111 protein-coding genes and 1 tRNA gene (2 of these 112 running past the window's edge) are annotated in these 112,274 nt (G+C 73.7%); 50 read left to right on the forward strand and 62 right to left on the reverse strand.

What is annotated here, in order from left to right; all coding sequences use genetic code 11:
- Positions 1-378 carry the 3' portion of a YibE/F family protein gene (locus tag KOV94_RS05155; protein WP_218051385.1) on the forward strand. 864 nt of this gene lie to the left of the window's left edge, so the window shows 378 of its 1,242 coding nt (coding positions 865-1,242); the start codon falls outside the window, past its left edge; it ends in the stop codon at positions 376-378.
- Between the two features lie 69 nt (positions 379-447).
- On the opposite strand, the gene KOV94_RS05160 is transcribed toward KOV94_RS05155, so the two are convergent.
- The 10 genes from KOV94_RS05160 to KOV94_RS05205 form a co-directional block, all read right to left on the reverse strand.
- Positions 448-523 (reverse strand) — tRNA-Thr (locus KOV94_RS05160).
- 79 nt (positions 524-602) lie between these two features.
- Positions 603-2,180 carry an alpha/beta hydrolase gene (locus tag KOV94_RS05165; protein ID WP_308160374.1) on the reverse strand — a complete coding sequence of 526 codons (1,578 nt, stop codon included), beginning with the start codon at positions 2,178-2,180 and terminating at the stop codon, positions 603-605.
- 36 nt (positions 2,181-2,216) lie between these two features.
- Positions 2,217-2,774, reverse strand: coding sequence for a dihydrofolate reductase family protein (locus tag KOV94_RS05170; protein WP_218051386.1), 558 nt, complete (start codon positions 2,772-2,774; stop codon positions 2,217-2,219).
- A 46-nt stretch (positions 2,775-2,820) separates the two neighbouring features.
- Positions 2,821-3,957 carry a DNA polymerase III subunit delta' gene (locus KOV94_RS05175; RefSeq protein WP_124342355.1) on the reverse strand — a complete coding sequence of 379 codons (1,137 nt, stop codon included), beginning with the start codon at positions 3,955-3,957 and terminating at the stop codon, positions 2,821-2,823.
- Positions 3,954-4,679, reverse strand: coding sequence for a dTMP kinase (tmk, locus tag KOV94_RS05180; protein ID WP_124342354.1), 726 nt, complete (start codon positions 4,677-4,679; stop codon positions 3,954-3,956). Before tmk ends, KOV94_RS05175 begins: the two co-directional genes overlap by 4 nt.
- Positions 4,680-4,714: 35 nt before the next feature.
- A complete protein-coding gene (locus KOV94_RS05185; RefSeq protein ID WP_124342353.1) occupies positions 4,715-5,719 on the reverse strand; it encodes a Gfo/Idh/MocA family protein in 1,005 nt (334 codons plus the stop codon).
- Between the two features lie 63 nt (positions 5,720-5,782).
- Positions 5,783-8,533 carry a type I DNA topoisomerase gene (gene topA / locus KOV94_RS05190; protein ID WP_218051387.1) on the reverse strand — a complete coding sequence of 917 codons (2,751 nt, stop codon included), beginning with the start codon at positions 8,531-8,533 and terminating at the stop codon, positions 5,783-5,785.
- A 79-nt stretch (positions 8,534-8,612) separates the two neighbouring features.
- Complete coding sequence (locus KOV94_RS21170; protein ID WP_308160376.1) at positions 8,613-9,563, reverse strand: phosphatase PAP2 family protein; 951 nt, start codon at positions 9,561-9,563, stop codon at positions 8,613-8,615.
- 87 nt (positions 9,564-9,650) lie between these two features.
- On the reverse strand, positions 9,651-10,016 hold the full coding sequence (locus tag KOV94_RS05200; protein WP_218051389.1) for a hypothetical protein: 366 nt from the start codon (positions 10,014-10,016) through the stop codon (positions 9,651-9,653).
- Positions 10,017-10,165: 149 nt separating this feature from the next.
- Positions 10,166-10,831, reverse strand: a complete 666-nt coding sequence (locus KOV94_RS05205) for a dihydrofolate reductase family protein (protein ID WP_218051390.1) — start codon at positions 10,829-10,831, stop codon at positions 10,166-10,168.
- A gap of 153 nt (positions 10,832-10,984) precedes the next feature.
- On the opposite strand from KOV94_RS05205, the gene KOV94_RS05210 reads away from it, so the two are divergent.
- Together KOV94_RS05210 and KOV94_RS05215 are read left to right on the forward strand one after the other, a co-directional pair.
- Positions 10,985-11,350, forward strand: a complete 366-nt coding sequence (locus KOV94_RS05210; RefSeq protein WP_162353930.1) for a YciI family protein — start codon at positions 10,985-10,987, stop codon at positions 11,348-11,350.
- Positions 11,278-12,669: an RNA polymerase sigma factor gene (locus KOV94_RS05215; RefSeq protein ID WP_504739648.1), complete on the forward strand. Its 1,392-nt coding sequence runs from the start codon at positions 11,278-11,280 to the stop codon at positions 12,667-12,669. Before KOV94_RS05210 ends, KOV94_RS05215 begins: the two co-directional genes overlap by 73 nt.
- Positions 12,670-12,729: 60 nt before the next feature.
- On the opposite strand, the gene KOV94_RS05220 is transcribed toward KOV94_RS05215, so the two are convergent.
- The 8 genes from KOV94_RS05220 to KOV94_RS05255 form a co-directional block, all read right to left on the reverse strand.
- A complete protein-coding gene (locus KOV94_RS05220) occupies positions 12,730-13,497 on the reverse strand; it encodes a hypothetical protein (protein WP_124342347.1) in 768 nt (255 codons plus the stop codon).
- 110 nt (positions 13,498-13,607) lie between these two features.
- Positions 13,608-13,859, reverse strand: coding sequence for a FitA-like ribbon-helix-helix domain-containing protein (locus KOV94_RS05225; protein ID WP_200829670.1), 252 nt, complete (start codon positions 13,857-13,859; stop codon positions 13,608-13,610).
- A gap of 314 nt (positions 13,860-14,173) precedes the next feature.
- Positions 14,174-15,262 (reverse strand): ABC transporter ATP-binding protein, encoded by a 1,089-nt coding sequence (locus KOV94_RS05230; protein WP_218051391.1) that lies wholly within the window; start codon positions 15,260-15,262, stop codon positions 14,174-14,176.
- Entirely contained in the window at positions 15,259-16,254 is a 996-nt protein-coding gene (locus KOV94_RS05235) for an ABC transporter permease (protein ID WP_124343169.1), read from the reverse strand. The genes KOV94_RS05230 and KOV94_RS05235 overlap by 4 nt, the downstream gene beginning before the upstream one ends.
- 1 nt (position 16,255) lies before the next feature.
- Positions 16,256-17,236: an ABC transporter permease gene (locus tag KOV94_RS05240; protein ID WP_218051392.1), complete on the reverse strand. Its 981-nt coding sequence runs from the start codon at positions 17,234-17,236 to the stop codon at positions 16,256-16,258.
- A complete protein-coding gene (locus tag KOV94_RS05245; protein WP_218051393.1) occupies positions 17,233-18,411 on the reverse strand; it encodes an ABC transporter ATP-binding protein in 1,179 nt (392 codons plus the stop codon). The genes KOV94_RS05240 and KOV94_RS05245 overlap by 4 nt, the downstream gene beginning before the upstream one ends.
- A 92-nt stretch (positions 18,412-18,503) precedes the next feature.
- Positions 18,504-20,183, reverse strand: coding sequence for an ABC transporter substrate-binding protein (locus KOV94_RS05250; RefSeq protein WP_218051394.1), 1,680 nt, complete (start codon positions 20,181-20,183; stop codon positions 18,504-18,506).
- Positions 20,184-20,240: 57 nt separating this feature from the next.
- Complete coding sequence (locus KOV94_RS05255) at positions 20,241-22,772, reverse strand: beta-d-glucosidase (RefSeq protein WP_218051395.1); 2,532 nt, start codon at positions 22,770-22,772, stop codon at positions 20,241-20,243.
- A 90-nt stretch (positions 22,773-22,862) separates the two neighbouring features.
- Here KOV94_RS05255 and KOV94_RS05260 point away from each other — a divergent pair, with 90 nt between their 5' ends.
- The 3 genes from KOV94_RS05260 to KOV94_RS05270 all read left to right on the forward strand — a co-directional run bounded on the left by KOV94_RS05260 (position 22,863) and on the right by KOV94_RS05270 (position 26,020).
- Entirely contained in the window at positions 22,863-23,537 is a 675-nt protein-coding gene (locus tag KOV94_RS05260; protein ID WP_124343174.1) for a TetR/AcrR family transcriptional regulator, read from the forward strand.
- 87 nt (positions 23,538-23,624) lie between these two features.
- A complete protein-coding gene (locus tag KOV94_RS05265; protein ID WP_124343175.1) occupies positions 23,625-24,359 on the forward strand; it encodes a response regulator transcription factor in 735 nt (244 codons plus the stop codon).
- A complete protein-coding gene (locus KOV94_RS05270; protein WP_308160378.1) occupies positions 24,356-26,020 on the forward strand; it encodes a sensor histidine kinase in 1,665 nt (554 codons plus the stop codon). Before KOV94_RS05265 ends, KOV94_RS05270 begins: the two co-directional genes overlap by 4 nt.
- Positions 26,021-26,079: 59 nt before the next feature.
- Here the strand turns inward: KOV94_RS05270 and KOV94_RS05275 are convergent, their stop codons facing one another.
- The 5 genes from KOV94_RS05275 to dnaK form a co-directional block, all read right to left on the reverse strand.
- Positions 26,080-27,531, reverse strand: a complete 1,452-nt coding sequence (locus tag KOV94_RS05275) for an FGGY-family carbohydrate kinase (protein ID WP_218051396.1) — start codon at positions 27,529-27,531, stop codon at positions 26,080-26,082.
- Positions 27,532-27,562: 31 nt separating this feature from the next.
- The gene (locus tag KOV94_RS05280; protein WP_200829726.1) at positions 27,563-27,976 is read right to left on the reverse strand and encodes a heat shock protein transcriptional repressor HspR; all 414 of its coding nucleotides are present in this window, start codon (positions 27,974-27,976) and stop codon (positions 27,563-27,565) included.
- Between the two features lie 90 nt (positions 27,977-28,066).
- Entirely contained in the window at positions 28,067-29,059 is a 993-nt protein-coding gene (locus KOV94_RS05285; protein ID WP_124343178.1) for a DnaJ C-terminal domain-containing protein, read from the reverse strand.
- 28 nt (positions 29,060-29,087) lie between these two features.
- A complete protein-coding gene (locus tag KOV94_RS05290) occupies positions 29,088-29,732 on the reverse strand; it encodes a nucleotide exchange factor GrpE (RefSeq protein ID WP_218051397.1) in 645 nt (214 codons plus the stop codon).
- Entirely contained in the window at positions 29,729-31,591 is a 1,863-nt protein-coding gene (dnaK, locus tag KOV94_RS05295; RefSeq protein WP_218051398.1) for a molecular chaperone DnaK, read from the reverse strand. Before dnaK ends, KOV94_RS05290 begins: the two co-directional genes overlap by 4 nt.
- A 100-nt stretch (positions 31,592-31,691) precedes the next feature.
- On the opposite strand from dnaK, the gene KOV94_RS05300 reads away from it, so the two are divergent.
- The 3 genes from KOV94_RS05300 (at position 31,692) to KOV94_RS05310 (ending at position 34,993) form a co-directional block, all read left to right on the forward strand.
- Entirely contained in the window at positions 31,692-32,318 is a 627-nt protein-coding gene (locus KOV94_RS05300; protein WP_225916112.1) for a helix-turn-helix transcriptional regulator, read from the forward strand.
- Positions 32,319-32,703: 385 nt separating this feature from the next.
- Positions 32,704-33,813, forward strand: a complete 1,110-nt coding sequence (locus KOV94_RS05305; RefSeq protein WP_218051400.1) for a hypothetical protein — start codon at positions 32,704-32,706, stop codon at positions 33,811-33,813.
- A gap of 631 nt (positions 33,814-34,444) precedes the next feature.
- Positions 34,445-34,993, forward strand: coding sequence for a hypothetical protein (locus KOV94_RS05310; RefSeq protein WP_218051401.1), 549 nt, complete (start codon positions 34,445-34,447; stop codon positions 34,991-34,993).
- A gap of 87 nt (positions 34,994-35,080) precedes the next feature.
- On the opposite strand, the gene KOV94_RS05315 is transcribed toward KOV94_RS05310, so the two are convergent.
- Entirely contained in the window at positions 35,081-35,557 is a 477-nt protein-coding gene (locus KOV94_RS05315; RefSeq protein ID WP_218051402.1) for a MarR family winged helix-turn-helix transcriptional regulator, read from the reverse strand.
- 89 nt (positions 35,558-35,646) lie between these two features.
- On the opposite strand from KOV94_RS05315, the gene KOV94_RS05320 reads away from it, so the two are divergent.
- From KOV94_RS05320 to drmB, 5 genes are all read left to right on the forward strand, one after another.
- Entirely contained in the window at positions 35,647-36,543 is an 897-nt protein-coding gene (locus KOV94_RS05320; RefSeq protein WP_218051403.1) for an alpha/beta fold hydrolase, read from the forward strand.
- A 236-nt stretch (positions 36,544-36,779) separates the two neighbouring features.
- Positions 36,780-41,630: a DEAD/DEAH box helicase gene (locus KOV94_RS05325; protein WP_218051404.1), complete on the forward strand. Its 4,851-nt coding sequence runs from the start codon at positions 36,780-36,782 to the stop codon at positions 41,628-41,630.
- Positions 41,627-43,408, forward strand: coding sequence for a UvrD-helicase domain-containing protein (locus KOV94_RS05330; RefSeq protein WP_218051405.1), 1,782 nt, complete (start codon positions 41,627-41,629; stop codon positions 43,406-43,408). Before KOV94_RS05325 ends, KOV94_RS05330 begins: the two co-directional genes overlap by 4 nt.
- Before the next feature lie 31 nt (positions 43,409-43,439).
- A complete protein-coding gene (locus KOV94_RS05335; RefSeq protein ID WP_218051406.1) occupies positions 43,440-46,640 on the forward strand; it encodes a helicase-related protein in 3,201 nt (1,066 codons plus the stop codon).
- The gene (gene drmB, locus KOV94_RS05340) at positions 46,603-48,345 is read left to right on the forward strand and encodes an MrfA Zn-binding domain-containing protein (RefSeq protein WP_218051407.1); all 1,743 of its coding nucleotides are present in this window, start codon (positions 46,603-46,605) and stop codon (positions 48,343-48,345) included. The genes KOV94_RS05335 and drmB overlap by 38 nt, the downstream gene beginning before the upstream one ends.
- On the opposite strand, the gene vsr is transcribed toward drmB, so the two are convergent.
- A complete protein-coding gene (gene vsr, locus KOV94_RS05345) occupies positions 48,290-48,715 on the reverse strand; it encodes a DNA mismatch endonuclease Vsr (RefSeq protein WP_218051639.1) in 426 nt (141 codons plus the stop codon). The two genes, drmB and vsr, sit on opposite strands and share 56 nt — an antisense overlap.
- A 170-nt stretch (positions 48,716-48,885) precedes the next feature.
- Between vsr and KOV94_RS05350 the strand changes: the two genes are divergently transcribed.
- From KOV94_RS05350 to KOV94_RS05360, 3 genes are all read left to right on the forward strand, one after another.
- Complete coding sequence (locus KOV94_RS05350) at positions 48,886-50,007, forward strand: DNA cytosine methyltransferase (RefSeq protein ID WP_218051408.1); 1,122 nt, start codon at positions 48,886-48,888, stop codon at positions 50,005-50,007.
- 188 nt (positions 50,008-50,195) lie between these two features.
- Positions 50,196-51,278, forward strand: coding sequence for a HEAT repeat domain-containing protein (locus KOV94_RS05355; RefSeq protein WP_218051409.1), 1,083 nt, complete (start codon positions 50,196-50,198; stop codon positions 51,276-51,278).
- Positions 51,279-51,338: 60 nt separating this feature from the next.
- Positions 51,339-51,647, forward strand: coding sequence for a hypothetical protein (locus KOV94_RS05360; protein ID WP_218051410.1), 309 nt, complete (start codon positions 51,339-51,341; stop codon positions 51,645-51,647).
- A 125-nt stretch (positions 51,648-51,772) separates the two neighbouring features.
- Here the strand turns inward: KOV94_RS05360 and KOV94_RS05365 are convergent, their stop codons facing one another.
- Positions 51,773-53,521 (reverse strand): cellulose binding domain-containing protein, encoded by a 1,749-nt coding sequence (locus KOV94_RS05365; protein ID WP_218051411.1) that lies wholly within the window; start codon positions 53,519-53,521, stop codon positions 51,773-51,775.
- Between the two features lie 255 nt (positions 53,522-53,776).
- Between KOV94_RS05365 and KOV94_RS05370 the strand changes: the two genes are divergently transcribed.
- Complete coding sequence (locus tag KOV94_RS05370; protein ID WP_218051412.1) at positions 53,777-54,949, forward strand: RICIN domain-containing protein; 1,173 nt, start codon at positions 53,777-53,779, stop codon at positions 54,947-54,949.
- A gap of 77 nt (positions 54,950-55,026) precedes the next feature.
- On the opposite strand, the gene KOV94_RS05375 is transcribed toward KOV94_RS05370, so the two are convergent.
- Together KOV94_RS05375 and KOV94_RS05380 are read right to left on the reverse strand one after the other, a co-directional pair.
- Positions 55,027-55,716 carry an ABC transporter ATP-binding protein gene (locus tag KOV94_RS05375; RefSeq protein ID WP_218051413.1) on the reverse strand — a complete coding sequence of 230 codons (690 nt, stop codon included), beginning with the start codon at positions 55,714-55,716 and terminating at the stop codon, positions 55,027-55,029.
- A gap of 38 nt (positions 55,717-55,754) precedes the next feature.
- Positions 55,755-56,843: an ABC transporter permease gene (locus KOV94_RS05380; RefSeq protein WP_218051414.1), complete on the reverse strand. Its 1,089-nt coding sequence runs from the start codon at positions 56,841-56,843 to the stop codon at positions 55,755-55,757.
- Positions 56,844-57,000: 157 nt separating this feature from the next.
- Here KOV94_RS05380 and KOV94_RS05385 point away from each other — a divergent pair, with 157 nt between their 5' ends.
- Both KOV94_RS05385 and KOV94_RS05390 read left to right on the forward strand, forming a co-directional pair.
- Complete coding sequence (locus tag KOV94_RS05385; RefSeq protein ID WP_308160382.1) at positions 57,001-58,212, forward strand: sensor histidine kinase; 1,212 nt, start codon at positions 57,001-57,003, stop codon at positions 58,210-58,212.
- The gene (locus tag KOV94_RS05390; RefSeq protein ID WP_124341292.1) at positions 58,209-58,832 is read left to right on the forward strand and encodes a response regulator; all 624 of its coding nucleotides are present in this window, start codon (positions 58,209-58,211) and stop codon (positions 58,830-58,832) included. The genes KOV94_RS05385 and KOV94_RS05390 overlap by 4 nt, the downstream gene beginning before the upstream one ends.
- 256 nt (positions 58,833-59,088) lie before the next feature.
- Here KOV94_RS05390 and KOV94_RS05395 read toward each other — a convergent pair whose 3' ends face one another.
- Positions 59,089-59,643, reverse strand: a complete 555-nt coding sequence (locus KOV94_RS05395; protein ID WP_124341294.1) for a hypothetical protein — start codon at positions 59,641-59,643, stop codon at positions 59,089-59,091.
- Positions 59,644-60,001: 358 nt separating this feature from the next.
- On the opposite strand from KOV94_RS05395, the gene KOV94_RS05400 reads away from it, so the two are divergent.
- Positions 60,002-61,618, forward strand: a complete 1,617-nt coding sequence (locus tag KOV94_RS05400; RefSeq protein WP_308160383.1) for a glycoside hydrolase family 27 protein — start codon at positions 60,002-60,004, stop codon at positions 61,616-61,618.
- Between the two features lie 101 nt (positions 61,619-61,719).
- Here KOV94_RS05400 and KOV94_RS05405 read toward each other — a convergent pair whose 3' ends face one another.
- The 3 genes from KOV94_RS05405 to KOV94_RS05415 are packed head-to-tail and all read right to left on the reverse strand — an operon-like array spanning position 61,720 to position 63,355.
- Complete coding sequence (locus tag KOV94_RS05405) at positions 61,720-62,298, reverse strand: GNAT family N-acetyltransferase (RefSeq protein WP_218051416.1); 579 nt, start codon at positions 62,296-62,298, stop codon at positions 61,720-61,722.
- Positions 62,299-62,333: 35 nt separating this feature from the next.
- Complete coding sequence (locus KOV94_RS05410; RefSeq protein WP_218051417.1) at positions 62,334-62,969, reverse strand: transcriptional regulator; 636 nt, start codon at positions 62,967-62,969, stop codon at positions 62,334-62,336.
- Positions 62,966-63,355 (reverse strand): DNA-binding protein, encoded by a 390-nt coding sequence (locus KOV94_RS05415; RefSeq protein WP_218051418.1) that lies wholly within the window; start codon positions 63,353-63,355, stop codon positions 62,966-62,968. The genes KOV94_RS05410 and KOV94_RS05415 overlap by 4 nt, the downstream gene beginning before the upstream one ends.
- 68 nt (positions 63,356-63,423) lie before the next feature.
- Here KOV94_RS05415 and KOV94_RS05420 point away from each other — a divergent pair, with 68 nt between their 5' ends.
- The 3 genes from KOV94_RS05420 (at position 63,424) to KOV94_RS05430 (ending at position 66,265) form a co-directional block, all read left to right on the forward strand.
- A complete protein-coding gene (locus KOV94_RS05420) occupies positions 63,424-64,650 on the forward strand; it encodes a PEP/pyruvate-binding domain-containing protein (protein ID WP_218051419.1) in 1,227 nt (408 codons plus the stop codon).
- Positions 64,647-65,267, forward strand: coding sequence for a histidine phosphatase family protein (locus KOV94_RS05425; RefSeq protein ID WP_308160384.1), 621 nt, complete (start codon positions 64,647-64,649; stop codon positions 65,265-65,267). The genes KOV94_RS05420 and KOV94_RS05425 overlap by 4 nt, the downstream gene beginning before the upstream one ends.
- 128 nt (positions 65,268-65,395) lie before the next feature.
- A complete protein-coding gene (locus KOV94_RS05430; RefSeq protein ID WP_218051420.1) occupies positions 65,396-66,265 on the forward strand; it encodes a hypothetical protein in 870 nt (289 codons plus the stop codon).
- A gap of 63 nt (positions 66,266-66,328) precedes the next feature.
- Here KOV94_RS05430 and KOV94_RS05435 read toward each other — a convergent pair whose 3' ends face one another.
- The 3 genes from KOV94_RS05435 to KOV94_RS05445 form a co-directional block, all read right to left on the reverse strand.
- Complete coding sequence (locus KOV94_RS05435; RefSeq protein WP_218051421.1) at positions 66,329-66,691, reverse strand: DUF2568 domain-containing protein; 363 nt, start codon at positions 66,689-66,691, stop codon at positions 66,329-66,331.
- A 131-nt stretch (positions 66,692-66,822) separates the two neighbouring features.
- Complete coding sequence (locus KOV94_RS21060; protein WP_218051422.1) at positions 66,823-67,761, reverse strand: cold-shock protein; 939 nt, start codon at positions 67,759-67,761, stop codon at positions 66,823-66,825.
- Positions 67,762-67,850: 89 nt separating this feature from the next.
- On the reverse strand, positions 67,851-68,378 hold the full coding sequence (locus tag KOV94_RS05445) for a MarR family winged helix-turn-helix transcriptional regulator (RefSeq protein WP_218051423.1): 528 nt from the start codon (positions 68,376-68,378) through the stop codon (positions 67,851-67,853).
- A 116-nt stretch (positions 68,379-68,494) separates the two neighbouring features.
- Here KOV94_RS05445 and KOV94_RS05450 point away from each other — a divergent pair, with 116 nt between their 5' ends.
- On the forward strand, positions 68,495-69,286 hold the full coding sequence (locus KOV94_RS05450) for an SDR family NAD(P)-dependent oxidoreductase (RefSeq protein WP_218051424.1): 792 nt from the start codon (positions 68,495-68,497) through the stop codon (positions 69,284-69,286).
- A 93-nt stretch (positions 69,287-69,379) separates the two neighbouring features.
- Here KOV94_RS05450 and KOV94_RS05455 read toward each other — a convergent pair whose 3' ends face one another.
- Positions 69,380-69,718 (reverse strand): ArsR/SmtB family transcription factor, encoded by a 339-nt coding sequence (locus tag KOV94_RS05455; protein ID WP_218051425.1) that lies wholly within the window; start codon positions 69,716-69,718, stop codon positions 69,380-69,382.
- Positions 69,719-69,734: 16 nt separating this feature from the next.
- Here KOV94_RS05455 and KOV94_RS05460 point away from each other — a divergent pair, with 16 nt between their 5' ends.
- From KOV94_RS05460 to KOV94_RS05485, 6 genes are all read left to right on the forward strand, one after another.
- Positions 69,735-70,211: an SRPBCC family protein gene (locus tag KOV94_RS05460; RefSeq protein ID WP_218051426.1), complete on the forward strand. Its 477-nt coding sequence runs from the start codon at positions 69,735-69,737 to the stop codon at positions 70,209-70,211.
- 14 nt (positions 70,212-70,225) lie between these two features.
- Positions 70,226-70,585 (forward strand): VOC family protein, encoded by a 360-nt coding sequence (locus KOV94_RS05465; protein WP_218051427.1) that lies wholly within the window; start codon positions 70,226-70,228, stop codon positions 70,583-70,585.
- A 44-nt stretch (positions 70,586-70,629) separates the two neighbouring features.
- Positions 70,630-71,391: a class I SAM-dependent methyltransferase gene (locus KOV94_RS05470; protein ID WP_308160385.1), complete on the forward strand. Its 762-nt coding sequence runs from the start codon at positions 70,630-70,632 to the stop codon at positions 71,389-71,391.
- A 135-nt stretch (positions 71,392-71,526) separates the two neighbouring features.
- Positions 71,527-73,128: a cellulase family glycosylhydrolase gene (locus KOV94_RS05475; RefSeq protein ID WP_218051428.1), complete on the forward strand. Its 1,602-nt coding sequence runs from the start codon at positions 71,527-71,529 to the stop codon at positions 73,126-73,128.
- Between the two features lie 85 nt (positions 73,129-73,213).
- Complete coding sequence (locus tag KOV94_RS05480) at positions 73,214-74,143, forward strand: methyltransferase domain-containing protein (protein ID WP_218051429.1); 930 nt, start codon at positions 73,214-73,216, stop codon at positions 74,141-74,143.
- 38 nt (positions 74,144-74,181) lie between these two features.
- Entirely contained in the window at positions 74,182-74,748 is a 567-nt protein-coding gene (locus KOV94_RS05485; RefSeq protein WP_218051430.1) for a hypothetical protein, read from the forward strand.
- Here KOV94_RS05485 and KOV94_RS05490 read toward each other — a convergent pair.
- From KOV94_RS05490 to KOV94_RS05500, 3 genes are all read right to left on the reverse strand, one after another.
- Positions 74,745-75,353 (reverse strand): ATP-binding protein, encoded by a 609-nt coding sequence (locus KOV94_RS05490; RefSeq protein ID WP_218051431.1) that lies wholly within the window; start codon positions 75,351-75,353, stop codon positions 74,745-74,747. The two genes, KOV94_RS05485 and KOV94_RS05490, sit on opposite strands and share 4 nt — an antisense overlap.
- Before the next feature lie 92 nt (positions 75,354-75,445).
- On the reverse strand, positions 75,446-76,219 hold the full coding sequence (locus KOV94_RS05495) for a phosphotransferase family protein (protein ID WP_218051432.1): 774 nt from the start codon (positions 76,217-76,219) through the stop codon (positions 75,446-75,448).
- Positions 76,220-76,297: 78 nt separating this feature from the next.
- Positions 76,298-77,263 carry an alpha/beta fold hydrolase gene (locus KOV94_RS05500; protein ID WP_218051433.1) on the reverse strand — a complete coding sequence of 322 codons (966 nt, stop codon included), beginning with the start codon at positions 77,261-77,263 and terminating at the stop codon, positions 76,298-76,300.
- A 62-nt stretch (positions 77,264-77,325) separates the two neighbouring features.
- Here KOV94_RS05500 and KOV94_RS05505 point away from each other — a divergent pair, with 62 nt between their 5' ends.
- Entirely contained in the window at positions 77,326-78,273 is a 948-nt protein-coding gene (locus tag KOV94_RS05505) for a helix-turn-helix transcriptional regulator (protein WP_124341238.1), read from the forward strand.
- Between the two features lie 17 nt (positions 78,274-78,290).
- Here KOV94_RS05505 and KOV94_RS05510 read toward each other — a convergent pair whose 3' ends face one another.
- The 7 genes from KOV94_RS05510 to KOV94_RS05540 form a co-directional block, all read right to left on the reverse strand.
- Positions 78,291-78,977 carry a response regulator gene (locus tag KOV94_RS05510; RefSeq protein ID WP_218051434.1) on the reverse strand — a complete coding sequence of 229 codons (687 nt, stop codon included), beginning with the start codon at positions 78,975-78,977 and terminating at the stop codon, positions 78,291-78,293.
- Entirely contained in the window at positions 78,974-80,356 is a 1,383-nt protein-coding gene (locus tag KOV94_RS21175) for a sensor histidine kinase (RefSeq protein ID WP_308160388.1), read from the reverse strand. The genes KOV94_RS05510 and KOV94_RS21175 overlap by 4 nt, the downstream gene beginning before the upstream one ends.
- Positions 80,357-80,492: 136 nt before the next feature.
- Positions 80,493-81,266 carry a hypothetical protein gene (locus tag KOV94_RS05520; protein ID WP_308160389.1) on the reverse strand — a complete coding sequence of 258 codons (774 nt, stop codon included), beginning with the start codon at positions 81,264-81,266 and terminating at the stop codon, positions 80,493-80,495.
- A gap of 59 nt (positions 81,267-81,325) precedes the next feature.
- Positions 81,326-82,207 carry a hypothetical protein gene (locus KOV94_RS05525; protein ID WP_218051437.1) on the reverse strand — a complete coding sequence of 294 codons (882 nt, stop codon included), beginning with the start codon at positions 82,205-82,207 and terminating at the stop codon, positions 81,326-81,328.
- A complete protein-coding gene (locus tag KOV94_RS05530) occupies positions 82,204-82,947 on the reverse strand; it encodes an ABC transporter ATP-binding protein (RefSeq protein WP_218051438.1) in 744 nt (247 codons plus the stop codon). Before KOV94_RS05530 ends, KOV94_RS05525 begins: the two co-directional genes overlap by 4 nt.
- 180 nt (positions 82,948-83,127) lie before the next feature.
- Positions 83,128-84,051 (reverse strand): RNA polymerase sigma-70 factor, encoded by a 924-nt coding sequence (locus KOV94_RS05535; protein ID WP_218051439.1) that lies wholly within the window; start codon positions 84,049-84,051, stop codon positions 83,128-83,130.
- Positions 84,048-85,241 carry an NAD(P)/FAD-dependent oxidoreductase gene (locus KOV94_RS05540; RefSeq protein ID WP_124341990.1) on the reverse strand — a complete coding sequence of 398 codons (1,194 nt, stop codon included), beginning with the start codon at positions 85,239-85,241 and terminating at the stop codon, positions 84,048-84,050. The genes KOV94_RS05535 and KOV94_RS05540 overlap by 4 nt, the downstream gene beginning before the upstream one ends.
- 145 nt (positions 85,242-85,386) lie before the next feature.
- On the opposite strand from KOV94_RS05540, the gene KOV94_RS05545 reads away from it, so the two are divergent.
- The 4 genes from KOV94_RS05545 (at position 85,387) to KOV94_RS05560 (ending at position 90,729) form a co-directional block, all read left to right on the forward strand.
- Positions 85,387-86,559: a VOC family protein gene (locus KOV94_RS05545; protein WP_124341991.1), complete on the forward strand. Its 1,173-nt coding sequence runs from the start codon at positions 85,387-85,389 to the stop codon at positions 86,557-86,559.
- 166 nt (positions 86,560-86,725) lie between these two features.
- A complete protein-coding gene (locus KOV94_RS21180; RefSeq protein WP_218051440.1) occupies positions 86,726-87,982 on the forward strand; it encodes a TerD family protein in 1,257 nt (418 codons plus the stop codon).
- Positions 87,979-89,727 (forward strand): TerD family protein, encoded by a 1,749-nt coding sequence (locus KOV94_RS05555; RefSeq protein WP_218051441.1) that lies wholly within the window; start codon positions 87,979-87,981, stop codon positions 89,725-89,727. The genes KOV94_RS21180 and KOV94_RS05555 overlap by 4 nt, the downstream gene beginning before the upstream one ends.
- 54 nt (positions 89,728-89,781) lie before the next feature.
- Complete coding sequence (locus KOV94_RS05560) at positions 89,782-90,729, forward strand: hypothetical protein (protein WP_124342959.1); 948 nt, start codon at positions 89,782-89,784, stop codon at positions 90,727-90,729.
- A 102-nt stretch (positions 90,730-90,831) separates the two neighbouring features.
- Here the strand turns inward: KOV94_RS05560 and KOV94_RS05565 are convergent, their stop codons facing one another.
- Positions 90,832-91,641, reverse strand: coding sequence for an SGNH/GDSL hydrolase family protein (locus tag KOV94_RS05565; protein WP_218051442.1), 810 nt, complete (start codon positions 91,639-91,641; stop codon positions 90,832-90,834).
- A gap of 53 nt (positions 91,642-91,694) precedes the next feature.
- Entirely contained in the window at positions 91,695-92,261 is a 567-nt protein-coding gene (locus KOV94_RS05570; RefSeq protein WP_218051443.1) for a dihydrofolate reductase family protein, read from the reverse strand.
- 64 nt (positions 92,262-92,325) lie between these two features.
- Here KOV94_RS05570 and KOV94_RS05575 point away from each other — a divergent pair, with 64 nt between their 5' ends.
- Both KOV94_RS05575 and KOV94_RS05580 read left to right on the forward strand, forming a co-directional pair.
- Positions 92,326-92,925 carry an ArsR/SmtB family transcription factor gene (locus tag KOV94_RS05575; RefSeq protein ID WP_218051444.1) on the forward strand — a complete coding sequence of 200 codons (600 nt, stop codon included), beginning with the start codon at positions 92,326-92,328 and terminating at the stop codon, positions 92,923-92,925.
- Positions 92,922-93,725, forward strand: a complete 804-nt coding sequence (locus KOV94_RS05580; RefSeq protein WP_218051445.1) for an SRPBCC family protein — start codon at positions 92,922-92,924, stop codon at positions 93,723-93,725. The genes KOV94_RS05575 and KOV94_RS05580 overlap by 4 nt, the downstream gene beginning before the upstream one ends.
- A 163-nt stretch (positions 93,726-93,888) precedes the next feature.
- Here KOV94_RS05580 and KOV94_RS05585 read toward each other — a convergent pair whose 3' ends face one another.
- The gene (locus tag KOV94_RS05585; RefSeq protein WP_218051446.1) at positions 93,889-94,809 is read right to left on the reverse strand and encodes a S1C family serine protease; all 921 of its coding nucleotides are present in this window, start codon (positions 94,807-94,809) and stop codon (positions 93,889-93,891) included.
- Between the two features lie 88 nt (positions 94,810-94,897).
- Positions 94,898-95,563 (reverse strand): hypothetical protein, encoded by a 666-nt coding sequence (locus KOV94_RS05590; RefSeq protein WP_124342953.1) that lies wholly within the window; start codon positions 95,561-95,563, stop codon positions 94,898-94,900.
- A gap of 199 nt (positions 95,564-95,762) precedes the next feature.
- On the opposite strand from KOV94_RS05590, the gene KOV94_RS05595 reads away from it, so the two are divergent.
- Positions 95,763-97,073, forward strand: a complete 1,311-nt coding sequence (locus KOV94_RS05595) for a CE1 family esterase (protein ID WP_218051447.1) — start codon at positions 95,763-95,765, stop codon at positions 97,071-97,073.
- Between the two features lie 22 nt (positions 97,074-97,095).
- Here KOV94_RS05595 and KOV94_RS05600 read toward each other — a convergent pair whose 3' ends face one another.
- The 3 genes from KOV94_RS05600 to KOV94_RS05610 form a co-directional block, all read right to left on the reverse strand.
- On the reverse strand, positions 97,096-97,443 hold the full coding sequence (locus KOV94_RS05600; RefSeq protein ID WP_218051448.1) for a nitroreductase/quinone reductase family protein: 348 nt from the start codon (positions 97,441-97,443) through the stop codon (positions 97,096-97,098).
- A gap of 86 nt (positions 97,444-97,529) precedes the next feature.
- Complete coding sequence (locus KOV94_RS05605) at positions 97,530-98,399, reverse strand: AraC family transcriptional regulator (RefSeq protein WP_218051449.1); 870 nt, start codon at positions 98,397-98,399, stop codon at positions 97,530-97,532.
- Between the two features lie 150 nt (positions 98,400-98,549).
- The gene (locus KOV94_RS05610; RefSeq protein WP_218051450.1) at positions 98,550-99,272 is read right to left on the reverse strand and encodes a dienelactone hydrolase family protein; all 723 of its coding nucleotides are present in this window, start codon (positions 99,270-99,272) and stop codon (positions 98,550-98,552) included.
- A 209-nt stretch (positions 99,273-99,481) separates the two neighbouring features.
- Between KOV94_RS05610 and KOV94_RS05615 the strand changes: the two genes are divergently transcribed.
- Positions 99,482-100,000 carry a hypothetical protein gene (locus KOV94_RS05615; RefSeq protein WP_218051451.1) on the forward strand — a complete coding sequence of 173 codons (519 nt, stop codon included), beginning with the start codon at positions 99,482-99,484 and terminating at the stop codon, positions 99,998-100,000.
- A 36-nt stretch (positions 100,001-100,036) separates the two neighbouring features.
- Here KOV94_RS05615 and KOV94_RS05620 read toward each other — a convergent pair whose 3' ends face one another.
- The gene (locus tag KOV94_RS05620; protein WP_218051452.1) at positions 100,037-100,591 is read right to left on the reverse strand and encodes a DUF6036 family nucleotidyltransferase; all 555 of its coding nucleotides are present in this window, start codon (positions 100,589-100,591) and stop codon (positions 100,037-100,039) included.
- Positions 100,588-101,259, reverse strand: coding sequence for a helix-turn-helix domain-containing protein (locus tag KOV94_RS05625; RefSeq protein ID WP_218051453.1), 672 nt, complete (start codon positions 101,257-101,259; stop codon positions 100,588-100,590). Before KOV94_RS05625 ends, KOV94_RS05620 begins: the two co-directional genes overlap by 4 nt.
- A gap of 77 nt (positions 101,260-101,336) precedes the next feature.
- Here KOV94_RS05625 and KOV94_RS05630 point away from each other — a divergent pair, with 77 nt between their 5' ends.
- From KOV94_RS05630 to KOV94_RS05650, 5 genes are all read left to right on the forward strand, one after another.
- The gene (locus tag KOV94_RS05630; RefSeq protein ID WP_124341704.1) at positions 101,337-102,164 is read left to right on the forward strand and encodes a nucleotidyltransferase family protein; all 828 of its coding nucleotides are present in this window, start codon (positions 101,337-101,339) and stop codon (positions 102,162-102,164) included.
- Positions 102,161-102,676, forward strand: coding sequence for a GNAT family N-acetyltransferase (locus KOV94_RS05635; protein ID WP_308160390.1), 516 nt, complete (start codon positions 102,161-102,163; stop codon positions 102,674-102,676). The genes KOV94_RS05630 and KOV94_RS05635 overlap by 4 nt, the downstream gene beginning before the upstream one ends.
- A 272-nt stretch (positions 102,677-102,948) precedes the next feature.
- Positions 102,949-103,383 carry a VOC family protein gene (locus KOV94_RS05640; protein ID WP_124341706.1) on the forward strand — a complete coding sequence of 145 codons (435 nt, stop codon included), beginning with the start codon at positions 102,949-102,951 and terminating at the stop codon, positions 103,381-103,383.
- 5 nt (positions 103,384-103,388) lie between these two features.
- Positions 103,389-104,030, forward strand: a complete 642-nt coding sequence (locus KOV94_RS05645; protein ID WP_218051455.1) for a winged helix-turn-helix transcriptional regulator — start codon at positions 103,389-103,391, stop codon at positions 104,028-104,030.
- Positions 104,031-104,053: 23 nt separating this feature from the next.
- Positions 104,054-104,545, forward strand: coding sequence for a hypothetical protein (locus KOV94_RS05650; protein WP_218051456.1), 492 nt, complete (start codon positions 104,054-104,056; stop codon positions 104,543-104,545).
- An 18-nt stretch (positions 104,546-104,563) separates the two neighbouring features.
- Here KOV94_RS05650 and KOV94_RS05655 read toward each other — a convergent pair whose 3' ends face one another.
- The 3 genes from KOV94_RS05655 to KOV94_RS05665 all read right to left on the reverse strand — a co-directional run bounded on the left by KOV94_RS05655 (position 104,564) and on the right by KOV94_RS05665 (position 106,260).
- Positions 104,564-104,965 (reverse strand): hypothetical protein, encoded by a 402-nt coding sequence (locus KOV94_RS05655; protein ID WP_218051457.1) that lies wholly within the window; start codon positions 104,963-104,965, stop codon positions 104,564-104,566.
- Positions 104,966-105,094: 129 nt separating this feature from the next.
- Complete coding sequence (locus KOV94_RS05660; protein WP_218051458.1) at positions 105,095-105,661, reverse strand: TetR/AcrR family transcriptional regulator; 567 nt, start codon at positions 105,659-105,661, stop codon at positions 105,095-105,097.
- Complete coding sequence (locus KOV94_RS05665) at positions 105,658-106,260, reverse strand: sugar O-acetyltransferase (protein ID WP_218051459.1); 603 nt, start codon at positions 106,258-106,260, stop codon at positions 105,658-105,660. The genes KOV94_RS05660 and KOV94_RS05665 overlap by 4 nt, the downstream gene beginning before the upstream one ends.
- Positions 106,261-106,372: 112 nt before the next feature.
- On the opposite strand from KOV94_RS05665, the gene KOV94_RS05670 reads away from it, so the two are divergent.
- Together KOV94_RS05670 and KOV94_RS05675 are read left to right on the forward strand one after the other, a co-directional pair.
- Positions 106,373-107,062 carry an NAD(P)H-dependent oxidoreductase gene (locus tag KOV94_RS05670; protein WP_124341712.1) on the forward strand — a complete coding sequence of 230 codons (690 nt, stop codon included), beginning with the start codon at positions 106,373-106,375 and terminating at the stop codon, positions 107,060-107,062.
- An 89-nt stretch (positions 107,063-107,151) separates the two neighbouring features.
- The gene (locus KOV94_RS05675; protein WP_218051460.1) at positions 107,152-107,664 is read left to right on the forward strand and encodes a methyltransferase domain-containing protein; all 513 of its coding nucleotides are present in this window, start codon (positions 107,152-107,154) and stop codon (positions 107,662-107,664) included.
- On the opposite strand, the gene KOV94_RS05680 is transcribed toward KOV94_RS05675, so the two are convergent.
- From KOV94_RS05680 to KOV94_RS05690, 3 genes are read right to left on the reverse strand one after another with little or no spacing between them, the layout of a single operon-like run.
- Positions 107,555-107,965 carry a DoxX family protein gene (locus KOV94_RS05680; RefSeq protein ID WP_218051461.1) on the reverse strand — a complete coding sequence of 137 codons (411 nt, stop codon included), beginning with the start codon at positions 107,963-107,965 and terminating at the stop codon, positions 107,555-107,557. The two genes, KOV94_RS05675 and KOV94_RS05680, sit on opposite strands and share 110 nt — an antisense overlap.
- Complete coding sequence (locus KOV94_RS05685) at positions 107,962-108,453, reverse strand: SRPBCC domain-containing protein (RefSeq protein WP_124341715.1); 492 nt, start codon at positions 108,451-108,453, stop codon at positions 107,962-107,964. The genes KOV94_RS05680 and KOV94_RS05685 overlap by 4 nt, the downstream gene beginning before the upstream one ends.
- Complete coding sequence (locus KOV94_RS05690) at positions 108,450-108,848, reverse strand: ArsR/SmtB family transcription factor (RefSeq protein WP_218051462.1); 399 nt, start codon at positions 108,846-108,848, stop codon at positions 108,450-108,452. The genes KOV94_RS05685 and KOV94_RS05690 overlap by 4 nt, the downstream gene beginning before the upstream one ends.
- Before the next feature lie 272 nt (positions 108,849-109,120).
- Between KOV94_RS05690 and KOV94_RS05695 the strand changes: the two genes are divergently transcribed.
- The gene (locus tag KOV94_RS05695; protein WP_218051463.1) at positions 109,121-110,362 is read left to right on the forward strand and encodes a cellulose binding domain-containing protein; all 1,242 of its coding nucleotides are present in this window, start codon (positions 109,121-109,123) and stop codon (positions 110,360-110,362) included.
- A gap of 114 nt (positions 110,363-110,476) precedes the next feature.
- Here the strand turns inward: KOV94_RS05695 and KOV94_RS05700 are convergent, their stop codons facing one another.
- The gene (locus KOV94_RS05700; protein WP_162353850.1) at positions 110,477-111,313 is read right to left on the reverse strand and encodes an alpha/beta fold hydrolase; all 837 of its coding nucleotides are present in this window, start codon (positions 111,311-111,313) and stop codon (positions 110,477-110,479) included.
- A 132-nt stretch (positions 111,314-111,445) separates the two neighbouring features.
- On the opposite strand from KOV94_RS05700, the gene KOV94_RS05705 reads away from it, so the two are divergent.
- Both KOV94_RS05705 and KOV94_RS05710 read left to right on the forward strand, forming a co-directional pair.
- Positions 111,446-112,030, forward strand: a complete 585-nt coding sequence (locus tag KOV94_RS05705; protein ID WP_308160391.1) for a TetR/AcrR family transcriptional regulator — start codon at positions 111,446-111,448, stop codon at positions 112,028-112,030.
- Between the two features lie 13 nt (positions 112,031-112,043).
- Positions 112,044-112,274, forward strand: the beginning of a protein-coding gene (locus KOV94_RS05710) for a GNAT family N-acetyltransferase (protein ID WP_218051465.1). Its footprint extends 393 nt past the window's final position; 231 of the gene's 624 nt are visible here — the first part of the coding sequence; its start codon is at positions 112,044-112,046; its stop codon lies off the right edge, out of view.

Genomic DNA, 112,274 nt, shown 5'->3' on the forward strand with positions numbered 1-112,274 from the left:
GGCATCGGCGTGCTGAACGACGTCACGATCACGCAGGCGTCGGCGGTGTTCGAGCTGCGGGCGTCCGACCCGACGGCGTCGTGGCGCGGGCTGTTCGCGCGCGGCATGCGGATCGGCCGCGACCACATCGCGTCGACCGTCTACACGATCGCCTTCGCGTACGCGGGCGCGTCGCTGCCCGTCCTGCTGCTCCTGGAGCTCTACGACCAGCCGCTCGGCATGACGCTGACGTCGGGCGCGTTCGCCGAGCAGATCGTCAGCACGCTCGCGGGCTCGATCGGCCTGGTCCTCGCGATCCCCCTGACGACGGCCGTCGCCGCGGTCGTCGCCACGCGCCTGGCGCCGACGCACGTGTCCGCGGGCGGCCACCGGCACTGACCCGGGCGGCCCGTCGGCGCCGCTGGGACGACGAAGGCCCGGTCACCGTGAGGTGCCGGGCCTTCGTGCTGGAGCCGCCTTGGGGAATCGAACCCCAGACCTTCTCATTACGAGTGAGACGCTCTGCCGACTGAGCTAAGGCGGCGTCGCCGTCCCCGTGGGCGGACCCCCGGATCGACGAGCGCGCCCACTGTACCCGGCGCAGGGCCCTGGCTCCAAAGCGGCTAGCAGCGGGTGCCCTCGGGCGGGACGGTGCCGGTGAGGATGTACTCGTCGACGGCGTCGGCGACGCAGTCGTTCGACGAGCCGTAGGCGGTGTGCCCCTCGCCCTCGTAGGTGAGGAGCGTCGCGGTGGACAGGGTCGTCGCGAGCTTCTCGGCCCACGCGTACGGCGTCGCGGGGTCGTTCGTGGTGCCGACGACGAGGATCGGCGCGGTCGCGTCCTTCGCCGAGTAGTCGTCGAGGCCCCCGACGACGGGCACGGGCCAGTCGGCGCAGATCGTGCCGCCGTAGGAGAAGAACGAGCCCATGGTGGGTGCGACGGCCTCGATGCGGTCGGCCTGCGCGCGCATCTCGGCGGGGTCGGCGCTCTGCCGGTCGTCGAGGCAGCCGATCGCCCAGAACGCCTCGGTCGCGTTCGTCGAGTAGGTGCCGTCGGCCTCGCGGTCGAAGTACGCGTCGGCGAGCTGCAGCAGGATCGAGCCGTCGTTCTCGTGGATCGCCGCGTCGAGCGCCTGCGTGAGGTACGGCCACGACGGCTGCGAGTAGAGCGGCAGCGCGATGCCGTAGAACGCGAGCGAGCCGGTGAGACGCCGGTCGCCGCCGGTCGGCAGCGGGTCGGCGACCGCGTGGTCGAGCAGGGCGCGGATCTGGCCCATCGCCTGGTCGACGTCGCCGGTCAGCGGGCAGCTCGCGCCGGCCAGGCAGTCGGTGACGTAGGCGCGCAGCGCGTTCTCGAAGCCCTGCGCCTGCCCCTCGGCGAGCTCGTCGGCCGTGAGCGTCGGGTCGAGGGCGCCGTCGAGGACGAGCCGGCCGACGCGCAGCGGGAAGAGGGCGGCGTACGTCGCGCCGAGCTGCGTGCCGTACGAGTAGCCGAGATACGTGAGGGCGTCGTCGCCGAGCGCCGCGCGCAGCACGTCGAGGTCGCGTGCGGCGCTCACGGTGTCGACGTGCGCGAGCGTCTGGCCGGACCGCTCCTGGCACGCCTCGCCGACACCGCGGAAGACGTCGATCGCCTCCTGGATGCCCGCGTCCGTCGAGTAGTCCGCGTCGTAGGCGACGACCTTGTCGAGGTCCTCGCCGTCCAGGCAGGTGATCGGGCTGGAGCGCTGCACGCCGCGCGGGTCGAACGCGACGAGGTCGAGCTGGCGCAGCACGTCCTCGCTGATCATCGAGGCGGCCTGGTCGAGGAAGTCCACGCCCGAGACGCCGGGGCCGCCCGGGTTCACGAGCAGCGACGCGACCGCCGAGCCGCCGGTCGCGGGGCGACGTGCCAGCGCGATGCCGATGGTCGCGCCGGACGGGTCCGCGTAGTCGAGCGGGACGGTCGCGGTCGCGCACTCGCCCTGCGCGCACGTCGTCCACTCGAGCTGCTGGTCGTAGAACGGCGCGAGCGCCTCGTCCGGGGCGCCCGACGTCGCTGCGGACGTCGGCACCTGCGCCTGGTTCTTCGCCGGGACGCAGCCGCCGACCACGAGGACGACGACCGCGCTCAGCGCGGCGACGACGACGGCGGCACGCCGCCGCGCACCCGGGCGGACAGGGGCGGCGGACGGTCGGGGCGAGGCGGTCGTCACGGGCACGCGCCTACGGTAGTGGGCACGCCTGTGCGGTCCGGCTCATGCCCGCCGGGCGTACCGCAGATGGACCACACCCTCGGAGAAGGTGCGCTCCTCGACGAGGCGCAGGTCCAGGCGCAGGCCGTCGGGCAGGAACCGCGTGCCGCCCCCGACCACGACGGGCACGACGAACAGCAGCACCTCGTCGACGAGGCCCGCGCGCAGCGCGTGCGCGGCGAGCGTCGGCCCGCCGATCGACACGTCGGCCGGGGAGTCCTCGACCAGGGCGCGCACGTCGACCGGGTCGAACGTCCGCGCGAGGCGCGTGCGCGCCGTGGTCACCGCGTCGAGCGTCGACGAGTAGACGACCTTGTCCGTGTCCTGCCAGACGGCCGCGTAGTCGAGGATCACGTCGGGTGCGTCGGGCAGCGTGTGCGCGGTCTCCCAGAACTGCATGACCTCGTACATGCGTCGGCCGTACAGGTAGGTGCCGACCGGGCGCTCGAGGTCGTTGACGTACGCGTGCACGTCGTCGGGCGGCCGCGCCCAGTCGAACGCGCCGGTCGCGTCGGCGGTGTACCCGTCGAGCGACGTGATCCCCGCGTAGAGCAGCGCCATCGCGTCCCCTCCCTCGCTCGGCGCCCGCGACGACGAGCCGAACCGGTCAGCCCTGCGGTCGCAGCGCGATCGCCATCGCCTCGACCGCGAGCAGCGGCGCGACGTTGCCCGCGATGCGCGTGCGTGCCTGCCCGACGGCGTCCATGCGCCGCAGCGTCTGCTCGGGCGTGCTCTGCGCGGCGAGCGTGCGGACGCCCTCCGCGTGCTCGACGTTGACGAGCTCGACGCCCGCGCCGAGCTGCACGACCAGCACGTCGCGGTACAGCGACAGCAGGTCGACCATCGCGCGGTCCAGCACGTCGCGCTGCGCGCGCGTGGCCCGCCGCTTCTGCTCCTCCTCGAGCTGCCGGACCTGCGAGCGCAGCGCGGGCGGGAGCGTCGTCGCACCCTCCGCGCCCAGCGACCGCAGCAGCTCGGCCTTCTCGGCGGCGTCGCGGTGCTCGGTCGCGGCCTTGGCGTCGGCCTGCGCGGTCTCGACGAGGTCACCGGCCGCGAGCACCGCGTCGCCGACCCCGCGGATCCGTGCGGCGACCGCGAGCACCGCCGAACGCCGCGCGCGCGCCTCCGGGTCCCGGGCGAGGCGGCGGGCGATCCCGACGTGGCTCTGCGCGGCGCGCGCGGCGACGCCCGCGACCTCGGGGTCGATGCCGTCGCGGGACACGAGCAACGCGGCGACCGCGTCGACCGGCGGCACGCGGAGCGCGACCGACCGGCTGCGCGAGCGGATCGTCACGAGCACGTCCTGCGGGCTCGGCGCGCACAGCACCCAGACCGTGCGGGGCGCGGGCTCCTCGATGGCCTTGAGCAACGCGTTGCCGCTCGTGTCGTTGAGGCGGTCGGCGTCCTCGACGACGATGACGCGCCAGCGGCCCTGCGACGGCGAGCGCTGCGCGAGCTCGACCAGCGGGCGGACCGTGTCGGCCCGGATGACGACGCCCTCGGTCGCGACGTACGTGACGTCGGGGTGCGTGCCGCCGAGCGTCGTCGTGCAGTCGTGGCAGCGGCCGCAGCCGCCGTCGACGCACTGCAGCGCCGCCGCGAACGCGCGCGCCGCGTTCGAGCGCCCGGACCCGGGCGGGCCCGTCAGCAGCCACGCGTGCGTCATGGCCGACGGGTCGTGGACCGCCGTGCGCAGCACCTCGACGGCGGGCTCCTGCCCGACGACGTCGTCCCAGACGCTCACGACGACACCGCGCTCTCGTCGGCGACGGCGTCGCGCGCCGTCGCACCGGCAGCCGTGGCGAGGTCGTCGCCCGCCGGTGCACCGTCGACGTCCGCAGACGCGCCCGCCGCGAGCAGCGCCTCGACGCGCTCGCCGATCACCGCGGCGAGCTCCTCGGCCTGGCGTGTCGCGTCGAGCACGAGCCACCGGTCGGGGTCGGCCGTCGCGCGGTCGAGGAACGCGAGCCGGGTGCGGCGGTGGAAGTCGTCGCCCTCGCTCTCGAGCCGGTCGGGGGCGCTCGTCAGACGAGCACGGCCCACGTCGGGGTCGAGGTCGAGCAGCACGGTCAGCGCGGGCAGCAGGCCGCGCGTCGCCCACAGCGACAGGTTCTCGACCTCGTCGGCGCCGAGGTCGCGGCCCGTGCCCTGGTAGGCGACGGACGAGTCGAGGTAGCGGTCCGTGACGACGACCGCGCCGCGCTCCAGGGCGGGGCGCACGAGCGACGCGACGTGGTGCGCGCGGTCCGTCGCGTACAGCAGCGCCTCGGTGCGCGCGTCGACGTGCTCGCCGTGCAGGACCGCGTCGCGGAGCGTCTGGCCGAGCGCCGTGCCGCCGGGCTCGCGGGTCAGCACGACCTCGCGGCCCAGCGCCCGCAGCCGCTCGGCGAGCAGCCGGGCCTGCGTCGACTTGCCGGCACCGTCGCCGCCCTCGAACGACACGAACAGGCCCGCAGCAGGAGTCACGACGGTCAGGGTAGTCGCGGCCGCCCACGGCCCCGTCACTCGCCGGGGTAGGTGACCCCGACCTGCCGCCGGACCTCGTCCATCGTCGACATGACGGCGAGCGTGTCGTCCCACGTCAGGCGCGGGCTCTCGACCTCGCCGGCCGCGACGCGTCGCGCGACCTCGGCGGCCTCGAACTGCAGGCCCTTGCTGCCGGGCTGGTCGAAGGACCACACGCGCCCGTCGTCGCGCTGCACCCGGAACGACGTCGGCGTGTAGAAGCTGCCCGCGACCTGGATGTGGCCCTCGGTGCCGCTGATGAGCGCGACCGTGGGCGTGCGCGACCACAGCGTGGTCGAGAGCGTCGCCTGCGCGCGGTCGCCGTACGACAGGACGATCGAGACCTGCCCGTCGACGCCCGTCTCGGTCAGCGCGCCGACCGCGTGCACGGCGTCGGGGACGCCGAGGAAGTCGTGCGCGAACGACACCGGGTAGACGCCGAGGTCCAGCAGCGCACCGCCCGCGAGCTCGGGCGCGAACAGCCGGCTCGCCGGGTCGAACGCGAACGCCTGCCCGTGGTCCGCGGACAGGTTGACGATCTCCCCGATCTCGCCCGCGTCGATGACCTGGTGCAGCGCGGCGACGTGCGGCAGGAACCGGGTCCACATCGCCTCCATGACGAAGACGCCGGCCTCACGCGCGGCCGCGAAGACCTCCTGCGCCTCGCCGACGTTGCGCGTGAACGACTTCTCGACGAGCACGTGCTTGCCGGCGCGGATCGCGAGGAGCGCGTGCTCGCGGTGCTCAGAGTGCGGGGTCGCGACGTAGATCGCGTCGACCTGCGGGTCCTCGACGAGCTGCCGGTAGCCGACGTGCGTCGTCGGGATGCCGTGCGCCGTGGCGAATCGCTCGGCGCGGTCGCGGTTGCGGGAGCCGACGGCGACGAGCTGCGCCCGCGTGTGCTCCCGGACGGCGTCGGCGAACGCAGCGGCGATGCCACCGGCGCCGAGGATGCCCCAGCGGATCGGAGGTGCGGTACGGGGGTCCTCGGTGCGAGCCATGGCCGACAACCTAGCGCGACGAGGTGGACGGGTCCTGGTCGGGAGCCGCCCACCCTCGCGCGGCTACTTCTTGGTCGCGGCCTTCGTGCGGGTCGTCGTGCGGCGGGCCGGCGTCTTCTTCTTCGCCGGGCCCTGCGCGCGCTTCTCGGCGAGCAGCTCGACGGCCTGCTCGGGCGTGATCGACTCGGGCGTGACGTCGCGCGGGAGCGTGCGGTTCGTCTCGCCGTCCGTGACGTACGCGCCGAACCGGCCGTCCTTGACGACGATCGGCTTGCCCGACGTCGGGTCGTCGCCGAGCTCGCGCAGCGGCGGCGCGGCGGTCGCGCCACGCCCGCGCTTGGGCTGCGCGTAGATCGCGAGCGCCTCCTCGAGCGTCGTCGTGAAGAGCGCCTCCTCCGACGCGAGCGTCCGCGAGTCCGTGCCCTTCTTGAGGTACGGGCCGTACCGGCCGTTCTGCGCGGTGATCTCGGTGCCCGACTCGGGGTCGACACCCACGACGCGCGGCAGCGACAGCAGCTTCAGCGCGTCGTCGAGCGTGACCGACTGCAGCGACATCGACTTGAACAGCGACGCGGTGCGCGGCTTCGGCGCGGCCGCCAGGGCCTTCTTGCGTGCCGCGGCGGACAGCGACGGGTCGAGCTCGGGCTCGGGCAGGAGCTCGGTCACGTAGGGGCCGTAGCGGCCGTTCTTCGCGACGATCGTGGTCCCCGTCGACGGGTCCTCGCCGAGCACCAGGTCGCCCTCGGGCTGCGTCTCCATGAGCTCGCGCGCCTTCTCGACGGTGAGCTCGTCGGGCGCCAGGTCGTCGGGGACCGACGCGCGGCGCGGGTTGCCGTCCTCGCCGAGCTCGTTCGCGTCCTCGAGGTACGGGCCGTACCGCCCGACGCGCAGCGTCAGGCCGTCGCCGATCTCGATCGAGTTGACCTCGCGCGCGTCGATCTCGCCGAGGTTCGCGACGAGGTCCCGCAGGCCCTCGCCCTCGCCGGGCAGCGCCGGGTCGCCGAAGTAGAACTGCGCGAGCCAGTCGCTGCGCTCCTTCTCCCCGGACGCGATGAGGTCGAGGTCCTCCTCCATCGACGCGGTGAAGTCGTAGTCGACGAGTCGGTCGAAGTTCTCCTCGAGCAGGCGCGTCACGGCGAACGCGAGCCACGACGGCACGAGCGCCTGCCCGCGCGACGTCACGTAGCCGCGGTCGAGGATCACGGAGATCGTCGCCGCGTACGTCGACGGGCGCCCGATCCCCCGCTCCTCCAGCGCCTTGACCAGCGACGCCTCGGTGTAGCGCGGCGGCGGGGACGTGCGGTGCCCGTCGGCGGTGAGGTCGCGCCCCGTCAGCGGGTCGCCCTCGGCCATCGTCGGCAGGCGGGACTCGCCCTTCTCACCCGAGGCGCCCTCGGCGGCGTCGTCCTCGTACCGCGAGACGTCGCGCCCCTCCTCGTACGCGGCGAGGAAGCCGCGGAACGTGATGACGGTGCCCGACGCGGAGAACACGGTCTCGACCGGCGCGTCGCCGACCGACGTGCCCGCGGTCGGGGTCGCGGTCGCCGCGATCCGGACCGACGCCGTCTGCCCGCGCGCGTCGGCCATCTGGGACGCGACGGTCCGCTTCCAGATGAGCTCGTACAGCCGGAACTGGTCGCCGGTGATCTCGCGCGCGACCTGGGCCGGGGTGCGGAAGTGGTCGCCCGCGGGGCGGATCGCCTCGTGCGCCTCCTGCGCGCCCTTCGCCTTCGACGTGTACACGCGCGCCGCGTCCGGGATGTACTCGGGCCCGTACAGCTCGGAGGCCTGGCGGCGGGCCGCGTCGATCGCCTGCGACGACAGCGCGGGCGAGTCCGTCCGCATGTAGGTGATGTAGCCGTTCTCGTACAGCGTCTGCGCGGTGCGCATCGTCTGCCGGGACGACATGCGGAGCTTGCGGGACGCCTCCTGCTGGAGGGTCGACGTCGTGAAGGGCGCCGCCGGGCGCCGGGTGTACGGCTTCGTCTCGAGGCTCGCGACGGACCAGGCGGCCTCGTCCAGACCGGCGACGAGCGCGTGGGCCGCGGCCTCGTCGAGGTGCACGACGTCCCCGCCGCGCAGGCGCCCGCGGTCGTCGAAGTCACGGCCGGACGCGACACGACGGCCGCCGACACCCGTCAGGCGCGCGGAGAACTCCGGCTGGGTCGCGTCGGAGACGGCGAAGGTGCCCGTCACGTCCCAGTAGTCGGCGGCGACGAACGCCATGCGCTCCCGCTCGCGCTCGACCACGAGCCGCGTCGCGACGGACTGCACGCGGCCCGCGGACAGGCCCTGACGGACCTTGCGCCACAGCACCGGGCTGACCTCGTAGCCGTAGAGGCGGTCGAGGATGCGGCGGGTCTCCTGCGCGTCGACGAGCCGGTCGTCGAGGTCACGCGTGCTCTGCAGCGCGCGCTGGATCGCCTCGCGGGTGATCTCGTGGAAGACCATCCGCTTCACGGGGACCTTGGGCTTGAGCTCCTGCAGCAGGTGCCACGCGATGGCCTCGCCCTCGCGGTCCTCGTCGGTCGCGAGGTAGAGCTCGTCGGAGTCCTTCAGCAGCTTCTTGAGCTCGCTGACCTTCTTCCGCTTGTCCGGGTCGACCACGTAGTACGGCACGAAGCCGTTGTCGACGTCGACCGCGAACTTGCCGAACGGGCCCTTCTTCATGTCGGCGGGCAGCTCCGACGGCTGCGGGAGGTCGCGGATGTGCCCGACGCTCGCCTCGACGTCGTACCCCTCGCCGAGGTACCCGGCGATCGTGCGCGCCTTCGCCGGCGACTCCACGATCACGAGCTTGCGCCCTGCAGACATTCCGTCAGGCCTTCCTACCGAGTCCGCGAGCCGCTCCGGCCCGCGTGCACCTCACCGCTGGGGACTCTACGTCGTGCCGTCAACTCTCCGGCACACGGGAGGCCGCAGCCTCTCGCAGCACGAGCAGCAGCGCGAACGCCACGCACGCGGCGGCGAGCGCCCCCGTCGCACCGCCGGCGTAGGCCAGGACCTCGTCGGCGCGCGAGGGTACCGCGTCGACGTCGCGCCACGTGTGCGACAACGACCAGACGGCCACGACGCCCGCGACCGCACCACCCACGAGCAGGCTGCTCACGACCACGCGCAGCGACCCGCGCCCCGCGGCAGCCCCGCCGCCGACCTGGCGCAGCGCGCCCGTCGACGTCACGGCCCGGGCCGGGGTCAGCGCCACCATCGCGCACGCGACGGCACCCCACGCGAGCACGACGAGCACCCCGGCGACGACGTCCGACGGGCGGTGCCACTGCCCGATGAGCGTCGAGACGCCCGTGACCGTCGTGTACCCGGCGCCCGCGACCGCCGCCCACGGCCGCACGCGCGGCGGGACGACGAGCAGCAGCGCGACCGACACCGACGCGGCCGCGGTCGTGTGCCCGCTCGGCAGCGTGTTGCCGTAGCTCTCCGCGACCCCGAGGTCCGGACGGTAGAAGACGGAGAACTTGAGCAGGCGGGTCGTGACGTTCGCGCCGATCATCAGGACCGCGACCTGCACGGCCAGCTCCCAGCGGCGGCGGATCACCGCGATCGCCATGGCCCCGAGGATGACCGCCGCGATGAAGCCGACCGACACGACGTCGAGCACCCGTTCCGCCAGCCGCCACAGCTGCGTCTGGCCGTACTCGGCGCCCCGCAGGGCCGCGAGCTCGACGACCTGGCCCGACGTGGTCGTCACGAAGACCTTCCACAGCGCCCAGACCCCGACGACGCTCGCCACCGCGACCGCGAGGCACAGCACGACGACACCGGCACGGCCCTGGCGCGGGCGCGACGGGACCACCGGCGTGGGTCGGGTCACGGGGGCGCTGCTCACCACCACACGGTAGGTCACGCCGCGACGCCTCGTTCCGCCGCCGGACGTCCCGGCGACGCTCGTCACACGACCTGCACACGACGCGCGTCAGCCCACCGGGACCGGCTCCCCCGCGGCCACCACCACCACGTGCCGGCACCCGCCCAGGCGACGCCGCGCCTCGTCGTCCGCGTTGACGCACAGCAGGCACCCGCCCCGCCGCTCGAGCTCCGCCGCCGCGACGTCGATCGCCTCTGCGGCCCGGCCGCTGCGCAGCGACGCCGCCTGGAGGTCCAGCACGACGAGCGACGCGGACGCCGACAGCGCGTCGAGCAGCGCCCGCAGGCGTGCGACCTCCTCGCGGCCGAACGACCCCGCGGGTCGCACGTTCGCGGTCAGCCAGGTCGTCTCCCACGTCGTCGGCCCGGTGGTCCGGCTGGTGGTCGGGTCGGTCGTCTCGTCGGTGCTGGTCATCGTGCCCTCCGGTGCCGCGGGGACTGCGTCGAGGACCATCCGACCGCCGCCGGCTGTGACGCCCCTGGGTGCCGGCCCCCGGCCCGCTGAGAGCGTCCGCGCGTCGTCCAGGGGTGCGTCGCCGCAGCAGCCGGGTGCCGCGACGGCCGTCAGACGGCTCGCTCGACGTGGACGTGCAGGACCGTCGACGACTGCCGCACCGACGCGACGCGGTAGGCCGCCGGCAGGTCGTCGAGGCTCTCGAACAGCCGCTCGCCGCGGCCCAGGAGCACCGGCACCACGGCGTACCGCAGGTCGTCGACGAGGTGCGCGGCGAGGTACTGCCGGACCGTCGCCGCTCCCCCGCCGAGCCGCACGTCGAGCCCGCCCGCCGCCTCGCGCGCCCGGTCCAGGGCCGCGTGGATCCCGTCCGTCACGAAGTGGAACGTCGTGCCGCCCGCCATCTCGAGCGGCGGTCGCGGGTGGTGCGTGAGGACGAACACGTCGCAGTGGTACGGCGGGTCCTCGCCCCACCAGCCCTGCCACGACCCGTCGCCCCAGTCGCCGCGGATCGGCCCGAACATGTTGCGCCCCAGGATCCACGCGCCGATCCCCTCGAAGCCCGCGTCGACCGCCTCGTCGTCGAGCGCGTCGGCGGGCGGGCGGCCCTCGGCCTCGTCGAGGTCCTGGAACCGTCGCGTGCCGAACATCCAGCCGTGCAGGAGGTGCATCGCCCCGACGCCGAGCGGCTCGTCGAGGGACTGGTCGGGGCCTGCGACGAAGCCGTCGAGGCTCATCGACATCGTGTGCACGCGCAGCCTGCCGGTCCGGGTCATGGCGTCCTCCTGGTCGTGTCGGGATGCTGTCGTCGGGTGGTCGGAGCGGGCGTGCCGATCTCGACACGACCACGATGTCGAGAAGCGTCGGTCGGCTCCGACCAGAGCACGGACCACCCGCCCGGGGCGGTCGACCGACGGAAGGACAGACCCATGAAGTACATGCTGCTCATCTGGAACCGGCCCGGCTTCACGGACGAGCTCACCGAGCAGGAGCGGACGGCGCTCTTCGCCGAGGTCGGCGAGATCATGGACGAGCTCACCGAGCGCGGCGAGCTCGTCGGCGGCGAGGCGCTCGCCGATCCGTCCGCCGCGCGCACCACGCGGTTCGTCGACGGCCGCACGACGCTCACCGACGGGCCGTTCGTCGAGAGCAAGGAGCAGTTCGCGGGCTACGTCGCGATCGACGTCGAGACGCACGAGCGCGCCGAGGAGATCGCCGCACGCTGGCCCGACACCCGGTTCGGCGGGGCCATCGAGCTGCGGGCCGTCATGGTCGGGTCGGGCGAGGAGATGTGACGGTGCCTCCTGCACCGGCGTCCGGGGCGGCCGGATCTGCGTCGTCGAGCTCGTCCGGCGCGCCGCGCTCGACGGCCTCGTCGGCCTCGTCGGCCTCGGTCGAGGACGTGCTGCGCGCGGCGGGTCCGCAGGTGCTCGCCGCTCTCGTCCGGCGGCACGGGCAGTTCGACGCGTGCGAGGACGCCGTGCAGGAGGCCCTGCTCGCCGCCGCCACGCAGTGGCCCGTCGAGGGGGTGCCCGCCGACCCGCGGGCGTGGCTCACGACGGTCGCCCGACGGCGGCTCACCGACGCGTGGCGGTCCGACTCCGCACGCCGGGTCCGGGAGGCGACGGCCGCCCGGGACCCGGCCGTGCGGCGCGCGGCTCCCGGCGCCGACGAGGAGCCGCCGTCGCACGACGACACGCTCACGCTGCTGTTCCTGTGCTGCCATCCGGCGCTCACGTCCGCGTCGCAGGTCGCGTTGACGCTGCGCGCCGTCGGCGGGCTCACGACGGCCGAGGTCGCCGCCACGCACCTCGTCCCCGAGGCGACCATGGCGCAGCGGATCAGCCGCGCCAAGCGGACCGTGCGCGGGGAGCCGTTCACGCTGCCGTCGGCGGCCGAGCGGCCCGCGCGCGTGGCGGCCGTCCGCGAGGTGCTCTACCTCGTCTTCACCGAGGGGTACACCGCGTCGGGCGGGTCGGACCTCGTGCGCGTCGACCTCACCACCGAGGCGATCCGCCTGACGCGGCTGCTGCACGCGCTGCTGCCCGACGACGGCGAGACCACGGGTCTGCTCGCGCTCATGCTGCTCACCGACGCGCACCGCGCCGCCCGGACCGGTCCGGACGGGATGCTCGTGCCGCTCGCGGAGCAGGACCGCGGCCGCTGGGACCGTCGGCAGGTCGACGAGGGCGTCGCCCTCGTGTCCGCCGCGCTCGCCGTGCATCCCGCCGGCCCGTACCTGCTGCAGGCCGCGATCGCCGCCGTGCACGCCGAGGCCCCGACCGCCGCCGACACCGACTGGCCGCAGGTCGCCGCGCTCTACCGCCTGCTCGACCACGTCGCGCCCGGCCCGATGGTCACGCTCAACCGGGCCGTCGCGGTCGCGATGGTGTCCGGGCCACGAGCAGGGCTCGACCTGCTCCGCCCGCTCGACGACGACCCGCGCACCGCCGGCCACCACCGCCTCTGGGCGGTCCGCGCGCACCTGCTGGAGCAGGCCGGCGACCTGGCCGGGGCGCTCGACGCCTACCACCGCGCCGCCCGCCTCACGACGAGCCTTCCGGAACGCCGCTACCTCGACGCCCGCGCGGCCCGACTCGACCCGTCCAGGTGACCGGCGCCGTCGGCCTCGGGCGCCGCCGCGCGAACCCCGGTGCACCGGAGCCGAGCGCCGTCAGGCCTGTGCGCCTCCCTGGGACACGTCCGCCGCGGGCGCGTCCCAGGGCAGCATCACGTCCTCGCCGTGGCACGCGCAGTCGTCGTCCTCGTCCAGGTACTCGGAGACCGCGACGCCCGCGTCGTGCCACTCGACGGTGAACGCCACGGGCGGCGTGAACGGGTCCGGTCCCGACCCCGGCTGCTCCACCGGCACGACGACGAAGTCGCACAGGCACCGCCGGCACTCCAGCCGCCACTCGAGCAGGTCGGGCCGGAAGACGACCGGGTCCTCGGCGTCGACCGGCTCGTCGGCCGCCCGGCGGTGCAGGACCTCACCGGCCACCCGGAGGAGCGCGAGCCGCGCACCCGGCTGGCGCGCCTGGTCGCAGATGCGCGCGACCAGCCGGCGGGCGGCGGTGCGCAGCTCCTCCTGGTCGTCGGGGCCGAGCGGCAGGTCGTCGACGAGGAAGGGGTAGGCGTCGTCCTCGTCGACGTCCCGCGGCACGTGCAGCAGGTCGAGCTCGCGGGCGACGTCGAGCACGGCGAGCGGCGCGCTCCCGCGGGCGACGTCGCCCAGCAGCTCGAGGCGGGCCGGCCCGTTGACCACGAGCCCCACGACGGCGTCCTCGACGCTCTCCATGAGGCGGGCGACGCGCTCCGCGACGGCGCGGTCCGCCACCTGCGCCACGACGGACGACTCGGGCACGACCTCCCACCAGATCCGCGGCTGGTCGACCATCACGACCCGGTACGTGCCCCCTTCGGGGAGGATCGCGCTCGGCATCGCCCCTCCTCCCGCGACCTCGTCGCCTCCCGTGCCCGCCCGTGGGCTGCGCCGAACCGGCCGGGACCCGGGGGGAAGGCTACGGCGGCTCCGCCCGACCGGGCCCGGGATTACGGGTCGGTCCACCCGTCAGGGTGGACCGACCCGGCCGACCGCGCGGCCTCAGGGAGGTCGACGCCGCCGACGGCCTCGCGCAGGGCAGCGCTGTCGTCGAGCCACGACAGCACCGGATCCACGCTCGTCACGGCGTCCGAGAGGATGGCCCGGACTTCCGCCTCGAGGGAGCGGTCGTGCTGCACCGCGCGTCGACGCAGGCCGTCCATGACCTCATCGGGCAGGTTCCTCACCACGATCTGCGCCACCACGGAGCCCCTCTCGTCGACGTCACCGATGATCTCGGCCGGAGGGCGCGTCGGCGATACCGACGTGGATGTCGTCCGGAGCCGATCAACGGCAGCCATGTCGGTGTCGAGTCCACCGCGACGGGCGACGGTCCCGGGGCGAACCGCGGCGCGACGCGGAGCACCGCTCCGTCCCGGGGTGTCGCGACCGGAGGGACGCGACCGCCCACAGTGCTCCCGGGACGGAGCGGTGGATCGGGGGCGACCGGCGCGAGGGCGGGCGGTCGCGGGTCGGGGCCGCCGGCGTCGGGCGGGCGGGTTCGGGCGGGCGGGGCTCAGCGCAGGGCGAGCTCCGGGGGGACGGGGACGGGGGTGAAGCCCGCGGCCTCGACGCGGGCCGGGTCGTGGCGCAGGCAGGCGACGGTCCGGCGGGGGTCGTCGCCGGGGACGTCGGGGGCGACGAGCTCGGGCTGGACGTGCGCGCACGCGTCGAAGACGAACGGGCAGCGGGCGCGGAACGGGCACCCGGAGGGCAGCCGGGCGAGGTCCGGCGGGGAGCCGGGGATGCCGCCGAGCTCGCGACGAGGACCGCGCAGGGGCGGGAAGGAGTGCAGCAGCCCGTTCGAGTAGGGGTGGCGGGGGCGGCGGTAGACGTCCTGCGCGGTGGCGTCCTCGACGATCTCGCCGGCGTACATGATCGCGATGCGGTCGGCGATCTCGATCAGGAGCGAGACGTCGTGCGTGATGAAGATGACCGAGAACCCGAGGCGGTCGCGGAGCTCGGCGATCTGCTCGACGATCTGCCGCTGCATGACGACGTCGAGGGCCGTGGTGGGCTCGTCCATGATGAGGACCTGCGGGTCCAGGGCGAGCGCCATCGCGATCATCACGCGCTGCCGCATGCCGCCGGACAGCTGGTGCGGGTAGGCGCGGAGCCGGTCGGGCGAGATGCCGACCATGTCGAGCAGGTCGGCGGCGCGCTCGAGCGCCTCCTTCTGCGACACCGACGGCCGGTGCGCGCGGATCGCGTCGGCGATCTGCCGCCCGACCCGGAACACGGGGTTGAGCGAGTTCATCGCGCCCTGGAAGACGATCGCCAGGTCCTGCCAGCGGGACGCACGGAGCTCCGCGTCGGACATCGCGAGGATGTCGGCGGAGCCGCCGTCGCGGCCGTGGAACAGCACCTGGCCACCGGTGATGAGGCCCGGCGGGGGCAGCAGGCGGGTCGCGGCGTACGCGAGGGTCGACTTGCCGCAGCCGGACTCCCCGGCCAGGCCGAGGACCTCGCCCCGGTTCAGGGTGAGCGACGCCTGGCGCAGCACGTGCACCGGGTTCTCGTCGTAGCCGTAGTCGACGGACAGGTTGCGGATCTCGAGCACCGGGTCGGCGGTGCGCCGACCCGGGGCGACGGGGACGGCGCTCACGACCGGTCCTCCTTGGCCTCGTGCACGACCGGCGTGAAGCCGATGCGCGGGCGGATGCCGCGCTTGCGCAGCGTGCGGGCGTGCAGGCCCGTCGAGCGCAGACGCGGGTTGACGAACTCGTCGATGCCGAAGTTGATGAGCGTGAGGGCCATGCCGAGCAGGGCGATGCACAGGCCCGCGGGGACGAACCACCACCACGCGCCGCGCTGGAGCGCGAGGTTGCCCTGCGCCCAGAACAGGATGGTCCCCCAGTTCCACTCGGACACCGACGTGACGCCGATGAACGCGAGCGTGATCTGCGACAGGACCGCGAACGTCACGGTGCCGACGAACCCGGCGGCGATGATCGCGGTGAGGTTCGGCAGGATCTCCGCGAGCACGATGCGCCAGGTCCGCTCGCCGTTGGCGCGTGCGGCCTCGACGAAGTCGCGCTTGCGCAGGGACAGCGTCTGGGCGCGCAGGACGCGCGCGCCCCACGCCCAGCCGGTGACCGCGATGACGGCGGCGACCGTGAGCCCGCCCGCCGACGGGAGCTGGCCCGCGATGAGGATGATGAGCGGGAGCTGCGGGATCACCAGGAAGATGTTCGACAGCGCGGACAGGGTCTCGTCGCCCGCTCCCCCGACGAACCCCGCGGTGACGCCGATGAGGACGCCGATCACGGTCGCCAGCACGCCCGCGACGAGCCCGACCACCAGCACGCCCCGGGTGCCGACGAGCACCTGCGACAGGATGTCCTGGCCCAGGTGCGTCGTGCCGAACCAGTGCGCACCCGACGGCGGCTGCAGGATGTCGGGGCTCACGGCGCTCGGGTCGTAGGGCGCGATCCAGTCGCCGATGACGGCGAGCACCGCGAAGAACCCGAGGATCGCCAGGCCGGTGAGGGCCTTGCCGTTGCGCAGGAACAGCAGCTTGCGCTTGCCGGCGACGGGTGCGGTCGCGTCGGTCGCGACGTCCTCGGTGTCGGTGAGGACGGATGTCTCGACGGCCATGTCAGCCCTCCTGCCGGGTGCGCGGGTCGAGCGCGGCGTAGACGAAGTCCGCGACGATGTTCGCGACCAGCACGGACAGGGTGATCACGAGGAAGCAGCCCTGCATGAGCGTGTAGTCGTGGTTGGTCGTCGCGTTGTAGAGCAGGAAGCCGATGCCCGGGTAGGAGAAGACCATCTCCATGATGAGCGTCCCGCCGACGATGAAGCCGAGGGACAGGGCGAACGACGAGATCTGCGGGAGCACCGCGTTGCGGGCGGCGTAGCCGAAGATCACGGCCCGCTCCGACAGGCCCTTGGCCTGCGCGACCGTCACGTAGTCCTCCGACGAGACCGTCACCATCATGTTGCGCATCCCGAGGATCCAGCCGGCGATCGACGACACGACGATCGTGAGCGCGGGCAGCGTCCCGTAGTAGAGGACGGACCCGATGAACTCGGGGGTGAACGCGGGCACCATCGAGCGGTCGTAGGCGCCCGAGGACGGGAACCAGCCGAGGTTCACCGAGAAGATCGCGATGACGACGAGCCCGAGCCAGAAGTACGGGACCGCGGAGAAGAACGTCGAGATCGGCAGCAGCGAGTCGGCCCACGTGCCGCGCCGCCACCCGATGCCCGTGCCGAGCAGGGTCCCGACGACGAACGCGATGACCGTCGCGACGCCGACCAGGCCGACCGTCCACGGCAGCGTCTGCTGGATCATCTCCGCGACGGGCGTCGGGTAGTAGGTGAACGAGACGCCGAGGTTCCCGTGCAGCAGCAGGTTCCAGTAGTCGAGGTACTGCTGCCAGACCGACCTCTGCTCGTCGAGGCCGAAGAGCGTGCGGATCGCGGCCTCGGCGGACGAGTCCAGACGGCCCTGGCTCTTCGCCATGATCGCCTTGACGGGGTCGCCGGGCATGAGCCTCGGGATGACGAAGTTGATGGTCACCGCGGCCCAGGCGGTGACGACGTAGAAGATGCCGCGGCGGACGAAGAACCTCACCGGTCGCCCTCCTTCGACTTCAGGGTCTCGACGGGAAGGTTCTCGACGGCGACGGTCTCGGCCTGCGCCTCGTCCTCGCCGACGTGCAGCAGGTCGACGTCGATCGGCGGCCGCTCCCCGTATGCGTCGAGCACGTCGCCCAGCCGCGGCCGGTCGGGCCGGTCGGAGTAGCCCCAGCACGCGGCCTCGCGGCCCTCGCCGACAGCGAGCAGCGGCGGCACCTCGGTGCGGCACAGGTCGACGGCGAACGGGCAGCGCGGGTTGAACCGGCACCCGGTCGGCGGGCGCACGAGCGACGGCGCCTCCCCGCGGGCACCCCGGGCGCGCGCGTCAAGGTCGTCGGGGTCGGGTGCGGACCGCACGAGGAGCTGCGTGTACGGGTGCTTCGGGTCCTGCGTCACGGACTCCGAGTCGCCCGTCTCGACGATGCGCCCGGCGTACATGACCATCGTCCGGTCGGCGAAGTACCGGGCCGACGCGATGTCGTGCGTGATGTAGAGGATCGCGATCTGCAGGCGGTCGCGCAGGTCGCGCAGCAGGTTGAGGATGCCGAGGCGGATCGACACGTCGAGCATCGAGATCGGCTCGTCGGCCAGCAGGACCTCGGGGTCCGCGGCCAGCGCACGCGCGATCGCGACGCGCTGCCGCTGCCCGCCGGACAGCTCGTGCGGGAACTTGTCGACGTACCGCTCGACGGGCGTGAGCTGCACGCGCTCGAGCAGCGTCGTCAGGGCGTCCTCGAGGTCCGCGCCGCGCAGCCTGCCCTGGTGGATCCGGACGCTGCGGGTCAGCGTGTAGCGCACGGTGTGCACGGGGTTCAGCGACCCGAACGGGTCCTGGAAGATCATCTGGACGCGGCGCACGTAGCGGCGGAACGCCCGGCGGCTGCGCGCGGTCGCGTCCTGGCCGTGCAGCAGGATCTGCCCGCTCGTCGCGGGCGTGAGCTGGGACAGCAGGCGCGCGATCGTCGACTTGCCCGAGCCGGACTCGCCGACCAGCGCGACGACGCGGCCGCGGTGCAGCGCGAGGTTCACGTCGTCGACCGCGTGCACGAGCGCACGACGCCGGAAGGAGCCGGTGACGAAGTGCTTGCGCAGGTCGACGGCCTGCAGGACGGGGGTGTCGGGGGCGCCGGGATCCGCCGGGCGGATGTCCGGCGTGGCGGGGAGGGTCATGGAGCTCACCTGTCGGCTGGTGGAGGGTCGACGCGGGGTGGCCCCGGGTGCGCGACGGGGAGTCGGCCGCGCGCACCCGGGGACCGGGTCGGTCAGTCCTGCGTCGGCTCGAGCTTCATGACGATGCGCGCGGCCTGCGGACCCGTCGGCTGCGGGTTCGCGTACGGGTCGTCGGCCGTCGGGAAGCCCGTGTAGTTCTTCGTCGAGTACTGCGCGACGGCCGGGCGCGACCAGATGACCAGGCCGGGCACGTCCTCGACGTACGCCTTCTGGATCGTCTCGATCGCGGCCTGCCGCGCGGCGTCGTCCGACGCGCCCTTGAAGTCGGCGAGCGCCTGGGTGACCGCATCGTTCTTGTACCGGCCGAAGTTCCACGTCGCCGTCTCGCCGAGCGGCACGTACGAGTTGCCGTCCATGAGGTTGGCGTACATGTTCCACGGGGTCGCGCCGCCGTCGGTCCAGTGCAGCGTCGCCTGGAAGTTGCCGAACGGGATGATGTCGTCGAACCAGGCGTCCTGGTTCGCGGCGTTGACCGTGGCGTCGACGCCGAGCTGCGCGGCACCCGTCTTGATGAGGTCGAGCGCGGTCAGGTAGTCGTTCCAGCCCGCGGGGTTCACGAGCTCGAACGTCACGACCTCGCCGTCCGGGTCGACGAGCTTGTCGGACCCGTTCCACGTGTAGCCGGCGTCCGTGAGGATCTGCTTCGCCTCGTCGACGTCGACCTTCAGCTCGTCGCCCTTGAACTCGGGCGCGAGGTACTGCTCGCCCGACGGCATCGGCATGCCGGTCACCGAGTCGATGACGGGCCACACGCCCGAGCCGGCGAGCTCGGAGATCTGCGCACGGTCGACGACGAGGTTGAGCGCCTTGCGGAACGCGACGTCGTCGAACGGCTTCGTCTCGTTGTTGAGGTAGAGGATGTCGGAGCCGAAGCCACCGCCCGCGACCTGGTGGTGGTGGTCGGGGTCCTTCGCGATGAAGACGTCCTCGTAGTCCGCGATGAACGTCCAGCCCCACTGCGCCTCGCCCGTCGTGAGGGCGGTCGTCAGCGCGTTGTTGTCGTTGTACGACGAGTACTGCAGCTTCGCGACCTTCGGCTCGCCGCCCCAGTAGTCGGGGTTCGGGACCAGCGTCGCGGCCTGCGGCGTCCAGGTGTCGAGCAGGTACGGGCCCGTGCCGACCGGCTCGGTGTCCGTGAACGTCGTCGGGTCCTCGTCCTTCCAGAGGTGCTCCGGGACGATGACCTGCTGGAGCAGCTTGACCTGGTTCACGTACTGCGACTCGGTGAACGTGATCGTCACCTTGCCGTCGGCGTTCTCGACCTTGTCGATCTGGGCGGGGAAGTTGTTGTTGATCGCCGGGTAGTCGATGAGCAGCTGCAGCGTGAACGCGACGTCGTCCGCCGTGAAGTCCTCGCCGTCGGACCACTTCACGCCGTCGCGCGGGGTGATCGTCGCGGCCGTGTAGTCGTCGTTCCACTCGACCGACTCCGCGAGCCACGGCTCCGGGTCCTCGAGCGGGTTCACGTCGTTGACCTGCATGAGCGACTCGTAGATCACCCACGCGTAGCCGAGCGACTTCGCCGCCGAGCCCGTCGGGATCAGCGGGCTCTGGTTCTCGTTCTGCGGGCCGTTCGGCATGCCGACCGTCAGGACGGCACCGTCACCGCCGGTGCCGTCGTCCGACGTGCCGCCGCCACCCGAGCAGGCGGTGGCGAGCAGCGCGACGGTCGCGACACCGGCCACCATCGTTGCGAGCTTGCGCGTTCTCACGAGTGCCTCCTTGCACTGACTGCTGGTTGTGGGGTCCTGCGGTGCTGCGCTGTGGGATCAGGGGGCGGTCGACGGGATCTCGACGTCGACCGTGAGGCGCAGGTCGCCCGAGGAGCGACCGACGCGGAGCGTGTACGTCCCGGCGGGGGTGACCCAGCCGTGGCCTGCGGTGTCCCAGGTGCGCAGCGTGTCGGCGGGCACGTGCACCCGGGCGGTCGTGCGCTCGCCGGGGGCGGCGTGCACGACGGTGAAGCCGCCGAGCCAGCGGACCGGGCGGTCGGCGCCGGGCGCCTGCGCGGGGTCGGCGGGGGGCTCGACGTAGACCTGGACGACCTCGCGCCCGGCGCGGGGTCCGGTGTTGACGACGATGACGTCGAGGTCGATCCCGTGGTCCGCCGAGGTGGCGTCCGTGCCGGCGGGGACGACCTCGGCCGACTCGTGCTCCCACGTCGTCCACCCGAGCCCGTGCCCGAACGGCGCGGCGGGCGTGCGGCCCAGCCGCAGCCACGACCGGTACCCGACGTGCACGCCCTCGTGGTACTCGACGACGCCGTCGACGGGCACCGCGTCGGGCACGGGCACGTCGTCCTCGTGCTCTGGGAGCGTCCACGGCAGCCGGCCCGACGGCTCGGTCACTCCGGTCAGCACGTCCGCGAGCGCCTCGGGCCACTCCTGCCCGCCGAGCCACGCCCACACGACGCACGGCACCTCGTCGAGCCACGGCAGCAGCACGGGCGCACCGGCGTTGACGACGACGACCGTGCGGGGGTTCGCGGCGAGCACGGCCTTGACGAGCTGGTCCTGGGTCCCGGGAAGCGCGAGGCTCGTGCGGTCGTAGCCCTCGGACTCGATCTCCTCGTTGGTGCCGACGACGACGACCGCGAGGTCGGCCTGCTCGGCGGCCGCGACGGCGCCGGCGAGCAGCTCGTCGGGCGACGTGCCGGGGACGCGGTGCACGAGCTCGGCGCGCGCGAACGACGCGTACCCGACGGGGTGCACGGCCTGCACGTGCGCGTCCACGTCGACGGTCGTCGGCTCGGTCACGTCGAGCACGAGCGTCGCGGGGACGGGCTGGTTGACGGACGAGTCGAGGATGACCTCGGCGCCGACGACCTGGTCGCCGGTCGAGACGACCTGTCCGCCGATCGCGATCAGGTGCCGTCCGACGGTGCCGACGCCGACCTCGTGCCGGCCCGGCTCGTCTAGCCGGACCGTGGTGCGCAGGCGGACGGTGACGGCGTCGTCGCGGACGTCCCGCAGCCAGCCGCCCCAGGTCGTGGTGGTGTGCGCGTCGAGGACCGTGCCGTCGGCGTCGAGCAGCTCGACGAGCACGCCCGCGTCGCCTTCGGGCGTCGTGCAGCGGCCGGCGAGGTCGAGCTGCGGGGGCAGCAGGCGGGAGACCGCACCGGCATGGACGTCGACCTGCGCACCGGCGAAGGCGCCGGTCAGCGCCTCGGCCGGCGTCGACGAGCGCTCGGGCCGGACGTACGCGGAGCCGCCGCCCTGGACGAACGGGCTCACCGCGTTGGGGCCGAGCAGGGCGATGCGGCGGACGTCGTCGGCGGCGAGCGGGAGCGCGCGCTCCTCGTCGCGCAGCACGACCATCGACCGGCCGACGAGCCGGCGCAGCGTGCCGCGCACGTCGACGTCGGCCACCTCGTCCCGGTGCTCTCCGGACGCCTCGACACCGTCGAGCGCCCCCACCCGCTGCGCGAGGCGCAGGATCCGCAGCACCTTGTCGTCGAGCACGGACTCGCTGACCCGGCGGGCCCGGACCGCGTCGAGCAGGCCGTCGCCCCACGGCCCGTCGGGGCCGGGCATCTGCAGGTCGAGCCCGCCGTACGCGGCCTTCTCGACGGTGTTCGTCGCGACCCAGTCGGACACGACGACGCCGTCGAAGCCCCACTCGTCCTTGAGCACGCCGGTGAGGAGCGGCCGGTGCTCGAGGACGGGCGCGGCCGTGGTGCCGTCGTCGACGCCCGAGTACGCGCCCATGACGGACCACGCGCGCGCCTCGCGGACCAGCCGCTCGAAGGGGGCGAGGTAGACCTCGCGGAGCGTCCGCTCGTCGACGCGGGACAGGTACGTGGTGCGCTCGGTCTCGGAGTCGTTGGCGACGAAGTGCTTGACGCACATGCCGACGCCGCGGTCCTGCGCGCTGCGCACGACGTGCACGGCGATCTCGCCGGTGAGCGCGGGGTCCTCGGAGTAGCACTCGAAGTGCCGGCCGCCGACGGGTGTGCGCTGGAGGTTGACCTGCGGCGCGAGGACGAGGTCGACGCCGTGCCGGCGGGCCTCGGCGGCGAACAGCGTGCCGACCTCGTCGGCGAGGTCGACGTCCCACGTCGCGGCGAGCGCGCTGGGGGCGGGGAACGACGCCGCCGTCTCGGTGGGGTCGTCGCTCACGCCACGGACGCCGGCAGGGCCGTCGGAGACGTGCATGGCGCGCAGGCCGATGCGGTCGATCGCGGTCGTGGACCACAGGCCCGCCCCGACGACCAGACGCACCTTCTCCTCGGTCGTGAGCTGCCGGAGCAGCCCGTCGAGGTGGGCGTCGGGCCGGGTGGCCGCGGTGGTGTCGGTCGACACGGGATGTGCTCTCCGTCCGGACGTCGTCGTTGCCGTCGTGCGCAGTCAAGCACAACTTACTGACTTGTTAGTAAGTTGGTAGGTCACAGTATGGTTTCGGCCATGGACGACGCCGTCACCCCCGGGACGGGCTCCCCCGCGCCCGCCAAGCGCACCCGCCGACCCCGGCAGGCCACCGCCGAGCGCCGCGCGGAGATCCTGCGCGCCGCCGCGCACACCTTCGGCTCGAAGGGCTACAAGACCGGGTCCCTCGCCGAGGTCGCCGAGCAGGTCGGGATCACGCACGCCGGCGTCCTGCACCACTTCGGGTCCAAGGAGCAGCTGCTCGTCGAGGTCCTCGAGTACCGCGACAAGGAGGACGTCCGCGACCTCGAGGGCCAGCACATCCCCGGCGGCATCGAGCTGTTCCGGCACCTCGTGCGGACCGCCCGCATGAACGCCGAGCGCCGCGGCATCGTCCAGGGCTACACCGTCCTCACCGGCGAGTCCGTCACCGAGAACCACCCCGCGCGCGGCTGGGTGACCAACCGCTTCAGCATCCTGCGCGGCGAGATCGCCGACGCGATCGGCGAGGTCGGCGGTCCCGGCGTCGACCGCGAGACCGCCGAGCGCGCCGCGAGCGCGATCATCGGCGTCATGGACGGTCTCCAGGTGCAGTGGCTGCTCGACGACGCCGTCGACCTGTCCGAGTCCACCGCGTTCGCGATCGAGGCGATCCTCACCGCCGCGCTCGCCGGCACCGGCAGGCCGCACCCGCTGCACTGACCAGCGCCTCTGCGGGCATCGGCCGCGCTCAGCAGATTCACAGGAACGGTTCAGGGGCGGCCAAGGTCGCGCACCGACGATCAGGTCATGACGACCTCGACCCTGCGCCGGCCCGACACCCTCACCCGCGCCGACGGCACCCCCGTCCGGGCGCTCGTCGTCGACGACGAGCCCACCCTCGCCGAGCTCCTGTCCACCGCCCTGCGCTACGAGGGCTGGACCGTCGAGCACGCGCTCACCGGGCACGCCGCCATCCGCCAGGCCAAGGCGTCGTCGCCCGACGTCATCGTGCTCGACGTCATGCTCCCCGACCTCACGGGCCTCGACGTCCTGCGCCGCATCCGCGCCACCCACCCGAACGTGCCGGTCCTGTTCCTCACCGCCAAGGACGCCGTCGAGGACCGCATCACCGGCCTCACCGCGGGCGGCGACGACTACGTCACGAAGCCGTTCAGCCTCGAAGAGGTCGTCGCCCGCCTCCGCTCGCTGCTGCGCCGCGCCGGTGCCGTGTCCGCGCGCGAGGAGGCCGTGCTGCGGGTCGGCGACCTGACCCTCGACGAGGACTCGCACGAGGTCACGCGCGGCGGCGACGACATCCGCCTCACCGCGACCGAGTTCGAGCTGCTGCGGTACTTCATGCGCAACCCCAAGCGCGTGCTGTCCAAGGCGCAGATCCTCGATCGCGTCTGGCAGTACGACTTCGGCGGGCAGGCCAACATCGTCGAGCTCTACGTCTCCTACCTGCGCCGCAAGATCGACAAGGGCCGCACCCCGATGCTGCACACCCTGCGCGGCGTCGGCTACGTCCTGAAGCCGGCGTGACCGGCACCCGTCGCGGGAGCACGTCGCTGACAGGGGCCGCGGCGACTCTCCGGTCGCGGCTCACGACGCTCCCGCGACGGGCGACCCGGTCCCTCCCCCGTCCTCGCTGGACGCTGCGGCGGCGGCTCGTCGCGCTCGTCGTCGCGCTCGTCGCCGTCGTCGCGGTCGCCATCGGAGGGCTGACCACGCTCGCGCTGCGCGGGTCGCTCGTCGCCCAGCTCGACGACGACCTCCAGGGTGCGCACAACCGCTTCATGATGTGGTCCGACGACGGACCCGTCGGCGCCGGCGCTGCGTCCGGCGGCGGCGACGTCGTCCTCCACCGCGTCCCGACCGAGGCGCCACCCGCCGGCCTGCCCGGCCAGGAGGTCGGCACCGTGACCTTCGCCGTCGAGCCCGGCCAGACCGCCGCCGACGTCACCGCCGCCTACCTGCTCCGGTCCGGTGAGCAGCGCGTCGTCCCGACGGAGGCCGTCGCGGCCCTCCTCGACCTGCCGCACGACGGCCAGATCCGTGAGGTCGACCTCGCCGGCATCGGCGAGTACCGCGCGCTCGTGTCCGTCACGCGCGGTGGTGACGTCGCCGTGACGGCCATGCCCACCGCGTCCGTGACCAGCACCATCACCACCTACATGCTCATGGTCGGGGTCGTCGCGCTGCTCGCCGTGCTCGCCGCGGCCGCGGCCGGGCTCGTCCTCGTCCGCCGCGAGCTGCGCCCCCTCACGCGCGTCGCCGCCACCGCCGCGCGCGTGTCCCGGCTCCCCCTCGACCGCGGCGAGGTCGTCCTCGCCGACCGCGTCCCCGCCGCCGACACCGACACCGCGACCGAGGTCGGGTCCGTCGGCGCCGCGCTCAACCGGCTGCTCGGGCACGTCGAGGGTGCGCTCGCCGCCCGGCACGCGTCCGAGTCGCAGGTCCGGCAGTTCGTCGCCGACGCGTCGCACGAGCTGCGCACGCCGCTCGCGTCGATCCGCGGCTACGCCGAGCTGGTCCGCCGCCTGCCCGACGACCTGCCGCCCGAGGCCCTCGTCGCCATGGCGCGCGTCGAGTCCGAGTCGCAGCGGATGACCGCGCTCGTCGAGGACATGCTGCTGCTCGCCCGCCTCGACGCAGGCCGCCCGCTCGAGACCGAGCCCGTCGACCTCGCGATGCTCGCCGTCGACGCCGTCACCGACGCGCACGCCGCCGGCCCCGACCACACGTGGTCGCTCGACCTGTCCGGCCTGCCGGACGACGAGAGCGCCGACGACCCGGGCGCCGTCGTGGTGGGCGACGACCACCGCCTCCGCCAGGTGCTCGCGAACCTGCTGTCGAACGCGCGCCTGCACACGCCCGCGGGCACCTCGGTCAGCGTGCGCGTCGCCCGTCGCGGCTCCGACTGCGTGCTCGACGTCGTCGACGACGGCCCCGGCATCCCCGCCGACCTGCGCGACCGGCTCTTCGAGCGCTTCGTCCGCGGCGACGCCTCCCGCAACCGCGCCGCCGGCTCGACCGGCCTCGGTCTGTCCATCGCGCACGCCGTCGTCACCGCCCACGGCGGCACCCTCACCGTCAGCGCGACCCCAGGCGGCGGCACGACGTCCACCGTCCGCCTCCCGTCCGCCCCACCCGACGACGCCCCCTCCCGCGTTCCGCACGCACCGGCGCTGGTCGACGCCTGACGCGTCGCGTCGCGGCGACCGCCGCTCACCACCAGCAGGGACCACCGGGCGCGGGCGCGCTACCGAGCGGGTTCTCGCGCGGCGGCGACGAAGCGGGCGAGCGCGTCGACGACGTCGGCGCCAGGGCCGGTCCGCGGCACCGGTGACGACGGGATCGCTGGGTCGGCCCCGTCAAGGGCTCCGACGCGGTCGGCCGCGAGCAGCGCGGCTCCCGCCGCGACGGGCTCGGCCTCGGCGACCAGCCGCAGCGCCGTGGGGCTCACGCGCGCCTTGAGCCGCAGCCAGGCCGGGTTCGCGGTCATCGGCCCGCCGAGCACCGCGACCGAGCTCGGTGCTCCGGTCCCGGCGAGACGGCTCTGCTCGTCGAGCATCCACCGCGCCTGCAGCGCCAGGCCGGCGAGCAGGCCGAACGTCGCCTGCGCGGTCGACCGGCCGTCGACGGCACCGAGGACGCGCGGTGTGGCGGTCGGGTCCGGGTCGGGGGTCTGGCGGCCGGAGACGTACGGCAGGACGAGCAGGTCGAGCGGGGAGTCGCCGAGGTCCGCGACCTCGGCCATGAGCGTGTCGACGTCGACACCGGACGCGCGCGTCCGCAGCCACCAGCCGACAGCCGCCCCCGCGCTCGACGAGCCCGCGAGCAGGGCAGGGTGCTCGCCGGTGACCGTCCGGACCAGGCTCATCCCGGCCGCGGCGACAGGAGCGGGCACGGGGTCCGACGTGAGGATCGTGCAGACCGCCTCCGCGGTGCCGACCGAGTCGGCGGCCTGCCCCGGGCGTCGCACGCCCGCGGCCCAGGTGCCGACCGGGTGGTCGTGGCCGGCGATCGTCACCGGCGTGCCGGCCGCCAGGCCCGCCGCGGTGAACGGGCCGTCGACGACCCGTCCCACCAGCTCCCCGGGGGCGAGCACCTCCGGCACCTGCGACGGCCGCAGACCGACCTCGGCCAGCAGGTCGGCGTCGAAGGCGCTCGGGAGGTCGCCCGGTCGCCCGAGCCGGTAGGCGCCGGTGCGTCCGGCGAGCGTGTGGTCCGTCGCGAGCCGACCGGCGAGCAGCAGCCCGACGAGGTCGGCCGCCCCTGCCCACCGGCAGGTGCCGGCCGCGGTGTGGAGCGCGTCGGGGTCGTGCGAGCGGAGCCACTCCCACGTCGCGAGCGGGATCTTCGCGCTCGCGCGGACTCCGGTCGCGGCGAAGAGGTCGGCGCGGCCGATCCGGGCCGCGAGCGCGTGGGCCGCGGCACCCGCGCGGTGGCCGTCCCAGCGCAGCCAGTCGCCGCGCGGGGTGCCGTCGGGCCCGAGCGGGACGCCCGTCTCCGCCATCGACGCGATCCCGACCGCGACCGGAGCGGGTCCGGCGGGCAGCACGCGCGCGACGAGGCCGGCGAGGACGGTGGCCGCGTCCCGCGGCGACGGGGTCGGTGCGGACGCGACCGCGAGCACCCGCGGCACGGTGACGTCGACGAGCGCGACCTTGGTGTTGGTGGTCCCGACGTCCACCCCGAGCGCGGTCAGCACCCGGCCATCCTCACCGATCCGGGCCCTCGGGTCAGGAGCGGGGGCGCCAGAGCACCAGGGCGCCCGTGTCCTCGCGGGGGCGGCGGCGGGTCTCGCGGACCGTGCGCTGGACGGCGACGACGTCGCCGCGCGGGTCGGCGGTGAAGACGCGTCGGCCGGGCTCGACGAACGCGCGCAGGTACTCGACCTGGCGGCGCAGCCCGTCGACCTCGGCCTCGAGCTCGAGGATGCGCTTGATGCCGGCGAGGTTGACGCCCTCGTCCTGCGAGAGCCGCTGCACCTCGCGCAGCGTCGCGATGTCGCGCAGCGAGTAACGCCGTCCGCGTCCGCTGGTCCGGCCGGGCGACACCAGGCCGAGCCGGTCGTACTGGCGGAGCGTCTGCGGGTGCATGCCCGCGAGCTCGGCGGCGACCGAGATCACGTAGACCTTCGCGTCGTCCGACACCACGTCACCTCACCACCTCTCCCGCATCGTGCGGCACCCGTGCGTCCCGGGGTGCCGGGCGGCTCGTCGCGCGCCCGGCACCCCGTCGGCTCACTTCCTCGCGGCGTCGAGCAGGTCGGCCCGGACGTCCTCGCCGGACGTCGCGATGCCGAACGCCTGCACCGCCTCGCGTGCCGCGGCGGACAGCCGCTGCGGCACGACGACCTGCACGGTGACGAGCAGGTCGCCCACGCCCTTCGGCGTGGTGATGCCCTTGCCCTTGACCCGCAGCACGCGGCCCGACGGCGTGCCCTCGGGCACGCGGACCTTGACGGTCCCGCCGTCGAGCGTCGGCACCTCGATCGTCGCGCCGAGCGCGGCCTCGTCGAACGCGACGGGCACGGTGACCCGCAGGTTCGGGCCGTCCGACGAGAAGACGGGGTGCGGCGTGACGTGCACGGTGACGACGAGGTCGCCGGGCGGGCCGCCCGCGTCACCGGGGCGCCCCTTGCGGGGCAGCCGGATCTTCTGGCCGTCGCGCACGCCGGCGGGGATGCGGGCGGTGAACGAGCGACCCTCGACGGTCAGGCCGACGGTCGACCCCTCGGTGGCCTGCCGGAACGGCAGCGTCACCTCGGCGGCCAGGTCGGCCCCCTGCTGCGGTCCGCGCGCACCGCCGAAGCCGCCCTGGTTGAACAGCCCGCCCAGGAGGTCCTCGAACCCGGCCCCGCCGGCACCGCCCGCACCCGGGGACGTCGAGTAGCGGACGCGCCCGCCGGGACCGTTGGCCCCGCCGAACATGCCGCCGAACAGGTCCTCGAAGCCGGCGTTGCCGCCGCCGCGACCGCCCGCCGTGAAGCGGGCGCCGCCCGCCATGGCGCGCAGCTGGTCGTACTGCTGGCGCTGCTCGGTGTCGGACAGGACCGCGTAGGCCTCGCCGATCTCCTTGAACTTCGCCTCCGCGACCGCGTCACCCGGGTTGTGGTCCGGGTGCATGCTGCGCGCGAGCTTGCGGTACGCCTTCTTGATGGTCGCGGCGTCGGCGTCCTTGGGGACGCCGAGAACCGCGTAGAAGTCCTTCTCGAGCCAGTCCTGCCCGGTCACGGCGCCTCCCTCCTGGTGGTGATGATCGTCAGCCCTCCGGGTCCACGACCGCCACGCGGGCGGCACGCAGGATGCGGTCGGCCGTGCGGTAGCCGTGCTGGAGCACCATCTGGACGGTGGGCTCCGTGACCTCCGCGGAGTGCGAGTGCATGAGCGCCTCGTGCACCGCGGGGTCGAAGGCCTCGCCGGCCTGACCGTACTGCTCGACGCCGAAGCGCTGGAGCGTGGTCGTCAGCTTCTCGGCGATCGACAGGAACGGGCCGGTCAGGTCGCCGTGCTGGCGGGCCAGCTCGATGTCGTCGAGCACCGGGATGAGCGCCTCCGCGAGCGACGCGACGCCGCGGTCGTGCGCGGCCAGGACCTCGGCCTTGGACCGCTTCACGTACGCGGAGTACTGCTGCTCGAGGTTGTAGTGCGCCGCCTGCGCGCGCTGCAGCTCCTCGAGCCGCTCGGCCGCGAGCTTCTGGGACTCGATCAGGCCCTCCAGGACGACCTCCTCCTCCGCACCTTGTGCGATGGACTCCGCGTCCGCGAGCACCTGCTCCTCGGGCGTCGGCTGGCGCACCTCGCCCGTCTCCGGGTCGATGCGCCGCTTGTCGGTGAACCGGGGCGTCCCCTCGGCGGGGTCGGGCTGGCCCGACCCCGCCTCCGGACGGTCGTTCTCGCTGGTCACTTCTTGTCGTCCTCGTCGTCGACGATCTCGGCGTCGACGACGTCCTCGTCGGAAGTCGTCGACTCCGCGGGCTGCTCGTCAGCGGCCGCACCCGCCGGGGCGGACTGCTGCTGCGAGTAGATCGCCTCGCCGATGCGCTGGCTGACGGTCGCGAGGTGCTGCGTCTTGGCCTTGACGGCCTCGACGTCGGTGCCCTCGAGGGCCGTCTTGAGCTCGCCGACCGCGGCCTGGACGTCGGTCTTGACGTCGTCGGGCAGCTTGTCGGCGTTGTCGACGAGGAGCTTCTCGGTCGAGTAGACGAGCTGCTCGGCGGAGTTGCGGGCCTCGGCGTCCTCACGACGCTTCTTGTCCTCGGCCGCGTGCTCCTCGGCCTCCTTCACCATGCGGTCGATGTCCTCCTTGGGGAGGGCCGACCCGCCGGTGATCGTCATCGACTGCTCCTTGCCCGTGCCGCGGTCCTTGGCGGACACGTGCACGATGCCGTTGGCGTCGATGTCGAAGGTGACCTCGATCTGCGGCACGCCGCGCGGCGCCGGCGCGATGCCGGTGAGCTCGAACGTGCCGAGCGGCTTGTTGTCCCGCGCGAACTCGCGCTCGCCCTGGAACACCTGGATGAGGACCGACGGCTGGTTGTCCTCGGCGGTGCTGAAGATCTCGCTCCGCTTGGTGGGGATCGCCGTGTTGCGCTCGATGAGCTTCGTCATGACGCCGCCCTTGGTCTCGATGCCGAGCGACAGCGGCGTGACGTCGATGAGCAGGACGTCCTTGCGGTCGCCCTTCATGACGCCGGCCTGCAGCGCGGCACCGACCGCGACGACCTCGTCCGGGTTGACGCCCTTGTTGGGCTCCTGCCCGCCCGTGAGCTCCTTGACGACCTCGGTCACCGCGGGCATGCGGGTCGAGCCGCCGACGAGCACGACGTGGTCGATCTGGTCGAGCTTGATGCCCGCGTCACGGATGACCGAGTGGAACGGGGCCTTCGTGCGGTCGATCAGGTCCTGCGTCATCTGCTGGAACTGCGCGCGCGTGAGCTTGGTGTCCAGGTGGACGGGACCGTTCTCGCTCATGCTCAGGTACTGCAGGCTGATGTTGGTCGCCGTCGCGGACGACAGCTCCTTCTTGGCCTGCTCCGCCGCCTCGCGCAGACGCTGCAGCGCGATCTTGTCCTTCGACAGGTCGACGCCCGTCGTGTTCTTCACCTCGGACACGAGGTGGTCGACGATGCGCTGGTCCCAGTCGTCGCCGCCGAGGCGGTTGTCGCCGGACGTCGCACGGACCTCGATCGTCGAGAAGCCGTCGTCGTCCTTGCCCACCTCGAGGAGGGACACGTCGAACGTGCCGCCACCGAGGTCGAAGACGAGGATGAGCTCGTCCTCCTTGCCCTTCTCCAGGCCGTAGGCCAGGGCCGCCGCGGTGGGCTCGTTGATGATGCGCAGCACGTTGAGGCCCGCGATCGCGCCCGCGTCCTTCGTCGCCTGACGCTCGGCGTCGTTGAAGTACGCCGGGACCGTGATGACCGCGTCGGTGACGGGCTCACCCAGGTACGCCTCGGCGTCACGCTTGAGCTTGCCGAGCACGCGCGCGGAGATCTCCTGCGCCGTGTACTTCTTGTCGTCGATCGCGACGGACCAGTCCGTGCCCATGTGGCGCTTGACGGATGTGATGGTCCGGTCGACGTTCGTGACGGCCTGGCGCTTGGCGATCTCGCCGACCAGCACCTCGCCCGTCTTGGAGAACGCGACGACGGACGGCGTCGTGCGCGACCCCTCCGCGTTGGCGATGACCGTGGGCTCGCCACCCTCGAGGACCGAGACGACGGAGTTCGTCGTGCCGAGGTCGATGCCGACTGCTCGTGCCATGTGTGGTGCCTTCCTTCTGCTGTCCGGGTCTGCGGGGCCCTGGTCGCGGTGCTGCGAGCGGGCCACTCTTGAGTCCGCCGGGCTCAAGTCTGCGTCGCGGATGTCGGCGACGCAACCTCGGTCCGTCAAACTTGAGTCTGCTTGGCTCAACTCTCCGACCGTGCGACTTGTTCCCCACCACCCGGATCCGCACCCGCACGCCTGTGCGGGTTCGCATCGGAGTTGTCGTCTTCGCGTCAAGGTGGAGGCCGTGTGGGCCGCGACGAATGCCTACCCCGCCAGCCTCGCCGCGCTCCACGCGGCGGGCCACGCAGCCGGTGCGGCCGAGGCGCACGAGCGGGCGCGTCGGCGGATCGAGGTCTGGGGCGACGAGGCCGTCGACGGCCTCCGCTCGCCCGCCGACGCGTCACGGCTCACCGCGCGCGAGCAGAAGATCGCACGCCTGACGGCGTCAGGGCTCTCGGACGAGCAGATCGCGCGACGGCCGCACGTCTCGGTGCGGACGGTCGAGAACCATCTCGGCCGGCCTTCCGCAAGCACGGCGTCGACAACCGCACGGACATGTCGCGCGCACTGTCGAGCGGCTGACCCGCGAGCCTCCGCAACGGCTGCCACCGCTCCCCCACGTCGGCGTCGGGGGCTCGCACCGACGTCGTCCTCGCGCGTAGAGGAGGGTCGCCCTCGTCGACGCGAGTCGGCTCGAGCCGTCCTCGCCGTGGCTCGCTGACGCTGACCCCGCGGTCGTCCTGACCGCCGCGCGGCGGATGTCGGTCTTCCCTTTCGGACGTGGTCGGCCTCGACCGAGCGGTCCTAGTCTTCGACCCATGAGCGGTCGTCGGGTGACTCCGACCGACCTCCAGACGGGTCCTGTGCAGGCGACCGCGAGACCTGACCGTCCGGGGTCGAGCGCCCGAGCGCCGCGCGCGCTCATCGCGGGTCCGACGACTGCGCTTCTCACGATGCAGCGGACAGTCGGCAACACCGCCGTCGTACGGCACCTGCAGCGTGAGGGCGATGCGGGCGCGGACGCCGGCGTCAGTCCCGGCCCGGCCGCAGCCGGTCGACCCCCGGTCCCCGCCACCGCACCTCCGCGCAAGGACTACGTGTTCCTCATGGGTGACACCAAGCGGGACCCCTTCTACGACGCCGCGAACGTGTACTTCTCCCAGAACGAACGGGGCGCCGAGATCCTCCGCGACAAACGCACTCTTGCCGAGGTCATCGCCCACGTGAACGCCGGCGCGACTCCAGCGCTCCGGATCATCCTCGTGGCGCACGCCAACGAGGAGGGGAACCTCGGCTTCTCCCTCGACGCCGCGGACCTGAAGAGGGATGCGCAAGCCGGCGACCGCAAGCCAAGGACGGAGTTCAAGGAGCTGCGTGATGCCAACGCGACCGGTGGTCTGCCGCTCGCCGACGCGGCGAAGATCGACGCGTCGACACGCGCCGAGGTCCGAGGGTGCAACATCGGTCGGTCACAGCTGATGCTCGACGCTCTCGACCAGGCGTTCGGCGGTGCCACACAGGTCACAGCGCCGACCCACAAGCAGGAGTACTCCTACCGCAGCGCGGGCAAGGGCAAGCCGCTCGTCACCGAGGAGGCACACTTTCAGTACTCCATCGAGGACCCCGGGCGGCCGACGGTGAGCAGAGCGGACCGTGCGACCCGATTCGCGACGAAGTACCCCGATGTCCCGTCCTCGCGGTGGCCCGGGCTGCTCGCGGCCGCGAAGGAGAAGCACGTCAAGCGAGCCGAGATGTCGTGGACGGGACCCAATCCGCCTGCGGACGACGCCGGCGCGGTGTTCGCACGGATCGGCACGGCAAAGCGCTTCCCGGCGAAGGCCGGTTGGGTGGTCACGTACCGAGGCCGGACGGAGGTGGGCGGCAGATGGCAGTTCGAGGTGCAGGCCGACCGCGTGACGTCCAAGGGCTCCGAGACCAGGACCGTACTCATCCGCACGGACATCCCGCCCGACCGCGACACACTGAAGTCGCAGCAGATGGCCGACTCGGGACGGCCGGACGCCTACGTCTGGACCGTCGAGGACAAGGTCACGGGTGACACCCTGAAGCGGACGGTGTTCAGCGAGCACACCGAGTGGGTCATCGATCGGCGCATCGTCGGAAAGTCGGGCACCGCACACCCGCCGACGACCGACGGCACCTTCTACGGCAGCTCGACCTACGCGCCACCGGTGCCACCGTCCTCCACGCCGTGAGCCGACGCACCTCGGGCAGCTCGGACGGACGAGTCCTGCGCGATCCTTCCCCACCGACGTCACATGGCTGCCACGCCCGAGTCGCCAGTCGCCATCCCCGGGCGAGTGCGGCTGGGCAGTGGACCAGTCCGGTGAGTTCCGACACTCTGCGTGCCCCCTACGGCGCGATGGCGGTGGCCTACGCGATGGTCAGGCGCACGGCGACCTCCCGGGATGCTGGCGGGGATTTCAACCCGCCCCTTGCAGCGTGGTGTGGGCGGCCCACCGACTGAGGAGGCCGTCGAGGGCAGGGACCTCGCCCTCGACGGCGCCTGGTGGCTGGGGCACGTCAGCGAGACGGGACCCGGACACCCCGGGGTGCCCGGCTGAGGACTCGGACAAGCACGTGGGGCGCACGCCGCCTCACGTGCTTGTCCCAGAGCAGGTCAAACCATGAGTGCCGGACACGTTCGATGAGTTCCTACATCGAGGCCGCCCGCATCTCGGGCGACCCCGACGGTGGCGCGTCGATCGAGGGGCAGACGTCGGTCTCCCGTTCGGCAGCTCTTCTTGCTCCTGCGACCCGGCATCCGTTGTCGCGGTCCGCCGGACCCGAGCCCCCGAGCGCGTCCCGGTCTGCGACCCTGTGCCCGTGACGGGACGAGTGATGTTCGACGGGCGCGCCCAGGTCCACTACCGACAGCTCCTGGTCGAGACGGGTGACGGGTCGGCGGTCTACGACGCCGCGTTCGCCGGTCAGACGAACGGCCTGGTCGGCGCCGCCGTGCCCGGCTGCGCCGTGCTCATCACCGGGACGCACACGGGCGACGTCGGGCTGCGCGTGGTGCTCCACGACGCGGCGCCGCCGTTCGACCCGCAGTGGGGGGACGTCGTGGAGGCCCCGTTCACCCCGGCGGGGCCGGAGGTCGTCGTGCACGGGCTCATGAGCGACGCCGTCTGCACGTTCGCCCTGCCTGCCGGCAGCTACCGCCTCCGGTGGAGCGGCGCCGGGATGGACGAGGCCTACGACGGAACCGTCTTCGCCGACGACCCCCTGGTCGACACCTTCGAGCTGGCGCTCTGGCCCGCTGCGTCCCGCCCGGCGGAGGTCGTCCGTCAGGAGAGCCGGCGGGGCCGCGAAGCCCACCGCGCGCATCCGCTCGTGTCAGGCCCGGACCGCGGCGCCCGGCTCGAGGGCTGACGCCGGACGTCGGGCGTCCGCCGCCTGCCGCCGACGCGGGGCCGACGAGGCCCGGTCAGCGGGTGCGGTGCTGGGCGCGCGACCGTGTCATCCCGCCCCCGGGTCGCGTCCGACCCACCCGGGTGCGCCCGCGTCCACGGTGGCGTCGCCGACCAGGGTGACCAGGCTCGCCTCGAGGTGTGCGAGGTCGGCGGCGCCGATCGTCTCCTCCCACCGGGCGCGCAGGTCGTCGAAGACCTCCTCACCCGCACGCAGGACCTCGAATCCCCGGGCGGTCACCTGCAGTCGGTTGCGTCGGGCGTCGGACGGGTCCGGGTCGCTCGACACGTAGCCGCGCGCCACGAGGACCGCGATGGTCTTCGCGGCCGCCTGCTTGGAGACGGACAGGCGTCGCCCGACGTCGGACGCGCTGTCGGCGCCGGCGATGACCGCGCGCATCGCGAACTCGTGCGTCGGGCGGAAGTCGTCGTAGCCGCGAGCGGCCAGCTCGACCATCGCACCGTCCACGAGCGTGCGGAAGCCGCCGAGGAGCAGCAGGGCGAGGTCGGCGCCGGATCGGGACATGACGAGAAGCCTAAGCATCCCGCGTGGACATCGACAACCAGGCTGTCTATCGTGGTGGACAACCTAGTTGTCTGTCTGAGGAGTCGACGATGAGCACCACGCACGCGACCATCCCCACCGTCACCCACCACACCGCACCGCTCAACGGTGCGCAGATCCACTACGTGACCGCGGGCGACAGCGGGTCGCCCGTCCTGCTCGTGCACGGGTTCCCCGAGACGTGGTGGGCGTTCCACGAGGTCATCCCCCTGCTCGCCCACGACCACCGGGTCGTCGCGGTGGACCTGCGCGGCTTCGGCGACTCCAGCACCGCCGACGACGGGCACGACAGCACGACCGCCGCGGAAGACCTGCACGGGCTGATCGAGCACCTCGGCTGGGGACCCGTGCACGTGACCGCGCAGGACATCAGCGGGGGCGCCGTGTTCCGGCTCGTCGCCGCGCACCCGCAGGACGTCCTCAGCCTCACCGCGATCGAGACGGGCCTCGCCGGGTTCGGCCTGGAGGGTCTGGCCGACGTCACGCGCGGTGGTTCCTGGCACATCGGCGCCCTGACGGCGGACGGCATCCCGGAGCTGCTGTTCGCAGGCCGCGAGCGCGAGCTGCTCGGCCGGTGGGCCTTCCCGAGCATGACCGCCGTCGCCGGGTCCGTCACCGACGCCGACGTGGACGAGTTCGCTCGCACCTACGCCCGTCCCGGCGGCTGGCGCGGGGCCGTCGGCCTCTACCGCTCGATGCTCGCCGAGGGCGACGACCTCCGGACCCTGGCCGGGTCGAGGCCGCTCACCGTGCCCGTGCTCGCCGTCGGCGCCGGCGGTGGACCGTTCACCTCCACGACGCTCGGTCAGGTCACCGCGGGCGACGTCACCGCTGTGCAGCTGGAGGGCGTCGGCCACTACGCCGCCCTGGAGGCTCCGGAGGCGCTCGCGGCGGCGATCCTCGACTTCACCGGCTCCGTCGACCTCGTCGACACGCCACGCTCGTGACTGCCGCAGCGAACAGCCCGCTCAGGCGCCGCACTCACGGCACTACTCGCGGCTCAGAACGAGGCCCCGGACACGGGGCTTCGTCAGCCGCGTTGTGAGCTGTGAGGAGTCGTCTCTTTCCGGTTCAGTGAGCTCGCGGAGATGCCGATGTCGCCCTCGGGCCTTGTCGGCTCGTGCGGATACAGTCCTGGTGGGGCGACGGCGCCGACGAATTCAGTCGCCCCACGCGGGATTCGATGATCGGGAGCGGCGTGGTGTCGAGCTGGGGAAGTGGCCGGGGCGAACTGGCGGACGTCGTCGAAGCACAGACAACGACGTGCCTCAATGTCTATCGCGAAGATCCCTCGCGCATGCTCGAAGATGCCAACAATGAGGCACGGATCGCCTCGGGTGGCTACAGCACGCGGCAGCTCGAGGAACTCGTGCAGAACGCGGTCGACGCCGCGCGTAAGGGCGGAGACCGGGTCGAGGTCGTGCTGCGCCGGGACATGTTGTATGCCGCAAACAACGGCGCGCCGTTCGACGCGGGCGGCGTGCGTGCACTCATGGCCTCGGACATTTCCGCCAAGGAAGAGTCCGAGGTCGGCCGCTTTGGCATCGGCTTCAAGTCCGTACTGGCCGTCTCCGAGGCGCCGAAGATCTACAGCCAGTCGGTCTCATTCGGTTTCGACCGTGGTCATGCCGAGCGGGTGCTTCGGGCCGCCGGCCTGGAGTCGCACACGTATCCGACGATGCGCACCGCAGTCCTGTTGGATGCTCACGCGGCCAGCGCGCTGGACCCCACGCTCGCGACGCTGATGCAGTGGGCGTCGACCGTCGTGGTCATCCCCCTGCGGGACGGCGAAGCACACCGACTTCTCTCGGCCCGCCTCGACTTGTTCCGTGACGAGTTCCTGCTGTTCTCACCGCACGTCACAAGCGCCGCGCTGCGTAACGCGCACCAGCTGCGAGCCTCCGACGCCCGGTCGTTGCAGGGCCTGGGCCTAGGACCCGACGAGATGCGACGGCTCACTCAGCGGCAGCCCGAGTCCAGTCGGGAGCTCGCCGTGACCGATCGGGGCAGCGGGGTGTGGCGGCTGACTGTGAACGACGCACCCGTCGACTGGGTAGTCGCGCGGACCAGCCATAACCCCACTGGAAAGGCGCTCGCCGACGGGGCGTACTCCGCGGGTCGCGAGCAGGTCGACGTCGCATATGCGGTGTGCCTGACGGATGACCGGTACTCGGTCGGCGAGTTCTGGTCCTACTTCCCGACGTCCGACGCCACCACTCTGTCCGGCATCGTCAACGCGCCCTGGAAGCTGTCGGACGACCGCAAGCATCTCCTGCGAGGGGCGTTCAACGAGGAGCTCCTCACGCAGGTTCTGCCGCCGCTGATATCGAGGGCATTCCGCGCGTTCCAGGGCACGGACCGCATCGCGGCCGTGCTTGACGCAATGCCCGCGCGCGGCGACGAGCCGAGGAGCGATGCCGACGACATCATCAACAAGCCGGTCATCGGATACCTTCAGCGCGAACCCGCGCTCCCCGACGGCACAGGAACGCTGCGGGTCGCGCGGGAGCTGAAGTGGCTCGGCTCGGGGACTCTCGGGAAGAACAGGCCCGTCACGATGGCCTGGCACGAACGGTGGCGCGACGCCGGCGGCCACCTCGACGCTTGGGTGCATCCGCTCACCTACTCCACTGCCGAGCGGCGCGCCAAGGTAGGGCGACTCCTGGCCCACCCCCGCGAGGCGGATGAGGTACCGCCGGCGGGCCTGGACCTCTGGCTCGAGGATCTCGTCCGTGATGGGACGGTCGAGGAGTCCGCCCGCGCGATCGGCCTCGCTGCGTGGGTCCTGGACCAGTCGACGGGGGTCGACGATCTCGTCGCAGCACGTGCGATCGTCCAAGCCGTCCAGCGCGCCCGGATCATCCGACTGGAGACCGGGGAGCTCAAGGCGGCGACCCGCGGTCGGGTCTTCGTCAAGGTCGAGGGCGAGGACCGGCCGGGCGTGGACTTCGTCGATCCCGACCTCGTCGCCCTGCCGGGCGTCAGGGACGGGCTCACACGTCTCGGCGTGGTGCTCATGGACCGGACTGGCCGGTTGCACGAGCTGCTCGCAGTCGCGCAGCAGCCCGATGCCGCCAGCGAACCGGCCAAGGTGTGGCCACAGATCTGGGAGATCCTGCGAGAGATCCCCCCTGCTACGGCGATGTCCATCCTCCGGGAGGACTTGCACTGTACGGACGGGCGCGACCTCATGCTCCGGGTCCGCCTGCGTACCGCGACGGGGAGGTGGGTCACGCCCGGAACGGCGTTCCTCGCAGGCGACATCGTGCCTGCCGACGGATCGCGAGACCGTGACTTCCTCGTCGACCCGCTGTTCCACCGCGACGACACAGACCTCCTGCGCGAAGTCGGCGCCGTGGAGGCGCCGACCCGGCACCACAAGCTGATCTCCCACGAGGCGTGGTACTCCGACTACGTCAACGCGATGAAGGACCACTTCATCAAGGGACAGACGGGCTCCAGACCCGACCCCGATTACGTCATCGTGGACGGCGAGCCCCCGATGTGGCCCATGCAGATCCTCACGACCATGTCTCCCGCGGCGCGGGCCGCGGCCACCGCCCGCATCCTCGCGCAAGGACTTCCCGCCGCGTGGTCGGTCCGCCATCGCTCGAACGCGAGTTACGGCGAGAAGCGTGTCATCTCGCCGGAAGCCTGGTTCATCCGCAGGTACGGCCTCTTGGCGACGCGCTCATTCGGGCTGATGCGTCCTCAGAACGTCGTGGTCGCAGCGGAGGACGTCCCCGCGGACGTCCTCCCCGCGTTCGAGTGCGACGAGTCAGTCGCGAGGGCACTGCGGCTCAAGAAGACGCCCTCCGAGATCACACCCGAAGACTGGACGACCCTCAAGTCGGTCGCCGACCACTGGGTGGGAAGCGAGGAAGACGACCTCCGCAGAGCGGGGTTCTACGCGTGGACCGCTGACTCGATCCAGCCTGACTCGATCGTCGTCCGTGTCGGGCACCGGCGCGTGCCGGTGGAGCCGAACAACGTCGGTGTGACCGACGACGACAACGTCTATGCGGCGATGCTCGAGGCGCAGATTCCCGCGCTGCGGGTGGCTGACGACGAGGACATCGCGATCTTCGTCGACAACTGGTCGACGCCGCTCGGCAAGGACCTGCTCCAAGAGGAGGTGGTCGTCGAGGTCGCGGGCGAACCCGAATACCTCACAGACCTGTACCCGCCGCTCAAGCTGCGCCTGGAGGCTGAAGACCGGGAGCTTAAGCTCCAGCCGTGCACCCGGCTCGAGCGGATGATCGCCACCCCGCAGGGTCAGAAGGCGCTCTCGATCGCGGCACGACGGGATGGTGACACCGTCCTCATCACCGCGTCGACCCGCGAGGAGCGTCTCCGGCAGGTCTCGGACGTGCTCGACCTCGGCATGACCCGCGACGACATCGCGCGGGTCTTCGACCAGATGAACGAGGCCGCAGCGAACCAGCTGCGCGTAAAGCTCAAGCACGCGCCCGACGACGACGAGCGTCTCCTGACCGCGGTCGGGGTCGACGCCCTTCGGCGTATCGTGCCCGCCCATGCTCTCGAGGTGCTGGAGAACCGTCCTCAGGAGACGCAACCGCGCGAGATCGCGGCGTTGGCGCGAGCCGTGCACGGCGTCGGCATCCTCAAGCAGATGCGCTCGTCGCTCGAGGAGGCCAACCTCGAGCCCCCGCGCGAATGGACCGGCCGTCGCACCACCCGGCAGTGGGTGCATTCGCTCGGCTTCCCCATCGAGTGGGCCGGGTTCCCGACCGCGAGCCGGCCGGCCGTCGAGGTGATCGACGGCCCGGTGAACCTCAGTGCGTTGCACGACTACCAGGAGCACGTCACCCGGAACATCGCTGCGATGCTCCGGGGTGTCGGCAGCAGCCGAGGCATGGTGTCGCTGCCGACAGGCGCGGGGAAGACCCGCGTCACGGTGGAGGCGCTGGTCAACGAGGTCAACGCGGGCATCGTCGACGTGGAGAAGCCCCTGGTCTGGATCGCACAGACAGACGAGCTCTGCGAGCAGGCTGCCGAGACATGGACCTACGTATGGCGTGCGATCGGCCGCACGACCGCCATGCGACTGGGTCGACTGTGGGCGTCGAACGAGGTCCCCGAGGAGCCCGGCGCCTTCCAGCTCGTCATCGCCACGATCGACAAGCTCGATCTGATCGTCGACCGCCCCGGCGAGGAGTACGCCTGGCTCCGCGACGCGTCCGTCGTGGTGATCGACGAGGCGCACACGTCGATCGCGCCGAGCTACACCCGAGTACTCGAGTGGATGGGCCGAACCACGCGGGGACGGAACCCGAGCGACCCGAGGCCCCTCATCGGCCTCACGGCGACCCCGTTCCGGGGCACGGGTACGTCGACGGTTGAGACCGAACGACTCGTGAAGCGGTACGACGGCAATCGCCTCGACCGCGGTGCCTTCCGAAATGCCGACGACCCCTACGGCGAGCTCCAGGACATGGGAGTGCTCGCGCGGGTGCGGCATCAGCTGGTCGACGGCGTCGACGTTCATCTCACAGCCGCCGACATCGCGGAGATCGAGCACCAGAAGAACTTGCCCCCTGCTGTCGCGGCGCGTCTGGGAGCCGACCTTGCGCGTACGCAACGCGTGGTGGACGCGATCGCCGATCTTCCCGACGACTGGACGATCTTGACGTTCGCGCCGTCGGTCGAGAACTCGCGAGTGCTCGCGGCGCTCCTCTCACACCGCGGGATTCCCGCCGTCTCGATCTCGGCGGACACAGAACCTGCCGCAAGGCGCCACTACGTCAAGGAGTTCAAGGCTGGCCGGATCCGCGTGCTGACCAACTACAACGTGCTGACGCAGGGCTTCGACGCACCGAAAGTCCAGGCCGTCTTCGTCGCACGCCCGACGTTCACTCCTAACATCTACCAGCAGATGGTCGGTCGTGGGCTGCGAGGCCCGAAGAACGGCGGGTCCGAAGAGGTCCTCATCGTCAACGTCCGGGACAACTTCGCAAAGTTCGGCGAGCTCCTGGCCTTCAACGAGTTCGAGTACCTGTGGAACCGTCGATGACCGGTCACCCGCCGGACGCCAGTCAGCTCGCCGCGATCGACGTCCCACCGAATGCCCGGCAGATCGTGGTCGCCGGACCCGGATCCGGAAAGACGGAGGTCGTGTCGAACCTGGTCGCGCGGCTCCTCGAGGAGGGCGTTGACCCGGCCTTTGGCATGTTCGTCGTCTCGTTCTCGAACGCCGCGGTGAACGCGGTGGACGCCCGACTGCGAGAACGCGGCGCCGCGCCGATCACGGTCCAGACGATGGATTCGCTCGCCGGTGAGATCCTTCACGACCTCTCCGACGAGAAGTTCACCGGTTTCGACCGCCGTATCGGGGCGGCGACACGCGCACTCGCGGACGAGACCTGGGAGAGGTTCGACGCCCTCGAACACCTCGTGGTCGACGAGATCCAGGACGTGGTGGGTGTGCGCGCCGACTTCCTCCTCGCCATTCTCCACGCATTGCCGGATGAGTGTGGGTTCACGCTTCTCGGCGATCCCGCTCAGGGGATCTACGACTGGCAGCTGCGGGGAGAGGAGCGGCCGATGTCGACCACGAGCTCCGCCGAACTCCTCGCACGCGTCGCGAAGATGGACGGAGTCGAGGTGAAGCACCTGGCCGGCCAGTACCGGGCGCGATCGCGTGACGCGCGCCGCGCCGTCGCCCTGCGGGACGACGCGCTCCGGGGGGACCCGGACGGTCGGCTCGAGGAGTTCCTCGCCGATCTCGTGCCCGTCGGGAGCGTCGAGGAGGCGGCTGCAAGCGCCGGCGGTTGGGCGGGCACCACCGTCTTCCTCACCCGCAACAACGGCCAGGCCCTGCTGACCGCTGGTGCGATAGCGGCGACGGGCGCGCGTGTGGAAGTCCGACGCAGCGCACAGCAGCGTGTCCTCGCGAGCTGGATCGCACGCGTCCTCGGAGAGCATCCGGCCCCGGGCATCACACGGGAGGAGATCGAGCGACGCGCTGTGTCCATTCGTCCGGACCTGGACCCCGAAGCCCTGTGGCGCGCGATGCGATCGGTCGTCCGAGGACGCGGCCGGGAGGTGGACCTGGCCGCCCTGGCCGGTGCCCTGCGGCGCCCGCGACCGCTCATCCCCGATCTGCTCGAGCCCGTGCTGGCGCCGTTCGTCGTCTCGACGGTGCACCGCGCGAAAGGCCTCGAGTTCGACAACGTCGTGCACGTCGATTTCCCGGACAAGCCGTGGATCAACGAACCCGACGAGTCCGAGGACGACGAGCACCGCGTGCTGTTCGTCGCCGTCTCCCGCGCTCGTGACGTCCTCGCGCGTGCGGACGGCCCCGACGACCGCCGCGTGCGCAGCTCGAGAAGGCCCGACGGAGCCCGCCGGTGGCACCTCGGCGGGCGCGCGAAGTGGATGACATTCGGATACGAGCTGCGCGCGGACGACCTCGACCGTTCCACACCGCCGGGCGACGACCCGGCCTCGACGCAGCGGCACCTGGCCGAGCGAGTGCGGCCCGGCGACCCGTTGACGATCCGGCTCGACCTCCGTCGGAGCACGCTCGCCGTACCGGTGTGGGAGCTCGTCCACGACGAGGTCGTCGTGGGACGCACGTCGGCAGAGTTCGGCGAGGCGTTCGCGCGGAGGGTCGGCCCCCGCGAACGGTCCTCGAGGGGCTGGCCGAATTTGAGCGGCGCGCGGGTCGAGGGGATGGCGACGATCGCGGGTGGCCCGCAGCAGGGTGCGGTGGGCCGGTACGGCCTGTGGCTCGCGCCCGTGTGCCCCGGAATGCTGACGATCGACTGGAACGGGGATCGCGATGACTGATCTCAGCCCTTGGTACGCGGCACGAGACCACATGGTCGACGTCGTGCGGGCGGACCTCTACGGAGGACCGGAGGACGAGACGCTCGACGAGGAGCCGCTCGAGCGCTTCATCGTCGGCATCCTCCACCCGTCGACCGGGACGGCGTCGAGAGCCGTCGTCGAGGGGGCGAACCAGGAGCCGGACGCCGAGGCGGGAACGGAGCCGGACGCCGAGTACGACCCTGGCGTTTCCTTCGCCCACCTGCGTTACCCGTCGTCGATGGGACTGACGTTCGGTGTCACGGCAACCACGCAAACGCTTCGGATCAGCGCGTCGGCCGACCGGTACGAGCCGGACGAGACCGCAGCCCCTCAGCCCAGCCGGACGGCCGTCGGGACCCGAGCGCGGCGCGCGCGGATCCGGCGTTGGCGTCGATTCGCCGTCGGCCCTGTCGAGGTGACGGTCGAGCTGTCCGACGGCGGGTCGCAGGACCACCCGATCGCGGAAGGCCTGTCCTTGCGCACGGTGGTCCGTCCCGAGCGGGACGGCGTCGTCAACGTGACCGCTGTCCTCGTGAACGCGCATCCACGCCCCGAGAAGGGCCTCATGGACGCCCTGTGCTGGTTCCGGCCAGAGATCCGGGTCCGGGCCGTGGGCGGTGAGTTCCGCGACCGGCGTCCCGAGCGGGTTCTCGCGCACTTGGACCAGGACGAGCAGAGCGGTGAACTGCTCTACCGGACGCAGCGCCACCTCGCCGTGGGACACGGTGTCGCCGTCACGTGGGAGGAGGGGGAACGTGTCGTCGAGCTCGTCACGACGTTCTTCCCCGAGCACGACCTGAAGCTGGCGAAGGCGGACCGGCCGGACGTGCCTGATCTGTCGATGCCGGGCCTCGCGGAGGCACCCGACATCGAGGCCCTCACCGCACCCCTGCGTGGTCTGGTCGCGGCATACGAGGCATGGATCACCGTCCAGGAGACCCGCGCGGGCTCGGAGCACCTGCCCGAGCACCTGGAGAGGACCGCTCAGCGCCACCTGGACGAGTCACGGTCGGCCGCCGCGCGTATGCGTTCTGGCATCGACCTGCTCGGGCGCGACCCCGTCGCGGAGCGGGCGTTCCGACTCATGAACGCCGCGATGCAGCAGCAGCGCGCACGGCAAGAGCTCGTACGCAACGGCAGCACGGGTGTCGTGGGGCGGTGGCGACCGTTCCAGATGGCGTTCATCCTTCTCAACGTAGAAGGGCTGGCCGACCCGTCCAGCACGGACCGCGACGTCGCCGACCTGCTGTGGTTCCCGACAGGCGGCGGCAAGACCGAGGCATACCTCGGCCTCATCGCTTTCATCCTGGTCCATCGCCGACTCCGCCGCGCCGGCGACGACGGAGCGGGCGGCGGCGTCGGCGTGATCATGCGGTACACGCTGCGCCTCCTGACCCTGCAGCAGTTCGAGCGTGCGGCCGGCCTCGTGTGCGCTCTCGAGGATCTCCGCACGCGCGACCCCGAACTGCAGGCCACCGCACCGTTCACCGTAGGCCTGTGGGTCGGGCAGGGCGCCACGCCGAACTCCGTCGACGACGCGAGCAAGGCGCTGCGGAAGCTCGCGAGGGATGAGGAGCCGGGTGACACCGGGAACCCGGTCCAGCTCCTGCGCTGCCCGTGGTGCGGCGAAGGGCTCAGGCCGACGGACTACGAGGCGAACCGCCAGCTCCGTCGGGTGTTCGTCCGCTGCCCACGCATCGACTGCCGTTTCCACGGCGGGGACGGGCTCCCGGTTGTGCTCGTCGACGATGAGGCGTACACCCGGCGGCCTTCGCTGGTGATCGGCACGGTCGACAAGTTCGCGATGCTTGCATGGAACGAGCAGAGCGGGCGACTCTTCGGACGGGGCTCGGCTGGCGGCACCGACGCCGCGCCCGACCTGATCGTCCAGGACGAGCTCCATCTGATCTCCGGGCCGCTCGGGACGCTCGTCGGTCTCTACGAGACCGCGGTCGACCTGCTGGCGACGGACCCGGACACGCACGCGCGACCGAAGCTCGTGGCCTCGACGGCCACGATCCGGCGCGCCGGTGACCAGGTCAGGGCGGTGTTCGACCGGGAGTCTCGCCAGTTCCCGCCACCGGGCATCGACGCCGACGACTCGTTCTTCGCCGTGGACGCGATGCCGCAGGAGAAGGGCACGCGGCGCTATGTCGGCCTCATGGCTCCGTCGACCAGTCACGCCACGTTGTTGGTGCGCACCTACGCGGCCCTCCTCCAGGGTGCGGCCGACCTCCCGGCCGCACCCGAGGTGAAGGACGCGTACTGGACCCTGCTCGGGTACTTCAACTCGTTGCGCGTCCTCGGCGCCGCCTACATCCAGTCGATCGACGACGTCCCGGACCGCATCAAGGTCGTTGCAGGGCGTCTGGGTGCGGAGCCTCGCAAGACCCGCGACCCCGTAGAGATGACGTCACGCGTGCGATCGAGCGAGGTGCCGCTGCTGCTGCAGCGATTGCAGACCGCCTACCCGCAACAGGACAGCCCCGACCTCGCCCTGGCCACCAACATGATCTCGGTCGGCGTTGACGTCGACCGACTTGGTCTCATGGCCGTCATGGGACAGCCGCAGAGCACGTCCGAGTACATCCAGGCGACGAGCCGAGTCGGCCGACGTCACCCCGGCCTGGTGTTCACGCTCTTCAACGCGGCGCGGTCCCGCGACCTGTCGCACTTCGAGTCGTTCACGTCGTACCACCGCGCCCTCTACAAGCAGGTCGAGGCCACGGGTGCGACCCCCTTCGCGCCGCGTGCTCTCGACCGGGGCCTGCATGGTCTACTCGCGATCCTCGCGCGGCACACGATCGCGGGCGCCGCGGCGGACCGGTCTGTGCGGGTGCCGGTCGAGGCAGCGGAGTTCGACGGGATCGTCGACGTCATTCGGGACCGTGCCGAGCGGGTCGCGGGCACCGTTGCCGCCCGCGAAGCCGAGGAGTCGTTGCGGGAGCTCGTGTCGGCGTGGGAGGACGCCGCGGACTACGGCGATCTGGTCAACTACGCCGCCTGGCGAGGTGACGGCGCGAAGGCGCTGATGGTTCCAGCGGGAGGCGGGGCGGGCGACCGCGGTGGTGAGCAACTCGCGGAGACGTTCCCTCCAGAGGACACACCATGGGCGACGCTGACGTCGCTGCGGAACGTGGACCGGGAGAGCACGCTCCGGATCATCGCCGGTCGTGCTGCACGAGGAGGTGCGGATAACAGTGGCGATTGACCGGCCCAAGGCCCGCCAGAGCCAACTCGTCACGACCTACGGGGTGGGATCGCTCTTCCCCGCGGCCGACCAGAGCTTCATGATCGCCGGGATCGACGAATGGGCCCCCGACGAGCGGTTCGACATCGAGGAGCCCCGACTCGCCCGTTCGCTCGAGGTCGACGTGTTCCGTGCGCCGCCGACCGGCCGGCGCTCGGGCGACGTCCCGGTCGTGCGGTTCCCGACCTACCACTACTGCCCCGGCTGCCGGCGGCTCGACCGGTTCTGGAACTTCGACGCGCGGGCTATGCAATGCACGGCGTGCACGGCGGACCTGACTCCGTCACGCTTCGTGGCCTGCTGCGAGAGCGGGCACATCGAGGACTTCCCGTACTTCCAGTGGCTCCACCGTGGTCCGGCGGGTACGGGCAGCGCGCACACGATGTCACTCAACGCCCGTGGGGCGTCGTCCTCGCTGGCTGACATCGTCCTCTCCTGCAGCTGCGGCGTCGCCGATGTCGACCTCGACGGCTCGTTCAGCCCTGGCGCTCTGCGCGACGTGAAGAAGTGCAGTGGGAAGAGGCCCTGGTTGCTCGGCACCGAGGACCAGCCATGCGAGAAGCCGCTGCGCGTACTGCAGCGCGGTTCGTCCAACGTCTGGTTCGCAGCCGTCCGCTCAAGCATCTCGATCCCGCCGTGGTCCAGCCCGAACGCCAAGGTCGTCACGAAGCACTGGGACGTCCTCAAGGGCGCCTCGGACGCGACCCTCGCGGAGGTACTGCAGTCCTACGCGAGCTCCGCGCGGTTGCCTGGAGTGACCTTCGAAGGGATGCTCGCCCAGGTCCGCCTCCGTCGAGGCTTCGACGCCGGCCACGTCCCGACCGACGCGGACCTGCGGGCGGAGGAGTACCTCGCACTCGTCGACGGCAACGACGGCGGAGCGCATGACACCTTCCAATGCCGCTCCGTGGAGGTCGCGACCGAGCTCCACGGAGTCGTTGCCCAGGTGTCGAGTGCCACGCGCCTTCGTGAGGTCCGTGCCCTGTACGGGTTCGCGCGAGTGACGCCGATGGCGACCGACACGGTGAGCCCGAGCCTCGCGCCACTCAGCAAGAGCCGACTGAACTGGCTCCCCGCCACGGAGGTGCTCGGCGAAGGCGTCTTCGTCCGGGTCGATGAGGAGATGATCGACTCGTGGGAGTCGTCCGCGGTCGCGAACGAGCGGTGCGCGGTCCTGGCCGAGTCCCTCCGGCAGCGCGCCCTGGAGGCGGACCGCCCCGAACCCGAGCCCCCGTCCGCCCGCTTCGTCGCCATGCACTCGTTGGCCCATGCCGTCCTCCAGGAGCTCAGCCTGAACGCGGGCTACCCCGTGGGGTCCCTGCGCGAGCGCGTCTACGCCGCGCCCGGCCAGGCCGGCTTCCTCGTGTACACCGCGTCCTCGGACGCTGCCGGAAGCCTCGGTGGCCTCGCCGCCCTCGCCGAGGCAGGCATGTTCTCTCGCGCCCTCACCGCCGCACTCAGCAGAGCTGGCTGGTGCTCGAACGACCCCGTCTGCGGCGAGTCGGGGCCCTCCGGTGCGGACGGCCTCAACCTGGCCGCCTGCCACGCCTGCCTGCTCCTGCCGGAGACGAGCTGCGAGCACCGCAACGTGCTCCTCGACCGGGTCATGCTCACAGGCCGCCCGAATGCTCCGGAGGTAGGTCTCCTGAGCCGTCTGATCCAGTAAGACGACGGCTCCATGCGTCGTGTACGACGGCCGCGGCGGCGTCCATGTCGGCATGCTCCCAGAACCGGAGGACGGTCCACCCGGCCGCCTCGAGCCGCACGTCTGTGTCACGGTCACGGGCGATATTCGCGTCGAGCTTCGCCCTCCACCACTGACTGTTCGACGCCGGGACCGTGACGTGCTCCGGGCAAGCGTGCCAGAAGCACCCATCGACGAAGACAGCGAGCCGGGCCCGAGTGAACAGGACGTCCGCGCGCCGTCGGCGCACACCGGGCAGAGCCGCATCAACGCGGTACCGGAGGCCTCGGCGGTGCAGCGCACGCCGCAGCAGCAACTCCGGCGACGTGTCTCGCCGTGCCTGCCGCGCCATCCGCGCGGAGACGGCGGCCGACGACGGCACGAGCGCGTGCGGGACAGCGGAGGGGACCGCATCGTGTCGCCTGTCCCCCCGATGAGCTGGGCCGACCACACGGCCAACGCTAGTCCCACCGCCGGCGTGGCCCCACACGAGCCTCCGCTGCTCGTCGTACGCTTGTCGCCGTGACGACGAGCCGCGCGGAGATCGGCGACGACCTGACGGTCCTCGATCTCTTCGCCGGCGCCGGCGGGCTGAGCGCGGGTGTGACTTCCCCCGGAGGCTTCCGGCCGATCGCCGCCGTCGAGATGGACCGCGCCGCCGCTGCGACCTACCGGCTGAACCACCCGGACACCGACGTGTTCGCCGGCCCCATTCAGGAATGGCTCGACCAATGCGAGGTGCCCGAGGTCGACGTGATCGTCGGCGGACCGCCCTGCCAAGGGTTCTCGACGCTCGGCAAGCAGGATGAGCAGGACGAACGCAACGCACTCTGGTACGAGTACGCCAAGACGATCGTGCGGGCACAGCCTCGCTGGTTCGTCGTGGAGAACGTTGCGACCTTCGTGAAGTCCGCGCAGTTCTGGCTGTTCCGACACGAGACCACGCGCGGCGGGATGCTCGCGGACTGGACGTTCGAGGCCCGCGTCGTGAACGCAGCCGACCACGGCTCGTTCCAGGCGCGGAAGCGAGCACTCCTCATCGGACACCGCCGGGACGTCACCGCTCCCCCGTGGCCGGTGCCGGAGTTCATCGGACGGCACCGCACCGTCGCGGAGGCCATCGGCGGTCTGCCAGACCCGGGCGGGGACGAGTGGCCTACCGCCACCGTCGAGCTCGACGGCGAGGACGTGCTCGGTGGCTGGACGACCGACGAGCTCCACATCGGACGCAGGTACCGCCAAGTCTCGCTCGACCGGTTCGCCGCGATTCCACCAGGCGGAAACCGTTTCGATCTTCCCGAGCACCTGAAGGCCCCGTGCTGGGTGAAGCACACCTCCGGCTCCGGCGACGTCATGGGACGCCTGAGGTGGGACGCCCCATCCGTGACCATCCGCACCGAGTTTTACAAGCCCGAGAAGGGCCGCTACCTCCATCCAGTGGCAGATCGCGTCATCACACATCGGGAGGCCGCGATTCTTCAGGGCTTCCCTTCGAACTACCGCTGGGCGGGGACGCGAGCACAGGTCGCGCGTCAGATCGGGAACGCGGTCCCGCATGAGCTCGGCGCGGCCGTCGGCCGCGCCCTCCTCGCTGCGACGCAACCGGATCGGCCGACCGAGGTGGAGGCCGCGAACCTGTTCTGAGGCGCGTGTGCCGTCGGACCGGCGCGCGCTGCGGCTCACGTCGCAGTGTGCCGAGCCTGATCAACGGGAGTCGCCGGGGATACGCGTCGGAGGGAAGGGGCCCCTCTGCAGGTCGAGGTACCCCAGCGCCGTCCCACCGGGTGAGGGTCGCGCCGCCGGGTCAGGACGTGAGGGGTACCGTCACCGTCGTGGCCGAGGTCGACGCACGGTGGGTGCAGCTGCTCGCGCTGGGCGAGAGGCTCGACGACGCCGAGGACGAGGCGGCGGAGCTGGTCGCGCAGCTCCAGGTCGACGCGGCGGAGTCGGTCCTGGAGCTGGCGCTGCGCGCGTTGTCGCACGACCACCCGTGGCACCGTCAGGCCGCGGCGTGGGTCCTCGGACAGTTCGGGTATCCGCGAGGACGACCATTCGGCGCGCGGGTGGTGCCGGAGGTGGCCCGTGCGGCCCGGGCGGAGCAGGACGACGACGTCCGTCAGGACCTCGTCGACGCCCTGGGCAAGGCGGAGGACGCCGCGTGGCTCGACGACCTCCTGACGTTCGCCGGGGACCCGGCTGCGGGCGTGCGCCTGGCGGTGGCGATGTCCCTGCCGGCGATGCCGTACGGCGAACCGCTCACCGAACGAGCCGTCGGTGCGCTGATCACGCTCTCGGCGGACACCGACCCCCGCGTGCGCGACTGGGCGACGTTCGGCCTGGGGAGCCAGACGTCGCAGGACTCCCCCGCGATCCGCGCCGCCCTGCATGCACGGCTGGACGACGACGACCCCGACGCGGCGGCCGAAGCGCTGCTCGGGCTGGCCCGCCGCGGGGACCCCGAGGCGTTGGGCCGGGTCCGGGCCGCGATCGACCAACCGGGATCGGACGTCAGGCTGCTCGCGCTCCGCGCGGCGGGGGAGCTCGCGGACCCCGGGCTGCTGCCGTCGTTGCGGGCGCTGGCGCTGGCGTGGGACGGCGACGCGGACGAGCACACCGAGGCCGTCGCGTTCGCGATCGCGCGGTGCGACCCGGGCGCGCCGGTGTCGGCGAGGCAGGTCGAGCAGCGGATCGTCGCCGCGGTCGACGAGCGCGTCGCCGGCACGGGGTGGTCGCTCGCGTCGGAGGGCGACTACCCGCGCACGCTCCTTCTCCCCCGGCGTCCCGACGGTGTGGTCGACGGGTCGGTCGAGCCGGAGGTCGTGTGGGAGGGGTCCACCCCGGACGGGTTCGACGTCGACGCGGCGGTGGCCCGGTGCGTCGCCGTGATCCAGGAGGCCGCGACCCGTCGGCGCTGAGCGGACGCCGAACGGGTGGGACCCGTTGCTTCGCGACCGCCGCTCCCCGACGATCGCTCGATGAGCTCGTCCCAGCCCGACGCCCAGGTCGACACGGAGCTGAGCGACGCGATCGTCGCGTACGTCGGCTCCATCCACGACCGCCCCGACGCCCTCGCTGCGCGCGCGGGACGACGGTCACCGGAGGAGCTGCGCGCGGAGATCCAGTCGCTCATGGGCGAGCTGTGGAGCGTGCCGGTCGACGCGCGGGGCATCACGGTCTGGGAGGAGTGCCGGCTCGTGCACGACGTCTTCGCGCCGCGCCACCCCGAGCTCTCGAAGCAGGCGGTGGACGCCATGCTGATGCGCTACGCGTGGGCGAACCGCTGACGGCCCGCGTGACCACGGGCGCCCCCCGCCCCCGGTAGGTCGACGCCACCAGGACGAACACCTGGGCGAGACGGTGAACGTCCCGCCCAGGTGTCACGCCGCTGGTCGGTCGCGGCGCTCCCGGCTCAGAGCGTGAGGACGACGGTCGAGATGCTCCGTGCGGGCACGTCGACCGTCACCTGGCTGCCGTTGACGCTCGTGGTCCGGGCCGCGCGGTTGGAGTACTGCGAGGTCATCGTGTGGAGTGCGGACCTGACGTCCTGCGGGGCCTGGACGACGGCGCCGTTCACCGCGCTGGTCGAGCGGTTGAGGATGACGAGGGTGATCTTGCCGTCGCCCTGGTAGGCCGTGACGTCGAGCGGCGACGCCTTCGCGCTCTCGGTCACGCCGACGCGCTGGTAGCCGGGGCGGACGTACTTGGAGTACTGCGAGAAGGCCCAGCCGCGCTTGAGGACCGCCCCGCCGGTCGTCCCGTACGCCGACTCCCCGTCACCGATGAACGAGTAGTAGCGCCGCCCGTACCACCAGACGTACGCGCTCCAGTTCGCCTCCATGGTGCGGTTGACGGAGGGCATGATCCTGTCGAGCGTCTCGTTCCACGCGGTGGCGTTCGACGGGTCGCCCCAGATGCGCGACCCGCTGCCGTCGGCCTCGTGGAAGTTCCACTCGGTCATCCACTGGTTCTTCCCGTACTGCGCGGCGAGCGGGTACCGGGAGAGGTTCGGACCGGTGTCCTGGCCGTAGATGTGGCCGCCGATGTAGCCGATGTTGCTGCGGGCGGTCGCGTCGTTGAGCGTGGGGTCGGTGTAGGCCCGGTTCGTGCCGAGCGACTCGGCGACCATGAGCTTGGTGCCCGTGATCTTCGCGCCGTGGTCGCGCACGAAGGTGCGGAGCGTGTCGCCCGTCCACGCCATCGAGTCGTAGTCGGGGTGCCAGTCGGGCTCGTTCTGGACCGACGTGACGTCGATCGTCACGCCCTGGCTCTTCATGTACTGCACGTAGCCGTTGAGGTGGTTGGCGTAGTCGCCGTAGCGCGAGGTCAGCAGGGTGCCGCCGTTGATCCGGCTGTTGTTCGACTTCCACGCGGCCGGCGCGGTCCAGGGCGAGGCGAGGATCTTGACGTCCGAGCCGTACGCCTTCGCCGTCTTCAGCGCGCTGACCTGGGTGCCCCACTCGCTCGACACCGGCGAGATCCCGGTGCGGACGATCGACAGGCCGAGCTGGTTGTCGCCCATGCCGACGAGCGTCTGCGTGTCGGCGGTCGACCACGCGCCGCCCCAGATCGACACGGCCGCGCCGAAGCCGTCGATGGTCTGGTACCTCGTGCCTGTGTTCACCGTGATGTCGGCCGGGCCGCTCGTCGGGTTCGGCGTCGGGGTCGGCGTCCGCGTCGCGGAGGGGGTGGGGGTCGGGGTCACGGTGCCCGTGGGGGTCGGCGTCGGGGTGCCGCTGGGGGACCCCGTGCAGGTGGTCCCGTTGAGCGCGAAGGAGGTCGGCGCCGGGTTGGAGCCGCTGTAGCTGCCGTTGAAACCGAGCTCCGTCGTCGCCCCGGTGCCCAGCGAGCCGTTGTACGACGCGTTCCGCGCGGACACGGCGGCGCCGCTCTGGGTGACCGTGGCGCTCCAGGCCTGCACCACGGTCTGCTCTGCGGGGAAGGTCCAGGTGAGGACCCAGCTGCTCACCGCGTCACCGAGGTTCGTCACCTTCACGCCGGCCGTGAACCCGCCGCTCCACTGCGAGGAGACGACGTAGTCCACCCGGCAGCCGGTCGCGGCCGACGCCACGGGCGCCTGCACGACCACCGCCCCGGTGAGGAGCGTCGCCGCCGCCAGGGTCGCCGACCAGGTCCGGCGCCACCGTTGAGTTCTTCGCATGATTCGTCCGATCGTCGTTGGTCGTCCGATGCGGGCCCGGTGGTCCCTGCTGGCAGCCGGCGGACAGGGAACCGGGCTCACCGGTCGGCGCGACTATGTCGGGCGGATCCGGGCTTGTCCAGCGACGTCGACCTAATCGTTTGGGCCGATCGCAGGCCCCACGAGCGCCGTGCCAGAGTGGCCGCACCCCTGCCATGTGAGCGCTCACATCGCGGGTCCGCGGCCCACCGGCAGCCATCTCAGGAGGCAGACGCCATGCACCGAATCGCCCGACGGCTGCTGGTCGCCGTCACGCTCTGCGTCGCCCTGGCCGGGGGCGTCGTGACGCAGTCCGCGCCCGCCACCGCCGAGAGCAACGGCGGCACTCGCGTGATGCCCCTGGGCGACTCGATCACGGACGGCGTCGGCATGACCGGAGGCGGCGGCTACCGCGTCGGGCTGTGGCAGCGCCTCGCGCAGAACGGCTACACCACGGACTTCGTGGGGTCGGGCTACAACGGGCCGGCCAGCCTCTGGGACCACGACCACGAGGGGCACTCCGGCTGGCGGATCGACCAGATCGACGCCAACGTCGTCGGCTGGCTGCGCACGTACCAGCCGCGCAGCGTGCTGCTGCACATCGGCACCAACGACATCAGCCAGAACCGCGACCTGGCGAACGCCCCGGCCCGCCTCGCGGCGCTGGTCGACAAGATCACGAGCACCTCCCCCCAGACCGACGTCTTCGTCGCGACCCTGATCCCGGTGTCGTACGCCGACGCCAAGGTCCGGGCCTACAACGCCGCCATCCCAGGCATCGTGTCGAGCAGGGCCGCCAGCGGGAAGCGCGTGCACCTCGTCGACATGTACAGCGCGGTGAGCCTCGCCGACCTCCCCGACGGCGTGCACCCCAATGCGGCCGGCTACGACAAGATGGCGGCCGTCTGGTTCGCCGCGCTGCGGTCCGTCCCGGGCAGCATCGGCAACCCGGCCGGGAACCCCGGGGGCTCGGGGCCCGTGGACACCGCGGCCTGGTACACGCTCGTCAACCGCAACAGCGGCAAGGCCATCGACGTCTACAACCTCTCCACCGCTGACGGCGCCCGCATCACCCAGTGGTCCCGCAACGGAGGCACCCAGCAGCAGTGGCAGTTCGTGAGCTCCGGCGACGGCTACTACCGGCTGAAGTCGCGGCTGTCCGGCAAGGTCCTCGACGTGTCCGGCAGGTCCACCGCCGACGGTGCGGCGATCATCCAGTGGAGCGACAACAACGCCGCCAACCAGCAGTTCAGCCTCCAGACGATCGACGGGTACGTGCAGCTGATCAGCCGCAGCAGCGGCAAGGCGGTCGAGGTGCAGGGCGCCTCCACCGCCGACGGCGGCAACATCGTCCAGTACGCCGACTGGAACGGCGCCAACCAGCAGTGGCAGCTGGTGCGGGTGGGCTGAGCCCGCCGCGTCACCGGGGTCGACGGCGTGGCTCCGTCGGTGTCGCCGCATGAGGTCCTCCGCGGGGGCCGCCCCTGTCACACGGCCGCGCGAGCACCCTCGAGACCGCCGTCGACCAGGTGCGCGACGGCGTCGACCGACCCGAGGGTCGACGCGTCGTGGGAGACGAGCAGCGCGGCGGCGTCGAGGTCGCGTGCGAGCCGGGTGATCAGCTCGACGACCTGCGTCCCGCGTTCGTGGTCGAGCGCGGAGGTCGGCTCGTCGACGAGCAGGACGTCCGGCCGGCCCACCAGGGCACGCGCGATCGCGACGCGCTGACGCTGCCCGCCGGACAGGTGCGCCGGCCGACAGTGCGCCTGGTCCGCGAGCCCGACGGCGTCGAGCAGGCTCATCGCCTCGCCGCGGACGCTCGCGGGGCGTCGACCGCGCAGGTGCGCGTGCAGCTCGAGCTGCTCGAGCGCGGTGAGGGACGCGAGGAGCTGCGGGGACTGGAAGACGATGCCGATCCGGTCGAGCCGCAGGCGGGTCGCCTCCGCTCTGCCCGTGGTCGGGGTGAGGACCACCTCCTCGCCGAACGCGACGTGACCCGTCGTGGGGCGGGTGAGACCGGCGGCGACCGCGAGGAGGCTGGACTTCCCCGCGCCGGAGGGCCCGAGCAGGGCCGTCGTCGTCCCCGCGGGGACGGTCAGCGTGACGTCGTCGACCGCGGTGAGCGTGGTGTCGCCGTCCGGGTAGACGAGGCTGAGGTGGTCGAGGTGCAGATCCATGGTGATCTCCGATCGGGGACGGTCCGCAGGCAGGTGGGTCAGCGGGCAGCGAGGGCCGCGTGGGGGTCGGTCCGGGTGATGCGCGCGACGGCCGCTGCCGCGCCGACCAGGCCGAGAGCGACGAGGAGAGCGGCCGGCACGAGCGTCGTGGCCGGCGAGACGACCATCGGCAGCACCGCGGCGAGGGCGGAACCCGCCGCGGCGGCCAGGCCCGCGCCGACGGCGACCGCTCCGACGAGGATCAGTGCCGCCTGGCCCAGCGCGTCGCGCAGGAGGTAGCCGGTCGAGGCGCCGAGCGCCTTGAGGACGGCCACGTCGCCCTGACGGCTGATCGTCCACACGGTGAAGAACGCGCCGACGACGAGCGCGGAGATGGCGACGAGGAACGCCTGCATGGTCGTCAGCGACAGGTTCTCGGCGGTGAACGAGGAGACGGCGCTGCGGGCCGCGCTCGTGGTCACCGTCGTGGTGCCGATCGCACCGTCGGCGGACGCCTCGTCGGCGCGGCCGCTCGTCGTGAGCGCGACCACGGTCGCGAGCGGTGCCTCGCCCCCGCCGCGTGCGCCGACCTGCTGCCAGTCGGCGAGGGAGACCCAGACCACCGGGGTGTGGGAGAGCTGGGCGTCGTCAGCGACGACGCGCGTGACGGTGAGCTCGGCGCCGTCGACGGCGAGCGTGCCCCCGGCGGCGACGGAGAGCGCGTCGGCTGCGCGGCGCGTGACGACGACCTGGCCGTCCGCGGGCCCGCCGCCCGGCGCGAGGTCCGAGCCCGCCTCGACACCGAAGGTGGTGACGGCGACCGTCGTGCCGTGGTCGCCCGGCGACGTCGCACGGGTGGTGGCGATGCCGAGCGGCTGGGCGTCGCTCACGCCGGGGACGCGCGACCACGCCTGGCACTGGTCCTGCGTGACGCGCGAGGACGTCAGGTCCGGCTTGTCGCCGGGCGCGGCCATGCCGAAGGCGAGCCGGTCCGCGGGAAGGTCGGTCAACGCGGACACCGACGCACGGGCGAGGCCTGCCGTCAGGGACGACAGGAACGTGACGAGCACGGCGACGAGCACGACGACCGTGCTGATGAGGGCGAAGCGGCCGCGGGCGTGCCGCAGGTCGCGCAGCGCGACGAACACAGGACCTCCGGAGGGTGGGAGAGGAAGGAGCTCCAGGCTCGCCGGGGACGCGTCGCGCCGGATCGTGAGCACGGTCGTCGTCTCCGCGCCGGACGGCCGAGGCGCGCCTCGTCCTTTCGGTCGATGCGCTCCCCGGTGCCGCGGTTAGCGTGGCGGGGTGGGACGACTGGTCGATGCGTCGCGTGCCCTGCTGCGCGGGCTCGACGTGCTCCTCGTCGCGCTCGTGCTGGTCGCGGTCGTCCAGGCGTCGCCCGGAGCGCGGTGGCTCGCCGCGGCGGTGGGTGCGGCTCTCGTCGGTGTGCACGTCTGGGGCCGACGGCACGTCCGGGTGCACGAGGCGGCGGTCGACGGCCCTCGAGGTCACGGCCGCGCGGTGCTCGCGTGGATGGCGGCGGACCTGGCGCTGTGGGCGGTGCTCCTGGTCGCGTCCCCGGCCGCGCTGTGGCTCGCGTTCCCGCTCGTGCTGCTGCAGATGCACGTGCTCGGGCCCCGACGCGGGATCCCGCTCGCGGCGCTCACGACCGCCGGCGCCGTCGCCGCCGGGCTGGCGCGCCGGTCGCCCGACGATCCCCTGCTCGGGTACGTGCTCGGGCCCGCTGTCGGTGCGGTCGTCGCGATCGGCGTCGTCCTCGGGCTCGAGGCACTGGTACGGGAGTCCCAGGCACGCCAGCGGGCGCTGGACGAGCTGACGGCCGCGCGCGAGCACCTCGCTGCCGCCGAGCGCGACCGCGCCGTCGCGGCCGAGCGTGAACGGCTCGCGCGCGAGGTCCACGACACGCTAGCGCAGGGGTTCACCGCCGTCGAGCTCCTGCTGCGCTCGGCGCGGCAGGCGGTCGGCTCCGACGACGCCCGCGCCGCCGACCTGGTGGACACCGCGCGGCAGACGGCCCTGGACAACCTCGCCGAGGCGCGCCGGTTCGTCCGCGCGTTGTCCCCGGTCGACCTGGCCGACTCCTCGCTGCCCGACGCGCTCGGCAGGGTCGCCGCCCGGACCGACGACCAGGGGCTGCGCGTGGCGATCCGCGTCGAGGGTGCGGCCCGGCCGCTCGCCGTCCCGGTGGAGACGACCCTGCTGCGCGTCGCCCAGTCCGCGCTCGCGAACGTGCACCAGCACGCGCGCGCGCGGCGGGCCGACGTCACGCTCACCTACCTCGAGGACACGGTGCTGCTCGACGTCGTGGACGACGGCGACGGCTTCGACCTCGGCGCACCCCCGGCGGGCGGCGGGTTCGGGCTGCCCGCGATGCGCTCGCGCGTGCACGAGCTCGGCGGGACGCTGGCCGTCGAGACCGCGCCCGGGGAGGGGACCGCCGTCGCCGTCAGCCTGCCGGCGGCTGCGCGCGACGCCGACGAGCAGGGAGAGCCGTGATCGACGTCGTGATCGCCGACGACCACCCGGTGGTCCGCGCGGGCCTGCGTGCGGTCCTCGAAGGAGAGCCCGACATCCGGGTCGTCGCGGAGACGGCCAGCGCCGAGCAGATGCTGGCCTGGACGGGCGCGCACCACGCCGACGTCGTGCTGCTCGACCTGCGCTTCGGGCCCGGGCGGATGAGCGGGGCGCAGGCCACGCAGGCGCTCACCGAACGCGGCGGGCCCGCGGTGCTCGTGGTGACCACGTACGGGTCGGACGCGGACATCCTCGCGGCCGTCGAGGCGGGCGCCACCGGCTACCTGCTCAAGGACGCGCCGACCGACGAGCTGGTGCGCGCGGTCCGTGCCGCGGCGGCCGGCCAGGTGACGTTGGGGCCCGCCGTGCAGGAGCGCCTGCTGGGCCGGGTGCGCGCGCCGCAGCTCGCGCTCACCTCACGCGAGCTGGACGTGCTGACCCTGGTCGCCGCAGGCCGCTCGAACGACGAGATCGCCCGCGAGCTCTTCGTCTCCCGTGCCACGGTCAAGACGCATCTGGCGCACCTCTACGACAAGCTCGGCGTCACCTCCCGGACCCGAGCGGTCGCCGTCGCACGCGAGCGCGGGGTCCTCACGTCCTGACCGCCCCGAAGCCGCCGGACGCGGCCGTCGAGGAGCGCGGGATCGTCGGGACGGCTCGGGACACGTCCGGTTCCCCCGAGATGCGAGGCCTGCGCGTACGACAACTTCTTCTTCCCCCGCTGATCGATCACGGCCGCCCGGTCGCCACGGACGTCGAACCGGCCGGGCGGTCGACGCTCCGAAGGATCGGCCCGTCTGCCCCAGCGGCGGCGACAGCGGCGACTGCCCGGGTGCACGACGTCGGAGCGCGGCCCTGTCAGCCGATGAGCAGGCCGAGCCCGGCGAGGAACCCGATACCCGCGAGGACGGACAGGAGCGCCCAGGCGCGCGCGTGGGGCAGCCGGCGGCCGAACACCACCGCAGCGAGGACGAAGAGCGCGCCCGGGACACCCCAGATGAGCCACGTCGCGCCGAAGTTGAACCACCCCTGAATGCTCATGTCGCTGATGCCCTTGTCGAGCGGCTCCATGAGCCCGGCAAGGGTCGCCGTCTTCACGACGGTCTCCGCGAGCGGGTAGGCGAGCTGGACGGCACCGGCGCCCCAGAGCCCGCCGAGCACGACCCGACCAGGTAGCCGCCTCCCCCAGGGCTGGATGGACGCCAGCGCCACGGCGACCGTCACCAGCCGCAGGCCGATCGCGAGGACGACGACCTCCTGGTCGGCCGTCCCGCCGCCTCGCACCCGGGACCAGATCAAGGCGCCACCTGCGACGAGGCAGCAGGTGCCGACCCAGGCGGCGGCGAGCACGGCCGGCCAGCGCGGGGCGTGGTTCCCGGGGTCGACGGCCGGTGGTGCGGCTCTCGGTGTCATGCCTCGACGGTGCCGTCCGGGCTCGCACGGCGCATCGGGCACGACCCCGGCCCGCGCCCTGGCCTGCGCCGGACCGGACCCTGACCCGACGACCGCGCTGCCCGTCCCCGCGCTCCGCCTGAAGGAGGAGCCGCGTCGGGCGTTCGAACCGTTTCGGACCTCGTCGAAGGGGTTCCGCGACAGCCGAGCGCTGGCACGATGGCGGCGATGTGAGCGCTCACATGGGCTCGGTGACCGGCAGCCGATCCCGGCGTGGCGCCCGTCGACCACCACCACGACCACCGCACAAGGGAGTGCTCTCGTGAGAAGTTCTCGTCGTCGTCGCTGGTGCAGCGCCCTGGCCACGACCGCTCTGACGGTGTCCGCGATCGCCCTCGGCGTGCCCGCGCAGGCCGCCGCACCGGTCGCCGCGGCGGCCGCCCCCACGGTCGAGGAGCCGGCACCCCTGCCGCCGCTCGGCTGGAACAGCTGGAACACGTTCTACTGCAACATCGACGAGCAGATGGTCCGCCAGACGGCGGACGCGATGGTGAGCTCGGGGATGGCGGCAGCGGGCTACCAGTACGTCGTCGTCGACGACTGCTGGATGCAGGACACCCGCGACGCGAGCGGCAACCTCCGGGCCCGCACGGACCGGTTCCCGTCGGGCATGAAGGCGCTGGGCGACTACATCCACGGCAAGGGGCTGAAGTTCGGGATCTACCACGCGCCGCGCGAGAAGACCTGCAACCAGTACTTCGCCAACCTGCCGGGCACGTCGTCGTACGGGCGCGAGACGCAGGACGCGAACCTCTTCGCGTCGTGGGGCGTCGACTACGTCAAGCACGACTGGTGCGACCCGCGGGGCAGCGCGAGCGAGCAGGCCACCGTGTTCAAGCGGTTCGGCGACGCGCTCAAGGCCACCGGCCGCCCGATCGTGTACTCGATCAACCCGAACAGCGCGCACTCCAACACGGCGCCGACGTACTCCGGCTGGGGCGCGTTCTCCGACATGTGGCGCACGTCCGAGGACCTGTCCGCGTCCTGGTCGACGGGCTGCTCCCCGTCCGCCGACTGCTTCGTCGGCATCACCGAGGCCCTCGACATCGTCGAGCCCATGCGCGAGTGGACGCGACCCGGCCAGTACAACGACCCCGACATGCTGATGGTCGGCGTGCGGAACGCGCTCACGGCGACCGAGAACCGGGCGCACCTGAGCATGTGGGCCATGCTCAGCGCACCGCTGATCGCGGGCAACGACCTGCGGAACATGTCCGCCGACGTGCGTACGGTCCTCACGAACCGCGACGTCCTGGCGATCGACCAGGACCCGCTCGTGCGGCAGGCCGACCGCGTGCGCGACGACGGCGACGCCGAGGTCTGGGCGAAGCCGCTCGCGGACGGCTCCGTCGCCGTCGCGCTGCTCAACCGCGGCTCCGGCACGCGGCAGATCTCGACGACGCTCGGGCAGGTCGGGCTGGGCTCGGGGACGCACCAGTACCGGGAGGTCTGGACCGGCGCGACGGGCACGACGACGGGCCAGATCTCCGCGCAGGTCGCGCAGCACGGCGTCGCGCTGTTCCGGGTCACCCCCGGCGGCACCACGCCCCCGCCGACCGGCAGCACGCTCGTCAGCGCGTCGTCGGGGCGCTGCCTCGACGTGCCGGGGAGCGCCACCGCGAACGGCACCGGCCTCGTGATCTGGGACTGCCACACCGCGCCCAACCAGACGTGGACCGCAGGCACGGACGGCGCGCTCCGGTCGCTGGGCAAGTGCCTCGACGCACCCCTGACGGCCACCGCGGGCACGCGCGTGCAGCTGTGGGACTGCAACGGCGGCACCAACCAGCAGTGGACGACGCAGGCCGACGGCACCATCCGCGGCGTGCGGTCGGGGCTGTGCCTCGACGTCGACCGGAACCTCACGGCCAACAACACCGCCGTGCTGCTGTGGACGTGCACGGGCGCGGCCAACCAGCGCTGGTCGCGGCGGTAGGAGCAGGCACCGGCCGCGGGCGTCGTGGGGAGCGGCGCCCGCGGCGGCACCGTGGGGTCGCGCACCGGCGTGGCCCCACGGTCGCCGGCGCCGACGTCGGGTCAGGCGCGCAGAGCGCGGTTCTGCTCCCACCGGTCACGCGTGATCTCGTAGCGGTAGCCGCCCAGGTCGGCGCCCTCGACGGCCAGCATGTCGTCCGGCGTCTCGAGCGCCTCCGCGACCGTCATCCCGACCTTCTCCATGACGTGCTGCGAGGCCGTGTTCAGCGCCATCGTCGCGCCCCACACGACGCGCACGTCGAGCTCGGTGAACGCCTTCTCGACGAGGGCCGTCGACACCTCCGTCGCATAGCCCCGGCCCCACGCCGCCTGCCGAAGCCGGTAGCCGAGCTCGACCTCGTCGAGCGGGCCGTCGCGCTCGGGGCGCAGGCAGAACCAGCCGAGGAACGCGTCGTCCTCGGTCGCGTAGGCCGCGAAGAGGCCGAACGCGCCCGCCCACCGGTCGTAGCCGGCGAGGATGCTCGGCAGGTCGCGCTCGCGGATCAGCTCCGGCGCCGTCGGCTCGCCGCCGGACAGGAAGCGCATGACGGCGGGGTCGCTGTCGAGCTCGACCAGCAGGTCCGCGTCGTCGGCGCGGAAGGGGCGCAGCGTCACACGACCGGTCCGGAGGTAGGTGTCCACGGGCGTCAGCATGCACGACCGCGACCGGCGACGGGTCAGGGCTGCGCGTGGCGGTCGAGGCCGAGCGTCGCGAGCAGGTCCTCGTGCAGCTCGAACCAGACCCGGTGGCAGGAGTCGAGGTCGGAACGGTCGACCCAGCCGTGCTCACCCGTCCGGGCACGCCGGAGCGCCGCGTCGACGCGCGTGTCGTAGTCCGCGAACCGGGTGAGGACGTCACGGAGCCGTCGGACCAGCGGCGCCAGGCCGCGGGCGATGGCGCCGAGCTCGGCGAGGACGTCGGCGTCCCACGCCCCGTCGGCGTGGTCGTTGACGGCGAGCGCGTCGGAGGGTGTGGGGCGCATCTGCCAGCGGGTGCAGGCCGCGAGCAGCCGCGCGTTGAGCGGGAGGAACTCCCGGTGGACCGCGTCGACCTCCGCGCCCGCACCCGCGGCGGCGAGCTCGGCGGCGAGCTGCCGCTCGTTCTCGGCTCGGCCGCGGTCGGTCAGCGACCACCCGCTCAGGTCGGCGAAGGTCGAGCGCGTGACCCAGCCCCACGCCTCGGCGTCGCCCAGCGTCTCGCCGACCTCGGCGACGTCGAGGCCGAAGCGGCCCGCGACGGCCGTGGTGTCGGCGAAGCCGAGGATGCGGACCGCGTGCAGCGTGAGCAGCTCGGGTGGCGACGGCCGAGTCATGCGCCGGCCCGGTTCGTCAGCCGCGCGTAGTGCTGCTGGCACGCCTGCGGCGAGTTGAAGCCCATCGCGTCGGCGATCTGCGCCCAGGTCAGCCCGGCGCTCCGCGCGACGAACAGCAGGCCGGCCTCGAGCCCGTCCACCTCGGCTCGCGCCGCGGGCAGCAGTGCCAGCGCCGCGAGCAGCCCAGTGCCGTCGAGATCCGGCGAGCGCCAGAGCGCGAACTGCGCGAGGTCGGTCGCCGACGGCGGCACCGGTGCGGGCCGCCACGGGCGGGCGACGAGGCCGTCGGCGCCCTCCCGCAGGAGCCGGTCGCGCGCCTGGTCCTCGCGTCGCGCCCTGTCCTGGTCGACGGTGGCTCCGTGTGGGTCGGGGTCCTTGCGCGTCATGCTCCGACCTTGCACACTCGACGGGACGCCGTCAACACAACGTTGATGACCAGGAGGGAGGCCGGCCGATGCTCGTGCCGCTGACGGATGCCAGCGCCCGCACGTGCGGAGGCAAGGCGGGCGCCCTCGGCTACCTGCTGCGCGCGGGCCTCCCGGTGCCGGACGGGTGGGCCGTCCCGCTCGACGTCTACCGGTCGGCCGTCCGCGACGCGAGCAGCGCGTCGGAGACCCGCCGGAACGGGCCGGCGGCGATCGCCGACCGCCCGGTGCCCGCGGACGTCCGGGCAGCGCTCGCCGACGCGGTAGCGACGCTCGGCGGCGCCCCGGTGGTCGTGCGGTCGTCCGCGTCGGACGAGGACGCCCACGACGGCGCGGCGGCGGGCCTGTACACGAGCACGCTGGCCGTGCGAGGCGTCGACACGGTGGTCGCGTCGGTCCGCGCCTGCTGGGTGTCGCTCCACGCCGACCCGGCCGTGGCCTACCGCGCGGCACGCCGGCGCGACGCCGACCCGGCGATGGGCGTCGTCGTGCAGCGGCACGTGGACGCGGACGTCTCGGGCGTCATGTTCACACCCGCCCGTCCCGACGGCCCGACGCGGATCGAGGCGTCGTGGGGGCTCGGCCCCAGCGTCGTCGAGGGCGCCGTGAACCCCGACGCGTACACCGTCGGCGCGGACGGCTCGGTGGACGCGGTCACGGCGGAGAAGCGGACCCGCCTGGACCGTCGCGGAGACCGGCTCGTGACGCGGGACGTGCCCGCCCCCGACCGTCACCGACGCGTGCTCGACGACACCGACGCCCGGCGGCTCGCCGACCTCGGCCGCGTCGTCGGTGCCGCGCTCGGCGGTGCGCAGGACGTCGAGTGGGCGATCGCGGACGGTCAGGTGTGGATCCTGCAGGCCCGGCCGGTCACCGCCGACCTCCCGCCCGCGACGCCCCCGTCGCCCACCGTGCGCCCGGCCGCGGGCGCGACCGTCCTCACCGGGGCACCCGGCAGCCGCGGCACGGCGACGGGTCCCGCGCGGGTCGTCCGGGACCCCGGCGACTTCGTCCACGTCCGGCGCGGGGACGTCCTGGTCTGCCCGTGGACCGACCCCGGCTGGACGCCCCTGCTGCGGGTCGTCGGCGGGGTCGTCACCGAGACCGGCGGGGTGCTGTCCCACGCTGCGATCGTCGCGCGCGAGCTCGGGATCCCTGCGGTGCTCGGCGTGCCCGACGCGACGCTGCTGCTCGGGGACGCGTCGCTCGTCACGGTCGACGGGAGCGCGGGCACCGTCACGAGGGCGGTGGGGTGACGACGACGCGCAGCGTGGTGCGGCACCTGTACGTCGCGCGGCACGGCGAGGCCGACGCGTTCGGCGCCCTCACCGACGTCGGTCGCGTGCAGGCGAGCCTGCTGGGTGAACGCCTCGCGGGCGTGCCCGTCGACGCGGTCTGGCACTCGCCGCTCCCACGCGCGGTCTCCACCGCGCACGCGCTCGCCCGGCACCTCCCCGGCGTCGCGCCGGCCGAGGCCGCGGAGCTCGTCGACCACGTCCCGCACGTCCCCGACCGGGCCGACCTGCACCCCGCCTGGGCGGAGTTCTTCGACGGCGTCGACCACGCGGAGGCGGCTGCCGGCAGCAGGCTGGCCACGGCGCTGGTCGACCGGTTCGCGACCGCGCCGGACCCCACGGTGACGCGCGACACGCACGAGGTGCTCGTCACGCACTCGTTCCAGGTCGCCTGGCTCGTGCGGCACGCGCTCGACGCGCCCGCGTCCCGGTGGCTCGGGCTCGACAGCGGCAACACCGGGCTCACGGTCCTCGAGCACCGCGCGGGCCTCCCGCCCCGGCTCGTCGCGTTCAACGACATGGCGCATCTGCCGGTGGAGCTGCGCTGGACGGGCTTCCCCGACGGCCCTCGGCCCTGATCCCGCACCGTCGACGGGTGCAGCGCGCACCCCCGCACTCCCGGACGGTCGGCGCCGGCGCGCCCGCGGCTTGTGGCGCGCGGTGGGCGGGCGCACGATGGCCGGACGCGTCGGGTCGAGGGGGGACCATGGCTGGTCGGGGGCGACGTCGTCGTGCGCTCGCGGGCGCGGCGGTCGGGGCGGTGCTGGTCGTCGCGGGGGCGTCGCCGTCGGCGGCAGCCGCGGAACCTCCACCGACGCTGTGCAGCGACATCCCGGGCTCGTCGCTCGTGGAGCAGAGCGTCGAGGGCGACCTCGTCGTCGACGTCGACTGCTGGATCTTCCGCGGGACGGTCCACGGCGACGTCACGGTGCTCGCGGGGGCGACGTTCTCGGTCGGGCGCGCGACGGTCGACGGCGACGCCGAGGTGGCCGGGCGGCTCGAGCTCGGCGACTCGCGGGTGCACGGCGACGTGACCCTGACCAGCAGGGACACCGCGTCGCTCAGGATCTGGGTGGGCGACGGTGCCGGCGGCTCGGTCGACGGCGACGTGACCGGCGAGGCGGCCGACGTCTTCCTCGAGGCGGCCCGCCTGTGGGGTTCCTACGACGTCGAGGTGCGCGACGCGACGCGCGTCCGCGGCCGCTCGGAGCTCATGGGGCCGGCGGCGGTCACGGGCGGGCGGCTGCTGGTCCACGGCGCGACGTTCTACGGCGGCCTCACGAGCACCAGGTCCGGCGACGTGCTCGTCTGCGGCGCGACGGTTGCGGGGGACCTGCGGGTGACCGGCCTGACGGACTTCGCGAGCATCGGAGCCGAGCCGCGACGCGACCAGCGCGGCTGCTACGTCCTGGTGACCGGGTCGCTCGTGCTCGTGGACAACCCGCACAGCGTCGACCTCGGGTACGTCGCCGTCGCGCGCGACCTCGTCTGCACCGGCAACACCGGTCCGCGCGGAGTCACCGAGACGGGCTGGACCGAGGTGCACGGCGACCTCACGGGGCAGTGCGTGCGCTGACCCGTCGCGCTCGCCGCCGCACGCGCGTCTCCAGCGCTCGCGCGCGCAGCGGCTCGGGCCGCTCTACAGCGCTCGCGGGGCGGCGGCGAAGGCGACACCGCCCACGAGGGCGAGCGCGACGCCCCACCAGAGCAGCCCGACGAACGCGGCGAGGACCGCGACGACGACGAACAGCACGACCTGCCCCGCGAGACGCGCGCCCCGTCGACGGATCCGGTGCGCCGAGCGGGGGGCGAACCAGCGGCCCCACACGAGCACGACCGTCAGCGGCAGGACCACCGCGAGCAGCAGCGCCGTCCACGGCCGCTCGCCGAGCCGCCACCCCGTCACCGCCGCGAGCACGACCAGGGCCAGCTCCGCCGCGAACGCGGCGACGGCGGCGGGGTGCGTCGCGGACCGCCAGTCCGCACCGCTCGGCTGCTCCATGGCCGCAGCGTCCCACGGACCGCCACCGCTCAGGTCCTCCCCCCCGTGCGGCGAAGGTCCGGTCGGGGTCGTCACGGGACGCGGACGACGTCGCGGTGCTCGGCCCTGGGGCGGGACGGCACGAGCGGGCCTCAGATCAGCTCGACACCGTCGGCCTGCGGGCCACGGTCGCTCTGCCGCACCCGGAACCGGACACGGTCGCCCTCCTCCAGGAACTCGGTGTTGCGCACGACGGAGACGTGCACGAACAGGTCCGGGCCCCCGGAGTCGGGCGTGATGAAGCCGAAGCCGCGGTCCGCGTCGTAGCGCGCGACCACACCCTCCCCGCCGCGCGTGGGGGCACCGCCGCCCGAGTGCGGGCCCGACCGGCCACGGGCCGGTGCCGCGGGTGCGCTCCGTCGCGGGCGCCCGCCGACCAGGCGGACGTCGCGGGCCTGCGGTCCGCGCTCCCCCGCCTCGACGTCGTACGTCACGCGGTCGCCCTCGACGAGCTCGCTCAGCCCGCCGGTCAGCGAGCGGGCGTGCACGAACACGTCCTCGCCGCCCGCGTCCTGGGCGACGAACCCGAAGCCCTTGTCGGGGTCGTACCAGGTCACGGTGCCGTCGGCGCCGTCGGAGGTCGCGGCCGGTGTCGCCTCGGCGCCGAGCGGGAGCAGGTGGTCCGCCTGCGGACCCTTCTCCCCCGGCACGACGAGGAACGCGACGCGCTGCCCCTCCGCGACCACGCCGCCGCCGACGATGGCCGAGCTGTGCAGGAAGATCTCGGCGCCGCCGCCGTCGGGGGCGACGAACCCGTAGCCCTTGGCGGGCTCGTACCAGCTGACGGTGCCGAGCACGCCGAGCGCGGCGTCGGCGGCCACGCCGCCGATGACGCGGACGCGTCGTGCGACGGGACCGCGGTCGCCCTCACCGGCCTCGAACTCGACCTGCTGCCCCTCGCGGAGCACCCGCGGCCCGTCGTCGCCGACGATCTCGGACGCGTGGACGAACAGGTCGTCGGCTCCGTCCCCGAGGTCGAGGAAGCCGAAGCCTCGCTCGGCGTCGAACCAACGGACAGTTCCCTGGGGCACGGCTCACTCCTCGTTCATGGATGGTGCTGCCCACCAGTCTCCCCCCAACCGTGGCCCGACGTCCGCCCTGCCTCGTCGCGGCGCCCGCCTCAGCGGGGCTGACGTGCGCCGTCGTCCGGGCGCGCCCGCGCCGACGACGGCGTCCATCCCTCGTCGTCGCGCATCGCGCGCATGATCCGCCGGCTGATGTCGCGCAGCTGCCGGGCCTGCGCCTGCGTGAGGGGGTCGAGGACCAGACGGTGCACCGTGCGGACGTGGCCGGGGGTGGCCTCGTGGAGCTTCTCCGCACCGAGGTCGGTCAGCGAGGCGAGGGTGTAGCGTCCGTCGGCCGGGTCGGGGGCGCGACGCACCCAGGCGCGCGACTCGAGCCGGGCCACCGCGCGCGAGAGCCGGGAGAGCGAGCTGTTGGCGTACCCGGCCAGGACGCTCATGCGGAGCGTGCGGTCCGGGGCGTCGTCGAGCGCGAAGAGGATGCCGTACTCGAAGTGCGACAGCTCGGCGTCGCGCTGCAGCTGCGCGTCGAGCGCGGCCGGCAACCACTCCAGCACGGTGGCCAGAGAGGACCAGGTCTCGAGGTCCTCGCCGCTGAGGACCGGCGGGTCGGCGGGGTCCGGCATGCGTGCAGCGTACGGGACCGCGGGCCGTCCGGGAGCCGTTGCGACTTGATCAGGAAAGTGATCACGCCTACGGTTCACTTGATCAGGAAAGTGATACACCGGGATGTGAGGACAACATGGATCTGCGGCTGACGGGCAGGCGGGCCTTCGTGAGCGGGTCGACGCAAGGCATCGGCTTCGCCGTCGCGCGAGCCTTGCTCGACGAGGGCGCGTCGGTCGTGATCAACGGCAGGGATGCCGAGCGCGCGGCCGCGGCCGTGCGCCGGCTCGAGGCCGAGGTGCCGGGCGCGGAGGTCTCGGCGCTCGCCGCCGACTTCGCGGACGCGTCGCAGGTCCGTCGGCTCCTGGACGACCTGGGCGACGTCGACGTCCTCGTGAACAACGTCGGCGTGTTCGAGCTCGCCGCGTTCGAGCACCTCACCGACGACGACTGGCAGCGCTACTTCGAGGTCAACGTCATGAGCGGCGTCCGGCTCTCGCGGCACCTGCTGCCCGGCATGCTCGCGCGCGGCTGGGGTCGCGTGATCTTCGTCAGCAGCGAGTCGGGGGTGGACGTGCCGGCCGACATGCTGCACTACGGGTTCACCAAGGCCGGGATGATCGCGCTCGGCAACGGCCTCGCGAAGCTCACGCGGGGCACCGGCGTCACCGTGAACACGATCCTCGGCGGACCGACGTACTCGGACGGCGTCGCGGCCACGGTCGCCGAGATCGCGGCCGCGCAGGGCATGGCGCCCGACGACCTGAAGGCCGCGCTCGCCACCGGCAACCGGACGTCGCTCCTGCAGCGGTTCATCGAGCCACGCGAGATCGCGCACCTCGCGGCCTACCTGGCGAGCCCGCTGTCGTCCGCGACCAACGGCGCGGCGCTGCGGGCCGACGGCGGGGTGCTGACGACGCTGACGTGACGCGTGCCGTCGTCGCGGGCGACCGGCGGCGCTCGACCGCACGACCGGGCGTCGCGGGCGACCGGCGGCGCTCGACCGCACGACCGGGCGTGCCTACGCGTCGTCGGCGCGGCGGTCGAGGCGGTCGAGGAGCTCGACGGCGGCGCGCGCGTACCCGCTGATCCAGCGGTCGTGGATGCGCTTGATGGGCAGCGGCGCGAGCGACAGGTGCCGCTCGCGCCCGACCTTGCGGCCGGTGACGAGGTCGGCGCCCTCGAGGACGCGCAGGTGCTGGAGCACCGTGGTCCGGTCCAGCTCGGGCAGCAGCGCGCACAGCGAGCCTGTGGTGTGCGTCGACTCCTTGAGCGCGTCGAGCATGCGACGGCGCACCGGGGACGCGAGGGCCTTGAACACCCGGTCGTCGTCGGAGGCCTGGTCGGCCGGTGCTGACATGTGGTAAAAGTACAACATGAATGACACCGAGCGTCTCGACGCGCTGTCCTTCACCGTCTCCGGCCGCGTGAGCCGCCCCTGCGCCGAGGTCTACGAGGCGATCGCCGACCCGGAGCAGCTCTCGCGCTACTTCACGACCGGCGGCGCGCGAGGCCGTCTGGAGACCGGGGCCGTCGTCACCTGGGAGTTCCACGACTTCCCCGGCGGCTTCCCCGTCACGGTCGTCGAGGCAGGCCCGCCCCGCCGGATCGTCGTCGAGTGGGGCGGCGAGGCGACGACCGGTGCGAACGGCACGACACGGACGACGTTCGAGCTCGAGCCGCTCGACGGCGACACCCGCACGCTCGTCACCATCACCGAGTCGTCGTGGCTGCCCACGCCGGACGGCGCGAAGAGCGCCTTCGGCAACTGCGCCGGCTGGACCGGCATGCTCGCGGCGCTCAAGGCCTGGCTCGAGCACGGCATCAACCTGCGCGACGGCTTCTACGCCTGACGGGAGACGCGACCATGGCGACCCTGGGCCACGGCAAGATCTGCCACGTCGAGCTGCCCGCGGTCGACCCGCGGGCGTCGGCCGAGTTCTACGCGCGCGTCTTCGGCTGGAAGGTCCGCGAGGCGCACGGGACCTGGTTCTTCGAGGACGCGACGGACGAGGTCAGCGGGCACTGGGTGCCGCACCGCGAGCCGACGCCGCCCGGGGTGCTCGTGTACGTCTGGGTCGACGACCTGGCGGCGGCCGTCGAGCGCGTGACGGCCGAGGGGTGCGCGATCGTCCAGCCGCCCGGCGGCGACCCGGGCGAGCTGACGGCGCGGTTCCGCGACCCGGGCGGGAGCGTCGTCGGGCTCTACCAGGAGCCCCCGCAGTGAGCCGCCCCCTACCCGCCGCGGGCTGACGGTCCTACCGTCGTCCCGTGGGGTTCGGGGCGGGCGCCGACGCGTACGACCGGTTCATGGGCCGGTTCTCCCGTCCGCTCGCGCGCCGCGTCGCCGAGCTGCTCGACGTGCGGCCCGGGCAGCGGGCCGTCGACGTGGGGTGCGGTCCCGGCGTCGTCACGGAGGTGCTCGTCGAGACGCTCGGTCCCGACGCGGTCAGCGCGGTCGACCCGACCGAGCCGTTCGTCGCGGCCGTGCGCGAGCGGCTCCCGGGCGTCGACGTGCGGCTCGGCGGCGCCGAGGACCTGCCGTTCGACGACGACACGTTCGACGTCGCGGTCGCGAGCCTCGTGGTGACGTTCATGTCCGACCCCGTCGCCGGCCTGACCGAGATGCGGCGCGTCACGCGGCCGGGTGGTCGGGTGGCGGTGAGCGTCTGGGACCACGTGCACGACCGTGGCGCCGCGTCGACGTTCTGGCGGGCGGTGCGCGACGTCGACACCGGCCGCGTGAGCGAGAGCAGCGACCTGCTGTGGGTCGAGGAGCACGTCGAGGAGCTGTGCGCGACGGCCGGGCTCGTCGACCTGCGGGTGGTGGAGGTGCCGGTCACACTCACGTTCGCGTCGTTCGCGGAGTGGTGGGACCCGTTCCTCCTGGCCGTCGGGCCGGCGGGGGCGTACCTCGCGACGCTCGACGACGACGTGCGACATGCGGTTCGACAGCGGGCGGCGGAGCGGTTCGGCGCGCCTCCGTTCGATGTCACAGCGACGGCCGTCGTCGTGCTGGGCACCGCGGCCTGACGCGGGCGGACCTCCGTCGAACCGCTTGCGAGGTGAAGCGTTTCGACGGCTGCGCGCACGGGCGCCGTCTGGTGGGCTGCGAGTCCGTCGCCGGGGCCGCCCTGCCCTCGGCCGCCCCGTCCGAGAGGAAGTCCCGTGCGCTCGCTTCGCCAGGTGCTGTCCGTCGCCGCGGCTGCGGCGGTCGCCGTCGCCGGCTCGCTGGTCGTCGCCGACCAGGCGAGCGCCGCGGCCGGCTGCCGCGTCGACTACGCCGTCACGAACCAGTGGCAGAGCGGCTTCGGCGCCGACGTCCGCGTCACCAACCTCGGTGACCCCGTCTCCTCGTGGGACGTCCGCTTCTCGTTCGGTGCCGGTCAGACCGTCGCCCAGCTGTGGAACGGGTCGGTCACGCAGTCCGGCGCCGCCGTCTCCGTGCGGAACGCGGCCTGGAACGGGTCGATCGGCACGGGCGGCACCGCGTCGTTCGGCTTCAACGGCACGTGGTCCGGGTCCAACCCCGCGCCGACCGCGTTCACGCTCAACGGCGTCGCGTGCACCGGCAGCCCGGTCACCCCGACCAGCACGCCGACCACGTCGCCCACCCCGACGCCCACGTCCACCCAGACGCCGCGGCCGACCCCGACGCCCACGACGACCACCGGGCCGATCGGCGGCACCGCCGCACAGCTCGTCACCGCGATGGGCAAGGGCTGGAACCTCGGCAACCAGCTCGAGGCGAACATCAACGGCGTGCCGAGCGAGACCGCGTGGGGCAACCCCGTCATCACCGGAGCGCTGCTCGACCGCGTCAAGGCCGCGGGCTTCTCGACGGTCCGCATCCCGGTCTCGTACCTGGCCAAGATCGGCCCCGCGCCGAGCTACACGGTCGACGCCGCGTGGCTCGACCGGATCCAGCAGGTCGTCGACCTCGCCTACGACCGCGGGCTGCACGTCGTCATCAACATGCACGGCGACGGGTACAAGAGCGTGAGCGGCTCGTGGCTCATCTGCGACGCGGCCTCGCAGACCGCGATCAAGGAGAAGTACCAGAAGGTCTGGCAGCAGGTCGCGTCCGAGTTCACGACGTACGGCGGCCGTCTGATCCTCGAGTCGATGAACGAGAACTTCGACGGGCAGTACGGCAACCCCACGCAGCCCTGCTACTCGAACATCAACGCGTACAACCAGATCTTCGTCGACACCGTCCGCAAGACCGGCGGCAACAACGCGTCGCGCTGGCTGCTCGTGCCGGGCTGGAACACCAACATCGACTACACGACCGGCGGCTACGGGTTCGTCATCCCGACCGACCAGTACCGCTCGTCGGCGATCCCCAGCACCGAGAAGCGGCTCATGATCTCGGTCCACTACTACGACCCGTGGGACTTCACCGGCGCGGAGAACGGCACCTACACGCAGTGGGGCCCGAACGCGACCGACCCGTCGAAGAAGACCTCGTGGGGCCAGCAGGACTTCATGGACGCGCAGCTCAAGAAGACGTACGACGCGTTCACGTCGAAGGGCTACCCGGTCTTCGTCGGCGAGTACGGCTCGATCGACAAGACGGCGTTCGACGCCGCGAACAACCGGTACCGCGCCGACTACGCCCGCACCCTCGTCGCGACCGCCACGAAGTACGGCGCCGCCACCGCGTACTGGGACAACGGGCACAACGGCCAGTACGGGTTCGCGCTGTTCGACCGGGCGTCGGCGACCGTGACCCAGCAGGGCATCATCGACGCGATCATGGGTCGCTGACCGCGTCCTGATCGGCTCCGGGCCGGGCGTCTCACCACCCGCGGGACCGCGGTGGAGACGCCCGGCCTGCGCCATGCTGGGCGGCGTGCGCGCCCCGACCCCGACGCCCGTGCGGCCCCGGCCGCTCGAGGTGACCGACCTCCTGGTGCGCGTCGAGGACGGTCGGCGGGTGCCGGTCCGGCGGGCCGACGTCGTCGACGAGCTGCGCGTCCGCGGGCAGGGCCGGGCGGCTCGGCTCGCGTCTCGTCTCCCCGTGCGTGCGGGCGGCGTGCTCGACGAGCGGGCCGTCGACGCCCTGCTCGTGCGGATCCACTGCGAGCTCCAGCGTCTCGAGGAGGAGCTGCAGCAGCCCCGACGGTGCGCCGAGCTGCTGCGGCCGTGGGTCGAGCACTGGCGCGCGCAGGACCCGGACCGCCCCGTACGGGTCGTCGACGTGGGCTGCGGGATCGGCTACCTGGTGCGGTGGCTCGCGCACAGCGGCGCGCTCGGCCCGGGCGTCGAGCTGGTAGGCGCGGACCTCAACCCTGTGCTCGTCGAGGCCGCGCGCCGGCTCGCACGGGCCGACAGGGCCGACGACGCGACCTGCCGGTTCGTCGCGGGCGACGCGTTCGCCCCCGGCGGCGTCGTCGACGACCCGGACCGCACGATCGTGATGTCCGTCGGGCTGCTGCACCACCTCTCCCCCGACGAGCTGCCCGCGTTCTTCGCCGCCCAGGCGACCCTCGGCGTCGCCGTCTTCGCGCACGTCGACCCGGATCCCGACCCGTGGTCCACCGCGGCCGCGTGGATGTTCCACCGCGCGCGCATGCGGGAGCCCGTGTCCCGGCACGACGGCGTGCTGTCCGTCCGGCGCGCCCACCCGGGAGCGGTCCTGCTCGACGCCGCCCGGCAGGGCGCCCCCGGCTACGACGTCACGGTCACCGACGGCCGTCGGCTGCGGCCCCGCGTGCACGCGGCGCTGCGGCCCGTCACCGGCGTGCGGCGGGAGCCGGGAGCGCGGCGGCCCTCGCGGTGAGCGCGGCAGGAGCCGCGAGCGCCGCGGGGGCGGTGGGCGTGGCTGTCGTGGCCGGTGCTCTGCTGGTGCTTGCGTTGCTCGACGGCGCGTTCTGCGGGTTCCGCTCCGCGCACGGGCGGGACGGGCGGGTCCACCTGCCGCGCGCTCGCCTGCGGTCCCAGCTGCACGGCGCGGCGGCAACGGCGGTCGTCCTGGGGCCGGTGGTGCTCAGGGCCTCCCTCGACGTCGTCGCCCGGCCGTCGGCCCTCGACGCCTACGTCCGCGCCGGCATCGCGATGCTCACCGTGTACGTGCCGTACGCCGTCGTGGTGCTCCTGGCCGTCGGCGCGTACGCGCTCCTCGACTGGCGGCACCGCTTCCTCGCGACCGCCGTCGTGCTCGGGCCCGGGACCTTCCTGCGACCGGCCGTCGCGATCGCCGGCGGGGTGCTCGCGGTGCGGGCCGCCGCGGACGGACGCGTCGCGGTGCTCGCCGCCGCCTCGGTCGTCGCGGTGCTGGTCGTCGAGCCGCTCCTGGACCGCCGGTGGCGTCGCCGCGCACCCGAGCTCGCGCTGGTCGGTCCGGCGACCGACGGCGCCCACGACGTCGGGGCGCCGCTCCGCTAGGGCGCGACCGGCCGCTCGTCGACGACCTCGACGGTCAGGTCCGGCCAGTCCCGCAACGACGCGATGACGTCCGGGGTCAGGTCGCCGGGCGACGGCTGGACGAGCGGCCCCGGCAGGAACGTGACGGTGGTGCCCGTCGTGCCGTCGGGCACCACCGTCACCAGGTCCGTGACCGGGACGCCCCGCTCGTAGCGCTGCTCCCACGACCCGTGGCTGCGCCGGTTGCGGTGCACGAGCCAGTCGCTCAGGGCCGAGACGACCGAGACGCCGCGACGCGGGTGACCGTCCGGCAGCACCGGCCCGTCGACCGCGTCGAACACCCGCAGGTCGCGCGTCGACATCACCGGTTTGCGCACCGCGCGGCCGTGCTCGTCGAGGCGCGTGTCCGTGCCGCGGCCGTCGTCGGCGACGCTCACCGAGCCGTCGGGCCGGAACGTCACGCGGCACCGGCCGCCGCCGCGCTCGGTGGCCTCCTCGGACGCGTAGGCGAGCACCTCGAGCACCAGGTGCAGCACGCCGCCGGGTGCGAGGTCGGCCGCTCGCTCACGGACGTCCGCGAGGTGAGCCACGTCGACCGACGCCGCCCAGTCGTGCGTCGTGCTCACCCAGGTCTCCCGGTCACCCACGGGTCCATCCTGGGACCCGAAGGTCCCGGTGACCAGGACGAACGGCCTTCTCGCGCCGCCGGCCCCGGTGCTCACCGCGTCCCGCCCTGGCGCCCGTCCCCCGCCTCGCGGGCGCGGGCCCGGAGGACGTCGAGCTCGCAGCCCGGCGCGTCCGGGTCGAAGCCGTGCTCGATCAGCCACCGCGACGCGACGAGGCTGCGCAGCGACCACCACGCGCGGATCACGTCGCGGTCGGCGCCGGGTCCGTAGCCGTCGAGCAGGTCGTCGAGCCGCTCCTCGTGGCCGAGGGTCAGCGTCGCGAGGTCGGCCATCGGGTCGCCCGGTCCGGCCTCGGACCAGTCGATGACCCCGACGACCTCGTCACCCTCGACGAACACGTGCGTGAGCTGGAGGTCGCCGTGCACGAACGCGGGCGGACGGGGTCGCAGCGCCGCCTCGGCGATGTCCCGGTTGAGCCGGACGACGTCGGCGGGCACGACCTCGTGGTCGAGCAGCCACGCGCACTCGCGGTCGAGCTCCGCCCGCACGTCGTCGAGGGGGACGCCCGGCCACGGGGGCAGAGGGGCGTCGTGCAGCCGACGGACGGCCGCGCCGGTGGCCGCCCACGCGGCCGACGACGCCGGCGACGGCTCACCGAGGACGCCGAGCGCGCGGCCGGGCACGGCGGCGATCGCGAGCACGGGCGGCTGGTGCCAGACGACCTTCGGGGTCGGTACGGGTGCGAGCGCCATGGCCCGCACCTCGACGGCGGTGCGTGTCGGGTGCGCGTCGGCCTTGAGGAACAGGTCGCCGACGCGCAGCGTCGTGCGCTGCCGGTGAGCGACCACGATCTCGATCTCGTCCATCACCCGCCATCCTGGCGAGCGACCAGGCGGGCGTCGCGCGAAAACCCGAGGCCCCGCGCGACGCCCGCCCGACGCGTGCTACGCGGTGCGGTCCTGCTGCGCGAGCCACGCGAGGAGGAGAGCGGTCGTCTCCTCCGGCCGCTCCTGCTGGATCCAGTGGCCGCTGTCGAGCGTGACGACCTCGACGCGCGGCACGAACGTCGAGAGGTGCGGCGCGGGCGCGATCGTGTCCCGGGCGCCGTAGACCATGAGCGCGGGCTGCCGGACGACCGGGTCGACGTCGGCGAGCAGGTGCCAGCTGCGGTCGAGGTTGCGGTACCAGCTCACGCTGCTGGTGAACCCGGTGCGCGCGAAGGCGGACACGAACACGGCGAGGTCGTCGTCGCTCAGGAGCGGCGCGCCGGGCGGGTTCTCCGCGCGGGCCAGGTCGACGAGCGTCATGCCCGCCCCGGGCGGCGCGGGCGGCACGTCGACCCGGAAGAGGTTGCGGAGGAACCGCGCCGGGTCCTCGTCGAAGACGGCGTCCGCGACGCCCGGGCGACGGTTGAGGTGGACGACGTAGAAGTCCTCGCCGAGCACCTCCTCCATGACCTCGACCCACGGCCGCTCGCCGCGCTCCTGGTACGGCAGGCTCACCGCGACCACACCGTTCACGCGCCCCGGGTGCAGCAGCGCCAGGCCCCACACGACGAACGCGCCCCAGTCGTGCCCGACGAACGTCGCGTCCGCGTGACCGTAGTGGTCGAGGAGCGCGACGAGGTCGCCCGTCAGGTGCACGAGGTCGTACTCGGTGACCTCGGTGGGGCACGACGAGGCGCCGTAGCCGCGCTGGTTGGGCACGATCACGTGGTAGCCGGCCGCCGCGAGCGCGGGGACCTGATGGCGCCAGGAGTAGGCGTGCTCGGGCCAGCCGTGGCAGAGGACGACGGCACGCCCTCCCCGTGGGCCGGCCTCGACCACCTCGAGCTCGACGCCGTTCACGGCGACGAGCGTGGGCTCGGGGAGGTCGGTCGGGACGGTCGGTGCACCTGCCTGTGTGGTCATGGCGTCATGCTGACCGGCAGAACCGGCCATCTCATGACCGGTTTCCCTGACAGTCTCGGCACGTGCGCGCCGACCGGCTGATGGCCCTCCTCCTGCTGCTGCAGCGCCGCGAGCACGTGACCGCGGCCGAGGTCGCGCGTGAGCTCGAGGTGTCCGAGCGCACGGCGCGCCGCGACCTCGACGCGCTCGGCACGGCCGGCGTCCCCGTGTACTCGGTGCAGGGCCGCGGCGGCGGCTGGCGCCTGGTCGGCGGGGCACGGACCGACCTGACCGGGCTGACTGCGGCCGAGGTCCGGGCTTTGTTCCTCGTCGCCGGACCGGCGTCGGCGGTCACGCCGGCCGTGCGAAGCGCGCTGCGCAAGCTCGTCCGCGCCCTGCCCGAGCCGTTCCGCGACCAGGCCGAGGCGGCGTCCTCGTCGGTCGTCGTCGACCCGCGCGGGTGGGGCTGGGCGCACGTCGAGCACCGCACCCCCGACCACCTCGACGCGGTGCAGGACGCCGTGGTCCGCGGCGTGCAGGTGCGCCTCGGCTACGTGGACGCCGCGGGCGCCGCGAGCACGCGGACCGTCCACCCGCTCGGCCTCGTCGCGCAGGGCGCGTCCTGGTACCTCGTCGGCGACACCGCGGTCGGGCGCCGCACGTTCCGGGTCGACCGCGTGTCCACGGTCGAGCCGACCGACGACCCCGTGCGGCGGCCCGACGACTTCGACCTGGCCGCCGCGTGGCGCGCGGTCGCCGACGAGGTGGACCGACGACGCACGCCGCTCACGGTCCGGGCGCTGTGCACATCCGACGGCCTCGACGTGCTGCGGATCGGGTTCGGGGGTCGGCTCGACGTGGGCGCGGCCACGGCCGACGGGCGCGTCGAGGTCGTGGTCCGGGGTCGCGACGAGCGCACGGTCGCGGGCGAGCTCGCGGGACTCGTCGCGTGGGTCGAGGTCGTCGGCCCGCCGGGCGTGCGCGAGCACCTGGCCGCGACCGGCGCGGCGCTCGTCGCCCGGTACCGCTGACGCCGCACGCGGGCGCGTCAGCGACGCGCCGCGCCGCTCCCGGCCAGGCCGCACTCGTACGCGAGGATCACCGCCTGCACGCGGTCGCGCGCGCCGAGCTTGGCGAACACGTTCCCGACGTGCGTCTTGACCGTGGCCTCGGAGACGAACAGCTCGGTCGCGATCTCGACGTTCGACGCGCCCTCGGCGATGAGCCGCAGGACGTCGAGCTCGCGCGGGGTCAGCGCGCTCAGGCGCGGGTCGAGCGCCGCGCCGCCCGGGTCCGGCGCCTGCCCGGCCGGAAGGTGGGGGGCGAACAGGTCGAGCATGCGCCGCAGCACGCGCGGCGCGACGACGGACGTCCCGTCCGCGACCGTGCGGATCGCGTCGACGAGCTCGGCGGGACGGGCCGTCTTGAGCAGGAAGCCCGACGCCCCGGCGCGCAGCGCGGCGAACGCGAGGTCGTCGACGTCGAACGTCGTGAGCACCAGCACGCGCGACGACGGGTGCTCGGCGACGACCCGACGGGTCGCCTCGATGCCGTCCATGCCGGGCATGCGGACGTCCATGACCACGACGTCGGGCGCGAGCGCGGCGACCTGGTCGAGCGCGACGCGCCCGTCGGCGGCCTCGCCGACGACCTCGAGGTCGGGCTCGGACTCGATGACCAGCCGGAAGCCGCTGCGCAGCAGCGCCTGGTCGTCGACGAGCAGGACCGTCGTCATCGGGCGTCTCCTTTGTCGTCGGACCACGGCAGCACCGCGTGCACGCGCCAGCCGCCGTCCGCCCGCGGGCCGGCCTCGACGTGCCCGCCGAGCAGCGCGGCGCGCTCGCGCATGCCGACGATGCCACGCCCCGTGCCGCCGCCGCTCCCGGCGCGCGTGCCGCCCCCGTCGAGCACGTCGACCTCGACGGTCGTCGGGGTGCGGCGCACCGCGACCTCGACGGACGTGGCGCCCGGCGCGTGCCGCAGGACGTTCGTGAGCGCCTCGCCGAGGATCCGCAGGACGGCCAGGCGCACCGCGGTGTCCTGCGGGAGCGTCGTGTCGAGGCCCGTCGCCGTGACGGGGACCCCGGTCACCGCGAAGCGCTCGACGACCGTCGACAGGTCCACCTCGGTCGGCTCGGTCCCGTCGCCCCCGGCCGGGGACAGCGCGCCCAGGACCCGCTGCATGTCGGCGAGCGCGGACCGGCCGGTGCGCCCCACCTGACGCAGGGCCTCGCGCGACCGGTCCGGGGCGCGGTCGAACGCGGCGTCCGCGCCGTCGGCGAGCGCGACCATCACCGTGAGGTTGTGCGCGACGACGTCGTGCATCTCGCGCGCGATGTGCTGGCGCTCGGCGGCGCGTGCGAGGGCGGCGCTCTGGTCGCGCTCGCGGGCCAGCGCGCGGTACCGCTCGACGAGGTCCGCGGCGTGCAGGCGGCGGGCGCGGGCCGCGGAGCCCACGGCGACGCCCAGCACGAGCAGCGCGAGCAGCAGCAGCACCGAGCCCGACCGGCGGCCCGGCGAGAACGACGGCTCCGACAGGTTCGGCGACCACTCCCCCGGCGCCATGACGGGAGTACCGGACCACGCGAGGATCTCGACGAGCCCGATGTCCTGCCACTGCCACAGCGCGACGGTCACGACCGCGAGCACGACGCCGCACGTCGTCCAGGCGACCGTCGCGGACCGCTCGGCGGCGACGCTGTAGAGCGCGCACGCCAGGCAGGCGCCGAGCACGCCGAGCACGCCGTCCGCCAGGAGCGACGCGAGCGCGGCGACCGTCAGCAGCGCGGTCACGGTGAGCGGTCGGGCGCGCCGCATCAGCAGCAGCGTCGCCCCGACGGCCGTCCCCAGCAGCCAGGTGGTGACGACGGACTCCTCGACGCCCGAGTCGAGCGGGTAGAGGCCGAGCGCGACGGCACCGCCGACGGTCTCCCAGGCGAACCCCGCGCCGACCAGGCCGACGAGGACCATCACGGCCGCGACCGCGGCGTCCATGACCCACGGCCGGGCGGTCACGAGCCGGGCGACCGGGCTCGCGCCGCGCACCTGCTCCTCGGTGAGCGGCTCGTCGTCCCGCCGGACCTCACGGGCCGCGAGCGCGCGTCGGATCACCACGGGCCCACTCTCCCACCGGTCGGCGTCGGGCCAGTGCGCAGGTGCGGCAGACCGGCCCGCAGGCGCGTCCGGCCGTCTCTCCAATGGTTCCGGCCCGGTCCGCGGCGCGCCGGACGGCACCGGCGGAGCGGGCCTGTCAGCGGACGTCATGCCGCCGCAACCGGTACGCCGCCGCCGCGAGCACGACCACGACCCACGCCGCGACGACGACCCCGCCGCCCCAGACGCCGAGCCGCGGTCCGCGCGTCGCGTCGTCGAGCGCCGCGAGCGCGGCGTCGTCCTGCAGCAGCCGCGCCCCCGCCGAGGGCAGGAGGGCACGGACGGTGTCGGTGACCGGGCCGGGGTTCGCGGCCAGGAGGTGGTCGCCGACGACCGCGAGGACGATCCCGCCGACGATCGCGTCAGCGGGACGGCGCAGGAGCGCACCGAGGCCGAGCCCGAGCAGCGCGACGGCGACGGAGGCGAGGACGAACCCGGCGAGCGCGCGGGTCGTCCCGGGGACCGCCAGGTCGACGCCGGGACCGCCGGCCGCGCGCACCCCGGCCGTGGCGAGCCACGACGCCCCCAGCGCGAGGACCGCGGTCGCGAAGGCCGCCCCCGCGGTGACCACGGTCTGCCCGCCGAGCACGGGCAGGCGCCGCGGAACCGCGGTGAACGTCGCCCGCGCCGTGCCCGTCGTGTGCTCGCCCGACCCGACGAGCGCGCCGAGCACGAGGAACCCGACCTGCGCGAGCACGAAGCCCGACGTCACGACCCAGGACCCCGACCGGGCGTCGCCGGGCCGCACGAACAGCCCGAGCCCGTACGCGGTGACCGCGGCCGCGACGACCGTGCCGAGCGCGAGCCAGACGTGCGCCGGGACGCTGAGGAGCTTGGTCGACTCGGCCCGCAGCACACGTCCGGCGGTCACGCCCCGACGCGCGGGAGCGCCATGCGCGGTGCGCTCCCGCGTCGTCGGCGGGGCGGTCGTCACCGGACGTCCCGGGTCCGGAGGCGCACGGCGGCGGCGACCAGGAGCACGGCGATCCACGCCGCCAGCACGAGCCCGCCCCCCACCGGTCCGAGGTCGGGAGAACCGTCCATCGGGCCCGACGACGCGGAGGTCGTCAGGAGACCGCCCGCGGTGCCGGGCAGGAGCACGTTCACGGTGCCGACGACGGTCGGCGCCGCGCCCTGGGCGGGCGCCGCGAGCGACGCGGGGTCGCCGCCGGCCACGAGCGGATCGCTCGCCATCATGAGCACGATCGGCAGGATCATCACGAGCGACAGCGCGGTGACCAGGGCCGGGACCGTCCGTCGGAGCAGCGCGCCGAGCGCGTGCCCGAGCAGCGCGAGCCCGACGAGGAACAGCACCATGCCGAGCACGAGCGCGGGCGCGTCGTCGGCGGTGAGGTCGACCGGCAGGTCGCGCGACGCGGCGGCGGGCAGGATCCCGACGACGCACGCGGCCGTCGTCAGGACCGCGATGCCCAGCGCGAACCCGGCGACGGCGAGGCTCTGCGCGACGAGCACGGGCCAGCGGCGCGGCACCGTCGTGTACGTCGAGCGGAACGCACCCGTGCGGAAGTCCCCGCCACCGACCAGGACACCCAGCACGAGCGGTCCGAGCTGCGCGAGCATCAGGCCGGACGACAGCGAGTCGATCGGCTGGAACCCCGGGTCACCCGACGACGCCTGTGCGCTCAGGTACGTGATGACGCCGCCGACGACGACCGTCACGGCGGCGGTCCACCACGGCGAGCGCAGCGACACGACCTTGGTCCACTCCGACGCGAGGACCCGGGCGGGCGTCGGTCGGCGCGCGGTCGACGACGCCCCGACGGCACGCGGCGCCGTGGTCGCGGCGCTCATCGCCCACCGCCCGCGGTCGCGTCCGTGCGGTACTCGACGGCGTCGCTCGTGAGCTGCAGGTACGCCTCCTCGAGCGAGCCCGACCCGGTGCGGTCGACGATCTCCTGCACGGGCGCGTCGGCCAGCAGGCGGCCGCGCCCGATGATGACGACGCGGTCCGCGCACAGCGCGAGCTCGTGCATGAGGTGCGACGACAGCAGGACGGTGCGCCCCTCGGCCGCGAGCTCGCGCACCAGCCGCCGCACCCACAGCACGCCGTCGGGGTCGAGGCCGTTGACCGGCTCGTCGAGGATGAGCGTCGCCGGGTCGCCGAGCAGCGCCCCCGCGATGCCGAGCCGCTGCCCCATGCCGAGCGAGAACGTGCCGGCCCGCCGGCGCGCCGCCGACTCCAGGCCGGTCTGCGCGAGCACCTCCCGCACGCGCGCCTTGCCGATGCCGTGCGTCTGCGCCATCGCGAGCAGGTGCGCGTACGCGGTGCGGCCCGGGTGGACCGAGCGCGCGTCGAGCATGATGCCGACCGCGTGCAGCGGGGCGGGCAGGTCGGCGAACCGGCGGCCGTCGACCGTCGCACGGCCCGACGTCGCGCGCTCGAGCCCGACGACGACGCGCATCGTCGTGGACTTGCCCGCGCCGTTGGGCCCGAGGAACCCCGTGACCGTCCCGGGCCGGGCGGTGAACGTCAGGCCGTCCACCGCTGTCGTGCTGCCGTAGCGCTTGCTCAGCGCCTCCACCTCGATCATCGCGTCTCCTCGTCGTCGGGCCCGTCCGGGCGTCCGTCGACGACGCTACGAATCGGGATGGGCCGCCCAGCACCGACCGGTGGAGGAGATCGCCGGGGCGTGCGGCTCCGCCCACGGGATGAGGGCGTCCGACGAGACGGCGGGCACACCGCCCGCCCGGGGCGGCCCGTGCCGGGGCGGTCAGCCCCGGCGCCGCTCCTGCGTCGCCCTGCGCAGCAGCGCGTGCCCGTCGGCGAGCGGGCCGAGGTGCGCGAGCTTGTCGGGGTTCGTGACGCTCCGGATCGCCTGGACCCGGCCGTCGGCGATGTCGAGCGTCATGGTCACCACGACGTTCCCGTCGCCGTCGCGGACGACCACGCCGGGCTGGCCGTTGATCTCCCGCTCGTCGAGCACCACCCCGACGGCCGCGAGCGACGGCGCGGTCGCGGCGACGAGCCGCGCCACGTGGTCGACCCCGAAGAACATCCCCCGCCCCCACAGCGGACCCTTGCCGCCGGCGTCGGCGATCATCTGGACGTCAGCCGCGAGCAGCTCGCGCAGCGCGTCGACATCGCCCTCCCGCACCGCGTCGACGAACCGGCTCGCGAGCTCCTCCCGCTCGCGGCGGTCGACCTCGAACCGCGGCCGGCCCGCGTCCATGTGCCGGCGGGCGCGCGAGGCGAGCTGGCGGCAGGCCGCCTCGCTCCGGCCGACGGCGCTCGCGACCTCGGCGACGTCGAAGCCGAAGACGTCCCGCAGCACGAAGACGGCACGCTCGAGCGGGCTCAGCCGCTCCATGAGCACGAGCGCCGCGGTCGACAGCGAGTCGGCGAGCTCGGCCGCGCGCTCCGGCTCCTCGTAGGGGTCCTCGAGCAGCGGCTCGGGGAACCACGGGCCCGGGTACGCCTCGCGGCGCACGCGCGCGGACCGCAGCACGTCGATCGAGACGCGCGTGACGATCGCGGACAGGTAGGACTTGACCGACCTCGGCTCGACATCGGACGCGTCCCACCGCAGCCACGTCTCCTGCACCGCGTCCTCGGACTCCCCGACGCTGCCGAGCACGCGGTACGCGATCGAGAAGAGGAGGGGGCGCAGCTGCTCGAACTCCTCGGCGCGGCTCACGCGTCCACCCTGGCCTGCGGCGGCGGCGACGTCACGCGGTCCGTCGCCGCCGCCGCGAGCGCGCGGGCCCGGGCCGACGCGGAGGACGGCAGACGCGTCGATCCCGGCCGACGCGCCTCGCGCGCGAGGCCCTGGACGATCTGACGCGTCACGCCCTCCTTGAGCAGGGCGCCCGCGCGTCCGGAGACGTGCAGGGCGACGGCCGTGTCGTCCGCGCGCGAGGCCTGGAACGTCGCCGCCTCGCGGCCGAGCGCGATGCACTGCCCGAAGAACACGTTGTCGACGGGTGCCGCGACCCGGCCGTCGACGTGCGCCAGCACCGTGTCGGCCGCGCGCGCGCCCAGCGGCACGGCGGCCTGGCAGCTCGCGCGCTGCGGGACCCCCGAGGGTGCGACCGCGTCGCCCGCACCCACGACGCGGTCGTCGTCGACGCTGGTCAGGGTCTCGTCGGTGAGCAGCCGCCCGGTCGCGTCCGTCGCGAGGCCGCTGCGCCGCGCCAGGTCGGAGACCGCGAAGCCGGTCGCCCACACGGTGAGCCCGTCGAGCGTGCGCCCGTCGTCCAGCAGCAGGGACCGCGCGCGCACCTCGGTCGCGCGCGGCCGCTCGAGCACCGTGACACCGAGCCGTGCGAGCCGGCGCGCGACCGCGCGCCGGGCGGACGGCCGGACGTACGGCGCGAGCACGCCGCCGCACACGAGCGTGACCGCCCGGCCCGTCTCCGCGAGCTCGGCGGCGGTCTCGATGCCGGTGGGTCCGCCGCCCACGACGACCACGGGCGCCGTCGGCGTCGTGTCGAGGGTCGCCCGCAGCCGCGTCGCGGACTCGAACGTGCTCACCGCGAGCGCGTGCTCGGCGGCCCCCGGCACGCCTGCGTCGGTCGCGTGGCTGCCGACCGCGTACACGAGGTGGTCGTAGGGCAGGTCGGTCCCGCCCGCGAGCCGGACCCGGCGGTGCGCGGTGTCGACGTGCGTCGCCTCGTCCACGACCACGCGCACCCGCTCCCCCAGCACCTCCGCCCAGTCGTGGAGGCCGCCGTGCGTGCCGGCCGCGACCTGGTGCAGCCGCACGCGCTCGACGAACCGCGGGCGCGGGTTGACCAGCGTGACCTCGACGTCGTCGCGGCCGGACAGGCGGTTCGCGGCCATCACACCGGCGTACCCGCCGCCGAGGACCAGCACGTGCGTGCTCATGAGGTGTCTCCCGTCGCTCCCGAGCACCCGTGCGGCGCTCTCGTGCACGTGACGAGACAGCGCCGGCTCGTGTGACACGCCCGTGCCCACGGAGGTCGGCGCGACCCCCTGGGCGCCGCGCCGGGTGCGCCCCTACCGTTCCCCTATGACGGACATGTCGGCGGACTGGCGGGTGGTCGACGGCGTCGCGACGGCGTGGTTCGACGCGCCGTCGCTGACCGCGGGGGCCGCGCTCGCGGGACGGCTGGTCGACCTACCCGGCGACGTCGCGGTGGACGTGCGTGCGACGGGCGTGCGCGTCCGCGTCGCGGCGGCGGGGCAGGCGGGTGCGGTGTCGGCCGCAGCACGCGACCTCGGGCTGACCGCCGACCCGTCGGCCCTCCAGCGGGTGAGCGTCGTCGTGGAGTCGCCGGACCCCGCCGCGGTGCGCCCGTTCTGGCAGGGCGTGCTCGGCTACGCCCCCACCGAGGACGGAGACCTCGTCGACCCGCTGCGCCGCGACCCCGTCCTGCGCCTCCGGACGTCGCCGGAGCCGCGCCCGCTGCGCAACCGCCTGCACCTCGACGTGGTGCGCCCGGCGGCGGTGGCCGAGCAGGTGCGTCCGGGCGAGCCGTACGGCGTGTTCGGCGTCTGCCACGCCGACGCGGACGGCAACGAGGTCGACCTGGTACCTGCGGGCGGCCTCGACGACGCCCCCGGGACGACCGACTGGCACGCGGTGTTCGGCGCCGTGGCCTGCTACCGCGTCGCGTCGTCGTCCCAGCAGCGCGACCTGGTCGCCGCGGCGGCGGCTCTCGCCGACGAGGCCGGCTTCCCGCTGCTGCTCGACGTGCGGCCCGGCCTCGTGGTGCTCGACACGGGCAAGGACCGCTGGGACGCGGACGCGCACGGTCTCGACGTGGACTTCCCCGCGCTCGCGGCGCGCCTCCAGACCGCGGCCCGTGACCTCGGGGCCACCGCCGACGCCGAGCCGCCGCGGTTCGTGCAGCTCTTCCTCGACGCCGCCGACGTCCGCGCCGTGCGAGCGTTCTGGCTCGCGGTGCTCGGGTACGTGCCGGACGGGCGCGCCGCGCTCGACGACGTCGTCGACCCGCGCTGGCTGAGCCCCGTGCTCGCGTTCCAGGAGATCGACGCCGCCGACACCGAGCGGCGGCGGCAGCGCAACCGCGTGCACGTCGAGCTCGCGGTCCCGGCGGACCGTGCCGCCGCGCGCGTCGCGACGGCCCTCGACGCCGGCGGCCGGCTGCTCGACGAGTCGCCGGGGCGCGTGCGTGTGGCCGACCCGGAGGGCAACGAGCTGGTCGTCGTCGCGGGGTAGGTGCGGGCGGGGCGTCCGCGGCCCGGTGGCCACCGCCGGACGGGCGTCTGACCTCGGCACGACGTGCGTGCACCCGTTCGTGAAGCCTGCCCCCGGCACACCCGGCGGCCGGTAGATTCCGTGCGGCCGGTGCCGCTGCCCCGGTCGGCCCCACGGAAGGAACCCGGTGGACCAGCTCACGAAGGGCGCGAACGCGCCGCTGACGGCGTCGCGCGTCACGCTCACGGTCGACGTCCCCGCGCCCGCGGACCTGTCCGCGCTGCTCGTCACCGAGAGCGGCCGGGTCCGCTCCGACGCCGACTTCGTCTTCTACAACCAGCCCGACGGGCCCGGCGTGCGGTGCGTGCAGCCGTCGGCCGGGCAGCCCTGGCGCGTCGAGGTCGACCTCGGGGCCGTGCCCGCCGACGTCCACGCGGTGCGGCTCGTGACGAGCCTCGACGACGCGTCCTCGACGTTCGGCCGTGTCGGGCAGCCGGTCGCGCGCGTCACCGACGACGCCGGGACGCCGCTGGCCGCGTTCACGATGACCGACCTGGCGACCGAGAGCATCGTCGTCGCGCTCGAGCTGTACCGGCGGGCCGGGGCGTGGAAGGTGCGCGCCGTCGGTCAGGGGTACGCGGGCGGGCTGGGCGACCTCGTCACCGACCACGGGGTGTCCGTCGACGACACGCCCCCGCCGGCCGTCGCCGCACCGGTCGCCGTGCCCGTCGCCGCCGCACCGGTCGCCGCCCCCGTCGCGGCGCCGCCCGCACCCCCGGCCCCGGCGCCCGTCGCCCCGCCGCCGCCCGCGCCCCAGGCGCCCGCGGCGGAGACCGCCAGTGCCGGCGAGGTGCAGCTGACCAAGGCCCGGCCGGTGAACCTGTCGAAGGGCCAGCGGGTCTCGCTCGTCAAGGACGGCGGCGTCGCGCTGACGATGGTCCGCATGGGCCTGGGCTGGGACCCGGTCCGCAAGCGCGGGATGTTCGGCAGCCGCGAGGTCGAGATCGACCTCGACGCGTCCGCGATCCTGTTCGCCGGCAAGGACCCCGTCGACGTCGCGTTCTACAACAACCTGCGCACGCGCGACGGGTCCGTGCAGCACACGGGTGACAACCGCACGGGCGACGGCGAGGGCGACGACGAGACGATCCTCATCGACCTGACCCGCGTCCCGGTGCACGTCACGGACGTGATGCTCGTCGTCACGTCGTACGAGGGCCACACGTTCGAGCAGGTGCAGAACGCGTTCTGCCGGCTCGTCGACCACACCACGGGTGCCGAGCTGGCCCGCTACACGCTCGCGGGCGGCATGCCGTTCACCGCGATGCTCATGGCGCGCGTGTACCGCCAGGGCCCGACGTGGAAGATGCAGGCGGTCGGCGAGGGCATGCAGGCCCGCACGCCGATGGAGACGGTGCCGTCGCTCGCCCGGTACGTCGGGTGACCTCACCGCTGGTGCTCGGGCGGGGCCAGAACGCGCCCTGGCCCGACGCGGGCGTGCTCGTCGAGGTGGTCGGCATTGCGGCCGCCGAGTGCGACGTGTCGGTCCTCCTCGTCGACGAGCGGCAGCGGGCGGCGGCGTCCGACGACCTCGTCTTCTACAACCAGCCGTCGGCACCGGGCGCGACGCTGGAGGCGGGCTCACCCGCCCGCGTCCGGCTCGACCTGGCCGCGCTGCCCACGCGCGTCCACGCCGTGCTGTGCCTCGTGAGCGTCGACCCGCACCGACCGGCGCTCGGTGCCCTCCCGCCGCTCACCGCGGTGCTGCGCGGCGGCGACGGGACCGAACGGGCGCGGTTCCCGCTCGTGGACCTCACGAGCGAGCGCGCGGTCGTCACCGTGGAGGTCTACCGCCGCGGCGACGCGTGGAAGGTCCGGGCCGTCGGGCAGGGGTACGACGGGGGTCTCGCGCAGGCGGTGACCGCGCACGGGATCGAGGTCGACGACGCCGACGACCACGCAGCCCCCGCCTCGTCCGCACCCGCCGCGACGACGGCCTCACCGAGCGCCCCGCACACCGTCGCGACCAGCGTGCCCACCACGCCCCGCGCCGCCGCCCTGACGCCGGCCGCCGCGCCGCGACCGGTGCACGCCGCCGCGCCCACCGGCCCCCCGCCGCCCCCGCCGCCCGGCACGAGCGACGGCGAGCGCCTCCTGCGGCAGTCGTCGGCGATCCTCGAGGACGCCGCGCGCTCCACGGCCGCGCTCCGGTCCGCCGTCGCGTACGCCGACCGTCGCCGCGACGAGGCGCTCGCCGACCTGGTCGCCGACCCCCGCACCCGGGGCGGCCCGGGGAAGCAGAGCGCCGCCGCCCGGGCCGAGCGGGAGCACGCCGACCTCGTCGCGCGCGCCCGCGAGCGGCACGACGCGGACCTGCACCAGCTCGCCGCCGAGCTCGCGGACCACGAGCGCCGCCTCCCGGCCGCGATGGCACCGTGGACGGCCGCCGCGTGGCGCGGCTGGCGCCCGCCGACCGTGCCGGCACCCGGCGTGCGCGTCGGCGACCTGCACGTCGAGGAGGCGCCGTCGCAGCGCTTCCCGATGCTGCTCGGGCTCCCGCTCGTGCAGCCGCTGTGGGTCGACAGCGCGAGCGGGACCGACGCCGCGGCCGTCCGCGCGGTCCGCGCGCTGGTCGCACGGCTGCTCGCGGCCTACCCGGTCGGCGGTCTCGACGTGCTCGTCGTCGACCTCACGGGCGGGCTCGCGCCGTCGCTCACCGCGCTCGCCCAGCCGGGCAGCCGGGCCATGTCGACACCCGCGGCGACGTCCGTCACGGCCGCGTGCGCGGTCCTCGACGCGCTGGTCCGCCGCGTCGACCTCGTGCAGATGGCACGGTCCGCGGGCGCGCTGGACGCGCTCGGCGGGGACGACGCGCACCGTCTCCTGGTCGTGCACGACTTCCCGACCGCGTTCGACGACGCGGCCGTGGGCCGCCTGCGCTACCTCGTCGACGAGGGACCGTCGGCGGGCGTCCAGGTGCTGCTCACGGGCGCGCAGAGCCCGGTCCACGAGGGCAGCCCGCTCGTCACGACGCTGTTCCGCGAGTCCGTGCGCCTGCCCGTCGAGCCCGACGACCACCTCGCGGACGCCTGGACGCACACGCAGTGGCGGTACACGCCCGACCTCGGCCCGGACGACGCGTCGGTGGTCGACGGCGTCCTGCGCGCCGCGGCCACGGACCTGCGCTGACCGTTCCACCCGGGGCGCCACCGGTCGGTCGACCGGGCCTGGCATCATGCGGCCGTGACCTCGTGGGACGAGCGCGACAGCGCTGACCTGGCACGCCGCCGCTCACTGCTGTCGCTGCCGATGATCCCGCTGCGTCGGGACGCACGCCGCTGGCTGCAGCCGGAGGGCTGGCCGGACATGGGGCGGTGGGTGTACGACCCGGTGGCGGTCGGCGTCGGACCGGACGGGCGGGTGCTGTCACTCGTCCGCGACCGCGAGCGCGGGGACCGCCTCCTGCTGGACCGGACCGACGCGGCCGCACCTCCCGTCGTGCTCGACGGCGCGGTGGACGCGACGTTCGTGCAACCGCTCCCCGGCGGCAGGGTCCTGCTGGTCGCGGCGCGTGCCCGTAGACGCGAGACCAACGCGCAGGTGTGGGACACGGACGGGCGGCTCGTGACCGCCGGCTTCGTCGGTGACGCGATCGAGCACGTCCTCACGACACCCGCCGGGGCAGTGTGGATCGCGTACTTCGACGAGGCCTCCGACGACATCAGCACACGCAGGCTCGTCCGCTTCGACGAGGACCTGCACATCCGCTGGTCGTACCCGGGTTCGGAGCGCGGCCTGCCGGGCCTGTTCGACGTGTATGCGCTGAACGTGAGCGGGGAGGCCGCCGTGTGCTACGCGTATACGGAGTTCCACCTGGTGCGCGCTGAGGGCGACGCGGCGACGGATCTCGGCGCGACGGGCGTGACGGGCGCGGCGGCCGTCCTGGTCGACGGCGATCGCGGCGCGTTCGTCGGTGGCTACGGCGCCGACTTCGACGTCGTGACGCCGTTCCGGCTGTGCCACGACGGGATCGAGGTCGGCGAGCCGCTGGGCCGTCTCGTCATGCCGGACGGGCGGGAGCTCCGGCGCAGGAGGCTGACGGCGCGTGGTGGCGAGCTGCACGTGGTCGGGGAGCACCGGCTGCTGCGCCAGGTCTCGCTCGACGACCTGCTCGACGGCCCCCGGCACTGAGCCCTTGTCGTCTCGCTGCCGCGAAAGGCGGCCCGAGCGACTGAGCGCGTCCGAGCGCGGCAGAGGGCGAAGGTCCACCGCCGTGGAGGCGCGTCGCGCGGCTCAGCAGAGTCGGACCCGTCCCAGCGCCGAGTTCACCGCGGCGGTGTAGGCCTCGTACCCGTCGGCCGTCGGGTGGAACGCCGCGGGGTCGGTGGGTCCGAGGATCCACGGGTCCGGTGCGTTCGCACCGTGGTCCGTGAACCGCTTGCGGACGTCGACGTACTGGAACCCGGCGCGGTCGGCCGCGGCCGAGATCACGGCGGCGAGGGTGTCCGCCGCGGTGTTGAGCGCGGTGAGCTCGGCCACCGAGGCCGCGAGGTAGGCCCCGTGCTCGGGCGAGAAGAGCCGCGGGTACCCGGTGACGACGACGCGGGCGTCGGGCGCGGCGGCCGCGACCTGCGCGTAGACGGTGTCGAGGAGGGCGGGGAGCTCGCCCCGGATGCGCGCGTCGACGAGGGCCGTCGCGCCCGCGCACTGCGCGTCGGTGCCGCCGAGGCACGCGACGACCGCGGTCGACCAGCCGACGTCGTTGCCGCCGATGCTCAGGGTCACGAGGTCGGTGTCGGCGTCGAGCGCGGTGAGCTGTCCGCCCGCGACGAGCGAGACGGTCGTGGCGCCCGCGCAGGCGACGAAGTCGTCGAGCTGCACGCGGTGTCGCCCGTCGAGCTGCACCGGGTAGGCGGACTGCGACCGTCCGCACGCGGTGTAGGGCGGGACCCCGTAGCCGGAGGCGTAGGAGTCGCCGAGCGCGTCGTAGACGACGCGGTGCCGTGGCCCCGCGGACGCGGTCGTCGCGACCGAGCCGACGAGGACGAGCGCGGCGATCACCGCCAGGAGCGCGGACGTCGTCGTCCGCCGTGGACGCGTCATGAGTGTGACGGTAGTCACATCAGCGCCGCCCTGCGCGCCGCGGCGGGGACGGGTCAGCCGCGGCGCACGGCGTACCGGGACCAGACGGTGCCGTTGCCGAAGGCCCGCTGCTCGACGAGGTCGAGGTCAAGTCGCACGTCGTCGGGCCAGAAGCGCAGCCCGCCGCCGACGGACACGGGCGCGACGTACGGCTGGACCTCGTCGACGATCCCCGCGCGCAGCGCCTGCGCGGCGAGCGTCGGGCCGTCGATGGTGACGTCGTGGTCGAGCGCGTCGACCTGCACGCGCACGGCGACGGGGTCGAAGGCGCGCTCGACGGTGGTCCGCCGGGTCGTGGGGGCGTCGAGCGTCGTCGAGTAGACGACCTTGTCGGCGGCCTGCCAGACCTCGGCGTAGTGCCGGACGAAGTCCGGCGGGTCGGGGGTGTCGAGCGCGGTCTCCCAGAACGACATCGTCTCGTACATGCGGCGGCCGTAGAGGTAGGTGCCGACGGACCGCGACTGGTCGGACACGAAGTCGTGCAGCACGGGGTCGAGCGCGCCGCCCCAGTCACTGCTGCCGTCGGCGTCGGCGGCGTACCCGTCGAGCGACGTGAACATCGAGTAGATGAGCTTTCCCATGCTCCGAACGTAGGACGCTCGCATGGTCTTGACAAGATTTGTTGTCAAGCGCCACGGTGGAGCCATGCAGGACGTCGAGGTCATCGAGGACGCGGAGGCTGCGGCCGCCGCGCTGGACCCGGTCCGGGCACGGCTGCTCGCCGAGCTGGCCGTCCCGGCCTCCGCCGCCGGGCTCGCCGCCCGCGTCGGCATCACGCGCCAGAAGGTCAACTACCACCTCAAGGCGCTCGAGGCGCACGGGCTGGTCGAGCTCGCCGAGGAGCGCCGGCACGGCGGCATCACCGAGCGCGTGCTCCAGGCGTCGGCGGCCGCGTACGTCGTCTCCCCCGCCGCCGTGACCGTGTCCGCGGCCGACCCCGACAAGAAGGCCGACCACCTCTCGGCCGCCTACCTCGTCGCGCTGGCCGGGCGGCTGGTGCGCGAGGTCGGCATGCTCGCACGCCGCGCCGGCACGTCCGGCCGACGACTTCCCACGCTCACGATCGACACCACGATCGGCTTCCGGTCGGCCGCCGACCGCGCGGCCTTCGCCGACGACCTCACCGCCGCGGTGCTCGAGCTGGCCGCGCGCTACCACCACGACGACGGGCGCCCGCACCGGCTCGTCGTCGCAGCCCACCCCCTGCCCGACCCCCACCCCCTCACCGAGGAGACGAGCTCATGACCACCACCACCACCACCACGCCGGACGTCCCGTACCGCCTGGAGTTCAGCGTCGAGGTCCCCGGCACGCCCGAGCAGGTGTGGCAGGCCATCGCCACCGCGACGGGCATGAGCGGCTGGTTCACGCAGACCGAGCTCGAGGAGCGCGAGGGCGGCGCGCTGCGCTTCGTCATGGGCCCCGAGATGGACTCGGTCGGCCAGGTCGTGCGCTGGGACCCGCCGCACCGCCTCGTCTACGAGGAGGACTGGGCGCGCCTCATGGGCAAGGACCCCGACGCACTGAGCCCGCTCACCTCCGAGTTCGTCGTCGAGGCACGGTCCGGCGGCACGTGCGTCGTGCACGTCACGAGCAGCGGGTTCGGCATCGGCGCCGACTGGGAGTCGGAGTGGTGGGACGACCTCGGTGCCGAGTGGCGGCCGTTCTTCGACAACCTGCGCACGTACCTCGCGCACTTCCCCGGCCAGCAGGCGACGCACCTCGACGTCACCGCGTCGCACGCCGGCGACGTGCCCGCGGTCTGGACCGCCCTGCGCGACGGGCTCGGGCTCGGCGCGGAGGGCGAGACGATCGACGTGCGCGGCTCCACCGGCGTCGTCGAGCGGGTCGGCGAGAAGCAGGCGCTGGTGCGGCTGACCGCACCCGTGCCGGGCGTGCTCAACGTCTACGCGTACGGCGAGGGCGACGGGAAGGCCACGGCCGGCGTGCGCGCGTTCCTGTTCTCCCCCGACGCCGCCGACTACCTGCGACGCGAGGAGCCGCGCTGGCAGGCCTGGCTGCAGGACCTCTCCGTCACCGTCTGACCAGTCGCCGCGGTGACCCGCAGGTGCGCGCGGTTCCGTCCGCGTCGTCCCATCGCGGCATCACCTCGGGGAACGGGCGCCCGACGACCTCGCCGAGGTAGCCGTCCTCAGCGACGGCCGGGCGCGTGACGAGCGCCCAGCAGGTCGGTGCCCGTGTCAGCGGTCACGGCGTCGCGAGCTCGCGCGGGTACGCGAGAACGTCGACCAGGGCGCCGTTGCGCCACACGGTGACCTCGATGCGCCGGTCGATCGCGTCCTCGACCATGAGCCGCTGCACGGCCGTCGCGGTCACCACCCGGTTGCCGTCGAGCTCGACGACGACGTCCCCGCGCCGCAGCCCGGCCTCCTGCGCGGGGCTGCCCGGGGACACGTCGGCCACCTGCAGCCCCGTGCGCGAGCCCATGCGCGCAGCCAGCTCGGGTGCCAGCGCGACCTGGATCCCCGCGATGCCGAGCCACGCGCGCCGCACCCGTCCGCGCGTCATGAGCGCGTCGACGATCTGCCGGGTCGTCGTGTTGACCGGCACGGCCAGCCCGACGCCGATGCCCGCGAGCGCGGTGTTGACCCCGACCATCCGACCGGCGCCGTCGGCGAGCACTCCCCCGCTGTTGCCCGGGTTGAGCGCGGCGTCGGTCTGCACGACCTCGTCGACGACGCGTCCTGACGCGGTCGGCAGGGACCGCCCGAGCGCCGAGACGATGCCCGCCGTGACGCTTCCCGCCAGGCCGAGCGGGTTGCCGAGCGCGATGACGAGCTGACCGACGCGCAGCCGTGCGGCGTCGCCGAGCTCGACGGGGTCGGGCAGGTCGTCGTGGGCGCGCAGCACCGCGAGGTCGGACAGCGGGTCGCGGCCGACGACGTCCGCGTCGACCGTCGTGCCGTCGAGGAACGCCGCCTCGACCCGGCTGGCCCCCGCGACGACGTGCGCGCTCGTCAGCAGGTGCCGGTCGCGCGTGATGACGCTCGCCGAGCCCGCGCCGGTACCGCGAGCCGTCACGACCGTGAGGCTCGCGACGCTCGGGAGCACGCGCTCCGCGACGCCCGAGACGGTCCGCGAGTACGCGTCGAGCACGTCGTCGTCCATGCCGTAGTCCAGCGCGCCCGACCGCCGCAGCGATACCCGCGTTCGCCGAGGGCGAGCGGCCCCGGTGGACGCGCCTCCTCGACGCCTGTCAGTGGCGAGACGTCCAGTAGTCGTGCCCGAGCGACTCGACGAGGTGCGCGTGCAGCCTCGTCAGCCTGTCGAGGGCCGCAGCGGCTTGCTCCGCGACCACGCGCGCGTCGGCGCGGAGCACCAGCTCCTCGCGCGGGCGGTCGGGGTCGAACTGGCCGATGAACAGGACGCCGTCCTGGACGACGACGTAGATGAACCACCCCTCGTCGACGTCGTCCCAGACGACACCGTCGTCGCCCCCGCCGGCCAGGGCGCGCAGGATGTGCGACGTCTCGGCGACGTCGTCGGTCCAGTCGAAGGAAACGACCTGCTCGCCGGCCGCGACCACCACAGGCGTCACGCGGAAGTAGGGGAACGGCCGAGCCAGGGCGACGGACGCGCCGCAGCGGCGGGCGACGTCGACGAGTCGCTCGTAGTACGCGGCGAGCGCGTCCTCGCGACCGCGCGCGTCGTCCGTCACAACCACTCCCGGCACGCGGCACGGCAGGTCCGGCGGCTCGACCGGCTCGCGCAGGCTCCCCCACTCCTCGCGGCTGAAGCCGTTGACGGGGCCGTGGTAGACGCTGTCCGAGATGCACAGGGCGGCGTCGACGAGGATCTCGTCGAGCGGTCGTGCTCGGTCCATCCACCCGGCGTCCATCGGCCCGTCCAGGAGTGTGCTCATGGGCCCCGACTCTAGGACGGGGCCGTCGCCAGACCTCATGCCCCCGTAGCCCGCTCCCGCTGAACCGTTTCGCAGTCGTGTGGGCCAGTGCGCCGCTCCGTACCTTCATCGGTGTAGATCGTCACCCGCACGTGTCGGCGACCGTCGGCACGCGTCCTGACCACGCGGGGGCGGACCAGACGAGCCGGAGGAGCCGACCGTGCGCCACCCCACCCCGACCCGCCTCCGCGGGACCCTGCTGGCGGCCGCCGTCGCCGTCCTCGCGCTCGTCGGGCTCACCGCGCCCGCGGTCGCGGCCCTGCCGGACACCGTCCGCGCCGCGGGTGCCGTCCGCGCGGCGACGACCGCCGGCTGCGGACGCCCCGCCGGGCTCGCGACCGGCACCCACACGATCACGAGCGGCGGGCAGCAGCGCACGTTCCGCCTCGACGTGCCGTCCGGGTACGACCCGAACCGCGCGTACCGGCTGGTCGTGGGGCTGCACTGGTGGCACGGCACCGCGTCCGACGTGGTGAACCAGGGCTTCTACGGCCTGAAGCCGCTCGCCGGCACCAGCACCGTCTTCGTCGCGCCGCAGGGCATCGACAACGCGTGGCCCAACAGCGGCGGCCGCGACGTCCAGTTCATCGACGACGTGCTGAGGACGCTCGAGGCCGCGCTGTGCATCGACACGACGCAGCGGTTCGCGACCGGGTTCTCCTACGGCGGCGGCATGAGCAACGCGCTCGCGTGCGCGCGCGCGAACGTCTTCCGGGCTGTCGCGGTGCTCAACGGCGCCCAGCTGTCCGGGTGCGACGGCGGCACGCAGCCGATCGCGTACCTCGGCTCGCACGGCGTCGTCGACGACGTCCTCAACATCTCGCAGGGCCGCGCGCTGCGGGACCGCGCGCTGCGGAACAACGGCTGCCAGGCGCAGCAGGCGCAGGAGCCCGCCGCGGGCAGCGGCACCCACACGCGGACCGCGTACACGTGCCGCGACGGCTACCCCGTCGTGTGGCTCGCGTCCGACAGCGGGCACCAGTGGGACGCGCGCGACCGCGGCCAGCAGCAGTCGTGGGTGCCCGGCGAGATCTGGCGGTTCTTCACGTCGCTCCCGTCCACGACGACGAACCCCACGCCGACGCCCACCCCCACCGTGACGCCGACCCCGACGCCCACGCCGACCCCCACCACGACGCCGACGCCGACTCCGACAGTCACCACGCCGCCGCCCGCGGGCGCGTGCACGGCGACGTTCAAGGTCATGAACTCGTGGCCCGGCGGATTCCAGGCGGAGGTGACGGTCCGGGCGGGGTCGCCCACCTCGTCGTGGAGCGTCGCGTGGCGCACGTCGGGCGAGCGGGTCGACCAGGTCTGGAACGGCTCGCTGACGACGCAGGGTGACCAGCTCACCGTGCGCAACGTGTCGTGGAACGGCTCGCTGCCCGCCGGTGGCTCCGCCACCTTCGGGCTTCTGGGCAGCGGAAGCGGCACGCCCCCGACACCGGCGCTGACCTGCACGAGCGCCTGAGCCCGCCCGGGGTGGGCGTCGGCTAGCGGGGCTCGAGCACCACGACGGGGATCTCGCGGTCCGTCTTCTGCTCGTACTCGGCGAACCGCGGGTACGCCTGCTTCTGGCGCTCCCAGATGGCACGACGCTCCTCGGGGTGGGCGACGAGGTTGTGGAACCAGGCGGGGTGGACGTCGCGCCCCGCGAACGACCCGAACACCGCGAGGCGCCCGTCGCCGAGGTCCTGGTACATCATCGGGCTGACCCTCGGCTCACCGGTGCGGGCTCCCGTCGTGTGCAGGAGCAGCAGCGGCTCGCCCGCGAAGTGGCCGCCGACCTGCCCGGCGTTCGCGCGGAACTCCTCGATGACGTGCGTGTTCCAGTCGTTCATGCGGTGCTGCTCCCGGCATCGGTCGACGGTCGTACGGACGCACCAGTGAACGACGCCGGCAGCGACCCGGCGACCCGCCGCGCCGGTCAGCCGCCCTCGACGGGCAGCCAGAGCTCGACGGTGGCGGTGCTGAGGTCGTCGGCGCGCTCGAGCACGGCGACGACCTCGGGCCCGGGACGCAGGCGCCACGGGTTCGACGGGAACCACTCGGTCGCGGTCGCGGCCCAGACGCTCTGCAGCGTCTGCGGGTAGGGGCCGGACGCCCGGAAGACGGCCCACGTCCCGGCGTCGACGGGGAGCACGTCCAGGTCGTCGGGGACCTCGGCGTCGTCCGAGACCGCGACGCCGTGCAGGTAGGTGAGCTCCGAGCCCTCGCGGCGGTCCGGGTCGAGGTCGGCGCTCACCGCGAGCAGGCCCGACGGCTCGGTGTCGGCGAGCGCCTTGAGCCGCCGGTGCTCGGCCGGCGCGATCGACACGACGTGCTGCTGGATCGCCGGGTTGACCCCCTCGTGCACGAGCGGGACGCGGGCGGCGTGCCCGACGAGGCGGAACGCGGGGCGGGTGACGAGTCGGACGTCCATGGGACTGGCTCCTTCGACGGTCAGGCGGAACCTGAGGCGGGGTTGCGTACGGAAGGGACCGCCGTCCCGCCGGGCCTGACCCGGGCCGACGCCGTGCACCGACTGGAACGCCCGGCCGAACGCCTCCGCCGAGCCGTACCCGTAGCGCACGGCGACGGTCAGCAGGTCGTCCGCACCGCCGACAAGGTCGGCCGCGGCGAGCGTCATCCGCCGGCGCCGCACGTACTCCGACAGCGGCATCCCGGCCAGCGACGAGAACATGCGCCGCAGGTGGTACTCGCTCGTGCCGAGCGTGGTGGCGAGGCGGACGACGTCGAGGTCCTCGGTGAGGCTGTCCTCGACGGCGTCGACGAGCCGGTTGAGCCAGGCGATCACGGTGCTCCCTTCCGCTCCTCAGCCTCGCGGCCGTGGCCGCCCGTCCGCCCGATCATCGGTGCCCGGTGCGATCAGTGGGACGTCGCCGTCGGGGAGGTGCACCGCCAGGGCCGTCGGCCGGGCGTCGTCGTGCCCGGCCGACGCCCCACCTCACCGCAGGTGCCGGTCGAAGAACCGCGCCCCGTCCTCGAGCTCGAACCGTGGGGTGCCGAGGTGACCGCCCGGGTTGGCGTGCAGCGTCTTCTCGACGCTGCCGAACGCGTCGAACAGGTCCAGCGCCCGCTGCCGCGGGTTCCCCTCGTCGTCCCACTGCAGCAGGACGAGCACCGGGATCGTGACGCGCGGCGCCTCCGCCCGCACGGCCCGCGGCACGAACCCGCCCGCAAAGAAGCCCGCCGCCGCGAGGCGCGGCTCCGTCGCCGCGAGCCGGATCCCGAGCGCCATCCAGCCGGAGTACCCCACCGGCCCGGCGACGTCGGGCAGGTCGAGCAGGGCGTCGAGCGTGGTGCGCCACTCCGGGGCGGCGTCGTCGACCATCGGGCCGACCATCGCCTCGAAGATCTCGTCGACCGGCTCGCCGGCCTGCATCGCGCGCCTCAGGTCGACGCGCAGCTGGTCGGCAGCGGCCGTGCGGGGCCGGTCGCCGCAGCCCGCGGCATCGATCGACGCGACTGCGTAGCCGTACGTCGCGGCGTGGAACCGGGCGCGCGCGACGAGCCGCGCGTCGCGTCGGGGAAGGCCGTTGTTGTGGGCCATGAGGACCAGCGGGGCCGGTGCGGAGCCGGTGGTCCAGAGGGTGCCGGGGATGTCGCCGAGCGCGAAGTCGCGCTCGAGGACCCCGTCGTCGTGGCGGTGCTCGGAGGTGAAGTCCATGGTCGTGCCTCTCGGGAGTGCGCGTGGGCGGCGCTCCCGGGCGACCTATCGCCCGACCGTGACCCCGGAGGGGAGCACCCTGATCGATCCAGCATTCACGGGTACCACCTCCTCGTCCTGTCGCACGGCTCTCGCAGGATAGGCAGCGCCACGACACGCGTCACGGGAAATGTCGTGGCGCCGTCCCATCGCACCGCGACCATGGTCCGGTGCGAGACACGACGCGGAACGAGGCGCAGGCGACGTTCGTCGACACGGTGCGGCTCTGGCGCCTCGACGAGGCGACGACGCGCGACGTCGTCGACGCGGCCGTCGGGTGCCTGCTCGGAGGTCTCGACACCCCGACGCTGCGTCAGCTCGCGGGGGAACCGTCGTCCGCCCTGCGGCCCGACGTGTGGCCGATGGTCGACCGCACCCTCGTCGAGCTCGGGCTGCCCGACGCGGTCACCGAGGATCCGCTCCGCGGCGCGACAGCCGCCATGGTCGGCCGGTACGTGCGCCACGAGATCAGTGCTCGCGACCTGTGCCGGTGGGCGCACGGCGTCGTGGGGCACGGGGAAGACCCGGTCAGCGCCGAGCTCGCGCTCCTCGACGGCGCCTACGACCCGGACGACCTGGGAGTCGTCGGAGCCGGTCGCGCGATTCTGGAGGCGGAGCTCGAGGCGGACCTCCGGCGCGAGACGGACCAGGCTGTCGCTCGGTTCCTCGCCCGGCCCGAGGAGTCCTGACCGCCCGGCGGACCGCGGGACAGGGTCCCGCGTCGCTCAGATGCCCAGCCGGTCGAGCACGTCCTCGGCGAGCAGCTCCAGGTACTCCAGCGGCGGGGCGGAGTCGGGGTGGCCACCCCCGAAGACGCGTTCGGTGATCTCGACGGCCTGGCATGGCGCGGTGATGCCGAGGTGACGGAACAGGACGACGAGGTCGTCGAGGTCGCGCTCGCGTCCGGCGAGCATCTTCATCGCGAGCAGGTGCTCGGGCGAGGCGACGGCGGCGGACAACCCGGGGACGTCGAGCTCGGTCTGGCCCTCGTCGCTCACCAGGCCGACGACGGCGGACGTGACCCGGTCGTTGAGCCACTCGGGGTCGAGCCCGTGCCGGGCCGCGACCTCGCGGGCAGCGGTGCGCAGACCGTCCGTCTCCGTGCGGAACACCGCGTCGACGTCCCGCGTGACCCGGCGGGAGTCCAGGGTGATCGACATGGCGGCGCCCCCGACGACGTAGATCGTCGCGTGCAGGCCGTCGCGGTGGAGCACGGCTCCGAGCTCGGTGAGCAGGCCGATGACCTCGGCACGGGACAGCGTCGGACCGTGCTCGCTCATGCGGTCGTGAAGTTCCGCTCGTCGAACCAGATGCCCAGCCGCGCGAGCTCGACCGGGGTGCGCTGCATCGCGACGGCGGCGCGGGCACCGCGTCCTGTGGGCCACCACCAGGCAGCGAGCGGGCGCCGACGGGTCCAGTCGGGCGCCCCGACGCCGGCCCGCCGGGCGACGTACCGCACGCTCCCGGCGATCAGCGCGTCCCAGCGCTCGTCACCGGTCGACGGTGGCTCGGCCAGCATCTCGTCGACGCGTCCAGCCGCCGCCGCACGGGGCAGGGAGTTGAGGCCGTCGAGAAGCATCCGGAGGGCAGCAGGCTCGTTGCCGTCCCGCAGCTCGGGGCGGACGTCCTCGACGATCTCGGGCACGGTGCGCCACCAGCGCGGGGACGGCTCCTGCGTGCGCAGGCCGTCCTCGTAGTCGAACGCGTCGCGCGCAGCGCGCATGTACCCGTTGGACCAGTTCGCCCACAGCAGCGTCCGACGACCACGTGACGTCGTGAGGACCATCCCCGTCTCCACGAGGCGCGAGACCTCGCGCGCGACGGTCGACAGCGGCTCGTCCAGCTCCCGCGCGAGGTCGCTGGCCGTGATGGCGTCCGCCGCGCGCGCCAGTGCCCGCAGCACCCGCGCCTGGGTGTCGCTGCGGAAGATCGCCGTGGCGTTGGCCATGGCCCGAGCCTATCTCCAACAATGCGGCAGATACAGCCGGCGACGGGCCACCCGCCAGCCACCGGCATGCTGGGGCGATGCTGAGCGACGCGCGACTGCGGGACGTGGCGGAGCGCCTGGTCGAGGTGCCCGGGGTGCGGGCCGTCGTGCTGGGCGGGAGCCGGGCCCGCGGCGACCACGCCGCGGAGTCCGACGTGGACCTGGGCCTCTACTACCGGCCACCCCTCGACGTGGACGCGCTCGGCGCGGTGGTCCGTGAGATCGCCGGTCCGGAGGCGCAGGTGACCGCGCCCGGCGCGTGGGGGCCGTGGGTCGACGGCGGGGGGTGGCTGCACGTCGACAGCACCGCCGTCGACGTGCTCTACCGCGACCTGGACCGCGTGCGGCGCAGCTGGCAGGAGGCGCAGGAGGGCCGGTTCGCGTGGCACGCGCAGGCCGGTCATCCGCTCGGAGTGCCGTCGTTCGCGTACGCGGGCGAGGTCGCCGCCGCGGTCGTCCTCGCGGACCCGTCGGGCGAGGTCGCGGCGCTGCACGACGAGGCGTCGGCCTATCCCCCGGCGTTGCGCGACGCGGTCGTCGGCGGCCTCTGGGAGGCCGCGTTCAGCGTCGACGTCGCGGCCAAGGCGGTCGGGCGGGGCGACAGCGCGTACGTCGCCGGGTGCCTGTTCCGCGCGGTCCTGCTGTGCGCGCACGCCCTGCACGCGCACGCGGGTCGCTGGGTCACCAACGAGAAGGGTGCCGTCGCCGCGGCCGGACGACTGCCCGACGCCCCACGGGACTTCGGCGTGCGGGCGCAGGCGCTGTGCGCCGCCGTCGGCGCGGACCCTGACGCGCTGCGTGCGACGCTCACCGCCGCTCGCGACCTCGTCGACGAGACCGCGACCGTGTGCATGGAGGGGTCGTGACCTCGCCGCTGGTGCTGCGGCCGCTCACGGCCGCCGACGAGGCGGAGGCGTGGGCCGCGCACGACGAGCTCGCGCGCGAGGGGTTCGAGTTCCTGCTCGACGGGCGTCGCGACGACTGGTCCCGCTACCTGGCGCACCTGGCCGACGAGCGCGCGGGCGTGCATCTGCTGCCGGGCCGCGTGCCCGCGACGTTCCTGGTCGCGGACGTGGGCGGCGTACTCGTCGGGCGGGTGTCGGTACGGCACGCGCTGAACGAGGCCCTCGCCCTCGTCGGCGGGCACATCGGGTACGCCGTGCGGCCCGCGCACCGCCGACGGGGCTACGCGACCCAGATGCTGCGGCAGTCGCTGGTCGTCGCCCGCTCCGTCGGTGTCGAGCGGGCGCTCGTGACGTGCGACGACGACAACGTCGCGTCCGCGCGGACCATCGAGCGGTGCGGCGGGGTGCTCCAGGACCTCGTCCCGGTCGACGGGCGGCCGGCCAAGCGCCGGTACTGGGTGCCGACGGCTTGACGTCGCCCGGCGACCGGCCCGCGCGGCGGGGCCACGGAGCGGGCCGAAGGTCGCGCCGGGAGTCGGTGCGCCCGGCCGGGTGGTGGTGCGGCGGCCTCCCCCGAGGCCCCGGTGCGCTCCGTGCGCCGGCCGGGCGGCGACGGGTCGGTGCGCGGCCGCATGCCGCTGAGCGCGGCGGGGCCGGCGGTCAGCCGAACCCCTTGACCCTTCACTTGTTTTTTGCAAGTGTGGTGGCGTCCCGCACCGCTCGCACCGCCGCTGAGGAGAGCGCCATGACCGCGATGTTCGTCAACCTGCCGGTGACCGACCTGGAACGCGCGAAGAGCTTCTACACGGCGCTCGGATTCACCATCAACCCGATGTTCACCGACCACAACGCAGCCTGCGTCGTCGTCGAGGAGGACCACAGCGCGTTCATGCTGCTCACGCGCGAGTACTTCCAGACGTTCACCGACCTGCCGCTCGGCGACCCCGCCGTGAGCCCGTCGGTGTCCACCGCAGTCTTCCTCGACAGCCGCGAGGCCGTCGACGCGACCGCCGCCGCCGGACTGGCCGCGGGCGGCACCGAGCCGCGGCCCGCGTCGGACTACGGCTTCATGTACCAGCGCGGCCTCACCGACCCCGACGGCAACGTCCTCGAGTTCGGCTGGATGGACCCGGCCGCCGCCGCGCAGGGTCCCGACGCGGTCGCGAGCCAGCAGGCCTGAGGCCGATGGCCGCACGCGACTACGGGCAGTACTGCGGGATCACGCGCGCCCTCGAGCTGGTCGGCGAGCGGTGGGCCCTGCTCCTCGTCCGTGACCTGCTCGTCGGGCCCCGGCGCTACGGCGAGCTCGCCGCCGGGCTCCCCCGCATCCCGACGAACGTCCTGGCGGCGCGGCTCAAGGAGCTTCAGGCGGCGGGCATCATCCGGCGCGCACCCCGGTCGCGCGTCATCGTCTACGAGCTCACGCCCTACGGCCGCGAGCTCGAACCCGTCGTGCTCGCGCTCGGGGCGTGGGGTTTCAAGGCGATGGGCGACCCCCGCGACGAGCAGGTCGTCACGCCCGACGCCCTGACGATGACGCTGCGCACCGCGTTCCGCCGCGACGTCGCGGCGACGCTGCCGGCGACCGCCTACGCGGCGCACGTGGGCGACGCCGGGCTGCTCGTCCGCGTCGACGGGCCGTCGCTCGCCGTGACACGCGGCGACGGCCCCGTCGACCTGTCCTTCGCGGCCAGCCCTGACCTGCACCGCGTCATCTCGGGCGCCCTCTCCCCCGACCGCGCGATCGCGACCGGGGTCGTCGAGGTGCTGCACGGCCCCGGCGACCTGCTCTCCCGCTTCGCGACGACCTTCCACCTCGCCGCCTGAGCCGCGCGTCTACGCTGCCCGCCATGGCACCCGTCGTCGACGTCCACGTGTGGGTGGCACCGGAGAACCGTGCGGACGCGCTGCGGCGCTTCCTCGCCGACCACGTCGACGTCGAGCGCCCCGGCGACGACCGGCTGGCCGCCGTCGAGCGCACGTACGTCCACGGCGCACCCCTGCCCGGCGACCGCGCGCTGCTCGCCGACCTGGCGCGCACGCCGCAGGACACCGGCGCGTTCACGATCTACGTCCGGGCACGCGAGCACCACGGCGCGAACGTCACGGTCACGCGCGAGGGCGCGCCCGTCGTGGGGCTCGCGATCGACGACCCGCTGGAGTCGCGGGTGGCCGTCGCCGAGGCGGTCGTGCTCGCCGCGCAGCTCGAGGCGGCGGTCGGCGGGACCGCGACGCTGCTCGGCGCGGAGGTGCTGCCGCCGCCGCAGGACCGCGACGAGTGGCGGGATGCCGAGGCCGTCCTGCACCGGTCCGGGAGCATCGAGACGTCGGGCACGGACTGATCCAGCACCCGCTCGGGTTCAGCGGGACGTGCGCCGGCGCTCGCGGACGCTCGCGTGCCGCACGGACGCCTCGTCGACGTCCTTGACCCACTCCGCGCGGCGCAGCGCGTCGACGTCGGCCCGTGTCGGCTGACGCCGGTGCTCCGCCTTCTCCTGCCGGCGCCGCTCCGCGAACGCCTCGACGTAGCGCAGCCGGCTCGCGCGCGACTCCTCCAGGACGTCGAGCGCCGCGAGCACGTCGTCGCCGGTCCAACCGGGACCAGGCGGTCGGGACGTGCCGACGAGGTCGCCGAGGTGCTGCTGCGTGCCGCCGAACCCGAGCGGGTGGTGCCGGTTCACGAGCGAGCGCAGCGCGCTCAGCCGGTACGGCAGCGGGACGTGCGGGTCGCGGACACGGCGCGCGACGACGGCCCAGCTCATGCGCGGAGGCTAGCGCGACCGCCACCCGTCGGTCGCCGAGCAAGGCCGAGCCGACGACGCGGTCGGTCGCCGCGCGAGGCCGGGCGACGACGCGGTCGGTCGCCGAGCGATCCCGAGCCGACGACGCGGTCAGTCGACGTGCGCCGTCGTGCGCGTGAGGCGTTCGACGGCCAGCTCGATCTCGTCGCGGTCGCGCGGCTCGGTGTCGAGGGCGCGGTGGATCGTCAGGCCCTCGATCATGGCGTCGAGCAGCCGCGCGGTCGCGGGGTCGAAGTGCCGTGCGAGCGCGTGCCGGCTGCGGGCCATCCACGCGTGCGTCAGCCGGCGGTAGCGCGGGTCGCGGGCAGCGAGCGTGTAGAGCTCGTGGGTCAGGACGAGCTCGTGCGGGTCGGTGAGCACGTCGACCGCGACGAGGTCGGCGACGGCCCGCCGGGCCTCCTCGACGCCGTCGACCGCCGCCATCGACGCCTCGAAGCGGTCGCTCATGCGCCGCGCGAACCGCTCGAAGGCCTCGAACAGCAGCGCGTCCACGCTGTCGAAGTGGTAGGTGATCGACCCGAGCGGCACGTCGGCGGCGGCGGCGACGCGGCGGGTCGACGCACCCGCGACGCCGACCTCCCCGACGACCTCGAGGCACGCGTCGACGATGCGGTCGCGCCGCTCGGGGTCGTGACGACGCCGCCGCCGCTCGGTCACCGCGCCTCGCCCTGGGGGCCGATCTGCCGCACGACACCGGCAGGGTTGCCCACTGCGACGACGTTGGCGGGCAGGTCGCGCACCACGACGGACCCGGCACCGACGACGGTGTTGTCACCGATGGTCACGCCCGGGCAGACGATGACGCCACCGCCGAGCCAGACGTTGTCGCCGAGCGTGATCGGCTTGGCGGCCTCGAGCTTGTCGCGCCGCGGCTGCGGGTCGACCGGGTGGGTCGGGGTGAGCAGCTGGACGTTCGGGCCGATCTGGCAGTCCTCGCCGATCGTGATGGTCGCGACGTCGAGCGCGGTGAGGTTGTAGTTGACGAACGTGCGCGCGCCGACGTGGATGTTCTCGCCGTAGTCGACGAACAGCGGCGGCTTGACGTAGGCACCCTCGCCGAGGGTGCCGAGCAGCGCGACCAGGTGCTCGCGCGCGTCGGGCTCGCCCGCGGACTCGGCGCGGTAGTAGGCGTCGGAGAGCCGGAACGCCTCGCGGGCGATGCGCCCGCTGTCCGGGTCGTCGGCGATGTAGAGGTCACCGGCGAGCATGCGCTCGCGGTTCGTGCGGGGGTCACCGGCGAAGTAGTCGGTTGTCATGCGGACGATCGTACACAGTATGTGTACGCCTGAACATATCGACCGGAGGCGCGCGGTCGCCCTCCGGTACCGTCACGACGGACGCGGCCCGGAGCGCGACGGGGAGGACCGGATGACGGCAGGAGCGGCGTCCCGCGGGGACGCGCAGGTCCACGCACGCGGTGACGGGCCCGCGCCCGTCGTCGTGCTCGTGCTCGCGCACCCGCGACCCGACAGCCTCAACCACGCGCTCGCCCGGAGGATCGGCGACGCCGTGACCCGCGCCGGCGCGCACCTCGTCACGCACGACCTGTACGCCGAGGGGTTCGACCCCGTCCTGCGCGCCGAGGAGTCGTTCGTCGTGGGGCCCGACCTCCACCTCGGCGGCCCGTCCGGCGATCCGCTCCTGGACCGTCACCGCGCGGGCCTCGCGTCCGCCGACGCGCTCGTCGTCGTGCACCCGAACTGGTGGGGCAAGCCGCCCGCGATCCTCGCCGGCTGGCTCGACCGGGTCCTCGTGCCCGGCGTCGCGTACCGCCTGCCCGACGCGGGCGGCCTGCCCGAGCCGCTGCTCGCGGTCCGCCGTCTGGTCGTCGTCAACACGACCGACACACCGGCGGAGCGGGAGGCGACCGTGTTCGGCAACCCGCTCGCCGCGATCTGGGAGCGCTGCGTCGGCACGTACCTCGGCTCCCCGACGTCGCCCACGGTCGTGGAGCGGACGGTCCTCGCGTCGGTCAACGAGGCCGACGACGCGCAGCGCGCGCGATGGCTCGACGAGATGGACGACGTGGGCACCCGGCTGGTCCACGCCCTGCTCTGACCACGAGGCACCACGGCCGCGCCGCTCTCGTGCCGCACCGGCGGGAAAGGGCGCTGACGACACGGTGAGCCCCGTGCTGTCCTGGCCGCATGGCGAACCGTGAGCGACCGGCCGGCGACGTCGACTACGAGCGGCTCGGGTCGGGCTACGCGCACGTCCGCCGGCCCGACCCGCGCATCGTCGCCCGGGTGCACGCGGCCCTCGGCAGCGCCCGCACGGTGCTGAACGTGGGCGCCGGCGCGGGGTCGTACGAGCCGGCCGACCGGTACGTCCTCGCCGTCGAGCCGTCCGCGGCGATGCGCGCGCAGCGACCGGCCGGTGCGGCACCGGCCCTCGACGCCACGGCCGAGCACCTGCCGTTCGACGACGACGCCTTCGACGCCGCGATGGCGATGGTCACCGTGCACCAGTGGCGCGACGTCGACCAGGGCCTGCGCGTCTCGGCCCGGGGAACGACCACGTCCGCGTCGACGCCCGGGCCGGTCCGCGCCGTCAGCCCTGCGCGGTCTGCCGGCGGCGCAGCACGACGACGACCGTCGCGGCGAGCACGCCGAGCGCGATGGTCACGACCGGGCTCGCGCCCAGCACGAGCAGGTTCGTGAGCGTGGCGCCGACCATGAGCAGCGTGAGTCCTGCCGCGGCGAGCAGGGCGACGCGCGGGACGAGCACCCCGACGGCGCCCGCGACCTCGAGCGCCCCGACCACGAGCCGCAGCCACTGACCGGCGCCGATGTCGTCGAACATCTCGACCATCGCCGCCTCCCCCGCGAGCTTCGACGCCCCGGCCCCGACGAACACCAGCGCGAGCGCGGCGCGCGCGACCCACGTGAGGACGGTCGCGATCCGGGAGCGCACGCCGCGTCGCCGGTCGGCACCGACGACGACCGCCTCGGTCCCGGTCATGCCACCGAGCCGTCCGCGAGGAGCGCGTCGAGCCGCTCGTGGCCCTCACGGACGCCGTGCTCCATGCCGCTCGCGACGATCTGGTCGCGCGTCGTGAAGTCCTCGGCGAGGGTCGTGACCGTGAGGCGCGTCCGGCCGCCGGGCAGCGGCTCGAACCGGTAGCGCTCGAGCACGACGCCGTCCCCCATGCCCTCGACGGCGACGGTCTGGACGATCGACGACGGTTCCACGACCTCGTGGAACGAGCCGTACGAGACGAGCTCCATCGGGCCGGAGACGTGCGTGTAGCGGTAGGAGCCCGCGGAGCGGCAGTCCCACGTGTCGAGGCGGGTCTGGGTGTCGGCCGGACCGAACCAGCGGAGCAGCAGGTCCGGGTCGACGTGCGCGCGGAAGACGCGGTCGGGCGTCGCGTCGAACTCGCGGACGAGGCGGACGACGGGCAGGTCGTCGGGGGCGACGACCTCGGTCTCGTGCCGGGTGCTGGTCATGCGCGGCCTCCTTCGGGTCCGGTGGTGCGGTCGGTGCGGCGGGTGGGGTCGGTGAGGCCGGTGCGGTCGCCGGTCGGGTGCTCGGCGAGCAGGTCGTCGAGGCGGCGGTACCGCTCCTCCGCCTGGCGGCGGTACCGCTCGATCCAGCGGGTCATGAGCGCGAACACCTCCGCGTCGAGCTGGACGGGTGCGCGCCGGTCCTCCGGGTCGCGCCGGACGACGCCCGCGTCGGTGAGCACGCGCAGGTGCTTCGAGACCGCCTGGAGCGTGATGTCGTAGGGCTCGGCGAGCTGCCCGACGGTCGCGTCGCCGTCGGCGAGTCGCGCGACGATGTCGCGGCGCGTCGGGTCGGCGAGCGCCGCGAACGCGCGGGAGAGCGGGTCGGTCGCCGCCATGGATCCTCCTCAACCATCTGGTTGACGACAACCATGGACGGCATGCCCGCATCTGTCAACCGATCGGTTGAGGAATGCTCGGGCAACATCCGCGCGCACGCTCGGACCTTGTCTCTACACCGGTGAAAAACGATTCGGGTCGACGTTCCGCCCTCGCCCGCCTCGACAGCGCCCGAACCGCTTCGCGAAGGTGGAGCAGCACGTCATCGCCTCGCCGTGCGCGCAGGAGCACCGCCCGCGCCGACACTCCGGGGCCCGAGGAGGGATGTGGGATGGCACAACGACGACACAGGTGGGCGACCGTCGCGGTCACCCTGGTGACCGGCGCGCTCCTCGGCAGCACCGTGCTGCCGCCCGCGTCCGCCGCCGCCGGCGGGTCCGGCCCCTACCCGGCCGACCACGAGACCTCGTCGAGCCTGCCGAACCACACGATCTACCGGCCCGTCAACCTGCCGTCAGGCAGGCTCCCGGTGTTCGTCTGGAGCAACGGCGCCTGCTCGGCCAACGGCACCTCCGCGCTGCCGTTCCTCCGCGAGATCGCGTCGCACGGGTTCCTCGTCATCTCCAACGGCAGCCCGAACGGCGGTGGCTCGTCGACGTCGTCGTGGCTCACGCAGTCCATCGACTGGGCCGTCGCGGAGTCGTCCCGCTCCGGCAGCCCGCTGCGCGACCGGGTCGACACGTCGAAGATCGCGGTCGCCGGCTTCTCGTGCGGCGGGCTCGAGGCGTACGCGGTGTCCGGAGACCCGCGGGTCACGACGACGATGATCTTCAGCAGCGGCCTGCTGAACGACGCCGACGACTACCAGCTCCGGCGCCTCGACCACCCGATCGCCTACATCATCGGCGGGCCCGGCGACATCGCGTACCCGAACGCGATGGACGACTGGGGCAAGCTCCCGGCGGGGCTCCCGGCGTTCATGGGCAACCTGCCCGTCGGCCATGGCGGGACGTACGACCAGACGAACGGCGGCGAGTTCGGCCGCGCCGCGGTGCTGTGGGCGAAGTGGCAGCTCAAGGGCGACACGCAGGCCGGGCGGACGTTCGTCACGTCGGGCTGCGGGCTGTGCAGCGGCGGGCAGTGGACCGTGCAGCAGAGGAACCTCGTCCTCGCACCCGACCCGACGCCCACCCCGACCCCGACCCCCACTCCGACACCCACCCCGACCACCACGCCCACCCCGACGCCGACACCCACGCCCACCACGACGCCGGACCCGACCGCCGCGTGCTCCGCGACGTACACGGTCGTCAACCAGTGGCCGGGCGGCTTCGTCGCGAACGTCGACGTCACGGCGCAGCGCGCTCTCGACGGCTGGCGGGTGCAGGTGACGCTCCCGTCGGGGGCCTCGGCGACGCAGGTGTGGAACGGCGTGGGGGCGGGTACTGGTCAGCCGATGACCGTCACGAACGCGGCGTGGAACGGCGCCCTCCGAGCCGGCCAGGGCACCGGCTTCGGGTTCCAGGGCACGGGGACGGGCGCGGGTGCCACCGTCTCCTGCCAGGCTGCCTGACCACGTCGTACGGCGAGGTGCCCGCCCCGGGGAGGGGCGGGCACCTCGTCCTGTGCGGCCCGGAGCCGCTTCACCGGGAGGGCGACGGGCCGCGCGCCGCCGACCGGCGCCGCGTCAGCGCGCGAGGAACGCGAGCAGCGCCTCGTTGACCTCGGCCGTGTGCGTCGTGAGCAGCCCGTGCGGCGCACCCTCGATCTCGACGTACTCGGCCGACGGCAGCGCCTTGACGAACCGGCGTGCGGTCACGTCGACGTCGAGGATGCGGTCGCCCGTGCCGTGCAGGATCAGCGCGGGCACGTCGATCTTCGGGATGTCGTCGCGGAAGTCCGTGCCCCACGTGAGCGGCGCGGCGGCCGACGCGACCGACCCGGAGCCCGCGGCGACGTCCCACGCGTGGCGCACCTGCTCCTCGGAGATGCGCGTGCCCAGGTTCTCGTCGAGGTTGAAGAAGTCCTGGTAGAACGCGGTGAAGTAGGCGTACCGGTCCTTGCGGACGGTCGCCGCGATGTCCTCGAAGAACGACGCCGGGGCGCCACCCTCGGGGTTGTCCTCGGTCTTGGTGAGGAACGGCTCGAGCGACGCGAGGAACGCGGCCTTCGCGACGCGCGTCGAGCCGTACGTGCCGAGGTAGCGCGCGACCTCGCCGGTGCCCATCGAGAAGCCGACGAGGACGACGTCGCGCAGGTCGAGCGTCTCCAGCACGACGTTGAGGTCGGCCGCGAACGTGTCGTAGTCGTACCCGACGGACGGCTGGCTGGACTGGCCGAAGCCGCGGCGGTCGTACGTGATGACGCGGTAGCCGGCGTCGAGGAGCGCGGCCGTCTGGCCCTCCCACGAGTTGCCGTCGAGCGGGAAGCCGTGGATGAGGACGACCGGCTGGCCGGTGCCCTTGTCCTCGTAGTGCAGCTCGATGTCGACCGAGTTCTCCGTGCCGACGGTGATGCGTCCCATGGCCTGGCTCCTTCTCGTCAAGGGGAGAACGATCGTTCTCCGCCGATGTCGCCTACACTAGAGAACGAGCGTTCTCAGCGCAAGGGCCGGGAGCAGAACGCCGGGCGACGGCCCGGTGAAGGGCGGTGGACCGTGACGCGGGCGACCGAGCAGACCGCGACGACCGACGCGCGCGACCGCGTCGTCGCCGCCGCCGACGCGCTCTTCTACGCGCGCGGCATCCAGGCCGTCGGGATGGACGAGGTCCGCACCGCAGCCGGCGTGTCCCTCAAGCGCCTCTACGCCGAGTTCCCCGGCAAGGAGGCCCTCGTGCTCGCGGTGCTCGACGCGCGGCACGGGATCTGGGAGGCAGGCCTGAGCGGTGCGCTGAGCGGCGTCGACGACCCGCGGCGGCGGTTGCTCGCGATCTTCGACTTCCTCGCCGAGTGGTTCACCGACGACACGTTCCGCGGCTGCGGGTTCATCAACGCGTTCGGCGAGCTCGGCGCGACGTCGCCCGCCGTCGCCGACGCGGTCCGCGTGCACAAGCAGTCGTTCCAGGACCACGTCGCCCGGCTCACCGCCGACGCCGGGGGCGACCAGGCCCTCGCCGCGCAGCTCGCCCTGCTCGCCGAAGGGGCCCAGACGACCGCCGCGATCGCCGGCCGCGCGGACGCCGCCCGCCAGGCACGCGCCGCGGCGGAGGTGCTGATCGACGCCGCGCTCGGCGCGCGCTGAGGTCGCGGCCCGCATGACCGACCACGACGGACACGACGCGACGCGACACGACACGACGGCCCTCGGCACGAGCGGCCGCGGCACGACCGACGACCGCGCGACCGGCGTGCGCGTCCGGCCGGGTCGCGCCGACGACCTCTCCGCCCTCGCGCGGTTCGCCGGCTCGCCGGACCGCGCACGGTGGCGCGTCGACGAGGCGCGCGACGGCCGCGAGACGCTGCTCGTCGCCGAGGACGCCAGCGGT

The sequence above is a fragment of the Cellulomonas algicola genome (assembly GCF_019024305.1).
GTDB classification, from domain to species: Bacteria; Actinomycetota; Actinomycetes; order Actinomycetales; family Cellulomonadaceae; genus Cellulomonas; species Cellulomonas algicola.

Coding starts and splice junctions, on each gene's coding strand:
- KOV94_RS05435 (WP_218051421.1), bottom strand. CDS start 66,691: ATGGAGCAGCCGAGCGGTGCGGACTGGCGGTCCGCGACGCACCCCGCC.
- KOV94_RS05305 (WP_218051400.1), top strand. CDS start 32,704: ATGGGTGACACCAAGCGGGACCCCTTCTACGACGCCGCGAACGTGTAC.
- KOV94_RS05445 (WP_218051423.1), bottom strand. CDS start 68,378: ATGCCGGACCCCGCCGACCCGCCGGTCCTCAGCGGCGAGGACCTCGAG.
- KOV94_RS05610 (WP_218051450.1), bottom strand. CDS start 99,272: ATGGACTTCACCTCCGAGCACCGCCACGACGACGGGGTCCTCGAGCGC.
- KOV94_RS05495 (WP_218051432.1), bottom strand. CDS start 76,219: ATGGACGAGATCGAGATCGTGGTCGCTCACCGGCAGCGCACGACGCTG.
- KOV94_RS05210 (WP_162353930.1), top strand. CDS start 10,985: ATGAAGTACATGCTGCTCATCTGGAACCGGCCCGGCTTCACGGACGAG.
- KOV94_RS05365 (WP_218051411.1), bottom strand. CDS start 53,521: ATGCGAAGAACTCAACGGTGGCGCCGGACCTGGTCGGCGACCCTGGCG.
- KOV94_RS05455 (WP_218051425.1), bottom strand. CDS start 69,718: ATGTCAGCACCGGCCGACCAGGCCTCCGACGACGACCGGGTGTTCAAG.
- KOV94_RS05540 (WP_124341990.1), bottom strand. CDS start 85,241: ATGAGCACGCACGTGCTGGTCCTCGGCGGCGGGTACGCCGGTGTGATG.
- KOV94_RS05330 (WP_218051405.1), top strand. CDS start 41,627: ATGACCGGTCACCCGCCGGACGCCAGTCAGCTCGCCGCGATCGACGTC.
- KOV94_RS05690 (WP_218051462.1), bottom strand. CDS start 108,848: ATGGCGGCGACCGACCCGCTCTCCCGCGCGTTCGCGGCGCTCGCCGAC.
- vsr (WP_218051639.1), bottom strand. CDS start 48,715: ATGGCGCGGCAGGCACGGCGAGACACGTCGCCGGAGTTGCTGCTGCGG.
- KOV94_RS05630 (WP_124341704.1), top strand. CDS start 101,337: ATGCTGAGCGACGCGCGACTGCGGGACGTGGCGGAGCGCCTGGTCGAG.
- KOV94_RS05260 (WP_124343174.1), top strand. CDS start 22,863: ATGGTTTCGGCCATGGACGACGCCGTCACCCCCGGGACGGGCTCCCCC.
- KOV94_RS05450 (WP_218051424.1), top strand. CDS start 68,495: ATGGATCTGCGGCTGACGGGCAGGCGGGCCTTCGTGAGCGGGTCGACG.
- KOV94_RS05415 (WP_218051418.1), bottom strand. CDS start 63,355: ATGACGCGCAAGGACCCCGACCCACACGGAGCCACCGTCGACCAGGAC.
- KOV94_RS05460 (WP_218051426.1), top strand. CDS start 69,735: ATGAATGACACCGAGCGTCTCGACGCGCTGTCCTTCACCGTCTCCGGC.
- KOV94_RS05685 (WP_124341715.1), bottom strand. CDS start 108,453: ATGACCAGCACCCGGCACGAGACCGAGGTCGTCGCCCCCGACGACCTG.
- dnaK (WP_218051398.1), bottom strand. CDS start 31,591: ATGGCACGAGCAGTCGGCATCGACCTCGGCACGACGAACTCCGTCGTC.
- KOV94_RS05680 (WP_218051461.1), bottom strand. CDS start 107,965: ATGACCGGGACCGAGGCGGTCGTCGTCGGTGCCGACCGGCGACGCGGC.
- KOV94_RS05360 (WP_218051410.1), top strand. CDS start 51,339: ATGAGCTCGTCCCAGCCCGACGCCCAGGTCGACACGGAGCTGAGCGAC.
- KOV94_RS05665 (WP_218051459.1), bottom strand. CDS start 106,260: ATGACAACCGACTACTTCGCCGGTGACCCCCGCACGAACCGCGAGCGC.
- KOV94_RS05395 (WP_124341294.1), bottom strand. CDS start 59,643: ATGACACCGAGAGCCGCACCACCGGCCGTCGACCCCGGGAACCACGCC.
- KOV94_RS05370 (WP_218051412.1), top strand. CDS start 53,777: ATGCACCGAATCGCCCGACGGCTGCTGGTCGCCGTCACGCTCTGCGTC.
- KOV94_RS05655 (WP_218051457.1), bottom strand. CDS start 104,965: ATGAGCTGGGCCGTCGTCGCGCGCCGTGTCCGCGACCCGCACGTCCCG.
- KOV94_RS05590 (WP_124342953.1), bottom strand. CDS start 95,563: ATGAGCACACTCCTGGACGGGCCGATGGACGCCGGGTGGATGGACCGA.
- KOV94_RS05315 (WP_218051402.1), bottom strand. CDS start 35,557: ATGTCCCGATCCGGCGCCGACCTCGCCCTGCTGCTCCTCGGCGGCTTC.
- KOV94_RS05545 (WP_124341991.1), top strand. CDS start 85,387: ATGACGGACATGTCGGCGGACTGGCGGGTGGTCGACGGCGTCGCGACG.
- KOV94_RS05205 (WP_218051390.1), bottom strand. CDS start 10,831: ATGACCCGGACCGGCAGGCTGCGCGTGCACACGATGTCGATGAGCCTC.
- KOV94_RS05430 (WP_218051420.1), top strand. CDS start 65,396: ATGGCTGGTCGGGGGCGACGTCGTCGTGCGCTCGCGGGCGCGGCGGTC.
- KOV94_RS05700 (WP_162353850.1), bottom strand. CDS start 111,313: ATGGGACGCATCACCGTCGGCACGGAGAACTCGGTCGACATCGAGCTG.
- KOV94_RS05510 (WP_218051434.1), bottom strand. CDS start 78,977: ATGACGACGGTCCTGCTCGTCGACGACCAGGCGCTGCTGCGCAGCGGC.
- KOV94_RS05650 (WP_218051456.1), top strand. CDS start 104,054: ATGGCACCCGTCGTCGACGTCCACGTGTGGGTGGCACCGGAGAACCGT.
- KOV94_RS05300 (WP_225916112.1), top strand. CDS start 31,692: ATGTCGGCGACGCAACCTCGGTCCGTCAAACTTGAGTCTGCTTGGCTC.
- KOV94_RS05265 (WP_124343175.1), top strand. CDS start 23,625: ATGACGACCTCGACCCTGCGCCGGCCCGACACCCTCACCCGCGCCGAC.
- KOV94_RS05695 (WP_218051463.1), top strand. CDS start 109,121: ATGGCACAACGACGACACAGGTGGGCGACCGTCGCGGTCACCCTGGTG.
- KOV94_RS05525 (WP_218051437.1), bottom strand. CDS start 82,207: ATGAGCGCCGCGACCACGGCGCCGCGTGCCGTCGGGGCGTCGTCGACC.
- KOV94_RS05235 (WP_124343169.1), bottom strand. CDS start 16,254: ATGGCCGTCGAGACATCCGTCCTCACCGACACCGAGGACGTCGCGACC.
- KOV94_RS05410 (WP_218051417.1), bottom strand. CDS start 62,969: ATGACTCGGCCGTCGCCACCCGAGCTGCTCACGCTGCACGCGGTCCGC.
- KOV94_RS05200 (WP_218051389.1), bottom strand. CDS start 10,016: ATGACCAGCACCGACGAGACGACCGACCCGACCACCAGCCGGACCACC.
- KOV94_RS05245 (WP_218051393.1), bottom strand. CDS start 18,411: ATGACCCTCCCCGCCACGCCGGACATCCGCCCGGCGGATCCCGGCGCC.
- KOV94_RS05420 (WP_218051419.1), top strand. CDS start 63,424: ATGCTCGTGCCGCTGACGGATGCCAGCGCCCGCACGTGCGGAGGCAAG.
- KOV94_RS05320 (WP_218051403.1), top strand. CDS start 35,647: ATGAGCACCACGCACGCGACCATCCCCACCGTCACCCACCACACCGCA.
- KOV94_RS05640 (WP_124341706.1), top strand. CDS start 102,949: ATGACCGCGATGTTCGTCAACCTGCCGGTGACCGACCTGGAACGCGCG.
- KOV94_RS05585 (WP_218051446.1), bottom strand. CDS start 94,809: ATGGACGACGACGTGCTCGACGCGTACTCGCGGACCGTCTCGGGCGTC.
- topA (WP_218051387.1), bottom strand. CDS start 8,533: ATGTCTGCAGGGCGCAAGCTCGTGATCGTGGAGTCGCCGGCGAAGGCG.
- KOV94_RS05625 (WP_218051453.1), bottom strand. CDS start 101,259: ATGGCCAACGCCACGGCGATCTTCCGCAGCGACACCCAGGCGCGGGTG.
- KOV94_RS05325 (WP_218051404.1), top strand. CDS start 36,780: ATGATCGGGAGCGGCGTGGTGTCGAGCTGGGGAAGTGGCCGGGGCGAA.
- KOV94_RS05375 (WP_218051413.1), bottom strand. CDS start 55,716: ATGGATCTGCACCTCGACCACCTCAGCCTCGTCTACCCGGACGGCGAC.
- KOV94_RS05530 (WP_218051438.1), bottom strand. CDS start 82,947: ATGATCGAGGTGGAGGCGCTGAGCAAGCGCTACGGCAGCACGACAGCG.
- KOV94_RS05500 (WP_218051433.1), bottom strand. CDS start 77,263: ATGACCACACAGGCAGGTGCACCGACCGTCCCGACCGACCTCCCCGAG.
- KOV94_RS05675 (WP_218051460.1), top strand. CDS start 107,152: ATGGCGAACCGTGAGCGACCGGCCGGCGACGTCGACTACGAGCGGCTC.
- KOV94_RS05645 (WP_218051455.1), top strand. CDS start 103,389: ATGGCCGCACGCGACTACGGGCAGTACTGCGGGATCACGCGCGCCCTC.
- KOV94_RS05170 (WP_218051386.1), bottom strand. CDS start 2,774: ATGGCGCTGCTCTACGCGGGGATCACGTCGCTCGACGGGTACACCGCC.
- KOV94_RS05670 (WP_124341712.1), top strand. CDS start 106,373: ATGACGGCAGGAGCGGCGTCCCGCGGGGACGCGCAGGTCCACGCACGC.
- KOV94_RS05565 (WP_218051442.1), bottom strand. CDS start 91,641: ATGACGCGTCCACGGCGGACGACGACGTCCGCGCTCCTGGCGGTGATC.
- KOV94_RS05600 (WP_218051448.1), bottom strand. CDS start 97,443: ATGAACGACTGGAACACGCACGTCATCGAGGAGTTCCGCGCGAACGCC.
- KOV94_RS05570 (WP_218051443.1), bottom strand. CDS start 92,261: ATGGGAAAGCTCATCTACTCGATGTTCACGTCGCTCGACGGGTACGCC.
- KOV94_RS05185 (WP_124342353.1), bottom strand. CDS start 5,719: ATGGCTCGCACCGAGGACCCCCGTACCGCACCTCCGATCCGCTGGGGC.
- KOV94_RS05575 (WP_218051444.1), top strand. CDS start 92,326: ATGCAGGACGTCGAGGTCATCGAGGACGCGGAGGCTGCGGCCGCCGCG.
- KOV94_RS05620 (WP_218051452.1), bottom strand. CDS start 100,591: ATGAGCGAGCACGGTCCGACGCTGTCCCGTGCCGAGGTCATCGGCCTG.
- KOV94_RS05335 (WP_218051406.1), top strand. CDS start 43,440: ATGGTCGACGTCGTGCGGGCGGACCTCTACGGAGGACCGGAGGACGAG.
- KOV94_RS05465 (WP_218051427.1), top strand. CDS start 70,226: ATGGCGACCCTGGGCCACGGCAAGATCTGCCACGTCGAGCTGCCCGCG.
- KOV94_RS05580 (WP_218051445.1), top strand. CDS start 92,922: ATGACCACCACCACCACCACCACGCCGGACGTCCCGTACCGCCTGGAG.
- KOV94_RS05220 (WP_124342347.1), bottom strand. CDS start 13,497: ATGCCGAGCGCGATCCTCCCCGAAGGGGGCACGTACCGGGTCGTGATG.